Here is a 114,103-nt window from a genome sequence, read left to right on the forward strand (position 1 = left end):
GGCGGCGCCCCCCCCCCCCCCCCCCCCGGGGGGGGGCGGGGGGGGGGGGGGGGCCCCCCCCGGGGGGCCCCGGGGGGGGGGGGGGGGGGGGGGGGCCCCCCCCCCCCACCAAAAGGGGTGAACGGGCGTAACTTTCCCGTGCGGGTCGCGTTCTGTCGCGCTAGGGGATCGTTCGACTGCGAAACGTCACATCAGGAGACCGCCGCGAGCTGCCGAAACGTCACGCCGCCGCCAGTTCCCGACGGGCGGCCCGCCGGCGGGCCGCGTCCTCGGGGTCGAGGGCGGGTACGGCGGCGAGAAGTTGCCGGGTGTACGGGTCCCGCGGACTGTCGTAGACCTCGTCGGCGGGCCCGCTCTCGACGATCCGGCCGCGGCGCATCACCGCGACCCGGTCGCTGACCTGCCGGACGACGGCGAGGTCGTGCGCGACGAAGACGAGCGCCAGGCCGAGTTCGCGCTGGAGCTCACCGAGCAGTGCGACGACCTGGGCCTGGGTGGTGACGTCCAGCGCGGAGACCGGCTCGTCGCAGACGATCACACGCGGGTCGGCCGCGAGCGCCCGCGCGATGCCCACGCGCTGGCGCTGACCACCGCTGAACTCGTGCGGATAGCGCTCGTAGTGCGCCCCGTCGAGCCCCACGCGCTCCAGCAGTTCGATCACGCGCCGTCTGATGCGGCCCTGGTCCCTCTCCCCTCGCGCGCGCAGCGGATCGGCTATCGACTCGCCGACGCTGCGCCGGGGGTTGAGGGACGACACCGGGTCCTGGAACACCATCTGGACGGCCGGCCGCACGCCCACGCGCGCGTGCCCCTCATGGCGGACCTCCCCCGCCGTCGGTTCGAGCAGCCCGACCAGCATCCGGCCGAGCGTCGTCTTGCCGCTGCCGCTCTCGCCGACGATGCCGAGCGTCTCGCCGCGGCGGACGGCCAGCGACACGTCGTCCACGGCCGCGAACGCCCCCTTGCCCCGCCCGAACTCGCGCCGCAGGCCCACCGCCTCCAGCACGACCTCCCCGGCCGCTGGCGAGGGCGCGCGCACCGCGTCCACGCGCGGCACGGCGGAGAGCAGTTCACGCGTGTACGGCTGCGCGGGCGCCCCGAGCACGGTGGCGACCGGCCCCTGTTCGACCACCCGCCCGTGCCGCATGACGAGCACCTGGTCGACGCTCTCGGCGGCCACGCCCACGTCGTGCGTGACGAGCAGCAGGCCCATGCCGGTCTCCGCGCGCAGGGTGTGCAGCAGGTCCAGGATCTGGGCCTGGACGGTGACGTCGAGGGCGGTGGTGGGCTCGTCGGCGATCAGCACCTCGGGTTCGCAGGCGAGCGCCATGGCGATGAGGGCGCGCTGGCGCATACCGCCGCTGAACTCGTGCGGGCGCGACCGGGACCGGCGCGGCGCGTCCGGGATGCCGACCCGGTCCAGGACCTCCACGGCACGCGCGCGTGCGGCCCGTCGCGACACGCGCGTGTGCACGCGGTACACCTCGGCGATCTGGTCGCCGATCGCGTAGTACGGGTCGAGCGAGGAGAGCGGGTCCTGGAAGACCATCGCCGCCTTGGCGCCGCGCAGTCGCCGCAGTTCCTCCTCGGAGGCAGCCTGTACGTCGGTGCCGGCGACCTCGATCGTGCCGCCGACCCGCGCGCCCGTGTCGCGGTGCAGCCCGAGCAGGGCCGAGGCGACGGTGGACTTGCCGGAGCCGGACTCGCCGACCAGCGCCAGGGCACCGCCCGCCGCCAGGCTGAAGGAGAGTCCGTCCACGGCCCGCAGGTCGCCGAACTCGACGGTCAGATCAGTGACTCGGACGAGACTCACGCCAGTACCACCCGTCGGTCGGCCACCGCGTACAGCACGTCCGCGACGGCGTTGGCAAGGACCACGAAGAACCCGATGACCAGGACCATGCCGACGACGACGGGCAGGTCGACCACGGTGACCGCGTGGACGAGTTCCTGGCCGATGCCGGGCAGGCCGAAGAGGGTCTCGATGAGGACGGCGCCGCCCACGGCACTGCCGAAGTCGTTGGCGTTCAGGGCGATGATCGGTGCCAGGGCGCCGCGCAGGGCGTGCCGGCCGACGATCGACCGTTCGCCCACGCCGTAGGCCCTGAAGGTCCTGATGTGGTCCTCGGCGAGCGTCTCCAGCATCGACGCCCGGGTCATGCGGGCGAAGTAGGCGGCCTCGGCGAGCGCCAGCGTGAACCACGGCAGCACCAGGTTCCAGGCCCACTGCTCGGGGTCGTCGGAGAAGGCCACGTACTCCGGGAAGGGCAGCAGTTCCAGCTGGCCGCAGACCACGATCATCAGGACCAGCCCGATCACGAAGACCGGCGTCGACATGCCCGCGAGGGTGAGGCCGGTCAGGGCGCGTTCGGTGAACCGGCCGCGCCGCCAGGCGGAGAGGACGCCGGTGCCGACCCCGAGGATCAGCCAGAGCACCATGGCGCCGATCACCAGGGACAGGCTGACCGGCAGCTTGGTCAGGATGATCTGGGTGACCTGCTGGTCGCTCCGGTAGGAGAGGCCGAGGCAGGGCGCCGGGCAGTGCGCGACGGACGTACCGGTGGAGAAGTCCTGGCCGGCGACGATGCCCGACAGGAAGTGCCAGTACCGCAGGTACAGCGGGTCGTCGAGCCTCAGCTGCTGGGAGACCTGGTGCACCTGTTCCGGCGAGCAGCGCGGTCCGCAGGTGATCTGCGCGACGTTGCCGGGGGTGACGTAGAAGACGACGTAGACGATCACCGAGATGGCCAGCAGGGTGATCACCGCGCCGACGGCACGGCGCAGCGCGAATCCGGCGAAGCCGGTCATGACCGGGTCTCCTTCGTGGTGGCCGCCTTCGCCGTCTCCGGAACGGTGGCGGCCACCTCGGCCGCATCCGACGCGGTGGGCGCGGTGGCCGCGGTGGCCGTCTTCGCCTCCTGCTTGCGTCCTGTGCCCACGCGCAGCCGCGAGGCCGCGCGCGGGTCGAGGGCCGTGCGGATGCCGTCGCCGAGCACGGTGAGCGCGAGCACGGTCACGAACAGGGCGCCGGCCGGCAGCAGGAGGTACTGCGGGGCCGCCTGGTACCAGATGTTCGCGGAGGTCAGCATCTGTCCCCAGGACGGGGTGGGAGGCTTCACGCCGACGCCGAGGAAGGCCAGCGAGGCCTCGATGGAGATGTTGGCCGGCACCATGAGCGCGGCGTAGGTGATGACGGGCGCGGCGAGGCCGGGCAGCAGTTCCCGGCGGGCGATCCGCCAGGTGCTCCAGCCGCTGAGCCGCGCGGCGGCCACGTAGTCGAGGTTCTTCAGGGAGAGCGTCGCGGCCCGGCTGATCTTGCCGATGGTGCCCCAGGCGACGAAGCCGATGATGAGCGAGACCAGGACCGGCCGCGGGAATCCGGCGGGCACGACGGCCAGCAGCGCCAGCGCCATGATGATCAGCGGCATGGCGACGATGATGTCGGTGACGCGGCTGAGCAGTTGATCGACCCAGCGGTTGCCGAGCGCGGCCGTGACGCCCACGACGACACCGAGGACGACCTGGACGGTGGTCGCGGCCAGCGCGACGCCCAGGGAGACCCGGGCCCCGTACACGAGCCGCGCGAACAGGTCGCGCCCGGTCTGCGGTTCGACGCCGAGCCAGTGGTCGCCGCCGATGCCGCCGAAGGCGCCGATCGGGACGCCGCCGCGCGCGGAGTCGACGAGGGACGGGTGGTAGGTGGTCGGGTCCTGGCCCTCGATCGCGGTGAGCAGCGGCGCCGCGAGTGCGACCAGGACGAGCAGCGCGACGACGGCGGCCGCGACGAGGGCGGCGCGCCGGGTGCGCAGCCGCCACCAGAACTGACGGGCCCCCGAGGCCCCCGAGGCGGGCGCCTCGGGGGCCTGGGTGGCGAGAAGTGCCTCGCTCACGGTGCTACTTCACCGCGACCTGGGAGATGTCCAGGACGCCGGTCCAGTCACTGATCACGACGTTCTTGATGTCCTTGCCGACCAGCCGCTTGTAGACCGGGTGGAACAGCGGCACGGTCAGCGCCTGCGCGCCGATCTTCTTGTCGAGCGCGCCCCAGCGCTGCGCGGCCGCGTCGAGGTCGGTCAACTTGTTGATCGCGTCAATCTCGGCATTGACCGAAGCATCGTTGAGCTGGGCCGAGTTGAAGTTCGCGCCGTCCTTGACGATCTGCCGGCCGTCGAAGATCGGGGCGAGGAACGGACCGCCCGAGGGCCAGTCGGCTCCCCACGCGGCGAGGAAGAAGCCCGGCTCGGTCTTCACGCTGTGGATCGTGTCGGAGTAGTTGTTGTCCTCCAGGCCCTGGAGCCTGACCGTGACGCCGGCCTTCTTGAGGGCGTCCTGGATGGCGGTCGCGATCTCGGGGCTGGTCCTGAAGTTCTGGGCGTTGTCGTGGGTCAGCGTGACGGTGAGCCCGTTCGGGTAACCGGCCTCCTTCAGCAGCTCCTTGGCCTTGGCCGCGTTGCCGGTGTCGCCCGCCGGGAAGGGGTCGTAGGGCGTGTAGCCGAAGGACTTCTGGTCGGGCAGGTAGGTGGTGGCGGCCTCGGCCAGCGCGCTGCCGCCCGCCGCGTTGACGACGGAGGACCGGTCGATCGCGTACGAGATCGCCTGCCGCACCTTGGCGTTGTCGAACGGCTTGACCTTCGGGTTGAACGCTATGTAGTTCGTGTAGCCGAAGTGCCCGGTGCCCACGCGCGAGGCGAGTTCCTTGTCACCGGTGACCTTGGCCAGTTCGGCCGGGCCGAGGTTGGTGTCCGTGGTGACCGCGGCGGCGTCCGTGCCCTGGGACGCCGAGAGCCGCTGGTTGATCACCGAGGAGTCCAGCCCGGACTTCACGTCGATCCGGTCCGGGTACGCCTTGCGCTGGTCGTCGACGGACGCGGACCAGTTCGTGTTCCGTTCCAGTACCAGGTGCTCGCCGTCGTTCTCGTTCTTCACGACCTTGTAGGGGCCGGACGAGACCGGGTGCTCCTCGTACTTGGTGCCGGTGTCCTTGGCTTTTGGTACGGGCGTGAACTGCGTCTGCGTGGCCAGGTAGGGGAACTCGCCCTCGGGCTTGTTCAGGTGGAAGACGATCGTGCGGCTGTCCGGCGTCTCGATCGCCGAGAGCCCCTTCTTGTCCTTGTACGGCCCCTGGTAGTCGGCGGCGTCCGCCAGCCAGTCCCGCAGGTAGGGCGCGCCGCCGGAGAGTTCGGGGGCGAAGGAGCGCTCGATGCCGTACTTGATGTCGGCGGACGTGATCGGCGTCCCGTCCTCGTACTTGAGGCCCTTCTTCAGGGTGTACGTCCACACGGTCGCGTTCTCGCTGGGGCGCCCGGTGTCGGTGGCCAGGTCGGGGACGACCTTGGCGCCGGCCGCGCCGTTCGCGCGGTTGCGGGTGGTGAGCGTACGGAAGACCAGCGAGGGCACGTTGCCGCCGCCCGAGGTGTACAGGCGGGCCGGGTCGAAGTCCGACTGGGGGTCGGAGTTCAGGACCGTGAGCGTGCCGCCCTGGTGCGGCGTGGAGTCGCCGCCGGAGGCCTTGGCATCGTTGTCCTTCGGGCCGCAGGAGACGGCGCCCGCTGCCACGACCAGGCTGACGGATGCCACGGCCAGGCGGCGCGCTGTGGCGGACGGTTGACGCATCGGAATGACGACCTCTCGGAAGGCGAGTCTCGATGGGTGAGACAGATTGACGAGGAGTGAGACGGACGTGAACAGACGTCTACCCGGGCGCCAGGTCGTCGAAAGAGCCGTGACCGAGTCACGGCGGGAAAGAAGGATCGCGACGCGAACGCCCGGGGGCGAAGGTCAGCGACAGTGGATGTCGGCCACGCAGAGCGCGGTCACGCCGATGAGCGCCAGCTCGATGGCGGCGCGCGCGGAGGCGTGAAGGGACGACATGCCCAGAAATATGTATGAACTTTCTGCCCATGTCAATGTGACGTATGAGCCACCTGTCAACTCCTCGGATACGGCCAGGCGTTGGGCAGGCAGTGGATTCCGTCGTGATCGAGGAACTTGGTCTGCTGCTGCATGACCGGCGCCAGTTCGCCGTCCTTCTCGCAGGTCACATGGCCGTGGCCGAGCCGGTGGCCGACCTCGTGGTTGATGAGCATCTGCCGGTAGGCGTGGATCTTGTCGCCGTACGTCCTGCTGCCCTGCGCCCACCGGTAGGCGTTGATCATGACGCGTTCGGTGGCGGCCGAGTCGCACGACACGTTGTCCTCGGTCGTGTCGAGACCGGACTTCGCGCACCACTTGGCGGTGGTCCCCGGACTGGCGAGGGTGATCACGAAGTCGGGATCGCCGGAGTGGACGCGCTCGAAGGTGCGGGCGCCGCCGTGGGCCCAGCTGCGGTCGTCGTTGAGTGTCTTCTGCACGGCCGCGGCGAACAGTTCCCCGTCCAGGCCCAGCCCCCGCTCCACGTCGACGCGGTAGGTGTACTTCCGTCCGGTGCCGGGCGCCTTGGCGGTCCCGGGCACCGCGTCGAACCTCCCGGACCCGGTCAGCCCGGCGCCGAGCGGGTACTTCCGGTCCATCGCCTGTTCGTAGGAGAGGGTCGTCACCCGGGGCGGGGCGGAGACGGACGGTGTCGTGCGGCCGTTGCCGCGCGAGGCGGAACCGTCGGTGATCCGCACGTCGCCGGCGGCGGACGGGGACCGTACGGAGCCGTCACCGCTGTCGGCGACCTGCCCGGCGACGACCACCGCGAGCACGGTGGTGACGGCGGCGGCCGCGACGCCGGTGAGGGCCCGCCCCTTACCGCCCTTGGGCTGCGTAGTGTCACCGGCGGGCGGTGCGCCGTCGTCGCCACCGTCGTGGGGCGGCGCCGAGGTGAGCGGGGACGCGTGCGGGACGGAGCCGAGCGCGGTGACGGACGGACCGGCGGAGGGCGGATGCTCCGCCGCGCGCCGGCCGCCGAAGCCGGTTCCCTGGCCGGGGCGGGGCGGCGTGAAGACGTCCACGTCCTCGGCGAAGGCGTCGACGTACTCCTGGCGGGGTCCACCGGGCCCGCCTCGCCGCTGTCGCGGTACCGACTGTCCGGCCGGCCCGGAGACGGCGCCACCCGACGCTCCCCCCGTCTCGCCCCAGCCCCCGCCGGCCTCCCGCTGCTCGGGGTGACCGCCGCGGACACGGGGCACGCCGTGGGCGGGTGTGCCGTCCGGGAAACGCGGAACACCGTGTGCCGGGGTGCCGTCGGGCAGCCGGGGCACACCGTGGGCCGGCGTGCCGTCCGGGAACCCGGGCACCCCCTGGACGGGCCGGCCCTGCGTACGCCGGAACATCCCGGGCGGGGAGATGCCGTCCTGCGCACGGGGCATCCCGCGCGCGGGTGTGCCGTCCTGCGGACGGGGGAACCCGGGCGCGGGCGTGCCGTCCTGCGGACGGGGGAACCCGGGCGCGGGCGTGCCGTCCGGTCGGCGCGGGGATTCCGACGGCTCGCCACGCGCCGGGCGCGGCACCTGTGCGGTGCCCTCGCGTCCGCCCTGCCGTGGCTCCGCGTTCCGCTTCGCGCCTATGTCACTCGTGTCCGCGGCGTCACCCTTGGGTGCCGGTCCGCGGCGGCTGTGGCGTCCCACTCTGCTCTCAGCCCCCCGCGCCCGGCGTGCCGGTGCCGTCGTCCGACCCGTCGGCCTCCGCGAGGAGTTCGCGGAACGCCCCGGCCACCGCCTCCGGGTACTCCATCATCGCCACGTGCCCGGCGTCCGGCATGGACAGCAGCCGGGCGTGACGGAAGGTGCGTGCGGCCTTCTGCGCCATGCGGTAGCCGACCAGCTGGTCGCGGCCGCCGTAGATCAGCAGGGTCGGGGCCAGCACCCGCTCGGCCTGGCGCCAGAGCCCGTGCTGGCCGCCCAGGGTGTAGGCGTTGACGATCCCGCGCGCGGACCGCGCCATCGCGTCCCAGAAGTACGGCAGCCGCAGCCGCCGCTCCAGTTCCTCCACCGCGTACTCGAACGCCTCGGGCGTGACCCGGCCCGGGTCGCCGTAGCAGAGGGCCAGCACGCCCCGCACCCGCTGTTCGGCGGTCCATTTGCCGGTCGTGCGGGTGAGCAGTCCGGCGACGCCCGGCAGGCCGAGCAGGACCGTCGGCACGGCCGTGCGCTGCACCCGCAGCTCGGGCAGGGCAGGCGAGACGAGCGTGAGCGTGCGGACCAGGTCGGGTCGGACGGCGGCGACGCGGGTACTGACGGCGCCACCGAGCGAGTTGCCGAAGAGGTGGACGGGACCGCGGCCGAACGCGTCGAGGTAGCGGATGATCGCGCGCGCGTGCCCGGTGACGGAGTAGTCGCCGTCGTCCGGTGGCGGCGAGTCCCCGAAGCCGGGCAGGTCGAGCGCCTCGCCGTCCACGACGTCCTCGAGCCGCTGCATGAGGTCCGACCAGTTCTGCGAGGAACCGCCCAGCCCGTGGACGAACAGCGCGGACGGCAGACCCGGGCGCGCGGGCGGCCTGGACCGGATCGAGAGGGTGACGCCGGGCAGTCCCACCGACCGGAGCCGCTCGCCCTCCGCGACCCTGACGGCCGCCGCCCTCGGCAGCACGCTGGTGGGCGGCACGGACGGCAGCTCGGTCGAAGACATGAGCCAATGTTACGAGACGATCACACCGTGATTCGTGTGTTCGCCGTCACAGCGCCGGTCGGGCGGGCCGCCGCACGGCCTCCCGCACGGCCCGCCGCGCCGTCTCCGCCACGTCCCACGACACGGTCCACCTCACCGTCTCCCGCACGGTTCACCGCACGGTCCCGCGGGGCGCCCCGGGTGAACGCCCGTCGGCCGTACGGCGTCCGCATCCGCGCATAGCGTCCGCATCCGCTGTCTCCTACGCTCATAAAGAGGGCACCCGTTTATGACCCCCTGCCTCTGCCAGGGACATTCGATGGAAGGGAGCCCACCATGGCCTATGACCGCACCGACCCCGACGCGCTCGACGACCTGCTGCCGGAGGCGCAGGACGCCCCGGAGATCGACGTCGAGGCTCCGGAGGGCGACGCAGCCGAGCAGCGCACGGACGTCACGCCGTCCCGCGACGAGCCGCTCACCGGTGCGGACCGGGACCGCGCGAACGAGGCCGATCTCATCGAACAGGCGCGCGTGGTCTCCCTCGACGAGGACGACTACCGCTGACTCCGCGGACACCCGCGGGCCCGCATGACCTGTCCGCTTTTCCCGGTGCGGCTTTCGCCACCGTCCGGTACGTGAAATTCTGCGCTCGCACCGCGCACAGCACGGTTACCGAAAAGTACGATGGCCGGGCGGCGTAATCCGCACGTGGACGACTTTGGGAGGCGGCGTGACAGCCATCGAGCAGACAGAGGCGGCGCGCCCGCGGGGCACGCGCCTGCCGCGCCGTGCCCGCAGGAACCAGCTCCTGGGCGCCGCCCAGGAGGTCTTCGTCGCGCAGGGGTACCACGCGGCCGCGATGGACGACATCGCCGAGCGCGCGGGTGTCAGCAAGCCGGTGCTCTACCAGCACTTCCCGGGCAAGCTCGACCTCTACCTGGCGCTGCTGGACCAGCACTGCGACGCCCTGATCCACGCGGTACGCGGCGCGCTCGCCTCGACGACGGACAACAAGCAGCGCGTCCGGGCGACCATGGACGCGTACTTCGCGTACGTCGAGGACGACGGCGGCGCCTTCCGGCTCGTCTTCGAGTCCGACCTGACGAACGAGCCCGCGGTGCGCGAGCGCGTCGACAAGGTCACCACCGAGTGCGCCGAGGCCATCTGTGACGTGATCGCGGAGGACACCGGCCTGTCGAGGGCCGAGTCGACGCTGCTGGCCTCGGGCCTCGGCGGCCTCGCCCAGGTGGTGGCGCGCTCCTGGCTGCACAGCGACCGCAGCGTGCCGCGGGACCAGGCGGTGCAGTTGCTCGCCTCGCTCGCCTGGCGGGGCATCGCCGGCTTCCCGCTGCACGGCACCGACCATCACTGAGGTGCCCCGCCCCCACGGGCGCGGCACGCCGTCGGCATTCCCGTTCGCTGTTCGCTCCTGGCGTGCCCGCCCACAGCGTGTACGTCCCCTCACCGGGCTAATGTGTGCTGCGTACGGCGCGGAAGGTCGCGCACTTCACTGACCGTCGGAGGGACATAGCCGTGGAGGTCAAGATCGGCGTGCAGCACGCGCCCCGCGAGATCGTGCTGGAGAGCGGACTGAACGCCGAGGAGGTCGAGCGCCTCGTCGCCGACGCCCTGGCCGGTAAGTCGCAGGTGCTGTCCCTGGAGGACGAGCGCGGCCGCAAGGTGCTGGTCCCGACGGACCGTCTGGCGTACATCGAGCTGGGCGAGCCGACGGTGCGCAAGGTGGGCTTCAGCGCGGTCTAGCCGCAGCAGCGCGGAAGGGCCCGGCGGACATCGGTCCGCCGGGCCCTTCCGCCGTCTGCGCCCGGGTGAACCCCGCGCCTTCGCGCGCGTGATCCCCTCGTCTCCGCGCGCGTGATCCCCTCGCCTGGCGCGCGGGTGATCGCCGCGCCTTCGCGCGGGTGGTTCCGCAGCGTCCGCCCGGGTGTCGCCGGTACGTCCGCTCTCCACGTCCGGCACACAACTCACCCACAGGGGAGGATTGCATTCCGCAGGTCACGGGTATGACCGCCTACGACCGTGAAGCACCGACCGGCCGTGGGAGGGACCCCTCGTGATGCTGCTGGAAGTCCTCGGATCCGCACTGCTCGGCCTCGCCCTGGCGTGGGCCGCGGCCAGCCGCCTTTCCCACCGTCTTCCGGCCCGTCCCCTGGTGTTCTGCACGGGTGTCGCGGGAGCCCTCTTCGGCGACTTCGTCACCCACAGCGCGCTCGGCCCCGACACGGTCCTGGTGAGCCTCCTGGGTGCCGCGATCGTCGCGGCGGCTTCCCTGTCACTGCTGCTCCGCCCGGCGGGGCGCCACATCCGCCGACGATCGATCCCGGCGTAGTCCCCGGCGCCCCGGGCAGGGGCTACGGGGACTGCGCGACCGGCCGTCCCGCGGCCGCGCAACTCCCCCTGGACACAACGCCGGTGGGCTAGGCGGCCAGACCCAGCGCGGCCATCCGCTTGGTGTGCGCCTCGGTGATCCGCGAGAACATCCGTCCCACCTCGGCGAGATCGAACCCGTCGGCCACCCCGCCCACCAGCATGGTCGACAGCGCGTCCCGGTCGGCGACCACCCGCTGGGACTGCGAGAGCGCCTCCCCCATCAGCCGCCGCGCCCACAGCGCCAGCCGGCCCCCGACCCGCGGATCGGCGTCGATCGCCGCCCGTACCCGATCGACGGCGAACCCGGCATGTCCCGTGTCGTCCAGCACGGCCAGCACCAGCTCGCGCGTGTCCGCGTCCAGCCGGGCCGCGACCTCGCGGTAGAAGTCACTGGCGATCGAGTCGCCGACGTACGCCTTGACCAGGCCCTCCAACCAGTCGGACGGTGCCGTCTGCCGGTGGAATCCGTCGAGCGCGGCGACGAACGGCTCCATCGCCCGGGTCGCGTCCTCACCGATCTCCGTCAGCCGGTTCCGCAGCCGCTCGAAGTGCTGGAACTCGGCCGACGCCATCTTCGCCAGTTCGGCCTTGTCCACCAGGGAGGGGGCCAGCTTGGCGTCCTCCGCGAGGCGCTCGAACGCCGCGAGCTCGCCGTACGCGAGGGCGCCGAGCAGGTCCACGACCGCGGCACGGTACTGCGGTTCGGCGGCCGCCCGCGCCCAGTCCTGGGCGGCGACACCGGTCGGTTCGGCGGAGGCGGTCTCAGGCTTGTCAGAGCTCGTCATGAAGCGCACAATAGCCCGCCCGACCCCTCCGGGACCCCTCGGGAAGGTCCGGGTGAACCCGGGTGAAGCCCCCAGATGTCCCGGACAAGTCACCGGGAAGCCGCTGGTCAGCCACTGTGACTACCACGACGTGACCAGATCGGCCATCACATGTGCACGATTCCGGGGTATGGTGGTAATGCGCCTGCTGGTACGCCGTCGTATTAGGACGTACCTCGACAGGCCGCACGTATGAGGATGCCCGGTCGGTGGCCCGATCGGCTCCGACCCGACAGCCCTCCCGGCGCGTACGGCACATCGCGTACGACGACCGGAGGGACACCTCAGCGGTACGAGCGCTCGAGCGTCGGCAGAGGTCCCGTGTCATACGGCGTGCCCCACACGGCCCGCCCGTAAGGCAGCCGACGTCCCCCGGCACGGTCCGTCAAAGACCCCCGCGCTCGCCTCGGACCGCGACACACAGAAGAGGCAGCACCCTGACTACGACGTTTCGTGAACTCGGAATCCTTCCCGAGACCGCCGAGGCCCTGGAAGCCGTCGGCATCATCAACCCCTTCCCCATCCAGGAGATGACACTCCCGGTCGCCCTCTCCGGCACCGACGTCATCGGCCAGGCCAAGACCGGCACCGGCAAGACCCTCGGTTTCGGTCTGCCGCTCCTGGAGCGCGTGACCGTCCCCGCCGACGTGGAGGCCGGACGCGCCGCCCCCGAGGCCCTCACCGACGCCCCGCAGGCGCTCGTCGTCGTGCCCACGCGCGAGCTGTGCACCCAGGTCACCAACGACCTGCAGACGGCCGGCAAGGTCCGTAACGTGCGCGTGCTGGCGATCTACGGCGGCCGGGCCTACGAGCCGCAAGTCGAGGCCCTGAAGAAGGGCGTCGACGTCGTCGTCGGCACCCCGGGCCGCCTGCTGGACCTCGCGGGCCAGAAGAAGCTGAACCTGAAGCACATCAAGTCCCTCGTCCTGGACGAGGCCGACGAGATGCTCGACCTGGGCTTCCTGCCCGACGTCGAGAAGATCATCAACATGCTCCCGGCCAGGCGCCAGACCATGCTGTTCTCGGCGACCATGCCGGGCGCGGTCATCGGCCTCGCGCGCCGGTACATGAGCCAGCCCACCCACATCCGCGCCACCGCGCCGGACGACACGGGCGCGACCGTCGCGAACATCGCGCAGTTCGTCTACCGCGCGCACTCCATGGACAAGCCGGAGATGATCGCCCGCATCCTCCAGTCCGAGGGCCGCGGACTGGCGATGATCTTCTGCCGCACCAAGCGCACCGCCGCCGACATCGCCGAGCAGCTCCAGCGCCGTGGCTTCGCCTCCGGCGCGGTCCACGGCGACCTGGGCCAGGGCGCCCGCGAACAGGCGCTGCGGGCGTTCCGCAACGGCAAGGTGGACGTCCTCGTCTGCACCGACGTCGCGGCGCGAGGCATCGACGTCGAGGGCGTCACCCACGTCATCAACTACCAGTCCCCCGAGGACGAGAAGACATACCTGCACCGGGTCGGCCGTACCGGCCGCGCGGGCGCCTCGGGTACGGCGATCACCTTCGTCGACTGGGACGACATCCCGCGCTGGCAGCTCATCAACAAGGCGCTGGAGCTCGGTTTCCCCGACCCGGTGGAGACGTACTCGACCTCCCCGCACTTCTTCGAGGACCTGAAGATCCCGGCCGGCACCAAGGGTGTGCTGCCGCGTTCGGAGCGCACCCGCGCCGGGCTCGACGCGGAGGAGCTGGAGGACCTGGGCGAGACCGGCGGCCGCGGTGGCCGGGGCCGAGGTGGCCGTGGTGACCGCAACGACCGGGGAGGCCGGGACGACCGGGGAGGCCGGGACGAGGCTCGCTCCGAGGAGCGGGAGCGTCCGGCCCGCAGCCCGCGCCGCCGCCGTCGCACCCGCGCCGGCTCGGCGACGGACACGGCCGCCGGTACGGCGACCCCGACGGCGTCCGCCGAGTCGGCGTCCCCCGCCGCCGAGTCCGTCACGGCGTCGGAGCCCGCGGGCACCCGCACCCCGCGCCGTCGTCGGCGCACGCGTGCCGGGGCGGCGCCGGAGCCGGTGGCGGCCGCGGCCGCCGTCCCGCAGACCGTGACGCCCGAGGCGGTCGTGGAGACCGTCGAGGCCGTGGCGGCCGTGGCGGAGCCCGTCGCCGCGGAGAAGCCGCGTCGCCGTCGGACCCGCAGATCCGCCGAGGCCGAGGTCACGCCGGCCGGGCTCACGGAGGCTCCGCAGGAGACCGCCGTGGCCGTGCAGGCCGTCGAGACGCCGGTGACTCCGGTCCGCCGCCGCACCCGCAAGGCCGCGGAGCCGGCCGAGGCGGTGCTGACCGCGGTCGAGCCCGAGGCCGCCGAGGAGGCCAAGCCGCGCCGGACCCGGAAGGCCGCGGCTGCGGCCGAGACCGCCGTCGACACCGCCGAGACCGCCGAGGCCAAGCCGCGCCGGACCCGGAAGACGGCCACCGCCACCCCGGTGACCGCCGAGACCGCCGAGGCCAAGCCCCGCCGCACCCGCAAGACCGCGGCAACGGCCGAAGCCGCCGTCGACACCGCCGAGACCGCCGAGGCCAAGCCCCGCCGGACCCGGAAGGCCGCGGCTGCGGCCGAGACCGCCGTCGACACCGCCGAGACCGTCGAGGCCAAGCCGCGCCGGACCCGCAAGACGGCCGCCACCACCCCGGTGACCGCCGAAACCGCCGAGGCCACCGAGGCCAAGCCCCGCCGGACCCGGAAGGCCGCGGCTGCGGCCGAGACCGCCGTCGACACCGCCGAGACCGTCGAGGCCAAGCCCCGCCGCACCCGGAAGACGGCCGCCACCACCCCGGTGACCGCCGAAACCGTCGAGGCCACCGAGGCCAAGCCCCGCCGGACCCGCAAGACCGCGGCAGCGACCGCGGCCGGTGCGGAGATTCCGGCGCAGGCCAGCGAGGAGCCGGAGGTCAAGCCGAGGCGTCGTACCACGCGCAAGGCGGCCGAGGCCGTCGAGGCGGCCGCGACCGCCGGCGCGGCCGACGCGGAGGAGAAGCCGAAGGTCCGCAGGACCCGGAAGGCCGCCGCCGCGGCTCCCGAGGCCTGAGCACGGCACCGAACGCCGACGGCCCGGCCCACCCCGTGTGGGCCGGGCCGTCGGCGTTCCCGGCCCCGGCCCGCCCGCCGCGCGGCGCGGTTCATCCGCCGGCTTCCCGGCTGTGGCCGACCGCCGGATAGCCTCTCTCCATGAGCAGGCCTCGCACCTTTGTCCCGCCCGCCGGTGCCCGCGCGTACGCGCTCGCCACCGCGCGCGGTGAGTTCGCCGTCATCGACTCGCCCGCGGCCGCCGGAACCGGGCCCAGGGGTACCGCGCTGCTGCTGCCCGGGTTCACCGGCAGCAAGGAGGACTTCAACCCGCTGCACGAGGCACTGGGCGCACGCGGGTACCGGACGGTCGCCGTGGACGGGCGCGGGCAGTTCGAGTCGGACGGCCCGCGGGACGACGAATCGGCTTACGCGCAGGAGGAGTTGGCGCGGGACGTGCTGGCACAGGCGGCCGTGGTCGGCGACGGCCGGCCCGTGCATCTGCTGGGGCACTCCCTCGGCGGTCAGATCGCGCGCGCGGCGGTGCTCATCGACCACGCGCCGTTCCGTTCGCTGACCCTGATGTCCTCTGGTCCGGCGCAGATCTCCGTCCCCCAGCAGCAGCGGGTGAAGCTGCTGCGGGACGCGCTCGCGGTGCTGCCGATGGCCGAGGTCTGGGAGGCCATGCAGGCCCTGGAGGCGCCGGAGGAGCTGGCGGACCAGGACGAGGGCGGCCCGGACCCGGTGGGCCTGGAGGACCAGGAGGATCTGCGGCGCCGCTGGCTGGGCAACAAGCCGGCCCAACTCCTGGCAGCCGGGCGCCAGTTGTGCATCGAGCCGGACCGCGTCGACGAACTCGCGGCCGTGCCGCTGCCGTTCCACGTGCTGTCGGGGGCGCGGGACGACACCTGGCCGCTGCCGCTGCTGGACGACATGGCGCTGCGGCTGAGCGCGCGCCGCACGGTCGTCGAGGGTGCCGAGCACTCCCCCAACACCGACCGCCCCGCCCCCACCGCCGAGGCGATCGCCGCGTTCTGGGACGACACCGCCCCGGGGGCGAACCGCTAGTACTGCGTCTGGAGGTGCTCCCAGAAGCCGTCCCTGAGGGCTCGGCGCAGGTCGGCCTGGCCGCGCAGGGAGTACTGGAGCAGGCCCTCGGCCTCGACGAGGAGGTCCTGGTCGACCGGGCCCGGCAGGTAGGGGTGGCCGGGGAGCAGTTCGACGAGTGCCTCACTGCCCCGCGAGGAGAGCCACTTGGCGGCGATCTGCGCGCCGACGAAACGGACGTCCTCGCGGCTTGGTCTGGTGCCGCCGGTCTCGTAGGCGTGGGCGGTGCGCCGGGCGACGTACGGCTTGAAGAACTCGAGGTCGAGGGTGCGCTGGCTGTCGACCTCCCAGAGCAGCGGCTCGGCCTGGTTGCGTCCCTCCGGCGCCTCGATGCCCCAGAGGTGGACCCGGGCTCCGTAGCCCTGGGCCGCCTCGACCGCGGAGACCAGGTCCTCGTCCCCGCCGAGCAGGGCCGCGTCGCTGATGGCGCGGTGCCGGGCGAGTGACTCCAGGTCCGTGCGGATCAGGGAGTCGACGCCCTTCTGCTGGTTGTTGGCGTTGAGGTTGCCGAGCCGCACCTTGACGTCGGGCAGTTCGGCGATGGTCTGCTGTTCGGCGGTGTGGATGCGGCGGCGGGCGCCGTCGTACCAGTAGACGCGCAGCAGCCGGCTGTCGGCGAAGATCTGGCGGGCCTTGTCGATGAGCGCCTCGATCAGTCCCTCGGCGTCGAGGTCGAAGGCGCGGCGGTCCTCCGTCCCGGCCACGAGTCGGCCCGTGGCCGCGTAGAGGTAACCCGCGTCGACGAAGATCGCGTGCGTGGAGGGCGTTTTCGCCACTTCGGCGAGCATGCGGGTGAGCAGCTCGTTCGTGCGATCGATGCGGGCCTGGAGGGTGGCGAGGTCGTCGTTCATCGCCTCCATTGTCCCGGCGGTCACGCTGCGAACACAACCGGTCCCGGTCAGTCTCCCGTACGTCTCTTACCGGCAGGTAATTAGGCGTTCGAAAATTTTCTTTAGCGTAGGGAATGTTTGTAACACGCAAGCCGTTGACTGAAAGGAACACGCGACGAAGGGAGAGGCTCATGCGCTTCGAAATCAGGCGACTGGACGAAGTCGACGGCACCACCGTGGACTGCACCGTCGTGGACGCCGCCTCCGTCAACAGGATCGTCCAGCAGGCCGCCGCCATCGGGCAGCGTCTGTGGATCCGACCGGCCGAGAACCAGACTGCGTAACGAGACACGACGGCACACGACGACTACGACGACTCATGACGACTCACGACGAGCACTGACGCGCGGAGCACCGCACAGTCTTCGGAAACCCCCGTACGGCACGACGCCGTGCGGGGGTTTCCGCGTCCGGCCCGGCCCGGCCCCGCGCCCGCGTCGCGCCGCACCCCGCGTCGCGCCGCACCCCGCGTCGCGCCGCACCCCGCTCCGCGCCGCCCGCCCCGCCCCGCTAGGCGCCCCTGATCACCTGGGTGACGCCGTTGATGATCTGCTGCACGGCGATCGCGGAGAGCATCATGCCGGCGAGCCGGGTCACCAGGACCACGCCGCCGTCCTTGATGACCCGGATGATCAGCAGCGAGTAGCGCATCACCAGCCACAGCACGACGTGGATGGCAAGGATCGCGGTCCACACCGACACCTGGGCGGAGAAGCCGTCGGCCTTCTGCACGGCGAGGATGACCGAGACGATCGCACCGGGACCGGCCAGCAGCGGCATGCCCAGCGGCACCAGCGCCACGTTGACGTCCTTGGTCTGCTTCGGCTCGTCGTTCTTGCCGGTGAGCAGGTCGAGGGCGATCAGCAGGAGCAGCAGCCCGCCCGAGATCATCAGCGCGGGCACCGAGACGTGCAGGTAGTCGAGGATCTGGTGGCCCAGGAGCCCGAACACGGTGATCACCCCGCCGGCCACGCAGACGGCCTGGAAGGCCATCCGCCGCTGCACCTTGGCGGGCCGGCCGGAGGTGAGGGCGAGGAAGATCGGGGTGATCCCGGGGGGATCCATGATGACGAACAGGGTCAGGAAGAGGGAGCCGAAGACGGCGAGGTCGAACATGCGTGAGCCTTGTGCGTAGGGCGGCGCCGCGAGCGGTCGTGCCACGGGCCGAGAAGGTCACCGCGCGGACGGGCACGGCGCTGGAGCGGGCAGGGACGGACGGGGGCCCGGTCTGCCACGCGGGAAACTCGGAAAGGGAGGGGAGGAGAAGGGCGGGGCGGGGGAAGGGGATGGGAAGGAAGGGGCGCGAGCCTCAGAATCCGCCGGTCCCCGGGACGGGGAACGCTCCGGTGGCACGGCGCGTGATCTCCCCGTACACCTCGGGGTCGGTGGTGTACTCGCCCAGCGCCACCGTCTTGCGGCTGCCGTGGTAGTCCGAGGACCCGGTGACCAGCAGCCCCAGCTCCGCGGCGAGACCGCGCAGCCCGGCCCTGGTGTCGGCGTCGTGGTCCATGTGGTCGACCTCGATGCCGTCGAGGCCGGCCGCGGCCATCTCGGCGATCGCGGACTCGGGCACCGTACGCCCGCGCTTGGCGGCCGCCGGGTGCGCGAACACGCACACCCCGCCGGCCTGCTTGACCAGCCGGATCGCCTCGAAGGGGTCGGTCTCGTGCTTCTCCACGTAGGCCCGGCCGCCGTCGGCCAGCCACTCCTGCGTGAAGGCGTCGCTCACGGTCGGTACGACACCGAGCTCGACGAGCGCGGAGGCGACGTGCGGCCGTCCGACGGAGCCGTCCCCGGCGATCCGCCGCACCTGCTCCCAGGTGACCGGCACGCCCAGTTCGTTCAGCTTGGCGACCATGCCCTGGGCCCGCGGTACCCGGTCGTCCCGGACCAGCTCGCGTTCGGCGAGCAGATCGGGCTCCTCGGGGTCGAAGAGGTAGGCCAGCATGTGCATGGAGACGCCGTCGATCCGGCACGACAGCTCGGCCCCGGTGACCAGGGTGAGCCCCTCGGGCAGAGCGGCGACGGCCGCGGCGTGGCCACGGGTCGTGTCGTGGTCGGTCAGCGCGACCACGTCGAGCCCGGCGGCCGCGGCGTTCCGCACCAGCTCGGCCGGGCTGTCCGTACCGTCGGAGGCCGTGGAGTGGCAGTGCAGATCGATACGCACGGTGCGGGCTCCAGGCGGGACGGGACGATAGGGACGCGTCAAGGATAACGGCCGCGACCGGTACCCCTGTCACACCCGAACACCGGGGACGCCCCGTACAGCCGGGTCACAGCCGACCCAAGGCCGTCGGGGCGCCGGGGCGGTGTCTCCTGCGGAGCAGGTGTCCCCTACGGTTCGAGCAGGCGCGGGGACAACGCCCCGCAGGGCACCAGGTCCACCTCGGCGCCCGCGTCCCGCAGGTCCGTGAGCACCAGCTCGTCGTACATCATCAACCCGGTCTGCTCGGGCCACACCACGGCCCAGAGCCAGAGTCCGCGCGCCTCGCCCGCGAAGACCGCCCGGTCGTCCGGTGCTCCCGACACGTGCCACAGGGGCGCCGGCCGCCCGGCGGCGAGCACCTTCGCCTGCGGCGGTTTCTCCACGTTCATGGCGGGACCGGGATCCGGCCCGTCGATGCCCGCGTACCGCGCGCCCAGACCGACTCCCAGTTCCTCGGCGACGAGGATCATCTCCCCTATGCCGCCGAGCGGCGCGGGTCCGGAGCAGGCGACGGCGGTGGCACGCCCGCCGCTGCGGTCGTCACCGGCGCAGGCCACACCCGTGAACAGCCAGCCGACCGGCAGCGGCCAGGGCATCCACACCGGCACCTGGGTGCGGTGCACCACGACACCGAGGGCCTCGACGCTGGGCGGGATCACGGGCTGCACCGGATGCACGGTCCCGTGCGCATCGCACTGCCAGGTGTCGGCGAAGAGACCGGGAGCCCTGACCCGGCCACCGCACTTCGGGCAACTGGGTTCGCCCCTCATAGGGCCCCACGGTCCTACCCGGAATCCCCCACGTCAAGGACGATCACCCGTCCGGGCGGAAGCGGTCACCGGCCGGAGTCATGTGCCCCTTGCATCAATCAGGCGGCCTGGCACGGCGACTGGGCCGTCGGCACCCCGCACACCCGGCCCACCCCCGGCGTGTCCCGCGCGCCCCGTCCGCCGCATCCGTCCGCCACATCCGTGCGCCCCGTCCGCCGCGTCCCCGCGCCCCGTCCCCCACGCCCACGCCCACGCCCACGCCCACGCCCACGCGCCCGGTCCGTCCGCCACGCGCACGCGCCACGCCCGTCCGCCACGCCCACGCGCCACGCCCGGCCGCCCACCCTGTCCCCCGACGAGCGGGTGCCGCGACTTCGCCCGCCACATCCCCCGCCACATCCCCCGCCACTTCGCCCGCCGGTTCCCCCGCCGGTTCGCCGCCGCGCGGGACGGAGCGCCGGCCTCCGCCAACTGACCGATTCGTCACGGTGATTGGTGAGCTTGCTCACCCCCGTGCATCAGTCCAGCGCGACGGAGTTCCGGTGCGGATCCCGGAGATCCGTGCCGCCCGCGAGCCAGCGCTCCTGAAGGGCCTGGGCGCCGTGCACGCGCTTCCAGGCCGCCTCGTTCGGGGTCATCGGCAGCAGCGGCAGGAACCGCACGGGGTCGAACGGCGCGTCGAGCGCCAGGTCCTCGACGAGGCCGCCGGGCTCGCCGACCAGGACCGAGGTGAAGGGCGCGCCGGGCCAGAGCGGGCCGCCAACGTCCAGGGAGGCGCCCGGCGCCACGATCACGCCTTCCACCTGCGGAGACGCGGCGAGTACGGCGAGCGCGCGGAGCACCTTGTCGGTCTCGGCGAGCCCGGCGCGGACCGACAGGACCAGTTCGGCCCGCGGTCCCTTGACCGGGTCCGCGAGGGTCGCGGTGGGGTCGGTCATGGGGTGTGCCGACATGCCGAGCGTCGCGTAGCGCAGCACGTCCTCGCCCTGGAGATCCTCCCGGAAGCGGAGCACCTCGATGCGGTCCGTACCGAGGAAGGTGACCGCCGCGCGCGCGTCCGGTTCGCCCAGTGCGGTGGTCAACCGAGCCTCTACCAGAGGAAGAACATCTGCCATGTCGCGAGCATAGAACTCGTCAGTACCGGGCAAAGCAGCGCCTTGACACCGAGGGCTGCTGCTACTCTGACCGCGGTGGTTCGGGGCAGCACGCAGAGCGTCGCGGTCAGACCCCGACGCCACGAGGACTCCCTTACGAGGGACCGGCTGGAGGAGGTGGGGCTGTCATGGATCGAAGTCACCCGTGCAGTACCACCCGCTCTTCCGCCTGCTGATTTCGTCTCCTGGTCGGCTGCCGCCTTCACGTTCGCGTTGTCGTTCGGAAGAGCACTTTGTTTTCGCTTGCCTGATCCCTCTGACCGGTCCGCTCCGGATCTGTCTGGATCCGTTCGTCTGATCCGAATCAGTAGCGAAGTCGCCACCGCAACGGTGCGGTGCTCCCCGCTTTGTGGACGTGCCAAACATCCGCAGTCAGGACGTCCCCATTCCGGGTAGTTCCACCCGTTCGCCGCGGTCTTCCGCTGCTTGTCGCGAAGGAGCCTGCCCATGTCGATGATCCGCGATCTCCGTGCCGTGGTCCGTCCGACCCGTCCCTCCCAGCGCAAGAGCCTGCGCGTCGAGACCGGCGCCTACGACACCACCCGCGACCCCGGTACGCCGTCGGCCGTCGTCGACTGCGCCGTCTACCGGGACGGCGCCCGCGTGGAGACGCCGAGGCCGCTGACCCCGCAGGAGGCGATGCGCCAGGTGCGCCGGGACGGCGGGTTCGTGTGGATCGGCCTGCACGAGCCGACCGAGGCCGAATTCGCCGGGATCGCGGCCGAGTTCGGGCTGCACCCGCTTGCCGTCGAGGACGCCGTACAGGCCCACCAGCGCCCCAAGCTGGAGCGCTACGACGACTCCCTCTTCACCGTCTTCAAGACCATCCACTACGTCGAGCACGACCGGCTCACGGCCAACAGCGAGGTCGTGGAGACCGGTGAGGTGATGTGCTTCACCGGCCGGGACTTCTTCATCACCGTCCGGCACGGCGGTCAGGGCTCGCTGCGGGCGCTGCGGCACCGGCTCCAGGACGACCCCGAGCTGCTCGCCAAGGGCCCCTCGGCGGTGCTGCACGCCATCGCCGACCACGTCGTCGACGGCTATGTCGCGGTCGCCGACGCCGTGCAGGACGACATCGACGAGGTGGAGACCGAGGTCTTCTCGCCCGGCCGCAAGGGCGGGGTCTCGCGTGGTGTGGACTCGGCGCGCATCTACCAACTCAAGCGTGAGGTGCTGGAGTTCAAGCGGGCGGTGTCGCCGCTGCTGCGTCCCATGCAGCTGCTCAGCGAGCGCCCGATGCGGCTGGTCGACCCCGACATCCAGAAGTACTTCCGGGACGTCGCCGACCACCTCGCCCGCGTCCAGGAACAGGTCGTCGGCTTCGACGAACTCCTCAACTCCATCCTCCAGGCCAACCTCGCGCAGGCGTCCGTGGCGCAGAACGAGGACATGCGGAAGATCACGTCCTGGGCCGCGATCATCGCCGTACCGACGATGGTGTGCGGGGTGTACGGCATGAACTTCAAGTACATGCCCGAGACGCACTGGCGGTACGGCTACCCGGTGATCATGGGCATCACCATGGTCATCTGCTTCGGCATCCACCGCACCCTGAAGCGCAACGGCTGGCTCTAGGCTGCCGCCATGACACCTCAGCCGCTCGACCGGGCCCTCGTCGAGGAGGCCACGAAGAAGTCCGGCCTCGTCTGGGTCCGGGGCGCCGGGGCGCCGGTCGCGCGTCCGGTCTGGCACGCCTGGGCCGACGGGGCCCTGTGCCTGGTCGGGGACGGGAGCGAGCAGCCGCTGCCCGGACTGGCCGACGGCGGGTCGGCCGAGGTGACCGTCCGCAGCAAGGACAAGGGCGGCCGGCTGGTCACCTGGACGGCGGCGGTCGCTGAGCTGCCCGCCCGCTCCCCCGAGTGGGACGCGGCGGTGGCGGAGCTGAAGGGCAAACGGCTCAACGCGCCCGACGGCGAGGCCATGACGGACCGCTGGGCCGGGGAGTGCAGGGTGCTGCTGCTGCGCCCGACGGGAGCGACGGAGCCGCTGCCGACGGGCAGTCTGGCACAGGCTCCGGTGCCGTCCCCGGCGACGACCAGGAACCCGGTCCCGGCCGCGCTGCCGAAGCTCCTCGCCCGGCGCCGCGGACGCAAGTAGCCGGGCGCCGCCCGCCGTTACGACGCGGGCAGCTGTTTGCCGTAGTCGACCGTGTCGCCCTTCCCGGGCTCGGTGACGCTGAAGGACCTGCCCCAGTCCGTGAAGGTGAGCGTGCCGGCCCCGCCGGCCCGCTCCAGGCGCAGCGGATAGGGCTTGCCGGACAGCGAGACGTCCAGCGTGCCGCCGGAGCCGCCGTCGCCGGCGATGCGGATGGTGGGAGTCCCCGACTGTTCGTGGTGACCGGCGGTCGACAGGGAGCCGTGCAGGGTCAGCAGTCCCGACAGGAGGAGGTCCTTGTCCGTGAACCCGCTGAACTTCTTGTACGACGGGTCGCCCTGCGGAACCTTCACGTACTTGCCGTCGAGGGTGCCGGCCGCGCTCGTGTCGTCGCCGCCGGTGTGGTTCCAGAAGTCCGCGTCGGCCTGCAGGTACAGCGTCCGGCCCACCCGGAGCAGATGAAAGGTCGAGCCCTTCGAGGTGACCGACCCGGTGCCGCCGTCCGCGTTCAGGCGCATGTCCAGCTGGTACGTGCGGCCGCTGGTGACCACCGTGCCCGCCATCCGCACCGTCGCCACCGACGTCGCCGCCGCACGGGTCTTCGCCTGGATGACGTCCGGGGCGAGCTTGCCCACTCCGTTCGTGCCCGCGTCCGGATCCTCACTGCACGCGGTGAGGAGGGCCAGCGCGCACACCGCGGTCACCAGTACGGCACGGCGAGTACGGCGTGGGCCGGGAGCAATCGCGGTCACCGACGGGGCCACCTTTCTGACGGGTCCGGCACGGCGTACCGCAGCGTACCGGTGCCCCGGCCGCCCGGCGGAGCCAGTCCGTCCGGACCTTCCACCAGGGCGTATCCCATCGGTACGGGCTAGCCTGAACCCCACCGAGCAGGCGAAGGAGACAGGAAAGCGGCAAAGCGGTTCCCCGGTCGACGAAGAAGGCGAAACCATGGCAGCCGGCGCACCCCGGATCTTCGTGTCGCACCTCGCCGGCATCGCCGTCTTCGATCCCACAGGCGACCAGGTGGGCCGCGTCAGGGACCTCGTCGTCATACTGCGGGTCGGCCGCAAGCCCCCGCGGCTGCTCGGCATGGTCGTCGAACTCTCCACCCGGCGCCGCGTCTTCCTGCCCATGACCCGGGTGACGAGCATCGAGTCCGGCCAGGTCATCACCACCGGCGTGCTCAACGTGCGGCGCTTCGAGCAGCGGCCCACCGAGCGCCTGGTCTTCGGGGAGCTCCTCGACCGCCGCGTCCGGCTGGTCGACACCGGCGAGGAGGTCACCGTGCTGGACCTCGGCGCCCAGCAGCGGTCGGCCCGCCGGGAGTGGGAGGTCGACCGGGTCTTCGTCCGCAAGGGCCGCACCGGCACCTTCCGGCGCACCAGGGGCGAGTCGCTCACCGTCGAGTGGTCGCAGGTCACCGGGTTCTCCCTGGAGGAGCACGGCCAGGGCGCCGAGAGCCTGCTCGCCACCTTCGAGCAGCTGCGGGCCGCCGACCTCGCCAACGTCCTGCACCACCTGTCCGCCAAGCGGCGCGCCGAGGTGGCCGCCGCGCTGGACGACGACCGCCTCGCCGACGTGCTCGAGGAGCTTCCCGAGGACGACCAGATCGAGATCCTCGGCAAGCTCAAGGAGGAACGGGCCGCGGACGTGCTGGAGGCCATGGACCCGGACGACGCGGCCGACCTGCTCGCCGACCTCCCCGAGGAGGACAAGGAGCGGCTGCTGAGCCTCATGCAGCCGGCCGACGCGGCCGAGATGCGGCGGCTGATGTCGTACGAGGAGCACACGGCCGGCGGGCTGATGACGACGGAGCCGATCGTGATGCGGCCCGACTCCACCGTGGCCGACGCGCTGGCCCGGGTCCGCAACCCCGACCTGTCGCCGGCCCTCGCCGCCCAGGTCTACGTCTGCCGCCCGCCCGACGAGACGCCGACCGGCAAGTACCTGGGCGCCGTCCACTTCCAGCGCCTGCTGCGCGACCCCCCGTACACCCTGGTCAGTTCGCTCGTCGACGACGACCTGCAACCGCTCGACCCCGACGCCACCCTGCCGATCATCGCCGGGTTCTTCGCCACGTACGACATGGTCGCGGCGCCCGTGGTGGACGAGACCGGTTCGCTGCTGGGTGCGGTGACGGTGGACGACGTCCTGGACCACATGCTGCCCGAGGACTGGCGGGAGACCGAGTTCCACCTGGACGAGGAGGAGCGGGAGCGGGAGAAGGGGGCGGGGGCCCATGGCACCTGAACGCGAGGGCGCCCGGGAGCGCACACCGTCGGGCGCCACCGCGGCCACCCGGCCGCGCGGGCGCCGTCTGGACCAGCCACGGCCGCCCAGACGGCGGATCGTGCCCGAGTGGGACCCGGAGGCCTTCGGCCGGCTCTCCGAACGCATCGCGCGCTTCCTGGGCACCGGGCGGTTCATCGTCTGGATGACGATCGTGATCATCGTCTGGGTGCTGTGGAACATCTCGGCACCCGGAGGACTGCGGTTCGACGAGTACCCGTTCATCTTCCTGACCCTGGCCCTGTCCCTCCAGGCCTCCTACGCGGCCCCGCTGATCCTGCTCGCGCAGAACAGGCAGGACGACCGCGACCGGGTCAACCTCGAACAGGACCGCAAGCAGAACGAGCGGTCCATCGCCGACACCGAGTACCTCACCCGGGAGATCGCCGCGCTGCGGATGGGTCTGGGCGAGGTGGCGACCCGGGACTGGATCCGTTCCGAGCTCCAGGACCTGCTCAGGGACCTGGACGAGCGGCGCGACGAGCATGGCGCATACGGCGTATTCCCGGCGGAACGGTCGGCCAGGCGTGACGTAGAAGACCGGTGAGGGGCGTTATAGGGGCCCCGCGCGTCGCCGTACCATCGTCTGTATGGCTAGCGAAGACGCGGTGCGCGAGGCACTGGCGACGGTGAACGACCCGGAGATCAACCGACCCATCACCGAGCTGGGGATGGTCAAATCGGTGGAGATCGGGGAGGACGGCGCGGTCGCGGTCACCGTGTACCTGACGGTCTCCGGCTGCCCCATGCGGGACACGATCACCCAGCGCGTCACCGACGCGGTCTCCCGGGTGGACGGCGTCACCCGGGTCGACGTCACCCTGGACGTGATGAGCGACGAGCAGCGCAAGGAGCTGGCGTCCGCGCTGCGCGGCGGTCAGACCGAGCGGGAGGTGCCGTTCGCCAAGCCGGGCAGCCTGACCCGCGTCTACGCGGTCGCCTCCGGCAAGGGCGGTGTCGGCAAGTCCTCGGTGACGGTCAACCTCGCCGCCGCGATGGCCGCCGACGGCCTCAAGGTCGGCGTCGTCGACGCCGACATCTACGGGCACAGCGTGCCGCGCATGCTCGGCGCGGACGGCCGTCCCACCCAGGTCGAGAACATGATCATGCCGCCGTCGGCGAACGGCGTGAAGGTCATCTCGATCGGCATGTTCACCCCCGGCAACGCCCCGGTGGTCTGGCGCGGCCCGATGCTGCACCGCGCCCTCCAGCAGTTCCTCGCCGACGTCTACTGGGGCGACCTCGACGTCCTGCTGCTCGACCTCCCGCCCGGCACCGGTGACATCGCCATCTCCGTCGCCCAGCTGGTCCCGAACGCCGAGATCCTCGTGGTGACGACGCCTCAGCAGGCGGCCGCGGAGGTCGCCGAGCGAGCCGGCTCGATCGCGGTCCAGACCCACCAGAAGATCGTCGGCGTGGTCGAGAACATGTCCGGCCTGCCCTGTCCGCACTGTGGCGAGATGGTCGACGTCTTCGGCACCGGCGGCGGCCAGACGGTCGCCGACGGCCTCACCCGTACGACGGGGGCGACCGTCCCGGTCCTCGGCAGCATCCCGATCGACGTCCGCCTGCGCGAGGGCGGCGACGAGGGCAAGCCGGTCGTCCTGACCGACCCGGACAGCCCGGCGGGCGCGGCGCTGCGCGGCATCGCCGGCAAGCTGGGCGGCCGGCAGCGCGGCCTGTCGGGCATGTCCCTGGGCATCACCCCGCGCAACAAGTTCTAGGGGAACCCTCCCCCGCCCCCTCGGGGGCGGGGGGAACCGCGCGAACGGCCACGACGTACCTGCGGTCGCACACGCACCGCGACCCCTGCGGCGAAGGGGCGCCACAAACCGTCGGCGCCCCTTTCCTCACGCGTACTCGGCGACGTCCTTGACCACCGCGAACCCGAGGCCGTACGCCGACATGCCCCGGCCGTAGGCCCCCACGTGCACGCCCTGCGACGTGGACCCGGCGAGCACCCACCCGAACTCCGACTCCCGGTAGTGGAACGGCGTGGCCACCCCGTCCACCGGCAGCGACAGCGTCGACCACTCCGGCCCGCTCAGCTCGTCGGCCAGTTCCCACGCCGTCTCGGTCTGCTGGTCAAGCCAGTCGTCCCGCAGGCTGTGGTCCATCTGCCCCGGCCAGGTGAAGGACAGCAGCCCGACCCCGGCCAGCCACGCGGCCGACGACACCGACGTCGCCTCCAGCAGTCCCGTGCCGTCGGCGCTCCGGCGCGAGGGATTCGCCGCGACGGTCACCACCACCGCGAACTTCTCCCGCGGCTCCCCGGCGGACGCGGCCAGGTGCTCGTTGCGCACCGACGGCTCGTCGCCGTGCCCGATCGAACCGTGCTCCACGGCACCGTCGGCCGCCGCACCCACCTGCATCAGCCAGCGCGGCCCCGTGAACGCCTCGTCGAGGCCGTACCAGGGGAAGGGCGCCGCCAGGTAGCCGTCGACCGTGCGCCGGGCGGAGAGGACCTGCTGTCCGTTCTCCACGACCGGCGTCTGTTCGCCCACCCGACTTGTCGTCTCCATCTGCCCGGACGCCTCCTAGCTCTCGTCGGTCCGGGGCGGCCCGCCCCCCTTCGGGCGCACTCGTCCGGTCCGCACAACAACTCGGCAGCATATCCACACCGCTGGGACCAGCAGCGAAACCGCCCGCCGCGTGGGTCGCGCGGGCGGCCGGATCAAGCCGTGAGCAGCGCACCCGCGCTATGAAACGCGTCACGTGCGCCGCTCGGGCAGGAGTGTCGGGCGCGGCTCAGGTGGCGTCCGCGTCGAACGGCGGACGGTCCTCCGGGCCGGCGTCCTCGGGCTTCTTGGTCATGTCGATCCGTCCGCCGCCGGAGCCCGCGGAGCCGCTGCCCGTGGCAGGGGAGGCGTCGGTCTCGCGGCTGTGCACCGCCTCCGTGACCTCGGCCATCTCCTTCTTCAGGTCGAAGCCGTTGCGGATCTCCTTCAGCCCCAGCTCTTCGCTGTCCAGGTGCTTGCGGACGAAGTTCTTGGGGTTGAGGTCCTCGAACTCGAAGTCCTTGAACTCCGGACCCAGTTCCTCGCGGATGTCGGCCTTGGCGCTCTCCGAGAACTCCCGGATCTTGCGGATGGTCCGCATCACGTCCTGGATGACCTTCGGGAGCTTGTCCGGACCGAAGACGAGCACGGCGAGCACGACGATGGTCGCCAGCTCGAGTGGTCCTATGTCATTGAACACCTGAAGCTCCTTGCGATGTCCTCGGTCCTCGGCCCTCCGGTCGCTGATGCGGTTGTTCCGTGGTCCGGGCCGGGTCCACGGTACCCGGCGTACCTGTCCGACCGGTACCGTCCCAAGGTGTCCGACTGCGCGTGTACGACCGGTTTTCCCGGTTGTTTGCCTAGTCGGAGGCATGGGGTGGTGCCGCCTGTGACGTTTCTGTCAGTTCCTGTACGACGTGCCGGGGTCATGGCCGTCGGACGCGCGGTGGGGGTCAGCGGGCCGCTCGGGAGGAGGCGGAGGGCTCCGAGGGCGCGGAGGTCGTGTCGGGGACGGGTGCGGCGAGCAGGGCGGCGCCGGTCGCCTCGGGGGCGCCGGTCCACGAGGTGAGGGTGAACGGCGGGTTGGCGGTCAGCGGTCGTATCAGCGGGGAGACGGCGGCCGCGCCGGCCAGGACGGGCGCGGTCAGCTCGCGCAGCGTCTTCCCGCCCGCGCCCTGGGCGGGCATCCCGGGCAGCAGCGGCGCGGAGACCGAGGTGGGTGCCGCGGTCGTGGTGGAGCCGAGCAGGCTGCCGGACGAAAGCAGCGGGGTCAGGGAGCGGCGGCGCTGGGACTCGGCGGTGCCGGCGGTACCGGTGCCCGCCGCGCCGGCCGGGGCGACGCTGCCGCCGCCGGTGCCGCGCGCGTCGGCGGACGGGGAGCCTGGCAGGCCGGCGGTGACCCCGCCGAGGGCGACGGCGGCCAGGGAGACCGCGCCGGCCGCGACGAACGCGAACCGCATGCTCCGCGAGGCGGAGCGGTCGGTGTCGGGGCGGCCGACCGGGTGGATGCGGAAACCCCGCTCGGCGGTCGCGGCCGGGTCGTGCGGGAGGGCCGGGACGTAGCCGAACTCGAAGCGGTCGTCCCGGCTCATGCCGAAGGCCCCGCTGTCGGACCGGCGCCCCGGAGGACCACCTCCGCCGAACGGCGAACCGTCGGTGTCGCCGCCCCCGGGCAGCCCCTGGAGGCGGGCCAGGAAGCTCTCGGAGGGCGGCGGCGGGGCGGCTTCGGCGAAGACGCTCTTCAGGGCCCGCTGGGCGTCGGCCTCGGCCTTGCACCTGGCGCAGGTCGCCAGGTGGGCCAGGACGCGCTCACGCGAGTCGTGCCCGAGTTCTCCGTCCACGAGGGCGGAGAGCCGGTCTCCCAGGTGCTGTTCTGCGAGCTGTCGCTCGGCGGGTTTCGGTCGTGAACCAGTCACGCGGACGCGCCCCCTCCTCCCAGTGCGGGAACACGGGGCACGAAGGAGCGGCGCTCGGCCCTGCGGGCTTCCGGGGAACGGTGCGCGAGGGCCTTGCGCAGCTGGGAGCGGCCACGGTGGATCCGGGAGCGGACCGTACCGAGCTTCACGCCGAGGGTCGCGGCGATCTCCTCGTACGACAGTCCCTCGATGTCGCACAGGACGACGGCGGCGCGGAACTCGGGCGCGAGGGTGTCCAGGGCCTGCTGTACGTCGGCGTCGAAGTGCGCGTCGTTGAACGCCTGGGACGGGGTGGGCTCCCGGCTGGGCAGGCGCTCGGCCGCGTCGTCACCGAGGGCGTCGAAGCGGATGCGCTGCTTGCGCCGGACCATGTCGAGGAACAGGTTGGTCGTGATGCGGTGCAGCCAGCCCTCGAAGGTGCCCGGCGAGTACGTCGACAGGGAGCGGAAGACACGGACGAAGACCTCCTGGGTGAGGTCCTCGGCGTCGTGCTGGTTGCCGGTGAGACGGTAGGCCAGGCGGTAGACGCGACCGCTGTGCGTGCTGACGATCTCCTCCCACGTGGGCGGAGTCCATGCCTGCCCGTCCGCGTCGGTGGAGAAGGTCGCGGTCCGGTCCTCGCCCGTGGCGAGCGCGTCGGCGTGGCTGGGGTCAGCAGCGGTGTCGTTCACGGATTTCGGCCTGCCCGCCGATCCGAGGAAGCGCCTCAGCACTCCTCCCCGATCCCCGGGTACGGCCGCACCTCCCCTGTCGGCTCTGGTGGTGTCCAGTGGAGCCCCTACCATAGCCACCTCGCCCGTTAGCACCGGATAAGCGGTTTTACGAGAATTTGATCTCTGCACGTACGGCTCGTCGGGCCGCGTCGGCGGCTGCTCGACCGCCGTCCCGTCATCGTGATCCATTCGTGTCCCCCCGCCCTGTCTTCCATCCCTCTAAACGCCTGGTCCCATCTGCGGGTTCCCGGCACCAACGGATACAGTCACGCCCAGGCAACCACGGGGACAGGAGAGGGTCATTACCGGCAACCGGCAGACGAGCTGGGCGTTCGCCGACGCCTTTGTCGCCGAGGACGAAGCGCTGCGGTGGGCCCGTGACCGGGCCCGCGACGCAGGGCTGCGCTCGGTGTCGCCCGGCACGGGTGCCGCGCTGCGACTGCTCGCCGCCTCCGTGGACGCCAAGGCCGTCGCCGAGATCGGCACCGGGTGCGGGGTCTCCGGGATGCATCTGCTGCACGGGATGCGCGCGGACGGTGTGCTGACGACCGTCGACCCCGAGCCGGAGCACCAGCAGTTCGCCCGGCAGGCCTTCCGCGCCTGCGGCTTCGCCAGCAACCGGGCCCGCTTCATCCCCGGCCGCGCCCTCGACGTACTCCCCCGTCTCGCGGACGCGGGCTACGACCTGGTCTTCTGCGACGGCGACCGGCAGGAGTACTCGGACTATCTCGCTGAATCGTTGCGCCTGCTGCGCCCCGGTGGCCTGGTGGTCTTCGAGGGCGTCTTCGCCAACGGCCGCACCGTCGACTCGGGCCCGCAGCCCACCGAGGTGCTGCGGCTGCGCGAGTTGCTGCGCACGGTCCGGGAGAGCCCGGAGCTGTTGCCGTCGCTGCTGCCGGTGGGCGACGGGCTGCTCTGCGCCGTCAAGCGCTGACCCGCCGGGGAAGGGCCGGGCGGGTACGGCGCCGCCCCGGCACCTCATACGATGCCGGGGCGGCCGAAAGGGTGTGGTCGCTGACGCCTCAGACGACGACGTTCTTTAGGGCGTCGGCGAGCGCCGCGGCCTCGTCAGGGGTCAGCTCGACGACGAGCCGACCGCCGCCTTCGAGCGGAACGCGCATGACGATGCCCCGCCCCTCTTTGGTCACCTCGAGCGGGCCATCACCCGTTCGCGGCTTCATGGCCGCCATGCTGGTTCCCCTTCCTGAAAACAGCTCATCGTCTGCCGACGGCCCACGAGGGCACGCGCGATCCTGGCGGGACACGCGGCACCGGCATCGAACACATTGCTTCCAAGCCATTATCCCGCATCTCAGGACCCGATGACCAACATCAGTCGGCATCGCTTGGGCAACGCGCGCGAGCAAAACCACCCAATTCGGCGATGTGACTGCGATACTGCGCCCGCCTCACGTCCTTACGCCGCCCGAGTCGGCTCCGGTTTTGTTTGACGCAGGTCACACGACGGGTCCGGTCCCCCGGCGATGATCTCCGCCATGCTGTCCTTCGGACGCAGACGTACCGAGCGGTAGGTCTGCCGCGACGACGGAGACGACGGAGGGGACGCACCATGACCGACACCGTGCTCTACGAGGTGGGCGACGGGCTCGCGACGATCACGCTGAACCGCCCCGAGGCGATGAACGCGCTGAACATCGCCGCGAAGGTGGCGCTCCGGGAGGCCGCGCAGGAGGCGGCGGCCGACCGGGCCGTGCGGGCGATCCTGCTGACGGCCGCCGGGGACCGGGCGTTCTGCGTGGGCCAGGACCTCAAGGAACACATCACGCTGCTCGCCTCGGACCGGGAGACGGGCGCGGGGCGGACGATGACGACGGTCCGGGAGCACTACAACCCGATCGTCCGGGCGCTGGCCGGGGCGGCGAAGCCGGTGGTGGCCGCGGTGAACGGCGTCGCCGCCGGTGCCGGTCTCGGGTTCGCACTGGCCGCGGACTACCGCGTGGTCGCCGACACCGCCGCGTTCAACACGTCGTTCGCCGGGGTCGCGCTGACCGCGGACTCCGGGGTGTCCTGGACGCTGCCCCGGGTGGTGGGGCCGGGCCGCGCCGCCGACCTGCTGCTCTTCCCGCGGAGCATCAGCGCGCAGGACGCGTACGAGCTGGGCATCGCGAACAGGGTCGTGCCCGCCGCGGACCTGCGGGCCGAGGGCGAGAAGGTCGCGCGGAAGCTGGCCGAGGGCCCGACGGTGGCGTACGCGGCGCTGAAGGAGGCGGTGGCCTTCGGACTCACGCACTCCCTGGACGAGACGCTGGACAAGGAGGACGAGCTGCAGGCGCGGGCCGGCGCCTCCGAGGACCACGGCATCGCCGTGCAGGCGTTCGTGAACAAGGAGAAGCCGAAATATCTGGGCCGGTGATCCCCGGGGGGCTGAGTCGCCGTTGCGGACCGCGGGCGCGTGGGGGCTGGTCGCGGAGTTCCTCCCTCCGGCGCCCCTAAAGCGGGCGGCGACTCACGCATGTTTCCAGGTGGTCGTCGACCAACCCGCACGCCTGCATCAGGGCGTACGCCGTCGTCGGGCCGATGAAGCGCAGCCCCCGCTTCTTCAGCGCCTTGGACAGGGCCGTCGACTCGGCGGTCACCGGTGCCACGTCGGCCGTGGTCCGCGGCGCCGGATACGTGCCCGGCGCCGGGGCGAACGACCAGATCAGCTCGTCCAGCTCGCCCGGTGACCACTGCGCCAGCACCTTCGCGTTGGCCATCGTCGCGTCGATCTTCGCCCTGTTGCGGATGATGCCGGGGTCGGCCAGCAGCCGGTCCCGGTCCTCGTCCGTGAAGGCGGCGACCTTCTCGATGCGGAAGCCGGCGAAGGCGGCCCGGAAGCCGGGGCGGCGGCGCAGGATCGTGATCCAGGAGAGTCCCGACTGGAAGGCCTCCAGGCTGAGGCGTTCGTAGAGGGCGTCGTCGCCGTGGACCGGGCGGCCCCACTCCTCGTCGTGGTACGCCACGTAGTCCTCCGTGGACAGCGCCCAGGGGCAGCGCAGTCCGCCGTCCCGCCCGGCCACGGCCGCGCCGGCGGTCACGTCGTCGGTCACGTCGGCAAGGCCCTCCGCGCCGGTCGGGTCGGTCACGGCCGGTCCTCCGGTGCGGGCTTGTCCAGCGAGGGGTGCGCGGCGTGCGGACGGGCCTGGGCGCCGGCCAGCGTGGACTCCAGGTCGGCGATCCGGGCGTCGCGCTCCGCGAGTTCGGCGCCGAGCCGGCTGAGGGCGTCGTCGACGTCCGCCATGCGGTAGCCGCGCGGGGCGAGCGGGAAGCGCAGGCTCTCCACGTCCGCGCGGTTCACCGGGCGGTCCGGGGGCAGCGGGTCCTGGAGCCGCTCGGGTGCCACGTCGGCCAGCGGGGCGCTCTCGCCGCCGCTCACCACGGAGAGCGTGACCGCGGCGACCACGACCGCGAGCGCGACGACCAGGAACAGGAACATAACCATCGCGGTGGCCCCCAGGCTCGATGAACTCGATGAAGCTCGGTGCGTACTCGTGGTGCGAGTGCGCCTAGTGTGCTCGGTGTCGAATGTGTCTGTGTCCGATCGTGCCATGCGAGTCTGACAGCCAGGGGCGCAGGCGGTCGTACCGAGGGACTCACTACGAGAGGTCACAGGCGATGCTCAGGCTGGGCAGGCGGGAATTCGCGCCGCACGAACCGGTGATCATGGCCATCGTGAACCGGACACCGGACTCCTTCTACGACCAGGGGGCGACCTTCCTGGACGAACCCGCCCTCGCGCGCGTGGAGCGGGCGATCGCCGAGGGGGCCGCGATCGTCGACATCGGCGGGGTGAAGGCCGGCCCCGGCGGGGAGGTCACCGCCGAGGAGGAGGCACGGCGGACCGTCGGATTCGTCGCCGAGGTGCGCCGGCGGTTCCCGGAGGTCGTGATCAGCGTGGACACCTGGCGCGCCTCGGTGGCGGAGGCCGTCTGCGAGGCCGGCGCGGATCTTCTGAACGACGCCTGGGGCGGGGTCGATCCGGGACTGGCGGAGGTCGCGGCACGGTACCGGGTGGGGCTGGTGTGCACGCACGCGGGCGGGGCCCGGCCGCGGACGCGGCCGCACCGGGTGACGTACGACGACGTGATGGCCGACATCCTGCGGGTGACCGTGGACCTGGCCGAGCGGGCCGTCGCACTGGGGGTGCCCCGGGATTCGGTGATGATCGATCCCGGTCACGACTTCGGGAAGAACACCCGGCACAGCCTGGAGGCGACGCGGCGGCTGGGCGAGATGGCCGCGACGGGGTGGCCGGTGCTGGTCTCCCTGTCCAACAAGGACTTCGTCGGCGAGACGCTGGACCGCCCGGTGAAGGAACGGCTGATCGGCACCCTGGCGACGACCGCGGTGTCGGCGTGGCTGGGGGCGCAGGTGTACCGCGTCCACGAGGTGGCGGAGACCCGCCAGGTGCTCGACATGGTCGCCTCGATCGCGGGCCACCGGCCCCCGGCGGTCGCCCGGCGCGGCCTGGCGTGACGGCCCGGCCCGCGCCTGCCGCCCGCCCGCCCGCCCGCCTGCCGGTGGGCCGAGCGGCGCGGGAGCCGGGTGGGCGGGCGGGCGCGACCGGTGTCAGCGGGCCGCTTCCTTGGAGACCAGGGCCACCGCCTCGTTCACGTCGTCCGTCACGTGGAACAGCATGAGGTCCTTCTCCGAGGCCTTGCCCTGGGCCACCAGGGTGTTGCGGAGCCAGTCGACCAGGCCGCCCCAGTACGCGCTGCCGAACAGCACGATCGGGAAGCGGGTGACCTTCTGCGTCTGGACGAGGGTGAGCGCCTCGAAGAGCTCGTCGAGGGTGCCGAGACCACCGGGCAGCACCACGAAGCCCTGCGCGTACTTGACGAACATCATCTTCCGCACGAAGAAGTAGCGGAAGTTCAGGCCGATGTCGACGTAGGGGTTCAGGCCCTGTTCGAAGGGCAGCTCGATGCCGAGGCCGACCGAGACGCCGCCCGCCTCCAGGGCGCCCTTGTTGGCCGCCTCCATCGCGCCGGGCCCGCCGCCGGTGATGACCGCCCAGCCGGCCTCGACCAGGCCCCGGCCCAGCTGCACGCCCGCGTCGTACTCCGGCGAGTCCACCGGGGTCCGGGCCGAGCCGAACACGCTGATCGCGGCCGGGAGTTCGGCGAGCGTGCCGAAGCCCTCGATGAACTCCGACTGGATGCGCAGCACCCGCCAGGGGTCCGTGTGGACCCAGTCGGAGGGGCCGCCCGCGTCGAGCAGGCGCTGGTCCGTCGTGCTCGCGGTCACCTGGCCGCGCCGTCGGAGGACCGGTCCGAGGCGCTGCTCGTCCGGTGGCACCTTCTTACCCTCGGGGTTCCCGGTAGGCATATGCGCGCTCCCTCCGCTTGCAGGTGTTTCCGCCCCAGCGTAGATCCACCCCGGTTACCGGCGCGGGACGTCGGCATGTCCGGTGCGCAGCGCCGCCGTGTGGCTCAGCGGGTCAGCCAGGCCCGCAGCCGCTCCTCACCCGCCAGGATCTTGGCTGTTTCGACCCTTTCATCCCTTTTGTGCGCCAAATGCGGGTTGCCGGGCCCGTAGTTCACCGCCGGGATGCCGAGAGCGGAGAACCGGGAGACGTCGGTCCAGCCGTACTTGGGCATCGGGGTACCGCCGACCGCCTCGATGAAGGCCGCCGCGGCCGGGTGCGCCAGGCCGGGCAGCGCACCGGGGCTGTGGTCGTCGACCACGAACTCCTCGACCCCGCAGCCGGCGAAGACCTCGCGGACGTGCGCGAGGGCCTCCGCCTCGGAACGGTCGGGGGCGTACCGGAAGTTGACCGTGACCACGCACTCGTCGGGGATGACGTTGCCGGCCACCCCGCCCGAGACGCCGACCGCGTTGAGCCCCTCGCGGTACTCCAGGCCGTCGATGACCGGGTACCGCGGCTCGTAGGCGGCGAGCCGGGCGAGGATCGGGGCGGCCGCGTGGATCGCGTTGGAACCCATCCAGGAGCGCGCGGAGTGGGCCCGCTCCCCCGTGGTCCTCAGCAGGACGCGCAGGGTGCCCTGGCAGCCTCCCTCGACCTCGCCGTCGGACGGTTCGAGCAGGACCGCGAAGTCACCCGCCAGCCACTCCGGGTGCGCCTCGGCGACGTGCCGGAGGCCGTTGAGGTGGGCGGCGACCTCCTCGTTGTCGTAGAAGACGAAGGTCAGGTCGCGGTTGGGGGCGGGGACGGTGGCCGCGACGCGCAGCTGGACGGCGACGCCGGACTTCATGTCACAGGTGCCGCAGCCCCACAGCACGCCGTCCTCGTCGAGCCGGGACGGCACGTTGTCCGCGATCGGGACGGTGTCGATGTGGCCCGCCAGGATCACGCGCTCGGAGCGGCCCAGGTCCGTCCGGGCGATCACGTTGTTGCCGTACCGGTCGACCGTCAGGTGCGGCAGGCCGCGCAGCGCGTCCTCGATCGCGTCCGCCAGCGGCTTCTCGGTGCCGCTCTCCGAGGGGAAGTCGACGAGTCGCGCGGTCAGCGCGGCCGCGTCCAGCGTGAGGTCAAGCGAGGTGTCGGCCATGGCCCCGACCCTAGCGCGCGGCACCGCAGAAACGGTTTCACAGGCTTCGGCACCCAGGGGTGTGCGGCTCGTACTCTCCAGTATGTTGTACGCGTGCCAGAGCCGTCCCCCACCCGCCCCACGCGTCGCCGCCGTGCCCTGCGTTTCGTGTCGGGTCTGTTCATCCTGTGCGCCGTCGCGGCCTATCTCGTCGTCCAGTACGTCACCGGCGGCGGTGGCGCCGAGGGCTGCAAGGTCGTCTCGGGCCGAAGCGGCGGCCAGTCGTACGAGTTCACGCCCGACCAGGCGGTGAACGCGGCGACGATCGCCGCCGTCGGCACCGGGCGCGGCATGCCCGAGCGGGCCGTGGCCATCGCCCTGGCGACTGCGATCCAGGAGTCGGGGCTGGTCAACATCCAGCACGGCGACCGGGATTCGCTGGGCCTGTTCCAGCAGCGGCCCTCGCAGGGCTGGGGCACCGAGAAGCAGATCCTGGACCCGGCCTACGCGGCGGGCATGTTCTACGCCCACCTGGCCAAGGTCCCGCACTACGAGACCCTGCCCCTGACGGTCGCCGCGCAGCGCGTGCAGCGCAGCGGGTATCCCGAGGCGTACGCCAAGCACGAGAACGACGCCACGGTGCTCGCGGCGGCCCTGACCGGGCAGGCGGCGGCCACGCTGACCTGCGACGGGCGCCCGGCCGCCGTCACCGAGGCGACGGCGGTCGGTCCGGACGCGGTACGGACCGCGCTGGTACGGGACTTCGGGCGGGACGCGGTCGAGGAGGCCGGCGCGGAGGTGAACGGCTCCTCCGCGAGCTCCCCGACGCCGACGCCCAGCGTGACCGCGACGGCGCACGGGCGGACCGTGACCGTGCCGGTGCCGGACGGCGGGAAGACCGACAGGTCCGGACGGACCGAGAGCGAGCGCGGCTGGCAGCTGGCGCACTGGGCGGTGGCCAACTCCTCCGCGCTGCACATCCAGCGGGTGTCGTACGCCGGCCGGGAGTGGTTCGCCGGGAGCACCGACAGCCAGTGGCGGCCGACGGCGGCCGGCAACCGGAGTACGAGCGGCGCGGAGAAGTCCGCGGGATCGGTGCGGATCGTCACCGGGCAGTAGTTCGGGGTTTCACTCCGTCGGGTCGGCCGGGGCCGGCCCGGTCGGTGCCCTGCACAGGTTTCCACGCAGCCGCGCGCCGCTGCGTGGAACCCGTTGCGAGCAGGGGGGTGTAAGGATTCTTCGGATCACGGCGAGGTCTCGCCCCGGGCACTCTTTGCCCGTTTTTATCCACACCCGATAATGCGATGCGTTATCAATTCTTTACCCAGCGTCTCCGCAACCTTCGTGGGCTTCGAGCGGTAGTCACGGCGATCAGCTTCCCTCCCGTCGAATGGAGCACCATGTCCCTCCCTCTGACCCGTCGGATCGCCCGTGCCGCGCTGCTCGTCGCAGCGGGAGCGGCTGCCGGGGTTGGTGCGGCCGGCTCCGCCGGCGCGGCCCCGAACCTGCCCGCCGGTACCCCGAACCTGGGTGGTCTGACCGCGCTGGACGGAGCGAGCGTCGGCAACACCGCCGACAGCGCGGCGCAGAACGTCACCGGCACCGTCGGCCACACCGGCGGCCGGACCGTCGAGTCGGCGCTTCCGGCCGCCGGCCGGACCGGCGGCAAGGCCGTCAAGGTGGCGGCCCCGGTGGTGCAGCACGCCGCCGGTGACGCGGCCGGCTCCGCCGGCGGGCTGCTCGGCGAGACGGCGGCCACCGCGACGAAGGGCGGCCTGCCGACGCAGGGGCTCACCAAGGGCGGGCTGCCGGCGCAGGGCCTCGCCAAGGGCGGCCTGCCGGTCAAGGGCCTGCCGATCGGCGGCTGACGCCACGGCACAGGCGATGCGAGAAGGGACCCGGGGAGGCGCGCCCCCCGGGTCCCTTCTCGTCGTGTCACGTGCCCGTCACGCGTCACGCGCCCGCCGTGTGTCACGTGCGCCGTGCGTCACGTGCGGGCCGGTGAAAGTCGCGCGGGCGGCGCGGCCGCACGTCGACGCGGCCCCGCCCCTACGCGGCGAGTCGCGCCACCGCCGCCTGGACGCGCTCGTCCGTCGCGGTCAGCGCCACGCGCACGAAGTTCTCGCCCGCCTGGCCGTAGAAGTCGCCCGGTGCCACCAGGATGCCCAGTTCGGCGAGGTGGGCCACCGTCTGCCAGCAGGGCTCGTCCCTCGTCGACCACAGGTACAGGCTCGCCTCGCTGTGTTCGACGCGGAAGCCGTGCCCTTCCAGCGCCGCGCGCAGCAGGCCGCGGCGGGAGGCGTAGCGCTCGCGCTGTTCCCGGACGTGGGTGTCGTCGGACAGGGCCGCCACCACCGCCGCCTGCGTGGGCGCCGACGTCATCATGCCGCCGTGCTTGCGGATCTCCAGGAGGGGCCCGAGCACCGCCGGGTCACCGGCCAGGAAGGCCGCGCGGTAGCCCGCCAGGTTGGACCGCTTGGAGAGCGAGTGGACGGCCACGACGCCGTCGTAGGAGCCGCCGTTCACGTCCGGGTGCAGCACCGAGACCGGGTCCGCCTCCCAGCCCAGTTCGAGGTAGCACTCGTCGGAGAAGACCAGGACGCCGTGGGCGCGGGCCCAGGCGACGATCTCCGCCAGTTCCCGGGCCGGCAGGACCCGGCCCGTCGGGTTGGAAGGGGAGTTCAGCCACAGGAGCTTCAGGTTCGCCGGGTCCAGCTCCCGCGGGTCCTCGTAGACCTCGTGCTCCGCCCTGGCCAGCCGGGCGCCGACCTCGTAGGTGGGGTAGGCGAGGCGCGGGTAGGCGACCTTGTCCCCGGGGCCGAGGCCCAACTGGGTGGGGAGCCAGGCGACGAGTTCCTTGGATCCGACGATCGGCAGGACGTGGCGGTGGGTGACGTCACGGGCGCCCAGCCGGCGCTCGACCCACCCGGTGATCGCGTCGCGCAGCGCCGGGGTGCCCCAGACCGTGGGGTAGCCGGGCGAGTCCGCCGCGTCGATCAGGGCCTTCTGGATCAGATCGGGGACCGGGTCCACCGGGGTGCCGACCGAGAGGTCGACGATGCCGTCCGGGTGCGCCGCGGCCGTCTTTCTGTACGGCTCCAGCTTGTCCCAGGGGAAGACGGGCAGGCGGTCGGAGACTGCGGACACGGTTTCTGGCTCACTTTCCTCGGTACGGCAAACGCCTCGGCCCCGCAGGCGCCGATCGGATGCGATCAGGCCGTACGGGACCGAGGCGGCACGGTGGTGCGGCGGGCCGCCTGCGGCTTACTCGGCCTGCGGGGGCAGCGCGGCGACGAAGGGGTGGTCGCGCTCGATCAGGCCCAGCTTGCTGGCGCCGCCGGGAGAGCCGAGCTCGTCGAAGAACTCGACGTTGGCCTTGTAGTAGTCCTTCCACTCCTCCGGAGTGTCGTCCTCGTAGAAGATCGCCTCGACCGGGCAGACCGGCTCGCAGGCACCACAGTCAACGCATTCGTCCGGGTGGATGTACAAGGACCGCTGGCCCTCGTAGATGCAGTCGACCGGGCACTCCTCGATGCACGCCTTGTCCTTCACGTCGACACAAGGCTGCGCGATGACGTAGGTCACGCTGTCGTTCCTCCTCGATTGGGCGCCGGCGGGCCTCCGTAGGCTCCGCCGCCTGGCGCGCGGGAGCGCGGCGTCGTCGATGCCCGCACCTAGTATCTCCGTTCTCGGGCATGATCCGAACAGGAGGGGTGAACTGACCAGTGGAAATCTCGGCCGCAGGACGCTTCGAGGTCCGTATCACCGCCGCTGACGTGGGCAAACGGGTCTCTGTGCGCCGTTTGGCCGGAAATGGCCCTACCGGGGAGAAGTTCACCGACACGGTGGGTGTTCTCACATCATGGGACGACGCCGACACGCTGACGATCACCCGGCGGGACGGCCTCACCGTCCGCGTACCGCGGTCCTCGCTGGTGGCCGCCAAGGTGGTGCCGGCCGCCCCGGCGCGCCGGCGGGGACCGGCGGCGACGTACCGGGAACTCGCGCGTGTCACCGCGCGCGGCTGGCCGTCGCCGGAGAGCGGACGGCTCGGCGAGTGGGAGCTGCGGGCCGCCGGCGGGTTCACCAGGCGGGCCAACAGCGTGCTGCCGCTGGGCGATCCCGGGATGCCGCTCGACCCGGCCCTGGACGCCGTACGGCGGTGGTACGCCGAACGGGGGCTGCCCGCGTACGTGCAGATCGCGACCGGTGCCGAGGGCACGCAGGAGCCGCTCGCCGCGGAGCTGGAGCGGCGCGGCTGGGTGCGTGAGGTGAGTGCCGAGCTCTGGACCGGGGCGACGGCGCCGGTCGCGGACCGGGCGGAGGGTGCCGGGGTGGTGCTCTCCCGGACGGCCGACGAGGCCTGGCTGGCCCGCTACCAGCGCAAGGGGGTCACCGAGGTGGCCCTGCGCGTGCTGACCGGAGGACCCTCCGTGTGGTTCGCGACCGTGCCCGGCGAAGACGCCCCGGCGGCGATCGGGCGGCTGGTGGTCGACGGCCGGTGGGCCGGGTTCGCCGCCGTCGAGGTGGATCCGGCGCTCCGCCGCCGGGGGCTGGCCGGGGAGGTCATGGCCGCGCTCGCCCGGCGGGCGCTGGAGGAGGGCGCGTCGGCGGCCTGGCTCCAGGTCGAGGCGGACAACACGGCGGCACGGGCGCTGTACACGGGGCTGGGGTTCGGGGCGCACCACGCCTACCACCACTACAGGGCACCGGAGGCGGACGGCCGCTGAGGCCGCCGCGCGACCGATCGTTCCGGAAGGACACGAGACAGCCATGCAACCCCCTGTTCCAGATCCGGATCCAGGCCCCCACACGCGTCTGAGTCCGCCGCCGCCGGAGCGGGCCGCCGAGGTCGGGCGGCGGTTCGGCGAGGAGGCCCGGTCCGAGCGGCCGGACCTGGCGACGCTGTGCCTGCTGCTGGGCGCGGCGGCCGACGGCACGCTGGACGACGCCGGGATCGACGCGGCGCAGATGGAGTTGGACCGGCTCGCCGGACAGCTGCCGTACCGGCCGGACGGACCGCTCGCCTGGGCCACGGCGGCGCACCGGCTGCTGGGCGACCGGTCCGGCTTCCACGGCGCCCCCTCGGACTACCGCCGTCTGGAGTCCTCACTGCTGCACGAGGTGCTGCGCAGGCGGCGCGGGCTGCCGATCCTGCTGTCCGTGGTCTGGCTGGAGGTGACGCGGCGGGCCGGGGCGCCGGTGTACGGGGTCGCGCTGCCGGGGCACTTCGTGGTGGGCTTCGGGCCGGCCGGGGACCAGGTGCTGGCCGATCCGTTCGACGGCGGCCGGGTGCTGAGCGGTGCGGACGCGCAGACCCTCGTGGAGGGTGCCACGGGGGTGCCGCTGGAGCCGGCCATGCTGGAACCGGCCGATCCGCTGGACGTCGTACGCCGGATCCTGAACAACGTACGGGCCTGGGCCGCGGCCCGGCCCGAGCGGTCGGAGGTGGGGCTGTGGGCGGTGGACCTGTCCCTGCTGATGCCGTCCCACCCGGCCAGGCTGCGGTACGACCGGGCGCGGCTGCTGGTGCAGCGGGGTGACTTCACCGACGGTGCCGAGGAGTTGGAGGAGTACGCGGGGCTGATCGAGGCGGTCGACGAGGCGGCGGCGGAAAAGGTGCGGGGCGAGGCACGGTCGGCGCGGGCGCGCCTCAACTGACGGGACCCGGCCTGCGTCGAGAGGCGGGGCCCTCAGGGGTCCGGGTCCGGGTCCGCTACAGCCAGCCCTTTTCCCGGGCGATGCGGACCGCTTCGGCCCTGTTGCGTACCGCCAGTTTCTGGATGGCCGTGGAGAGGTAGTTCCGTACCGTGCCCTGCGACAGGTGCAGGGCACTCGCCAGTTCCGCGTTCGTGGAGCCGTCGGCCGCCGCGCGCAGCACCTCCCGCTCGCGGTCGGTCAGCGGGTTGGCGCCCTCGGCCAGGGCCGCCGCCGCGAGCGTGGGGTCGATGACACGCTCGCCGGCCAGCACCTTGCGGACCGCCTCGGCGAGCTGCGCGGCGGGGGCGTCCTTCACCAGGAACGCGTCGGCGCCCGCCTCCATCGCGCTGCGCAGGTAGCCGGGCCGCCCGAAGGTGGTCAGCACGACCAGCTTCACCGCGGGCAGCGCCTTGTGCAGCTGGGCCGCTGCCTCGATGCCGGTGCAGCCCGGCATCTCGATGTCGAGCAGGGCGACGTCGACGCCGTGCTCCCGCGCGGCCGCCATCACCTCGTCGCCACGCGCGACCTGTGCCACGACCTCGATGTCGTCCTCCAGGCCCAGCAGGGCGGCCAGCGCCTCGCGGACCATCGACTGGTCCTCGGCGAGGAGGACCTTGATCGTGCTGCTCATGCACCGGATCCTACGGCCCCGCCGGGGTCGAGCGGGACCCGGGCGACCAGCCGGAAACCGCGCTTGGAACGGCCCGCCTCCAACGTGCCGCCCGCCTTCTCCAGCCGCTCGGTGAGGCCGGCGAGACCGTTGCCGGGACCCTCGCCGGAGCCGCCCGAACCGTTGTCCTGCACGGAGAGTTCGAGGACCGGGCCGTCCAGGGTCTGCCGGCGCAGCACCGCCACCGTGCAGGCGCTCGCGCCGCTGTGCCGTACGACGTTGGTGACCGCCTCCCGCAACGCCCACGCGAGGGCCGCCTCGCCGTCCTCGGGCACCCCGTCGAGGTCGGGTTCGGCCGGGACCTCCGCGGTGACCTCGGCGGCGGTCAGGGCCACCTGGGCGCCCGCGAGTTCGGCGGCTAGCCGGGGGCGCCGGTAGCCGGTGACCGCCTCCCGCACGTCCACCAGGGCCTGCCGGCTGACCTGTTCGATGTCGGAGACCTGGTGGGCCGCCTTGTCGGGGTGGTCCGGGAGCATCCGGCCTGCCAGCTCGCTCTTCAGGGTGATGAGCGACAGCGAGTGCCCCAGCAGGTCGTGCAGGTCACGGGCGAGCCGCAACCGCTCCTCGTTCGCCGCCAGTTGCGCGACGGTGGCGCGGGCCTTGCGCAACTCGATCGTGGTGGAGACCAGTTGCCGTACGCCGATCATGGAGTAGCCGATCAGGAGCACCACCAGGAACAGCCCCCAGGCCTCGTCCAGCTCGTGGTGGTACCAGCCCGCCAGCATCATGGCCGCGGTGTTGAGCGGGATCGTCCAGTAGGCGACCCGCAGCGGGAAGGTCACTCCGCACATCACGGAGACGTACACGAACAGGCCGAACCAGGAACCGCCGAGGCCGAAGGCCAGCACGACCGCGAGCGCCCCCTCCACGGCGATCGCGGCGTCCACGATCCAGCCCCGGAAGGGACGGCCCATGGACCGGAAGACGATGGCCAGGTAGATCCCGACGAAGGCCGTCAGGCCGGCCCAGCCGGCCACCGTGGCGGCGGTGCCGTGGTTGCCGGAGGCCAGGTCCTCGGCCGGGGAGGCGAGGTAGATCAGCCAGGGCAGGACCCACACCATCTTGCGCACCGCCTCGCCCCGGCTGCGGGGCGGCTGGCCGATGCGCACCAGCCGGTCACCCCGCGCTCGCTCGTCCCGCCGCGGGTCTTCCGTCATCGTGCTCACGCCTTCAGCGTGTCCTTCCGGTACAGCCAGGCCGCGCCGCCGACGAAGAGGGCGAAGAAGACGACGAGGATGGCGATGTCCTGGGCTTTCGGGGCCTGGCTCTGTTCGATGGCCCGTCCCAGTGCAGCGTACGCGTGGGTGGGCAGCCACTTCGCGATGTCCTGGAGCCAGGTCGGGAAGGACGAGGACGGCCACCACAGGCCGCCCAGGATCGACAGGCCGAAGTAGGTGATCATCGTGATCGGCCGGACCGCGTCCCCGGAGGCGAGGTACCCGATGGCCACGCCGAGCGCGGCGAAGACCAGGCTGCCGGCCCAGATGGCGCCGGTGAGGGCCAGCCACTGCCAGGCGTCCAGCCGTACGTCCTTGACCGTCGCGGCGATCACGAAGACCACCACGATGGAGGGCAGGCTCACCACGGCGGCGCTGGCGGTCTTGGCGAGGACGTATCCGCGCCCGGGCAGGGTGGTCAGCCGCAGCTGCCGTACCCACCCGCTCTCGCGCTCCTTGGCGATGCGCTCGCTGTTGCCCATCAGGACGGCGGTCAGCGCTCCGAAGGAGGCCATGGAGACCATGACGTAGGCGGCGACCGAGAGCCCCGAGTCGTCGACGGTCTGGCTGGTGTCGCCCTGGCTGGCGACCAGCAGGAAGATGATCGAGGGGTAGATCACCGAGAAGAACAGGAACTTGCGGTTGCGCAGGGCGCGGGCGAGTTCCAGCTTGATCAGGGCGTTCATGACTGCTTGGCCTCCTCGGCCTCCGTGATGGCGACGAACGCCTGCTCCAGACCGAGCCCGGTGACTTCGAGGTTGCGGGGGTAGAGGCCGAGGCCGTAGAGCGCGTGGACGGTGGCGTCGGCGTCGGACGACTGGATGCGGACCGTCTGGCCGGAGATGTCGACGGCCGTCAGGAACGGCAGTGCCCGCAGCGGGGTCTCGTCGATCTCGCCCTCCAGGTCGAAGGAGACCCGGCGGGCGCCCGCCCTGGCCTTGATCTCGGCCGCCGTGCCGTCGGCGAGCAGCCGGCCCCGGTGCAGCACCAGCACCCGGTCGGCGATGGCGTCGGCCTCCTCCAGGTAGTGCGTGGCGAAGAGGACGGTACGGCCCTGGTCGGCCTGTTCCCGCATGGTGGCCCAGAAGGCCTGGCGGGCGGAGACGTCCATGCCGGTGGTCGGCTCGTCCAGGACGATCAGGTCGCTGTCGCCGGCGGTCGCGAGCGCGAAGCGGACGCGCTGGGACTGGCCGCCGGAGAGCTTGTTGACCTTGCGGTCGGCGATCTGCGAGATGCCCGCGCGGGCGAGGACGTCACCGACCTCGTAGGGCTTGGGGTGCAGCCGGCAGGCCAGCTTGACGAGTTCGGCGACCGTGACCTCGTCCATCAGGCCGCCGCTCTGCAGCATGGCGCCCACCCGGCCGGCGACGATGGCGTCCCGCGGGTTCATGCCGAAGACGCTCACCGAGCCGGTGTCGGCCTGCTTGAGGCCGAGCAGCAGGTCGAGCGTGGTCGACTTGCCCGCGCCGTTGGGCCCGAGCAGGGCCACGGTCTCCCCCGGGTGCAGCCGCAGCGAGAGCCCGTCGACGGCCCGCACCTTCCCGTACGTCTTGCTCACCTGGTCGAACCCGACCACCACCGGGGTGTCGGTGGCGGTGCTCGCCGCTGTCGTTGTCATGCCTCCATGCTCGCGGGCGCCCCCGGTGCCGGGGCAGTGCCGACCGTCCGGAGTGCCGTATGACAGATGTCATGGCGTTCTGCGGCGGCAGCAGGCCGCCGGGCTCAGCGAAGGACCTCAGCAGCCTTCCGCAGGGCGTTCCGCCACATCTGCCGCACTTCTTCGAGATCCTGCCGGTTGGCCTCGATAATCTTGTTCTGGTAGCTGGTCTCGACGGATTGCCAGACGGCCACATATTCCGTCTGCCGCTTGCACTTCACATCGGCCACCGCGGCGGCGATCTCACGGACACCGGCCTTCTTGGGAGCGGCGGAGCCGCCCTCACCCCCGCCCCACCAGGCCGGGTCGCCTGCGGCAGCGTGGGGATCCGCGTAGGTGTAGCCAACCCTCTTCATGCAAGCACTCCACTTGGCGTTCGCGGCCCTGGCCCGGCTGTCCGCCTCCGTGCGCTTCCAGCCCTGTTGCTGCGCCAGGTCGACGGCGGTCAACGCCTCTGCTCGAAGCAGGCCGAGTTGGCTCAGCGCCTTGCCGCGGCAGCCACCCGTAAGGGTCGTTCCGGTCGCCGGCCCGTCACGGCCGGTGTACGCCTTGGTGAGCGCATCGGTCATGAGCGCTTTGCGCTTCTTCTCCTGCCGTGCCTCTTCTGCCAGTTGCCGGGCAGTCACACCGGTCGGCGGGGCCAAGTGATAGCCGTACACGCGCACGGCCTCGGGGTCGGTGACACCGTAGCGCCGCTCATTGGCCGAGCGCGCCACGCCGAGCCGCTTGAGGCGAGCGGGCCAGGTGTATCCCTCGGCTTTCATGCACCGCGCGGCCAGTTCGTCGACGGCCTGGTCGAGAACGGCTCGCTGATCCGCGCTGACGCCATACGAATCGAGGGGGAGGACCGGTACCGAAACACCGGCTACCGTCTTCGTGGTCCGAGACGAAGAGATCCGGGGTTCACCCACCGTCCGGGCACCGGACTGGCATGCCGACAGCACCACGACGGAAAGGGCCGCAACGCCGACGGCCAATGATCTCTTCCGCATCAGGTCAGACGCTTTCGTCGATGGAGAGGTCTCGAAACCGAATACGAGGATGCGCCCCTGGAAGAGGGGCGCATCCTCGTATTCAGTTCGGGCAGGAGGAGTTCGAACCGAAGCAGTGTGAACTCGCGGTGTTGTCGTTGGGCACCTGATTGATCTGCTCGCCCGGAGGAATCGCGGTGAGGTTACCGGTGTAACCGGAGAACTGGTAGAAGTACACCAGGGTGTCAGGGTCCATGTTCTTCACCGAGGACATCGTGTTGTCGATGAGAGTGCTGGTGCCGTAATAGGTACTGCCGTTGTAGTCGGGCTTGCTGTAGAGCGTGTCGTACAGACCACCGCCGTAGTTCGCAAGTCTGTACAGACACACCTCGCCGCCACCCGAGGACTCACACACACCGTTGTAGCTGCCGGCGGACGCGGTGCCGGTGAATCCCAGAACCAGCACTGCGCTCGCCAGCCCCACCAGAGCTTTCTTTCTTGTGCTCATCCACTCACCAATCCTGTACTCATACCCGTTGACGTCGGAAAAGCGCCGGAACGAGCGCACAAGGAACCCCCGACCCCATGAGGTGAACCTGATTCGACCATGGACCGGAGTGATCTTAGGCAGTCAAGCGAGTACGGGAACGATCAGTTTCGGTCATTCATGTGCAACATCTGGACGATCCAAAAAAAGAAGAGGTGCCCTGGCCGTAGACCAGGGCACCCCTCACACCACTCTCCGCTAGCTGGGGTTGGTGTCGATGACCCCGACGCGCTCCGCCGTGGTCTTGCCGACCAGCGCCTTGCGCAGCGCGGAGGCGACGTCCTGCGGGGTGACGGCCGTCTTCTGGCCGGTGCCCCGGGTGATCAGCACGCCGTCGAAGGTGGCGCCGTACGCCTTCTTGAGGGCGTCGAGGTCGTAGGTCTCCACCAGCTTGCCGTCGACGGCCTTGAAGCCGAGGATCTCCGGCAGGGAGCGCGCGCCGAACTGAAGGCTGTGCAGCGCGTCGGTCCGGACGGTGACCAGATTCGACATCGCCGGCTCCGCGAAGTCCTTCATCTCGCGGTCGACCTCCGCGTTGGAGACCGTCGGCTGGACGGTGGTCGTCGGCACGGCCACCGCGGAGGCCGTGTCCGTCTCCACCATCGCCTCGTACGCCTGCTCGACGGCCTTCGTGGAGGCGGCCGCGTCGATGCCCTTGCCCGCCTTGCCGTAGACCGCGACGGCCTTGCCGGAGGTGAACCTGATCGTGCCCTCGGTGACCGATCCGGAGCTGCCGCCGAGGCCCTTGAGGGCGGCCTGGAGCTTCTCCTCGTCGACCGGCATGGCCGGCTCGACGACCCGCTTCTGGCCGAACAGGGAGCCGATCACGGAGACCGGGTTGTAGTCGCTCTTGGCGGCCTCGTCGACGGTGGCCTGCATGTCGAACTGCAGGCCCGCCTGGGACGGAGGCAGTGCGACGGCCTTGCCGTCGACCGACAGCTTGAGCGGCTTGTTCACCCGCGAGCCGAACGCGTCGTCGAGCTTCTTGACGGCGTCGTCACGGGTGCCGCCGCCGATGTCGACGCCGAGCACCGTGGTGCCCTTGGGCACGTCGGAGTGGTTCATCAGGAGCCCGGCGCCGTAGGCGCCCATGCCCGCGACCACCACGACGCCGACGAGCAGCGGCAGCTTGCCGCGCTTCTTCTTCGCCTTGGGCTTGGCCTTGGCCCCGGCCGGGGGCGGCGAGACCGGTTCGGGCAGCTTGGGGGGCGTGTGCGGCTGCGGCGCGTCGCCGTTGCCGCCCGGCGCGAACGGGGACTTCGCGCCCGCGCGCCCGGGGACCACCGGGATACCGCTGGTGACGGTGTGTCCGGAGACGTTGTCCGCCGGGGTGCCGTAGCCGGGCGTGCCCGGTTCGGGGGCCGGCTTCTGCGGGGTGAGGATCGCGGTGTCGTCGCTCAGACCACCGGGGCCGAGACCGGGACCGGTGGGGGCGGTGCGCGCGCCGGGTCCGGCCAGGGCCTGACGGCCGCCGGGGCCGCCGGGGCCGCCCGGGCGGGTGCCGGGACCGGCCGGGCCGCCCGGCGCGCCGAACGACTCGCCGCCGGCGAAGGGGGCGCCGCCCGGACCGGCGAAGGGCTCTCCGCCGGCGACCGGCGGGATGAACGGGCCGTCGCCGGTGACCGGGCCGCCGGTGGGGCCCGCCGGGCCCTGCGGGCCGCCGGGACCGCCGGGCAGGCCCGGGCCGTTGAAGCCGCTGGGACCGCCGGGACCGGCCGGACCGCCGCCGGGCGCCCCGGGACCGGGCTGGCCGCCGTTCTGGCCGCCGTTCTCGGAGAAGTACGGCAGTTCGTCCCGGCGGGAGTCGCCGGGGCCCGTGGCGCCGCCCCGGGGGCCGCCGAGCGGGCCCGCGGCGAGCACCTCGGTCACGTCGAAGGAGCCGGTGCCGCCACCGTGTCCGGGGGCCACCGGGCCGCCGGTCGCGCCCGTGGGCAGCCCCGCGCCGTTGGTCGAGCCGGGCCGGGACGCGCCGGGCACGCTCATGGACCCGACGACACCGCCGGGGCGGCCGCCGTTCGGGCGCGCCGTGCCGGGGGCACCGGGTGCGGCACCGGGGGCGCCCTGTCCGGCCGGGGCGTTCGGAGCCGGGGCGGGCGAACCGCCCGGCGCACCGGCGCCGTTGGTGGCGCCGCCGCGCTGACCGCCCTTGGCCGGACCGGACTTGCGCGGCGCGAACCAGTCGCTCTGCTTCTCCCCGGTGGCGGGCGCGGGCGGCGCGGTCTCGGCCGGCGGCTCGACGGTGCCGGCCGGCATGGCCGCGCCCGTCGGCTGCGCGTGCGTGCCCGTCTCCTCGCCCGCTCCGGAGCCGGGGTCGGCGTCGGCGACGGGGGTGCGGACGACCACCGGCGGGATCGGCCGGGATCCGGGGATGTTGATCCGGATCCGGGTCGTCAGCGTGGTCTCGGTCTTTCGTTCCTCCGGCCGGGCGGCCGAACGGCCCGCGCCCGTGCCGTCGTCGGAAGCCATGGGGGTCCCGTACGGCGGCGTGCCCGAGGGGTAAGCGGCTCCCCCGTGCCCGTCGGGCCCGGAGGAAGGAGTGTCAGTTTCACGACTCAAGGCAGGTTCTCCCGGTTGGCTCCGCCGCCGGTACGGCCTTGCTCGGGCGGCTCGGCGGCGCGCACCACCATACTGGCCACTTCTGGCGCTTATCCCATGACCGCTGGGGAAACCCACACCGGACTCGCACGCGCGCCGTACGGCGAAGTGGTACGTCACTTGCCAAGTCGGGCACCGTCCGCGTCGGGTTGCCGCCCCAAACCTATTGTGGCGCAGATCACAGCCAGCGCCATGCCGCCGAGCAGGAAGAGATACGAGCCGCCTCCCGCGCCGAACAGGAAGTCACCCTCGGGCCTGCTGGCGGTGAGCAGGATGACGGCGACGACCCAGCCGAACGCGGGCGCCACGGCCCCGGACCGGCTGCCCAGCGCCCGCGCCCCGCCGACGAAGAGCCCGGCGGCGCCGGCCAGGGCCAGCAGCAGTCCGCCGGGGAACCAGGCGGCCTGCACGAGGGCTCCCGCGACGCCGACGGCGGCACCGAGCACGATCAGTCCGAGCAGGGCGGCGATCCGCCCGGCGGGCGGCCGCTGCAACGGTTGCGCGAGCATCGAGCCGCGTCCGGCGGAACTCATGACGCCTCCCCGACACCGGCGAAGAGATCGGTCTCACGCGCGGCGCCCGGCTCACCGGCCGCCAACTCGTAGTACTCGGTGACGAATACGGGCTGGGCCAGCTCATTGCTCAGCGCGAAGCAGAGGGCGCCGCGGGGGGCCACCTCGACCTGGGTGCCGTGGGCGGCCATCGCCGCGGTCTTCGCGGTGGCGTACGCGGCGCCGTCGATCTCGGTGGTGACGCGGTGGTCGTCGACCACGCCGGGCACGTCGTCCGGGGCGGCGGCCTTCTCGAACGGAAGCGAGGGCAGCGCCTCGTGGAGTTGGGCGAAGGCGGCCTCCACGACCGTGCGCGGCACGCGGTTCCAGTAGACCTTGGCGACCCGGTGGCCGGCCTCGGCGGCCAGCTCGACGGCTCGCACGGCGACGCGGTGGGCCTGGATGTGGTCCGGGTGGCCGTACCCGCCGTTGTCGTCGTAGGTGACGAGGACCTGGGGGCGGACCTCCAGGATCACCTCGACCAGGTGGCCGGCGGCCTCGTCGACGTCGGCCTGCCAGAAGCAGCGCGGGTCGTCGTTCTCGGCCGTGCCCATCATGCCGGAGTCCCGGTAGCGCCCCGGGCCGCCGAGCAGCCGGAAGTCGGCGACGCCCAGCTCGCGCATGGCGGCGGCCAGCTCGCCGTGCCGGTACTCGCCCAGCGCGGGACCGGTGAGGTGCCGCAGCTCGGTCGGGATGACCTCGCCGCCCTCGCCGAGGGTGCAGGTGACCAGCGTCACATGGGCGCCCTGGTCCGCGTAGCGGGCCATGGTGGCGCCGTTGTTGATCGACTCGTCGTCCGGGTGCGCGTGCACCAGCAGCAGACGCCGGGTGGGTGGCGGCGGGGCGGGCGGTTCCGTCATGTGCCCACCCTACGGAACGCCGCCGGTGGCGCCACGCAGCCCCGGTCGGCGCCGCCGGCCGGGTCGGAGACCGGTCCTGGTCAGAACTTGATGCTGCCGATCATGCTGGCGACGTTCGTCGTCAGATCGCTGATCGTCGGTGCGATGGTCGAGGAAGCGAGATAGAAACCGAGCAGCATGCAGACGACCGCATGCCCGCCCTTCAGACCCGACTTCTTGATCAACAAGAAGACGACGATCGCCAGCAGCACCACCGCCGAAATCGAGAGTGCCACGGCGGCTCACCTCCAAAGATCCCAGGGACGCGGGGGGTTCGGGTATGGGGGTTGTAGATCGGTACAGCAAATCCATGCGCAAGCCAGCGGGTTCATACCCACTCAGCGGTAGTGATCATAACTATGCGTGCTCGCGCATCGCTCGGCGCACGGCCGCACAAGGGGGCGCATGGCCAATATGGTCAGGGCATGAAGACCGAGGCTGTCTCATTCCCCCGCCGGCACGCCCGCACCCAGCGTTTCACGCTCGGCGCGCCGCGCGCGTTCACCGTGGCCCCCGACGGCTCCCGCGTGGCGTTCCTGCGCTCCGGCTCCGGCACGGACCGGGCCAATTCCCTCTGGATTCTCGACGTGCCGAGCGGCGAGGAGCGCCTGGCGGCGGACCCGCGCACCCTGCTCGGCGGCGCCGAGGAGAGCCTCTCGGCGCAGGAGCGGGCCCGCCGCGAACGCAGCCGTGAGGGCGGCGCCGGCATCGTCGGCTACGCGTGTGACGCGGCCCTGGAGTTGGCGTCTTTCGCCTTGTCAGGGCGGCTTTTCACGGCGGAACTCAGAGCCGGTACGACCCGCGAGATCACGGTCCCGGGACCGGTGATCGACCCCCGCCCGTCCCCCGACGGCCGCCAGGTCGCGTACGTCTGCGCGGGCGCTCTGCGGGTCGTGGGCGCCGACGGCGAGGGCGACCGGGCTCTGGCGGAGCCCGAGTCGGAGCAGGTCACCTACGGACTGGCCGAGTTCGTCGCGGCCGAGGAGATGGGGCGGTCGCGCGGCTTCTGGTGGTCGCCGCGGTCGGACCGGCTGCTCGTGGCCCGCGTGGACGACACGCCGGTACAGCGCTGGTGGATCGCCGACCCCGCCCACCCCGGGCGTGAGCCACATCATGTCGCCTACCCGGCGGCGGGCACCGAGAACGCGGACGTCCGGCTGTTCGCCTACGACCTCGAAGGGGGGCGCACGGAGGTCTCCTGGGACCGGGCGCGGTATCCGTACCTGGCTCATGTGCACTGGTCAGAGGCGGGTGCACCCCTGCTGCTCGTACAGGCGCGCGACCAGCGCAGCCAGCTGTTCCTCGCCGTGGACCCGGGGTCGGGCGCGACCCGGATGGTGCACGCCGACGAAGATCCAACATGGCTTGAACTTTTCGGTGGAGTGCCCTGCTGGAGCCCGTCGGGCCAGCTGGTCCGGATCGCCGACGAGGGCGGCGCACGCGTGCTCGCGGTGGGTGAACGGCCGCTCACGGGTGCCCAGTTGCACATCCGTGCGGTCCTCGACGTGACCGCCGACGACGTGCTGGTCTCCGCCTCCGCGGGCGAGGAGGCCGAGTCCCCCGAGATCGGCGAGGTACACGTCTACCGCGTCAACGAACTCGGCGTGGAGCGCGTGTCGCAGGAGCCCGGCCTACACACGGCCGTGCGCGCCGGGGGCGTGACCGTTCTGGTCTCCGCCAGGCTGGACACTCCCGGCAGCCGTGTCCAGTTGCTCCGTGACGGAAAACATCTGGCAACTGTCACGTCGTACGCCGAAGATCCCGGTATGTCCCCGCGCGTGACCCTCACCGAGGGGGGCGCACGGAGAATTCCGTGCGCCGTGCTTATGCCACGGGACTACCACGGGGACACTCCCCTTCCGGTTCTGCTCGACCCCTACGGCGGCCCGCACGGCCAGCGTGTGGTCGCCGCGCACAACGCCCACCTCACCTCCCAGTGGTTCGCCGACCAGGGTTTCGCGGTGGTCGTCGCCGACGGGCGGGGCACCCCCGGCCGCTCGCCGGCCTGGGAGAAGTCCGTCAGGGACGACATCGCGGCGATCGTCCTGCAGGACCAGGTCGACGCGCTCCAGGCACTCGCCGCCGACTTCCCCCTCGACCTGACCAGGGTGGCGATCCGTGGCTGGTCCTTCGGCGGCTACCTCGCCGCGCTCGCGGCCCTGCGCCGCCCGGACGTCTTCCACGCGGCGGTGGTGGGCGCCCCGGTGACCGACCTGCGGCTGTACGACACCCACTACCAGGAGCGCTACCTCGGCGACCCCCGCGAACAGCCGGACGTCTACCGCCGCAACTCGGTGATCGACGACGCGGGCCTGGTCGACGCGGCCGAACCGCACCGCCCGATGATGGTCGTCCACGGGCTGGCGGACGACAACGTGGTGGTGGCCCACTCGCTGCGCCTGTCCAGCGCCCTGCTGGCGGCGGGCCGCCCCCACGAGGTCCTCCCGCTGTCGGGCGTCACCCACATGACCCCGCAGGAGCAGGTCGCGGAGAACCTGCTGCTTCTCCAGCTGGACTTCCTCCGGCGTGCTCTTGGACTGGGCTGAGCAACAGCGCTCCACCGAGCACCGCAACCAATAATTGAGGAACCACGACGAAGCACCGGCCAGGTCCGCGAGAGCGGCGCCGGTTCAGGCGCAAAGAGGGGCAACGGGCCGGAGCGACATGGCGCGCTCCGGCCCGTTTACGGCACCCGCACGGCCGTACGCCGATTACAGTGCCGCGTCCGTATATCGGGACCGGGTCGGCGAAGTTGCCTGCTTGTTAACGCGATTGACCCCGGTTCGCCCCGCTACGCACCCCCGTCGCCAAGATCGTCCGGCGTTCTTCCGGCCGGCTCCTCCGGCGGCACCACCTGCTTCTCCTCCGCGAAGTGGCACGCGGAGTCGTGGGCCGCCGGCCCCCGCGTCCGCAGGAACACGGCGGGCACCGCCAGCAGCGGCACCTCCACCGCGCACCGCTCCTCGGCCTTCCAGCACCGGGTGCGGAACCGGCACCCCGAGGGAATGTTCGTCGGCGACGGCACGTCCCCGCTCAGGATGATCCGCTCCCGGTGTTCGCGGGCCTCCGGATCGGGCACCGGCACCGCCGAGAGCAGCGCCTGGGTGTAGGGGTGGGTCGGGTGCTCGTAGATCTCCTCGTCCCTGCCGGTCTCCACGATCCGGCCGAGGTACATCACCCCGACCCGGTCCGAGATGTGCCGGACGATCGACAGGTCGTGGGCGATGAAGACGTACGACAGGTCGAAGTCGTTCTGCAGCCGGTCGAGCAGGTTGATCACCTGGGCCTGGACGGAGACGTCCAGCGCGGACACCGGTTCGTCCGCGACGATCACCTCCGGGCGCAGCGCCAGCCCCCGGGCGATGCCGATGCGCTGCCGCTGGCCGCCCGAGAACTGGTGCGGATAGCGGTTGATGTACTCGGGGTTGAGACCGACGACGTCCAGCAGTTCCTGGACCCGCCGGCGCCGGTCGCCCCTGGGTGCCACCTCGGGATGGATCTCGTACGGTTCCCCGATGATGTCGCCCACGGTCATCCGGGGGTTGAGGGACGTGTACGGGTCCTGGAAGACCATCTGGATGTTGCGGCGGACCGCCTTCAGCGCCCGCCCGCTCAGCCTGGTGATGTCCTCGCCCTTGTACTTGATCAGCCCGGCCGTCGGCTGTTCGAGGTTGACGAGCATCTTGGCGACGGTCGACTTGCCGCAGCCGGACTCCCCGACGATGCCGAGGGTCTCTCCCCTGCCGAGCACGAAGTCGACGCCGTCGACGGCCTTGACGGCACCGATCTTCTTCTTGATCAAGATGCCCTGGGTCAGGGGGTAGTGCTTGACCAGTCCGCTCACTTCCAGGATCGGCTCAACCGTCGCGTCGGCCATCGAGGCACTCCCTCCAGAAGTGGCAGGCGCTGCCCCGGTGCCGGTCCACCTCGTACAGCGGTGGTTCGTCGGTGCGGCACACGTCCCGGGCCATCGGGCAGCGCGGGTTGAACGCGCACCCCGGAGGGATGTTCATGAGGTTGGGCGGAAGGCCCTTGATGGCGTAGAGCTCCTGGCCCTTCTGGTCCAGGCGCGGGATGGAGTCGAGGAGCCCGCGCGTGTAGGGGTGCGCGGGCGCCTTGTAGATGTCGTGCACCGGCGCGGACTCGACGATCCGTCCCGCGTACATCACGGCGATCCGGTCGGCGACGTCCGCGACCACGCCGAGGTCGTGGGTGATCAGGATCAGTCCCATGCGGTACTCGCGCTGCAACTCCGCGAGCAGGTCCATGACCTGGGCCTGGACGGTGACGTCCAGCGCCGTGGTCGGTTCGTCGGCGATGACGAGGGCCGGCTCCAGGGCCAGCGCCATGGCGATCATGATGCGCTGGCGCATGCCCCCGGAGAACTGGTGCGGATAGTCCCGCACCCGCTGGGCGGCGCCCGGGATCCGCACCCGGTCCATCAGCTCGACCGACCTGGCCCGCGCGTCCTTGCGGGACATCCCCCGGTGCACGACGAACATCTCGCCGAGCTGGTCGCCGACGCTGAGCACCGGGTTGAGCGCCGACAGCGCGTCCTGGAAGATCATGGCCATCCCGGCGCCCCGGATCCTGCGCCGCTCCTCCTCCTTCAGCTTCAGCAGGTCCTGCCCCTGGAAGAGGATCTCGCCGCCGCCGATCCGCCCCGGAGGCGTGTCCAGGATCCCCATCACCGCCTGGGCCGTGACCGACTTCCCGGAGCCGGACTCCCCGAGGACGGCCAGCGTCTCGCCGGCGTCGACGGCGTAGGAGACCCCGTTGACCGCCTTCGCGATCCCGTCCCTGGTCCGGAACTCCACGTGCAGGTCGCGCACTTCGAGCAGCACGGCGGCGCTCACCTCAGCTTCGGGTCGAGGGCGTCGCGCACCGCGTCGCCGAGCATGATGAAGGCCAGGACGGTGAGCGCGAGGGCACCGGAGGGCCACAGCAGCGCGTGCGGGGCGTTGCGGATGTAGGGCGAGGCCGCGGAGATGTCGATGCCCCAGGAGACGCTGGGCGGCTTCAGGCCGACACCGAGGTACGACAGGGTCGCCTCCAGCGCGATGTAGGTGCCGAGCGCGATGGTGGCCACCACGATCACGGGAGCCACCGCGTTGGGCGCGATGTGCCGCAGCAGGATCCGGGAGTTGGAGGCGCCGAGGGAGCGGGCGGCCTGGACGTAGTCGTTCTGCTTGGCGGTGATCACCGAGCCGCGGGCGATCCGGGAGATCTGGGGCCAGCCGAGCAGCACCATGAACCCGATGACGGGCCAGACCGTGTTGCTGGTCACCACCGAGAGGAGGACCAGTCCGCCGAGGACGACCGGGATCGCGAAGAAGATGTCGGTGATCCGGGAGAGCACCGAGTCCCAGAACCCGCCGAAGAAACCGGCGAGTCCGCCGAGCACCGATCCGAGCAGCGCGACCCCGACGGTGGCGCAGACGCCCACCGTGACGGAGGTGCGGGCGCCGTAGACGGTGCGGGTGTAGACGTTGCAGCCCTGCCCGTCGTAGCCGAAGGGCGCGCCCGGCCCCGGGCCGTCCTGGGACTTGGCGAGGTCGCACTTGAGGGGCGATCCGGAGGCGATCAGGGACGGCCACAGGGAGATGACGACGAGGAAGAGGATGACGAGGGCGGAGACGATGAAGACCGGGTTGCGCCGCAGGTCCCGCCACGCGTCGGACCAGAGCGAACGGGGCTTCTCGGACGGGCCGGTGCCGAGCGGCCCGCCGGGCGTCCGCTCCAGCGTCTGCGCCTCGCTGGCCGCCAGGTCCATCGCCCCGCCCATGCCCGTGCCCGCGATGGCCCGGTCCTGTTCGAACGGCTGCTCAGGCATAGCGGATCCTCGGGTCGAGTACGGCGTAGAGCAGGTCCACCAGCAGGTTGGCCACCAGGAAGACCAGGACCAGCACCGTCACGAACCCCACCACCGTCTGGGTGTTCTGGCGCAGGATCCCCTGGTAGAGCTGATAGCCGACGCCGTGGATGTTGAAGATCCGCTCGGTGACGATGGCGCCGCCCATGAGGGCGCCGATGTCGGTGCCGATGAAGGTGACGACCGGGATGAGGGAGTTGCGCAGCAGGTGCCGGGTGATGACCCGGTGCCTGGGCAGTCCCTTGGCGATCGCCGTACGGACGTAGTCACTCCTCTTGTTCTCGGCGATGGAGGTGCGGGTCAGCCGGGTGACGTAGGCGAGCGAGACGGAGGCGAGGACGAGCCCCGGCACGATCAGTTCGCCGAACGCGGCCTCCGGTGAGACGGACGGCTTGATCCAGCCCCACTCCACGCCGAGCAGCAGCTGGAGCAACAGGCCGGTGACGAACGTCGGTACGGAGATGACGACCAGGGTCGCCAGCAGCACCCCGGTGTCGACGGGCCGCCCGCGCCGCAGGCCGGTCAGCACGCCGAGGGTGATGCCGATGACGACCTCCAGGACGATGGCCACGATCGTCAGCCGGATGGTGACGGGGAACGCGGTGGACATCAGCTCGGTGACCGGCTGTCCGTTGAACGCCGTACCGAAGTCCCCGGTGAAGACGTTCCCCATATAGGTGAGGTATTGCTGCCACACCGGCTTGTCGAGTCCGAACTCCTTCTTCAACTGGGCGGCGGTCGCCGGATCGCAGGCCCGCTCTCCGCACAGCCCGGCGATCGGGTCGCCCATGACGTTGACCATCAGGAAGATCAGCAGCGTGGCCCCGACGAACACCGGGATCATCTGGAGCAGCCGCCGGACGACATAGCGCCCCATGCCGCGTCAGCTGACCTTGATCTCGTTGTACACGGGGACGCTGAACGGGTTGAGAGCGACGTTCGAGAGCCGCTCGGAGTAGCCGGCGCTGCCGTTCTGGTACCAGAGCGGAATGGCGGCCATGTTGTCGCGGACGACTCCCTCGGCCTTCTGGAAGGTGGAGACGGCCTTGGCGGTGTCGGTCTCGGCGTTGGCCTGGTCGACGAGCTTGTCGAAGTCCTTGTTGGACCACTTGCCGTCGTTGGAGGAGGCGTTGGTGTAGTAGAGCGGCTGGAGGAAGTTCTGGATGAGCGGGTAGTCCATCTGCCAGCCCGCGCGGAACGGCCCGGTCATCTTGTGCTGACCGATCTGGTTGCGGAAGTCGGCGAAGGTGCCGACCGGGTTCCCGACGCACGCCTTGTCGTTGCCGAGCGCGTTGTTGATGGAGTTGCACACGGCGTCCACCCAGGTCCGGTGCGAGCCGGTGTCCGCGTTGTACGTGATCTTGAGCTGTCCGCCGGGCAGCCCGCCGCCCTCCTCGATGAGCTTCTTGGCCTGCGCGGGGTCGTACTCGCAGGCGCTCCCGCACAGCCCTTCCTTGAAGCCGCCCGCCGCGCCGAGCACCGGGGAGGTCCAGTCGGTGGCCGGGGTGCGGGTGTTCTGGAAGATGGTGTCGGTGATCTGCTTCCGGTTGATGGCCATGGACAGCCCGGTGCGGACCTTGTCCGACCCGCTCTGGTTCCAGGCGCTGTCGTAGTAGGGGAAGGCGAGCGTCTGGATGATGCCCGCCGGGGTGTTGATGTAGCGCTTCCCCAGGTCGCTCTTGACGTTCTTCAGCTGGGCGGCCGGAATGTCGTCGACCAGGTCGAGGTTGCCGGCGATGAGGTCGGTGTAGGCGGTGTCGCTGTCGGTGTAGACCTTGAGCGTCACTCCATCGTTGCGCGCCTTGTCCGGACCGGGGTAGCCGTCCCACTTCTTCAGGGACATCTGCGATCCCTTGGAGTACGACTCGATGGTGTACGGCCCGTCGCCGACCGGCTGCTTCAGCCAGCCGGCGTGGTCGGTGAAGAAGGACCGGGGCAGCGGGGCGAAGGCCGCGTAGCCGAGGGTGTCGGGGAAGCTGGAGAACTTCTGGTTCAGCTTCACGGTGAAGGTCTTGTCGTCGACGACCTTCAGCCCGGAGAGGGCCTCGGCGCTCTGGCCGCCGCTGTCGGGGTGGACCTTGTCGTACCCCTCGATGTAGCCGAAGAAGTAGGCGTTCTTCTGGTTGTTCTTGAGGCTCGCCCCGTAGTTCCAGGCGTCGACGAAGGAGTGGGCGGTCACCTTCTCGCCGTTGGAGAAGGTCCAGCCGTCCTTGAGGGTGACGGTGAAGTTCTGGGAGTCGCTCGTGTCGATCTTCTGGGCGAGCATGTCCTGGGCCTTGCCGGTCTTCGGGTCGTACTTCTTCAGACCCCGGAAGATCATGTCGAGGACCTTGCCGCCCTGGACCTCGTTGGTGTTGGCAGGCTCCAGGGGGTTCTGCGGGTCGCCCCAGGAGGAGCTGAGCACGCCGCTGCCACCGCCGCCTCCACCGCCGCTGCCGCCGCCCCCGCAGGCCGTGGCGGCGAGTGCCGTCACCACCGCGCAGGCCGCCCATCGGGCGTGCGTGGCTGAACGCATGGCGTGCCTCCTCCGTGAAGGGTGATCAGTGATTGGTGCACTAAGGGTCAATATCTACTCAATCGGTAGATATTGCTCACCCATCACCCCCCGAACGGCGGCCTCCCGGGGCCCCGCGACGGTCCTTGCCGACACGTGTCACCCGATCGCCGCCACCGCCCCCGAGGGCCGCTGGAGGATCTTGAAGCGACTGCGCAATGGATCTCCGCGCAACGATGCCGAACCGTTGGATTGGGACCCGTAGATGTACGGATTTCGACACACCAGCGTCCGCATATCGGACTCATTGACCGTTTAGCCCGTTTAGCCCTATATAAAGCACGGAGTGATTACGACGCGCTACCCGCGTAGCTACGGATCGGTCAAGTACGAGCAAAGAAAGTAAAGAGAAACCCAAGCCGACCGAGATTTTATTGACCGTGAATGAATTGCGTTGAAAAAGTCCGGCGTAGCCCGTAGGGGAGCGCCCTGCGGAGTCATCAGACCCTCCCTTGGGCCAGGAGCACCATGACCCCCCCAACTCCATCCGCGGCTGCCCCGCTCGAGGTGACCGAAGAGACCGCAACGAAGTCGAGCGCTTCGGGCGGCTCGAAGGGCAGCGAGAGCAGGTCGCCGGGCCGCCTGGCCTGGAAGCGTTTCAAGCGCGACCGGACGGGCGTTATATCCGCCTACGTCGTGATCTTCTTCTTCGTGATCGGCATAGCGGCGCCGCTCATCGCGAAGCTGTACGGCAAGAACCCGTACACGACCTACACGACCCAGCACCCCGAGCTGCTCAACGCCTTCTCGTACCCCGCGGGACCCAACGGCGGCATGAGCCCGGAGTACTGGTTCGGCATCGAACCCCAGCTCGGCCGGGACGTCTTCACGTTCCTGCTGTACGCCATCCGCAACTCCCTCGGCATCGCGACGGCCGCCGCCCTCCTCACCACGGTCCTGGGCGTCGTGATCGGCGTCACGGCGGGCTACCTCGGCGGCAAGACGGACTACCTCGTCAGCCGGATCATCGACATCCTGCTGTCGTTCCCGTCCACGCTGTTCTTCATCGCGTTCATGCCGGTGGTCTTCGGCTTCTTCGTAGCCCCCGACGAGAACATCCCGACCTCGCTGCGCGCCACCGCGCTGATCCTGGTGCTGTCCGCCTTCGGCTGGGCGTCCATCGCCCGCCTGCTGCGCGGACAGGTCCTCGGCCTGCGAGAACGGGAGTTCGTGGAGGCGGCGAAGGTCACGGGCGCATCTCCCATGCGAGTCGTGTTCAAGGAGCTGCTGCCCAACCTCTGGACTCCGATCATCATCCAGTCCACCCTGCTGCTGCCGGCCTTCGTGACCGCGGAGGCGGGCCTCGCCTTCCTCGGCGTGGGCATGATCGATCCGACCCCCGACTGGGGCGTGATGATCGGCCGAGGCGCGCAGTTCTACACCGAGGACATCACCTTCATGCTCTTCCCGGGCATCTCCATGGTGATCTTCGTCCTCGCCTTCAACCTGCTCGGTGACTCGGTGCGCGACGCGCTCGACCCGAAGTCCAAGCGGTAGCGACCCTCTGCACCACCCGGCCCGGTTCGATGACGTCCGGCTGGTTCCGACCATCCGAATTGACCTCTATAGGCAGGCTCAGCATGTCCTTTTCACGCAGAAACTTCCTGATCGCCACCGGTGTGGCCGCGGCCTCCACGACCGTGCTGAGCGCCTGCGGCAGCAGTGACAGCGGCAAGGGTTCGTCCCAGGTCCCGTCCGTCTCCAACGCGAAGACCATGAACATCCCGGTCGGCACCAAGGCGGACTCCACGGGCCCGGCGCCCGAGGTCGCGGGCGCGGTCACGGGCGGCACGGTCTACTCGCTCGACCAGTTCGACATGGACCACCTGGACCCGGCGCAGATCTACGTCTCCACCGAGGGCGCCATCACCCGCCCGATCCTGCGCGGTCTGACCGGCTACAAGATCGACGACAAGGGCGGCGCCACGCTCGTCGGCGACGTCGCGACCGACGCCGGCACCATGAAGGACGGCGGCAAGACCTGGTCGTTCACGATCAAGGACGGCATCAAGTGGGAGGACGGCACCGAGCTGTCCATGGACGACGTCCGCCACACCTTCGAGCGCCTCTTCGCCTCCTTCGTGACCGAGGGCCCGCGCTACGTCCAGCAGTGGCTGGCCGGCGGCGACAAGTACAAGGGCCCCTACGACGGCAAGAAGCTCGCGTCGATCGAGGTCTCCGGCCGGAAGATCACGTTCACGCTCAACGAGGCCCGCGCCGACTTCAACTACACGCTCGGCATGCCGGGTTACGGCCTCGTCAACAAGAAGAAGGACACCAAGGAGAAGTACGACAAGCGTCCGTACTCCCTCGGCCCGTACAAGATCGACAGCCGTTCCATCGGCAAGTCGATGACCTACGTGCGCAACGAGCACTGGGACCCGGCCACGGACGCGATCCGCAACGCGTACCCGGACAAGTACATTTTCCAGTTCGGCTTCCAGTCGGTCGCCTCCACCGACCGCTTCATCGCGGACAAGGGCAACGACCAGTACGCGATGGCGATCTTCAACGAGGTCGCGGCCGAGCGCACCGCGCAGGTCCTCACCAACGCCTCGCTGAAGAAGCGCGTCCTCACCCAGGTCGACACGGTCACCTACTACTGGCCGATCAACATGACCCGGATCAAGGACGTCAAGGTCCGCCAGGCGATCAACTGGGCGTGGCCGCACCAGCAGCTGCAGACCATCCGCGGTGGCGCCTCCACCAGCGAGCTGGCCAGCACGATCCTCAGCCCGGTGACCCCCGGCTACAAGAAGTTCGACCTGTACGGCGTGACCACCAAGCCCGGCGGCGACCCGGTCAAGGCCAAGGCGCTGCTGAAGGAGGCCGGCAAGGTCGGCCAGAAGCTGGTCATCGCCTACCAGCAGTCGGACAACGCCGTGAAGCAGGCCGTGGCCATCAAGAACGCTCTTGAGGCGGCCGGCTTCGAGGTGGTCAACCAGCAGATCGACAAGACGACCTTCTACACCCAGATCGGCAAGGTCGACAACGGCTACGACCTGTTCGCGGCCGGCTGGAGCCCGGACTGGCCGAACGGCTACTCGGTCTTCTACCCCTGCTGGAGCGGCAAGAACATCGGCGACGGCCGCAGCAACTACGCCCAGCTGAACGACCCGAGCGTGAACAAGGCCATCGACGCGGCCTCCAAGATCGCCGATGTCGACGAGGCCAACAAGGCCTGGGGCGCCATCGACAAGCAGATCATGGAGCTCGCGGCGGTCGTCCCGGACTACCACTCCATCCGCAACTGGATGTACGGATCCAAGGTCGGCAACGTCGTGTACGACGCCGGCAACACCTGCGTCGCGCTCTGCAAGCTGTACGTCAAGAAGTAAGCGCACCAGACCCTCGGGGGGCGGCCGCGAACCGGCCGCCCCCTTACGGCCCACCCCTCACTCCCCCGGCGACGGCGCCCCGTCCGGAAAGTCACGCCCCATGTTCCGCTTCCTTGTCCGCCGAGTCTTCGGCGCGCTGGTCATCCTTTTGATCATCAGCGCTGTCACCTTCTGGCTCTTCTACGCCATCCCGCGTGACCCCGCCACGTTGTCCTGCGGCAAGAACTGCACGCCCGACATGCTCGCGCAGGTCCGGCACAACCTGGGCATCGACCACCCGGTCCCGGTTCAGTACTGGTACTGGCTCAAGGGCGTCTTCGTCGGCCGCAGCTACGGCGACTTCGGCGACTGCAGCGCGCCGTGCCTCGGGTACTCGTTCGCCAACCGTGAGCCCGTCCTCGGCACGATCATGGACCGTCTCCCGCTGACCCTCTCGCTGGCCTTCGGCTCGGCCGCCGTCTTCCTCGTCTTCGGCATCGGCTCCGGCATGCTCGCCGCCGTCAAGCAGGGCAAGTGGCAGGACAAGGTCGCCAGCTCGGCGTCGCTGATCGCCTCCTCGATGCAGATCTACTTCGTCGGCTACATCGCGATGTACTTCCTGGTCGCCAAGCTCGGCATCCTGGACAACCCGTCGTACACCCCCCTCACCCAGAACCCGGTCGAGTGGGCCTCCGGCCTGCTGCTGCCCTGGCTGGTGCTGGCCCTCATCTGGACCGCGAACTACACGCGTATGACCCGCTCGCAGCTGGTCGAGACGCTCAGCGAGGACTACGTCCGCACCGCTCGGGCCAAGGGCCTGTCCCGGCGCAACGTCTTCTTCCGGTTCGCCTGGCGCGGCGCCATGGGCCCGATCGTCACCATCTTCGGCATCGACCTCGCCACGCTCGTCGGCGGCGCGATCATCACCGAGACGGTCTTCAGCCTCCAGGGCGTGGGCCAGCTCGCGCTGAAGTCCGTCGAGCAGAGCGACCTGCCCATGGTGCTCGGTGTGACCCTGCTGTCCGCCGGCGCGATCGTGATCTTCAACATCGTCGTGGACGCCGTCTACGCCCTGATCGACCCGCGGATCCGGCTCGCCTGACCTCCGCCCCACCCCCGAACCCCCCGCATCACCCCCAGGAGCGTCCCCCGTGACGAGCACCGATCAGCAGCCGTTCCTCTCCGTCAAGGACCTCAAGGTCCACTTCTCCACCGAGGACGGCATCGTCAAGGCCGTCGACGGACTCAGCTTCGACCTTGTCAAGGGCCAGACCCTCGGCATCGTCGGCGAGTCGGGTTCCGGCAAGTCCGTCACCAACCTGACGATCCTGGGGCTGCACGACCCCGCCCGCACCCAGATCGACGGCGAGATCCTGCTCGACGGCAAGGAGCTGCTCAGCGCCTCCGAGCGGGAGCTGGAGAAGCTGCGCGGCAACAAGATGTCGATGATCTTCCAGGACGCGCTGGCCTCGCTGTCGCCGTACCACACCATCGGCACGCAGATCTCCGAGGTCTACCGCAAGCACACCGGCGCCTCCAAGAAGGAGTCCCGGGCGCGGGCGATCGAGATGCTGCGCCGGGTCGGCATCCCGCAGCCGGACGTCCGGGTGGACGACTACCCGCACCAGTTCTCCGGCGGTATGCGCCAGCGCGCCATGATCGCCATGGCCCTGGTCTGCGACCCCGAACTGCTGATCGCGGACGAGCCCACCACCGCGCTCGACGTGACGGTCCAGGCGCAGATCATGGACCTCCTCAAGGACCTCCAGCAGGAGTTCGGCACGGCGATCATCTTCATCACCCACGACCTCGGTGTCATCGCGGACATCGCGGACGACGTGCTGGTGATGTACGGCGGCCGGTGCGTGGAGCGGGGCACCAAGAAGGAGGTCCTGGGTTCGCCGCAGCACCCGTACACGCTGGGCCTGCTCAACTCCATGCCGAGCCTCGACGGACCGGTCGACGTCCCGCTGTCGCCGATCCCCGGCTCGCCGCCCTCGCTCCTCAACCCGCCCACCGGCTGCCGCTTCCACCCGCGCTGCGCGTTCGCGGACAAGGTCCCCGGCAACAGGTGCTCCACGGAGAGGCCGCTGCTCCAGCTGACCGAGGGCCGTGGCTCGGCCTGTCACCTGGAGATCGGCCGGCGTGAGGAACTTTTCGCCGACTACGCGGCGCCCAGCCACAACTGACGGACAAGACGGGACTTCACGATCATGAGCAACACGAACCCCCTCCTGGACGTCTCCGGGCTGACCAAGCACTTCCCGATCAAGGGCGGGTTCCCGATCCGCCGTACGGTCGGCGCGGTGCAGGCGGTCGACGGACTCGACTTCCAGGTCTCCGAAGGCGAGAGCCTCGGCCTGGTCGGCGAGTCCGGCTGCGGCAAGTCGACCACCGGCCGGCTCATCACCCGCCTGCTGGAGCCCACCGCCGGCAGGATCACCTACCGCGGGCAGGACATCACGCACGCCGGCCGCAAGCAGCTGGCGCCGGTCCGCTCCGAGATCCAGATGATCTTCCAGGACCCGTACGCCTCGCTGAACCCGCGGCAGACGGTCGGCAAGATCGTCTCGGGCCCGATGGAGATCAACGGCATCAACCCGCCCGGCGGTCACGAGAAGCGGGTGCGCGAACTCCTCGAGATCGTCGGCCTCAACCCCGAGCACTTCAACCGCTTCCCGCACGAGTTCTCCGGCGGCCAGCGCCAGCGCATCGGCGTCGCCCGCGCGCTCGCCCTGGAGCCGAAGCTGATCGTCGCCGACGAGCCGGTCTCCGCCCTCGACGTCTCCATCCAGGCGCAGGTCGTGAACCTCCTCCAGAAGGTTCAGAGGGAACTGGGCATCGCGTTCGTCTTCATCGCCCACGACCTCGCGATCGTCCGGCACTTCTCGCAGCGCGTCGCGGTCATGTACCTCGGCAAGATCGTCGAGATCGCCGACCGCGAGGACCTGTACGACAACCCGCGCCACCCCTACACCCGGGCGCTGCTGTCCGCCGTGCCCGAGGCGACGGTGGACGAGGTGCCGCGCGAGCGCATCCGCCTGGTCGGCGACGTCCCGTCCCCGATCAACCCGCCGTCCGGCTGCCGCTTCCGCACCCGCTGCTGGAAGGCGACGGAGAAGTGCGCGACCGAGGCCCCGCCGCTGGTCCAGGTCGAGGGCAACAAGCCCGGCCACCTGACCGCGTGCCACTACCCCGAGATGCGGGACATGGTTCCCGCCCCGCGTCTCTCCAAGGACCCCGAGGCAGCGGCCTGACACACCCCTTTCCCGTCAGCCGCCGCCTGCGGAACGGACCTTCTCCGGCCCATTGACCCGAGCCCCGAACGTCCGATCCAGGGGAAAAGGCCCGCACCTACCCGGGTGCGGGCCTTTCTCATGGCCTCATGACCCTACGAGCGCGCCGCTCTCCTCGGGAAGGCCCGGTGCCCGCAGTGACCGCACCCCGGGAGACAGGAGTGCGGCAAGTGTGGCGGTGACGATCAGGACCGCACAGGCCTCCAGCATCCGGCCGGTACCGAACGCGTCGGCGGCGGGCCCCGCCAGGGCGAGGCCCAGCGGAGCGAGGCTCAGAGAGCCGAACCAGTCGTAGGAGCTGACCCGGGACAGAGCCTCCTCGGGGACCTCGCGCTGGATGGTCGTCGACCACAGGACCCCGAAGAAGTCCAAGCTGACACCGGCGGCGAAGGCGCCCGCGGCGACGATCCACAGCGGCGCGCCGGCCCCGAGGAGAGCCGGCGGCAGGGCTGCCGGCACGGTGAACAGGACCGCCGCCAGGATCGGCCGGCCCACCCGGGCGCGGCTCGCCGCCCCGGCGCCGGCCACGGCTCCCAGGGCCTGCGCGGCCACCACCAGCGACCAGGCGCGGGCCCCGCCGAAGTGCGCACTCGCCGCCAGCGGTCCCAGCACACCGGCGTTGGCGTTCATGGCGGCGACGACCACGGAGAACTGGACCACGACCACCCACAGCCACTGGCGGGAGGCGAACTCCCGCCAGCCGTCCCGCAGGTCTGCCCAGCCCGAGGCGGACTTCCGCGGCCGGCGGCTCAGCCGAAGTGAGGAGGTCAGCGCGGCGCTGACGACGAAGGACAGACCGTTGAGGGCCAGTGCCCAGCCGGCCCCGGCCCAGGCCACGGTCACACCCGACAGGGCCAGCCCCAGCAGCAGCGAGGTGTTGGTGCCGACCCGCAGGAGCCCGTTGGCCCGCTGGAGCGCCTCGGCGGGCACCAGCAGCGGGATGACCCCGTCCATCGCGGGCGAGAAGAGAGCGGTCGCGATTCCCGCCGTGACGGCCAGTGCGCACAGCGCGGCGACGGGCGCGTGACCGCTGAGCACCATCGCCGCGAGGCCGCCGTAGGAAAGAGCGCCCACCACGTCCGCCGCCGCCATCAGCGCGGAGCGGGAGACCCGGTCGGCGATCACGCCGCCGACCAGGACCAGCGCGAGCTGCGGTACCGCCTGGCAGGCGACGACCAGCGAGAGCTCTCCCGGGGTGGCGCCGGGCAGCGAGAGCACCGCGAAGGCCAGCGCGATCCGGGCGAACCCGTTGCCGAGGACGGAGATGATCCGGGCCAGCGCCAGCCGGACGAAGCCGGCGTCGCGGAGCAAGGAGGGGGTGCGGTCAGCCACAGACATGGACGCGCACCCTACGCCCGCGGCGGCTCGGCCCCTCTCGCCGCCCCCGCCGTCACTCCTCGACGAACAGCTCCGCCGCGTCGGTGACGTGCACGGCACGCTGGGCCAAGGTCTCGAGCCGGTCCAGGTCGGTGCAGGCGTGCACCTGCTCCCGCACCGAGTCGGTCACCACGAGCCCACGCCACTCCAGGAGCCGCAAGACCATCTCGGCGCGCTCCTGCAACCGGCCCTCCTCACGGCCCTCCTCACGGCCTTCCTCGCGCACCTGCTCCGCCAGCGGGTGTCGCCAGAAGTACTGGATCGCCGTCATCAGATCCCTCCACATCTGCTTGGCCTGGGGATCGACCAGGCACGAGTCGACGAACTGCACGAAGACCGCTGCGCTGTCACGGTCGATGGTTTTCAGGGCGGCTGCCAGCGATTCCAGTATGGCCGGGGCCTGCCTGCCCCGCCCGTGCGTCATCGCCGAAAGCACCGCAAGGGGTACGTCGCTCTCGGCCTCCCGCACATCCGCGATCACCGGCACGTTGTCCGGCCCCAGCACCAGCGGACGCACCGTCAGCGACTCCCACCCCCGCAACCCCAGCTGAATCGGCCGAGCCGCCCACCGCGCCGTCGCGCTGCTCTGCGTGATCACGATGAGCACCGGCTCACAGCGGTACTTCTCGTAGAGATACGACAGGTAGTACGGCCAGCTCCCCCGCTTCCGGTCGTCCGCCTTCCCCTGGGACTCGACCACGAGGAGATACGTCCCCTCGTCCGTCTCCGCCCGCAACAACGTGTCCACACGGCGCTCGACCGGTTCGATCTCCGTCAGGTCGACGTTCATCGCCGCGATCTCCCGCGGCTCCGGAAACGGCACCCCCAGCACCCGCTGCAACGCGTGCGTCAGCAACCCCGGATCCTTCTGGAAGATCCGGTGCAACGCCTCGTGCGACGACCCCACCATCACGCCACCCCCAACTCGCACCACACGTACTTGCCCCGTTGCCCGAACCGGCCGGACGGCTGCCAGCCCCAGGAGTCGGCACACGCCCCCACCAGGCCCAGCCCTCGTCCCACCTCTTCGAGACCCGCCACCGTCTCCGACGAATCCGGCGGCTCGGGGGGCACGGGATCCGTGTCCCATGCCCCGATCCACACGACGCCCTCCGGGGAACGCCGCACCCTGAGGGCCGCCGGCCCTTTCGTGTGCCGTACGGCGTTGGAGACCAGCTCCGCCGCGAGCAGTTCCGCCGTGTCGACGAGGCCGATCAGTCCGTGCATCGTCAGGATCAGACGCAGGGTCCGGCGAGAGATCGTGACCGCTCTCAGGTCGTTGGGGATGTGGAGCGTGTAGTCCCAGGTTTCGGACATGCGGCATCGACTCCGGTCAGGTGAAGGGGATTTCACGCACGGTGGCATCGCCGCACGGGAGGGTGCGGTGCGCTTCCATTGCGTGTGCGTTGCGTCACCGACAGTAGGGGCCAATTTTGGTACCCCGCAAGTCATTGCCATAATCTGACCCTCGAACGAGTCACCGGCTCCTGGCAGTCGGGGTGGAGGGGGAGGCCATGCCACGCAGGCAGCAGGCCACCGCACGGCAGCAGCGGCTGGGCGCCGAGCTGCGCAAACTTCGCGAGGCCGCAGGACTCAAAGGTCGTGACGCCGCGGAACTGCTCGGCACGGACTCCGCCCAGGTGAGCCAGTTCGAGGCCGGTCTCGCCGGCGTCAGCGAGGCTCGCCTGCGCCGGATCGCGGCCCACTACGCCTGTACGGACAAGGAGTTGGTCGACGCTCTCGCCGCGATGGCCGCCGATCGGACGCGGGGGTGGTGGGAGGACTACCGAGGACGCCTGCCTTCGTCATTCCTCGACCTGTCGGAGCTGGAGCACCACGCCTCCTATCAGTGGGACGTGGAGTTCCTGTTCATCCCCGGACTCCTCCAGACCGAGGACTACGCCCGAGCGCTCTTCTCGTCCCGCGTCCCCCAACTCCCGGACGAGGAAACGGAGCTGCGTGTCCGGCACCGGATGCAGAGGCGCGTCATCCTGGAGAGGGCGCATCCCATGCCGTACCAGGCCGTGATCCACGAGGCGGCGCTTCGCATGATGGTGGGCAGCCGAGCCGCCGCGCGATCCCAACTCGCCCGGGTCCTCGAACTCTCCGGGGCCGAGAGCACGACGGTCCGCGTGATCCCCTTCACCCTTGAACACCTGATCGACGTGGGTGCCGCCATGGTGTACGCCGGAGGAGCCGTCCCGAGATTGGACACCGTCGTCCGAGACGGTCCCCACGGGACGGGCTTCGTCGACTCCGAAGCGCAACTCGGCGTGTTCCGAACGCACTTCCGTAGATTGGAGTCGGCATCACTCGACCCGGGCCGGTCGCGTGACTTCATCCACAGGCTGACGAAGGAGCTGTGAGGCACTCATGACCGACCTCGACACCTGGCGCAAGTCGTCCTACTCCGGGGGCGGCGACGGCAACGCCTGCGTCGAGGTCGCCCCCGGCCCCACCCACATATCCGTCCGCGACTCCAAAACCACCCCCACCAGCGCCACTCTCAACTTCCCCACCGCCGTGTTCGCCCCGTTCCTCGACGCGCTCAAATCGCACGGCCCGGAGTGAAGTTGACAGAAGGTCAAGAAGAAACCCGTTCCTGACCTGTCGTTCAACATCATGTGGCAGACTGCCGCGGTGGTCGATCATTCCTTCGCGGATCTCGAACTCGCCGCGCTGTACGACAGCCTCAACCCGTGGGGACCCGGTGACGACTTCTACCTGGACCTCGTCATGGCCGCCGGCTCCGTGCTCGACGTCGGCTGCGGCACCGGGCGGCTGCTGCGGCGGGCCCGTGGCACGGGGCACGAGGGACGGTTGGCGGGGCTCGATCCGGCGGCCGCGATGCTCGTGCAGGGCCGGCGGGCCGAGCCGTCCGTCGAGTGGATCCTCGGCGATCTCCGTACCCGGCTCTGGGACGGCCCCGGTTTCGACCTGGTCGTGATGACCGGTCACGCCTTCCAGGTGCTGCTCTCCGACGAGGAGTTGCGGGTCGCGCTCGCCGCGGTGCGCCGCGCCCTGTCCCCCGCCGGCCGGTTCGTCTTCGAGACCCGCAACCCCGGCGCCCGCGCCTGGGAGAGGTGGACCCCCGACCGCGTGTACCACGTCACCGACGCGGACGGCCGTGCGGTCCGGGTCTGGCACCAGGTGGAGGAGACCCCGGCCGGGGACCGGGTGACCTTCACCGAGACGTACGACGGCTCACCCTGGCCCCGGCCCCGGGTGAGCCGCGCCACCCTGCGCTTCCTCGGCCCCGACGCCCTCGCCGGATTCCTCGAGGACGCCGGCCTGCGGGTGGTCGAGCAGTACGGCGACTGGTCCCGGGGCCGGCTCACCGCTGACAGCCCCGAGATCATCACCGTCGCGCGGCCCGGTTAGTTGTCCTCCTCCAGCGCGACCAGCGCCGGGTCCAGGACGATGTCCTCGCCCCGGGCCTCCGTGGTCGGCTCCTCGGGGAAGTGACAGGCCGTCAGGTGGCCCTCCCGGTTGCCCGAGATCTGGACCAGCGGCGGCTCCTCCGTCGCGCACTTGTCCTGTGCCTTCCAGCACCGGGTGCGGAAGCGGCAGCCGGACGGCGGGGAGATCGGGGACGGGACGTCACCGGCCAGCCGGATCCGCTCCCGGGCGGCCCCGTCGGACCCGCTCGAGATGTTCACCTCGGGCACCGCCGACAGGAGCGCGTGGGTGTACGGGTGGCGGGGACGGTTGTAGATGGCGTCCCGGTCACCGACCTCGATGATCTTGCCGAGGTACATCACCGCGACCCGCTGGGAGAAGTGCCGTACCACCGCCAGGTCGTGGGCGATGAAGAGGAAGGCGATGCCCAGTTCCCTCTGGACCTCCTGGAGGAGGTTCACCACCTGCGCCTGGATGGAGACGTCCAGGGCCGAGACCGGCTCGTCCGCCACGATCAGCTTCGGCTGCAGGGCGAGCGCGCGGGCCACCCCGATGCGCTGGCGCTGACCGCCGGAGAACTCGTGCGGGAAGCGGTTGAAGTGCTCCGGGTTCAGGCCGACGATCTCCAGGAGTTCCCGGACGCGCTTCTCCCGCCCGCCCTCCGGCTCGATGCCGTTGATCTCCATCGGGCCCGAGATGATCTTGCCGACCGTCTGCCGCGGGTTGAGCGACGAGTAGGGGTCCTGGAAGATCATCTGGATCTCGGACCGGATCGGCGCCAGCTCCTTGCGGGACGCGTGGCCGATCTCCTTGCCCCGGTAGGTGATCGAGCCGTTCGTCGGCTCCATCAGGCGGGTGATCAGCCGGCCCGTGGTCGACTTGCCGCAGCCCGACTCGCCCACCAGACCGAAGCTCTCCCCCACCCCCACGGTCAGGTCGATGCCGTCCACGGCCTGGACGTGCCCGACCGTCCGCCGGATCGGGAAGCCGCCCTTGACCGGGAAGTACTTGGTCAGCCCGGAGACCTGCAGCAGCGGTTCTCCGACGGCGGCCTCGCGCTGGGCCGGAAGGATCGTGTCCTGGGTCATGACGTGTCGTCTCCTAGCCCAGTCGGGGCTTGATCTCTTCGATGAAGATGGTTCGCTTCTGGTCCGCCGTGAGGTGGCAGGCCGAGGCGCGGTCAGGGGCCAGCAGCGGACGTTCGGTGACGCACCGGGCACCGCCGACCCGGTCCTGGAAGGTGCACCGCGGGTGGAAGCGGCAGCCGGTCGGGGGGTTGAGCAGCGACGGCGGAGCACCGGGGATCGGGCTCAGCGGGCTGCCCAGGTCGGAGTCCAGCCGGGGCATCGAGTTCAGCAGACCCCAGGTGTAGGGGTGCTGGGGGCTGCGCAGCACCTCGTCCACCGTGCCGCGTTCCACCGCGCTGCCCGCGTACATCACCATGATGTCGTCGGCCATGTCCGCGATCACGCCGAGGTCGTGGGTGATGAAGACGATGCCCGATCCGAACTCCTGCTGCAGGTCCTTGAGGAGGTCGAGGATCTGCGCCTGGACCGTCACGTCGAGCGCGGTGGTCGGCTCGTCGGCGATCAGCAGGTCGGGGTCGCAGACCAGGGCCATCGCGATCATCGCGCGCTGGCGCATACCGCCCGAGAACTGGTGCGGGTAGTCCTTCGCCCGCGCCGCGGGGTTGGGGATGCCCACCTTGGCGAGCATCTCCACGGCCCGGTCCCAGCCCTCCTTCTTCGAGGCGCCCTTGTGCTTCATGAACGGCTCGGCGATCTGCCGGCCGACCGTGTAGTAGGGCGACAGCGCGGTGAGCGGGTCCTGGAAGATCATGGCGACCTTGTTGCCGCGCAGCTTCTCCATCTCGGATTCCCTGGCGGTGGTCAACTCCTTGCCGTCCAGGAGAATCTCGCCCTCGACGGTGGTGAACTGCGGGTTGTGCAGGCCCAGGATCGTCAGGTTGGTGACGGACTTCCCGGAGCCCGACTCGCCGACGATGCCGAGCGTCCTGCCGCGCTGCACGTCGAACGACAGCCCGTCCACGGCCCGCACGACACCGTCCTCGGTGCGGAAACTGACGTACAGGTCCCGCACGGAGAGGAAGGCGCCCGCGTCGGACGGGGCGGGGGCGCCGGCGTCCTTGGTCAAAGTGGTCACGACGGTTCTCCTCTTACCCGGCTAGGCCAGCCGGATGCGCGGGTCGATGAACGCGTACGCCGCGTCGACGATGATGTTGAACAGCAGGATCATGCTGGCCGAGAAGAGCATCACACCCAGCAGCAGCGGAAGGTCGCTGAAGAACACGGACTGCACGGCGAGCTGGCCGAGGCCCGGCAGGCCGAACGTGTACTCGGTGATGATGGCACCGCCCAGCAGGGCGCCCAGGTCGATGCCGAAGATGGTGACGATCGGGATCAGCGAGCCGCGCCCGGCGTACCGGAAGAAGACGTACCGCCGGGACATCCCCTTCGCGCGGGCCGTGCGCACGTGCTCCTCCTGGAGCTGTTCGATCATCGCCGAGCGCGCCATACGGGTGTACTGCGCGGCGAAGATCGTGGAGAGCACCACCCAGGGGATGATCAGGCCGCCGAACCAGGAGATCGGATCGTCGGTGAAGTTGTTGTACGCCGGCTTCTCGAACCAGTGGGTCTGGTAGACGAAGATCGCCAGGGCCAGCGGGCCCAGGAAGTAGATCTGCATGGAACTGAGCACCATCGCCCCGGCGGTCGCCGTCTTGTCGATCAGCGTGCCGCGCTTCCAGGCGGCCGCCAGACCGGTGCTGAGGCCGATGAGCAGGAAGAAGAACGCGCCGCCCAGAGTGAGGGAGACGGTGGTGGGCAGCCGGTCCAGAAGCGTCTGCCAGACCAGGTCGTTGGTGTGGTACGAGTACCCGAAGCAGGGGGCGGGGCAGGGCCCCTGGTCGAACTGGTTGCTCCCCAGCACCAGGTTGTGCAGGAAGATCCCGTACTGCTCGGGAATGGACTTGTCGAGGCCGAGCACATGGTGGATGTTGGCGATGGCCGTCGGGTTGCACGTCTTTCCGCACATCAGCAGCGCCGGGTCCCGGGGCACGCCGAAGAACAGCAGGTACGTGACGATGCTCAGCAGGAAGAGGATGACGATCGCACTGAGGGTCCGGCGGACGAGGAAGCGCAGCATGAGGGGGCAGCTCTCAGACGTCAACGGGCCGGGCGGTACCCGGCACGCCGCCACCCGCGGGGAGTGGACGGACGTACCGGGTACCGGGCCTACGGCAGTGGTTACTTGATGTAGAGGCGACGCGGGTCGATGCCGCCGATGACGTTGTCGTAGACGAGGCCGCCGACCTTGGAACCGGCGATCTGGGTCTGCTTGTAGTACGTGGTCGGGACGACGCTGACGACGTCCTTCACGATGTACTGGTCGAGCTTCTCCCAGTCGGCCGCCGACTTGACCGGGTCGGTGATCTTGTTGATGCGGTCGATCTCGCTGTTGACGTGGTCGTCGTTGATGTGCGAGTAGTTCTGCGCGCCGTCGGCGATACCGCGGCCGTCGTACAGCGGCGGGATCACGGTCGAGGACGACGGCCAGTCGGCGCCCCAGGCGGACGAGTAGATGTCGTAGTTGTTGTTGACCTTGCCGATGTTGTCGTAGTACGTCTCGGCGGGGATGTCCTGGCGCTGGACGTCGAAGCCGGCCTTCTTCAGGGCGGCGGCGATGGCCGTGGAGATCTGCTGGCCCTCCGGCGTGTTCTGGTAGCCGTAGGTGAGCTTCATGCCGACCTTGCCGGCCTCCTGCAGCAGCTTCTTGGCCTTGGCCTGGTCACCGCCGGGGTTCTTCTTCTTGCCCCACGGGTCGAAGGAGGCGTCGTAGCCGCTGACGGTCGGGGAGATCAGACCGCCGGCGACCTCCATGGCCGCGTTGCCGCCGTAGGCGCGCACGATCGGGGAGACCGGCAGCGCGTACGCGATGGCCTCACGGATCTTCTTGTCCTTGAGGGGCGCGTGCGACTGGTTGATGTTGATCTGACCCACGTACGGCTGGTAGCCGGAGACCGTGCGGGCCTTGAGGGTCGAGTCGGCGAGGACCTTCGACAGGTTGCCCGCGTCGACCTGGTTGTTGAAGCTGATGCCGGTCTGGTCGGCTCCGCTGTCCGCGAGGAGCGCCTTGGTGGACGTCTCGAACTGCTGGTTGAACGTGAAGTCCATCTCGTCCACGTACTGGTTGCGGATCGGGTCGGTCTTCGGGTCCCAGTTGGTGTTCTTGACGAGGACCATCGACTTGCCGGACTTGAACGACTGGATCTTGTACGGGCCGCTCGTGACCGGGTTCTTGTCGTACTTCGCCTGGGTGTCGCCCTTCTTGGACACCACCGCGTAGCCGGCCATGGCGAGCGCGTACGGGAGGTCCGGGTGCGGCGTCTTGAAGTGGAAGACGATGGTCTTCGCGTCGGGCGTCTCCAGGACGCTGTCCGGGAGGTGCTTGCCCTTGTAGGGGCCGTCCGGCAGCAGCTTGCGGTACTCCGCGCCCGCGGTGTCCGCCAGCCACTGCTGGAGGTAGGTGGGGCCCTGGTTGATGAACGGCGCGAACAGCCGCTCGAAGGTCTGCCGGAAGTCCGCCGAGGTGATCGGCGTGCCGTCGGCGAACTTGATGCCGTCCTTGAGCGTGTACTTCCAGGTCTTGCCGCCGTCGGTGGTGGTGCCGGAGTCGGTCGCCAGGTCGCCGACGACCTCGTGGCCCACGCCCTTGTCGTCGGTCGACTTGTACCCGGTCAGGCCTCGGTGGATCAGCGTGGCGAGCGAGCCCTCGTCGGAGACGTAGATCTGGGCCGGGTCGAGGTGGGCGTAGGAGTCACGCTGGAGCACCTCCAGCTTGCCACCGGGCTTCGCTCCCGGGACCGCGGTCGCGGGGCCCGTCGAGTCCGACGCGTCGCCGAACTTGATGGACGCCTGCTGCGCCTGGGCGTTCTTCTGGTCCTGCTTCTTGTTGTCGCCGCCGTTGTCGCTGCCCCCCTTGCTGCAACCGGTGAGCACTAGAGCTCCGGCCGCGAGCACTGAGAGCGCCGAGTACGCCTGGCGTCCGCCCCTACTCATCACTGAATTTCCACCTATCTCTGGTGTCACCGGTACACAAAGGGATTTACCGTGCGGTATTCGGGCTCGGACGCCCACCATGCGTCGGTCAGCGAGCCGTCTTCGGATCGAAGGCGTCACGGACCGAGTCCCCGAGCAGGTTGAACGCCACGATGAAGATGATCATCGAGACACCGGGGAAGAACATGTAGGTGATGTCGTTCACCTGTACGAGCTCGGTCGAGGCCTTGGCGAACATCTGGCCCCAGTCCGGGGTGGGTTCGACGATGCCGACGCCGAGGTAGGACAGTCCCGCCTCCGCGGTCACGAACCCCGGCAGCATGTAGGTCGCCTGGACGAGGATCGGGGTCACGACGTTCGGCAGGATCTCCCTGCGGATGATCCGCCAGGGGGAGGCCCCGCTGACCCGGGCGGCCTCGATGAACTCCCGTTCACGCAGGGCGAGCGAGGTGCCGCGGAGGATGCGGGCGAGGCCCATCCAGCCGAGGAACCACTGCACCAGGATCAGGGCCAACACCCGTACGTAGATGGGCGTCTCGTCGCGCGGGCTCACGAAGAGCGAGACCACCACCGGCATGCTGGCGATGAAGAACAGCTGCGCCGGGAAGGCGAGCAGGAAGTCGATGATCCGCCCGATCCAGTAGTCCGTCTTCCCGCCGAGGTAGCCGGCCGCGACGCCCAGCAGGATGCCGGTCAGCACCGTCGCGAGCGTCACCACCACGGAGATCGTCAGCGAGGTGCGGATACCGTAGATCAGCTTGGTGAACACGTCGTAGCCGTTGCCCGGTTCGAGACCGAACCAGAAGTCGCTGCTGATGCCGCCGTTGGGCTGCACCGGCACACCCGCGCTGTCGAAGAGTTCGGGACGCTCGTCCGCGTACACGGTGTACGGGTTCTTGCCGTACAGCTTCGAGATGAGCGGCGCGATGACGGCGATCAGGAAGAAGAAGCCCACGACGTAGGCCGACAGGACGCCGGTGCGGTCGCGCTTGAAGCGCATCCACATCAGCTGGCCGGGGGAACGCCCCTCGAGCTGTTTGGCCTCGGCCTTGGTGTCGGGCTGCGGTCCGCCGTCGACGACGGCCGACCTTCCGCCACCCTCAATGTCCGTAGGACTGGTCACAGTTCGTCCAATTCACAGGTATGGGTGTGCCGAACCGGCGGCCGGCATGGGGGAGCACGGCCGCGGGGGGCAGGATCTGAAGACGTGTCAGTGAGTCCCGGGACTTGCCGGAAACCCACAGCCGGACGCGCGTAGGCGAAGGACCGCGCTACACGGCCGGCCGGTCCTTCAGAACCAGCCGCCGGACGAACAGGAGCATTGCGGGACGGACGACGATGGAACCCACCTGGTGCTTGTGACACTGCACATGGGACCCCTCCTCATGACTTCACGTGTTCACCAACCGGAGAGGGCTTCCGTCTTTCCTCCGACACCCCTGACGAAGGATCAGACGCCCTCTGGTGCTCGTGAGTCGGCACTGTCCCCACAGCGCTAGACCCATTGACCCGAGCGGTACGCGGCTAACTATCTGCCATGAGCCAGGTGCCGACCACTGTCTTTAAATCTCAATTCAGTCACAGCTGATGCCAACTTCTTCCGAAAAATGGACAAACTGTTCGGTGCGAGAAGGCCGCGAAACGGACTTGTTACATGGCTATCGGGCGGGGATCTCCGCATTTCGGACACTGGCCGAAGCCGGCCCACCCCCCGGCCACCCGAAAACGGGTTGCAAAAGGCCCGGATGCCCCCATGATGGGGGCATCCGGGCCTCGGTGTCCTGCGATCAGCCGTGCTTGGCGCGGCTGGCGGTGCGACCGCGCTCCTTCTGGTCGAGGACGACCTTGCGGATGCGAACGGCCTCCGGAGTCACCTCGACGCACTCGTCGTCACGGCAGAACTCCAGCGACTGCTCCAGGGAAAGCTTGCGCGGCGGGACGATCGCCTCGAACGAGTCGGCCGACGAAGACCGCATGTTGGTGAGCTTCTTCTCCTTGGTGATGTTCACGTCCATGTCGTCGGCGCGAGAGTTCTCACCGACGATCATGCCCTCGTACACCTCGGTGCCGGGGTCGGTGAACAGCACACCGCGCTCCTGGAGATTCGTCATCGCGAACGCGGTGACGGCGCCGGCGCGGTCGGCGACGAGCGAGCCGTTGTTACGGGTCGTCAGGACGCCGAACCACGGCTCGTGGCCCTCGTGGATGGAGTGGGCGATACCGGTGCCGCGCGTGTTGGTCAGGAACTCGGTACGGAAGCCGATGAGCCCCCGGGACGGGACGACGAACTCCAGCCGGACCCAGCCCGAGCCGTGGTTGGACATGTTGTCCATGCGGCCCTTGCGGACGCCCATGAGCTGCGTGACCGCGCCCATGTGCTCCTCGGGGACGTCGATCGTCATGCGCTCGACGGGCTCGTACGTCTTGCCCTCGACCTGCTGGGTGACGACCTGCGGCTTGCCGATGGTCAGCTCGAAGCCCTCGCGGCGCATCTGCTCGACCAGGATGGCGAGCGCCAGCTCACCACGGCCCTGGACCTCCCAGGCGTCCGGACGCTCGGTGTCCAGCACGCGCAGCGAGACGTTGCCGATCAGCTCGCGGTCGAGGCGGTCCTTGACCTGGCGGGCGGTGACCTTGCGGTCCTTGACGGCCGACTTCGCGTCGGCGCCCTTGCCGGTGCCGCCACGGCCGACCAGCGGCGAGGTGTTGGTGCCGATGGTCATCGAGATCGCGGGCTCGTCGACCGTGATCAGCGGCAGCGGGATCGGGTTCTCGGTGTCCGCGAGGGTCTCGCCGATCATGATGTCCGGGATACCGGCGACCGCGCAGATGTCACCCGGCCCCGCCACCTCGGCGGGCTTGCGGGTGAGCGCCTCGGTCATCAGCAGCTCGGTGATGCGGACGTTGGACATCGTGCCGTCACGCTTGATCCAGGTGACGGTCTGGCCCTTGCGCAGCTCGCCCTGCTCGACCCGCAGCAGCGCGATACGGCCGAGGAAGTTGTCGGCGTCCAGGTTGGTGACGTGCGCCTGGAGCGGGGCGGCCTCGTCGTACTCGGGGGCCGGGACGTGGGACAGGATCGTGGAGAAGAACGGCTCCAGGCTGTCGCTGTCCTGCGGGACCGTGCCGTTCTCCGGCTTGGTCAGCGAGGCCACACCGTCACGCGCGCAGGCGTAGACGATGGGGAACTCGATCTGGTCCTCGTCGGCGTCGAGGTCGAGGAAGAGGTCGTAGGTCTCGTTGACGACCTCGTCGATGCGCGAGTCGGGGCGGTCCGTCTTGTTGATGCACAGGATGACGGGCAGCTTGGCCTGGAGGGCCTTGCGCAGCACGAAGCGGGTCTGGGGCAGCGGGCCCTCGGACGCGTCGACGAGCAGCACGACCGCGTCCACCATCGACAGACCGCGCTCGACCTCGCCGCCGAAGTCGGCGTGGCCGGGGGTGTCGATGATGTTGATGGTGACGACCTCGCCACCGTCCTTCGGGTGGTACTTGACGGCCGTGTTCTTGGCCAGGATCGTGATGCCCTTCTCACGCTCCAGATCATTCGAGTCCATCATGCGGTCGTCGAGCGACTCGGCGGCGTGCGCGGCGAAGGCGCCGGCCTGCTTCAGCATGGCGTCGACGAGGGTCGTCTTGCCGTGGTCGACGTGGGCGACGATGGCGACGTTGCGGATGTCGTGGCGCGTGGCCATGAAGGCGTATCTCCCGGAGTGTGAGGAAGGCCGGCGCGTACTTCGGTGTTACGCGGACCCTGCCGGGCTGAACACGCCACGGCCTCACCCCATGGTACGGGCACTATCCAGCAACAGCTCGCCAGGCCGCCCGTAAGGGGCGCGGAGCGCCCCCTTCCCCTACCCCTTGGACGGGCTCGCCGACACCTTCGCGCCCTTCTTCAGGAACCCCATGTCCTGGTAGACCGGCGTCTGGAAACCGAACGCCCCGGCGTTGAGCAGATCCTTCCTGGCCCCCACGATCTGCGGGCGCTGGTACAGCGGCAGCGACCCGGCCGACGCCCAGATCCGGGAGTCCGCCTTCCGCAGCAGCCCGTCCGCCTCGTCCTCGTCCAGCGTCCCGAGCGCCTGGTCGAAGAGCTGGTCCACCTGGTCGGTGCCCACCCTCGTGTAGTTCTGCTCGACGTTCAGCGATCCGTCCGCGGCCGGCACCGGCTTGGCGTAGATCGGCCGTGCGTCGGTGGCCGGGAACGCGGAGGACGGCCACGAGTACAGGGCGAGGTCGTACTGGCCGGACGCGATGTGGTCCTTGAAGTAGCTCTCGTCGGAGACCTTGGTGATCTCGGACTGGATGCCGACCGCCGCCAGCATCTGCCGGATCCGCTCGCCGACCTCCTGGAGCGTCTCCGAGCCGGGCCCCGACGGCAGCACGAACCGCAGGCTCAGCGCCTTGCCGTCCTTGGCCAGCGGCGCCGCCGCGGCCTGCGGCCCCTTGGGCACGGCCGTGCCCTTCGGCGCGTACGCCCCGGGCGCCCCGTGGGCGTGGTCCCTCTGGTGGTCGCGGGTGTCCTTGTCGTCGGGGGCGTCGGGGCTCTTGTCGTCCTCCCCCACGATGTACTGCCCGTCGCTCCCGCCGTCGTCGGAGTCCTCGTCCTTGTCGCCCTTGCCCTTCTTGCCGCCGTCCTCGGTCTGCGCGCCGGCCCCCTTCTCCGCGGCCTTGATCGGGCCGCCGGCCACCCATCCCGCGTCGGCGAGCAGTGCCTGCGCCTCGTGGGTGTCGAGGGAGCCGATCGATCCGCTGCTGTCGGCGTAGGCGGCCTGTCCGGACAGGGCGAGGTGGCTGCCGACCGGCACCGCGGGCAGCCCGAGGGGGCCGAGCACCAGCTTGGCGAGACTCTGGCGGTCGAGGGCGCGGGCGACGGCCCGGCGCACCCGCTCGTCCGCGAGGGGACCCTCGGAGCCGTTCAGGGCGAGCTGCGTGTAGGCGGGCTCCAGGGACTTGCGGACCTCGACGTCACGCAGCTCCTGCTGCTCCTGGAGCCACTTGGAGATGCTCTTGCGGAGCTTCTTGGGCCCCTTGGGCAGGTGCTCCCGGTCCATGCCGAGGGCCAGGGCCCAGGAGCGCAGCTTCTTCGCGGAGGTCTTCCCGGCGCCCTGCAGCGGCGTGCCGCCGGACCCGTTGCCCTGTGCGGCCGTGGTGATCCGCCGGGCCTCGGAGGCGTCGATGTCGGCGACGTCGACGGTGCCGTCGGCGAGCGCGGAGGCCCGCTTGTCCCGGTCCACGGCGTGCAGGTCGATCTCGTCGAGCTTGGCCGGGCGGCCCCACCAGCGCGGGTTGCGGGTGAGGACGACGTCCTTCTTGGCGGTGTCGACCCTGTCGACCTTGAAGGGCCCGGCGGTGACCGCGAGCTTGCGGCGGGCGCCGTCGTTGAAGGCGTCCGGGGTGCCCATGACCTCCTTGGGGTACAGCGGCGAGAACAGCGACTTCCAGTCGGCGTAGGGCCGCTCGAAGGTGACCCGGACCTCCAGGTCGTTGGCGCCGCGCTCGATCTTGCCGATGCGGTCGTAGCCGGCGTTGCGGGCGGTCCAGTAGGCGGAGTCCTTGCCGGACAGGGCACGCCACTGGGCGGCGAAGTCGGCGGCGCCGATCTCCCGGCCGTCGCTCCAGACGGCCTGCTGGTTCAGTTTGTACAGGACGACCTGGCGCGGCTCGGTCTCGATGACCTTCGCCGACTCCAGGTAGTCGGCGTCCCGCACCGCACGGCCGGTGGCGTCCATGGTGAACATCGACGGCAGCACGGCCTGGGCGACCCGGGTGGTGCCCGCGTCGGCGTCGGCCTGGAAGGTGTTGAGGGTCTCCGGTACGGCGTCCACGGCCCACTTCAGGGTGCCGCCCTCGGCGACCGCGTCACGGGCGGCCGCCGCGACGTCCTGTCCGGCGAGCGGCTTGCTCCCCTCGTCGTCGGAGCCGCAGCCCGTGAGAAGCGGCACCGCGAGCGCGCCCGCGGTCAGGAACGTGACGGAACGCATGACCGCACTGCGGGCAGGCCTGGGTCCGACGCCGTGGTGAGACATCTCTGCTACCTCCGGGAGGCCCGGTGACATGGGTGGGTCTGTTCACATTCGGGCGTATTTTGGAGTTGATCACATGTACGTCAGAAGTACGGACCCACTGAAATGGACGGGGTCCGCCGGCCGGGGACGACACGGCCGCGCAGGCCGCCAAAGGCCACCCGTGCGGCGCAGTCCCCGGCGCGCACAGAGCGCGTACGGGCGCGCGACGGAGGTGTGCAATCCGCCAATCGCTGCACACGCCTTCACACCGGCAGGTGTGACGCGCAACACTCGCAGGCGCATGAACGTTGCCGCCTTGGACACCGAAGTCCGCGGAAGTGAGGTCACGTCATGTCCGTGCACGACGACCTGACGTCAGTACAGCGCTGTCTGGACGACCTGAACCGGTCCGTCCGCCGCCTGGAGCAGCAGCTCGGGAGCGGCGGGCTGGAGATGCGCCGCGTCCGTGCCGACGCCGATCACCTGCGCGAGAGCCTGGCACTGCTGCGGGACGTGGCCGCCACCGCCGCCCCGAGCAAGCGCCCCGAACTCGTCACCATCTCCGACGACCCCTACGACATCAACCTGTGGACGGACACGGACGACGAGGGTCTCGGCGCCCGCGACCGGCACGCCCCCTGAGAGGTGTGACCGGCATCCGCCGGCAGGCGCGCCGCCCGCAGGCCCCGCCCCCGAACCGACCGGAGTCATTCCATTGGCCACTGGTACGGAACCACATCCGAACAGCGGCGGCGTACGCACCGGTACGCGTGCCGCGATCCCCGCCCCGCACCTGCGGACCGACCGCTGGTGGCTGGCACCCGCCGTCACCGCGGCCGGTCTGTTCGCGTTCGTCGTCTACTCGACCTGGCGGGCCTTCGCCAACGCGGACTACTACTCGGCGCCGTACGTCTCGCCGTTCTACTCGCCGTGCCTGGCCGAGAACTGCAGGAACATGCCGTCCGGCCCGAACGCCGACCTGTTCGGCGGCTGGTGGGCGATCTCCCCGGCGATCATCATCCTGATCTTCCCGCTGGGCTTCCGCCTGACCTGCTACTACTACCGCAAGGCGTACTACCGCAGCTTCTGGGCGTCCCCGCCGGCCTGCGCGGTGGCCGAACCGCACGCGAAGTACACCGGTGAGACCCGCTTCCCGCTGATCCTGCAGAACCTCCACCGGTACTTCTTCTACTTCGCCCTGCTGGTCGCCTGCGTGCTGACCTACGACACGGTGCTGTCCTTCCGGGACACCCACGAGAACTGGGGCCACATGGGCCTCGGCACCCTGGTGTTCGTCGCCAACATCGTGCTGATCTGGGCCTACACGCTGTCCTGCCACTCCTGCCGGCACATCGTCGGCGGCAAGCTCAAGCACTTCTCCAAGCACCCCGTGCGCTACCGGGCGTGGCAGTTCGTCGGCCGGCTCAACGCCCGGCACATGCAGCTCGCGTGGGCGTCGCTGGTGAGCGTGGCACTCGCCGACTTCTACGTCTATCTCGTCGCGTCCGGGGTCTTCGACGATCCGCGATTCTTCTAATGAGTGGGGCCTTGTGATGTCCGTGGTCGACCGCCAGGAGTGGGACGTCGTCGTGGTCGGTGCCGGCGGCGCCGGGCTGCGCGCCGCGATCGAGGCGCGCGAGCGGGGCGCCCGTACGGCGGTGATCTGCAAGTCGCTGTTCGGCAAGGCGCACACGGTGATGGCCGAGGGCGGCATCGCGGCGGCCATGGCCAACGCCAACGAACACGACAACTGGCAGGTCCACTTCCGCGACACCCTGCGCGGCGGCAAGTTCCTCAACCAGTGGCGGATGGCCGAGCTGCACGCCAAGGAGGCCCCCGACCGGGTCTGGGAACTGGAGACCTGGGGCGCCCTGTTCGACCGTACGAAGGACGGCAGGATCTCCCAGCGCAACTTCGGCGGCCACGAGTACCCGCGCCTCGCCCACGTCGGCGACCGCACCGGCCTGGAACTGATCCGGACCCTCCAGCAGAAGATCGTCTCCCTCCAGCAGGAGGACAGGAAGGAGACCGGCGACTACGAGTCCCGGCTGAAGGTCTTCCAGGAGTGCACGGTCACCCGGATCCTGAAGGACGGCAGCAGGGTGTCGGGGGTCTTCGCGTACGAACGCGAGACGGGCCGCTTCTTCGTCCTGGAGGCGCCCTCCGTGGTGGTCGCCACCGGTGGCATCGGCAAGTCCTTCAAGGTGACGTCGAACTCGTGGGAGTACACCGGGGACGGGCACGCGCTCGCCCTGCTGGCCGGGGCGCCCCTGCTGAACATGGAGTTCGTGCAGTTCCATCCGACGGGCATGGTCTGGCCGCCGTCGGTGAAGGGGATCCTGGTCACCGAGTCGGTGCGCGGCGACGGCGGGGTGCTGCGCAACTCCGAGGGCAAGCGGTTCATGTTCGACTACGTCCCGGACGTCTTCAAGGAGAAGTACGCCGAGTCCGAGGAGGAGGGCGACCGCTGGTACGAGGACCCGGACCACAACCGGCGTCCGCCCGAGCTGCTCCCCCGCGACGAGGTGGCCCGCGCGATCAACTCCGAGGTGAAGGCGGGCCGCGGCTCCCCGCACGGCGGGGTCTTCCTGGACGTGTCGACCCGGATGCCGGCCGAGGTGATCCGGCGCCGGCTGCCCTCCATGTACCACCAGTTCAAGGAGCTTGCGGACGTCGACATCACCGCGGAGGCGATGGAGGTGGGGCCGACCTGCCACTACGTGATGGGCGGCGTCGCGGTGGACTCCGACACGGCGGCCGCGCGCGGGGTGCCCGGGCTGTTCGCGGCCGGCGAGGTGGCCGGCGGCATGCACGGCTCCAACCGGCTCGGCGGCAACTCGCTCTCCGACCTGCTGGTGTTCGGCCGCCGGGCGGGCTGGCACGCGGCCGACCACGCGGCGGGCCTCGACGCCCGCCCGCGCGTGGACGACGAGCAGGTCGACGCGGCGGCGGCCGAGGCGCTGCGGCCGTTCTCCGCCGAGAGCCAGGACCCGGACTCCGGTCCGCCGGAGAACCCGTACACGCTCCACCAGGAGCTCCAGCAGTCCATGAACGACCTGGTCGGCATCATCCGCCGGGAGGGCGAGATGGAGCAGGCCCTTGAGCGGCTCGCCGCGCTGCGGGTGCGGGCCCGCCGCGCCGGGGTGGAGGGACACCGCCAGTTCAACCCGGGCTGGCACCTGGCCCTGGACCTCAGGAACATGCTGCTGGTCAGCGAGTGCGTGGCCCGGGCGGCCCTGGAGCGCACCGAGTCCCGCGGCGGCCACACCCGCGAGGACCATCCGACGATGGACCGCGACTGGCGCCGGATCAACCTGCTGTGCCGCCCGGCCGACCCCACGGGAGGACCGGGGGCGGCCGACCCGGCGAGCGGCCAGATCGTTCTCACCCGCGAGACCGCCGAACCCATCCGAGCCGACCTGCTCGCCCTCTTCGAGAAGGAGGAGCTGGTCAAGTACCTCGCCGAAGAGGAGCTGTACGAATGAGCGGCTACACGGCCCACTTCAGGGTGTGGCGGGGCGACGTCGAGGGCGGCGGCCTGGAGGACTTCAAGGTCGAGGTGAACGAGGGCGAGGTGGTCCTCGACATCATCCACCGCATCCAGGCCACCCAGGCTCCCGACCTGGCGGTCCGCTGGAACTGCAAGGCGGGCAAGTGCGGTTCGTGCTCGGCGGAGATCAACGGCCGCCCGCGTCTGATGTGCATGACCCGGATGTCCGTCTTCGAACGGGACGAGACCCTGACGGTCACCCCGCTGCGCGCCTTCCCGGTCGTCCGCGACCTGGTCACGGACGTCGGCTTCAACTACCAGAAGGCCAGGGAGGTCCCGTCGTTCGTGCCGCCCGCCGGGGTGGGTCCCGGCGAGTACCGGATGTTCCAGGAGGACGTGGACCGGCCGCAGGAGTTCCGCAAGTGCATCGAGTGCTTCCTGTGCCAGGACACCTGCCATGTCGTCCGCGACCACGAGGAGAACAAGACGGCGTTCGCGGGGCCGCGGTTCCTGATGCGGGTCGCCGAGCTGGACATGCACCCGCTGGACGCGGCCGAGGCGTCCGGCCTGGACCGCAAGCGCACGGCCCAGGACGAACACGGCCTCGGCTACTGCAACATCACCAAGTGCTGCACGGAGGTGTGCCCCGAGGGCATCCACATCACCGACAACGCGCTGATCCCCCTGAAGGAGCGGGCCGTCGACCGCAAGTACGACCCGCTGGTGTGGCTCGGCTCGAAGATCAGGAGGCGCCCGGCAGGAGGCTGAACACCCGCCGGAGGTTGGACTCGGCGATGTCCCGCATCGGTTCGCGGTCCGGGAAGTCGCCGTCCAGCAGCCGGAGCGGGCCGGCCACCAGGTTGAGGTGCATGGCCAGCCGGTACAGCGCCATGCGGTCCTCGTCGAGGTCGGCTGCGCGCAGCACGTCGTAGGCGGTCCCGAAGCGGAGCTGGAGGAAGACGTGCTCCCACTCGGCGTCGAAGTACATGAGGCCTTCGACGTCGATCAGGGCGGGATCGCCCTCCTCGGTCACCAGGACGTGCTCCGGGCCGAGTTCGCCGTGCACGAGGCCGGTGTCCGCGCGCGGCTCGATCCGGTCGTACAGCTCCCGGACCCGCTCCGACAGCGCCTGGCCGACATCCCGTACCCGGGGGTCCCGCTCGGCCAGCTCCGCGATGTCGCGCACGGCACGGTCCGCGACGACCTGCTCGCAGGAGCTGCCTAGCGGCTTGCCGCCCTCCTCGACGAGGGCGGCCTTGCCGTATCCGGGGGCCGTGCAGTCCCGGAGCACGCCCAGGGTCCCGGCGAGGCGGGCCAGCGGCACCCGGGCCGCGCCGGGGTCGCTGCGCAGCAGCAGCTCCAGGCTGCCGCCGCGGACGTCCTCGACGACCGCCGCGTACGAGGGCAGGTGCTCGGCGTCCTCGTCGGCGAACAGCAGCCGCGGGGTGCGCACCCCCAGCTCGGTCAGCCGGTCGTGGGCCGACAGGAACAGACCCAGCCCGGAGGCGTGGGCGAAGGGGTCGCGGATGTCGGCGTCGACGGGACCCCAGTAGTCCTCCTCCGGGGACCAGACGTAGGCGATCGCGGTCCTGCCGTTGTCCAGGGCGAGCCGGTAGACGCCTTTCTTGGAGCCACCGCGCAGCCGGGTGACGGTGGCGGGGGCACGGCCGAGGGCCTCGCGGGCGAGCGGTGCGAGGTCGTCACGGGTGAGGTGGGCGCGAGCGGTGGTCATGACGTACGAACCCAGTCCTTCCGATAAGAGGTCCAGTCATCCTCGGTGGCGGCGAAGTCGACGTACAGGGCGACGCCGAAGTTAGCGCGATCCGGGTCCGTGCGGGACAGTCCCAGCCGAACCCCTCGCACCGCGGCCGGCACCGTCTCCGCGTGCGCCCAGTGCCCGAACCGGTTCTCGTGGTAGAAGGGCAGGCCCATGAGGAGGTCGGTGCCGGCCGGGGTGACCTCCAGCGCGAGGCTGGTCTGCTGCGCGACGTAGCCGCCGTACAGACTCTGCAGGGGTTGCATGGTGTCGTACGACATCACCGCGATCTGGTCCACCCGACGGGCGACTTGCCCGAAATACTCTTGTGACCACCATTTGGGATGACCGGTGGCAGTACCCCAGAAGGAGTGAAAGGCCGGCAGCGGATCGATCTGGTGTGCGGCGACGGACAGCAGCGGGGTCACCGGCCGCAGCGCGTCGAGGAGGGCCAGGTAGTTCCGGTCGCCGGAGTGCAGGGGCTCCAGGTCGAAGTGGACCCCGTCGAAGCCGGCCGCGACCACCTGCCGGGCCGAGGCCACCACGGCGGCCCGCGTCTGGCTCTTCTCCAGGTGCATGGCGTCCGGCTTCTCGGGCGCGACCTCGTCCCCGAGCCAGGCCTGGACCCGGACGCCGGGGAGTTTTCGATGCACGGCCGTTATCAGCCAACGGGCCTTGGGGTAGTCCGATCTGGGCAGCGTGCCGTTGTGTTCGAGTGGTCCGGCATGGACGTAGAGGTCGCGTATGCCGGTGTCCGCGAGCCGGGCGGCGAGGGCGGTGACGTCGGCGTCGGTCTTGCGGCCGTCGACCCAGGCGTGGCCGAGCCAGATGACGTCCCTGTCGCGGGTGCGGGTGCCGGGCCTCGGATCGCCGGTGTAGTTGACGCGGAGGGCGGTCTCCACGGTGAGGAGAGGCAGGACCAGGAGCAGGACGGCGGCGAGCCCGATCCGTCTGAGCCGGCGGATCCGGGCGGCCCTCCTGGGAGCGTCGGGCATCCGCGCCGCACTCTCGCCCGGGCCCTCTCCCGTGCCCGGGCCCTCGCCCGCGTCCGCGTCCGGGTTCTCGCCCGCTCGGGCCGTTCCGGAGTCCGCTGCCATGGGTGGTCCCTCCGTCGTCGTCGTCCGCCCGTCCCCGCCCCGGTCGCGGAGCCGACTCGCTGCCCATACGCTCCGAAATGTGACGTCATCCTTGTTCCGGGGCCGTCCGCGACGCGCCACCGGCCACATAGGTGTGCGGGTGGGGCACGTCCTGCTGGGCGGGGTGGCCGGAGCGGTCTGGCTGGTGTTGCCGGTGAGGACGACCACCGCTCAAGATCCGGTTCCCGTTCCGGCGCATGAGCCGGTCGCCACGGCCCGGGCGGACGGCGCGTCCACCACCGACTACGTCATGCCGCTGGTCGCGGTGGCGGCCGCCGGCGCGCTGGGCGGCTACGGGTACGTACGACGGGTACGGCGCTCCCGCTCGCGCACCACCCCGGGGATGGTCTCCACCGCGCCGCCGCCCCCGTCGCCGGTCGATCTGGAGCGGCAGGCCCGGGCCGCCCTGGTCCTGGCCGACGACTGCGTGCGCACCAGCGACGAGGCGCTCGGGTACGTGGACGGCGGCGACGCCGTGGCGGCGGCCGTGCGGACGGCCGGCACCGAACTGTCGGCCGCGTTCGCGATATGGCGGCGGTACGAGGAGGGCATACCCGGGGAGGACACCGGCCGGCGGCAGGCCCTGGTGGGAGTGGTGGGGCGGGGCACCGAGGCGGGACGGCAACTGGACGCGGCGGCGGCGCGGTTCGACGCCGCGTGGGAGGCGGGGGACGCGCTGGCGGTGGCCGAGGGGCGGTTCCGGGAACTGGCCGGGCGCACGGGCGGGGTGGCGGCCGTGCTGACGGAGGCCGGCGAACGGTACGGGAGCGCGGCCGTCGCCGCCGTGCTCGGGTACGTCGAACAGGCCAAGGACCGGCTGGTGTTCGCGACCGGACGGCTCAACCAGGCCCGCAGGGAAGCCGACTCGGGCGACGGCGACGGGTTCCGCCGGGGGGTGCGCGCCGCCGAGGGGGCGGTGGCCCAGGCCGGGGTGCTGCTGGGCGGGGTGGCCCGGCTCGCGGCGGAACTGCGCGGCGCGGCGGCCCTGGTGCCGGCCGCGCTCACCGGGGCGGAGGCCGAACTGGCGGGGGTCCGGGCGGCCGCGTCCGCGTCCCGCCTGTCCCACGCCGACACCGTGCTGGCCGCGGTACGCGAGGAGCTCACCGGCGGGCCCTACGACACGCTGGACGCGCTGCGCCGGGTGGTGCGGGCGGTGGAGGGCGCCGGGGGCGGCCGGTCCGGGGTGATCGCCGCCGGGGCGGAGCTGGTGGCGCGGAGCGCGCTGGGGGCGGCGGACGACTTCGTGGGGGTGCACCGGGGGGCGGTGGGGGCGGAGGCGCGGGCGCTGCTCGCGGAGGCGTGGCGGGCGGCACCGCCGGACGCGGACCGGCTGGCGCGGCGCGCCCGTGAGTTGGCGGGACGGGACGTCCGGGCGCACGGCAACCCGTACGCCGGGGAGGCGGCCCACGAGAGCGGGCTCGCCGGGGCGGTCCTCGGGGGCGTGCTGCTGGGCGAGGAGGGCGACGGGGGGCCGGTGGTGACGTTCGGCGGCCCGGAGACACGGGCGCGGCTGGGCTGACGCCGACGGTCGCACGGACGACCGGTCGCACTGCGTCCGCGGGCGCGTGGGGGCCGTTCGCGCAGTTCCTCCCCCAGCGCCCCTGGCGGGGCCGGCGCCGCCAGTACACTCCGCGCGGCGCCGTCGTGGTTTCTCGCGCAGTTCCCCGCGCCCCTGAAGGGGCGCTACGGCTGACGCCCCTGAAAGGGGCGCGGGGAAACTGCGCGAACGGCCCCCACGCGCCCGCAGGGATGAACCGGCCGTGTGGGCCCCGCTCAGAACAGGCTGAGGAGCGCCTCCGCCGGGTCGGTGAGGCCCGTTTCGCCGTCGGGCAACGGGAGTTCGAACCACACCGTCTTGCCGCGCGGCGTCCGCCGTGAGCCCCACGCCGCGCTGAGCAGTCCGACCAGCTGCAGGCCCCGCCCGCCCTCGTCGGTGTCGCGGGCGCGCCGCCGCCGCGGCTGGACCAGGCCGGAGTCCCAGACCTCGCACACCAGCGTCCGGTCGAGCAGCAGCCGTAGCCGGATCTCCCCCTCGCCGTAGCGCAGCGCGTTGGTCACCAGCTCGCTGACCAGCAGCTCCGTCGTGTCGACCAACGGTTCCAGGTCCCAGGCGATCAGCTGGCCGCGCGCGTACTCTCGGGCCCGCCCGACACTGCGCGGCTCGCGCGGCAGCGTCCAGTCGCCCACCGACTCGGCCGGCAGCCCCTGTACACGTGCCATCAGCAGCGCGATGTCGTCCTCGCCGTGGTGCGTGTCGAGGGTGTTCAGGACGTGGTCGCAGACGTCCTCGAGGGGCTGGGAGGGGTCGGTGAGGGCGCCGACGAACGCCTGGAGGCCTTCGTCCAGGGGGTGGTCTCGGGACTCGACCAGGCCGTCGGTGTAGAGCGCGAGCAGCGCGCCCTCGGGGAGTTCGACCTCGACCTCCTCGAAGGGCTCCCCGCCGACGCCGAGCGGCATGCCGGGCGGCACGTCGAGCATCAGCGCGTCCTCGCCCGGTTCCACCAGCACCGGCGGCAGATGGCCGGCGTTGGCGAACGTGCAGCGCCTGGTGACCGAGTCGTAGACGGCGTACACGCAGGTCGCCAGGTAGACCTCGGAGAGGTCGGCGTCCCGGGGCTGGCGGGCCGTGCGGGTGGCCTGCTGGACTCCGCCGGGGGTGCCGAGGCCGCGGGCGATCTCGTCCAGCGCGGAGAGCACCTCGGCGGGTTCGAGGTCCAGCAGGGCCAGCGTGCGGACCGCCGTGCGCAGTTCGCCCATCGCGACCGCCGCGCGCAGCCCCCGGCCCATCACGTCGCCGACGACCAGCGCCGTGCGGTGGCCGGGGAGTTCGATGACGTCGAACCAGTCGCCGCCGACCTCGGTGGCCGCGTTGCCCGGAAGGTAGCGGCACGCGATGTCCAGCCCGGAGGCCTCCGGGTCACCGGGCGGGAGCAGGGACCGTTGCAGTATCAGCGCGCGTTCGTGCTCACGGCGGTACAGGCGCGCGTTGTCGATGCAGACGGCGGCGCGGGCGGCCAGTTCGACGGCCAGTTCCCGGTCGCGGTCGCCGAACGGCTCGCTGCCCTTGGTGCGGGCGAACTGCGCGAGGCCGACGACCGTGTCGTGGGCGACCATCGGAACGGCGAGGGTCGACTGGACGAGACCGCCCTCCTCGGCGGGCACGTGCTGCGGGCGAGTGGTGCGCAGGGCGTCCGCGCACGGCGAGTTGAAGGGGTAGTGGTGGACGGCGCCGACGGCGACCGGGGAACCGCCGCCCACGAAGGGCGCGTCGGAGACCGCGCTGGCGAACGCCACCCGGCGCAGTTCGGCGCTGCCGTCGGAGAGCCCGGGCGGCCGCTCGTCGCCGGCCAGCAGGCCCTGGTAGAGGTCGACGGTGGCCAGGTCGCAGAAGCCGGGCACGACCACGTCGAGGAGTTCGCGGGCGGTGGTCTCCAGGTCGAGGGAGTTGCCGATGCGGGCGCCCGCCTCGTTGAGGAGGGCGAGATTCCGTCGGGCCGCGGCGGCTTCGCGGGCGGCGGCGCGGCGGGCGGTGACGTCCAGGCCGAGCCAGGCGATGCCGATGGGGCGGCCGGTGCCGCCGTGCACCCGGTAGAGGTTGATGGACCAGTGCCGGCGCTCCTCCGACCCCGGCACGAACCCCGTGACGTGCATGTCCGTGATGGAGTTGCCGGTGTCGAGGACCCGCCGCAGGGTGGCCGCGACCCGCTCGGCCTCCGAGCGCGGCAGGTAGTCGTGGACGCCCTTGCCGCGGTGGTCGTCGGGGCTGCCGCCGAAGATGGAGGAGAACCGCACGTTGGCCCGGCGGATCCGCAGGTCGGGGTCGATCAGCAGGAAGCCGAAAGGAGATTGACCGAATATCGACTGCGAGGCGGCGAGGTCGGTCTCGATGCTGCGTAGGGTGCGGACGTCGACCACTATGCACACGGCCGCTTTCTCGCCCTCGGCGGTGCGGGTGGGCATGACGTAGACCTCGGCGAGTCCCTCCTCGCCGCGCTCGCCGTCCGCCGTGTCGGGCATCCGGAAGGGGACCGCGCCGGTCCACTCCCGCCCGTCCAGGATCTCGGCCATCTTCCGCTGGCCGCGTTCGCGCAGGTCCTCGTCGACGAACGCCTCGATGGGATCCATGCCGACGGCGCGCTCCGCGGGGATGCCGAAGAGCTGCTCGGCACGCAGGCTCCACTGGTCGACGAGGCCGTCGGCGCCGATGGAGAACGAGGCGACCTTGATGTAGTCGTAGATCGAGCCGGGTGGGCTGCTCTGCCACACGGCGCCGCCGGGGGCGGCGGCTGTCTCCGCGGTCCCCTCCCTCGCACCGTCCGACGGGTCCTCGGACTCCGTGGCCTTAGCTGGTATCTCGCTCACGCGAACCGTCCCCTCCAGCTCACCGCGCCCGGCACCGGTCACCGGGGGCGGCTGCCCGCAGTATCCAGCACTACGGTGCCGCCTGACACGGTGTTCACGATCACAGCATGGTCCCGACGATTTCCGGACCTGGCCGTGAGAACACTTCCACTCTTCTAACCAGGGAACACGCCCTCGAACCACCTACTTGGGCGCCCGTTCCGCGGCCACTCCCGAGAGTGGACGGCGTAGCACAGCGTGTACACCCGGTTCACCCGGTCCGGTCGGGTACCGCGAGTTCGAACCAGACGGTCTTGCCGGTGCCGCCGGGGCGGGTTCCCCAGCTGCGTGAGGAGCCGGCGACCAGCTGGAGGCCGCGGCCGCTCTCGTCGTCGGGGCTGGCGGCGCGCTCGCGGGGCGGGTCCGGGAGCGGGTCGGAGACCTCCACCCGCAGGGTGTCGCGGAGGTCCGCGGGGCGGACCAGGCGGACGCCGATGGGGCCGGTGGCGTGCCGGAGGGAGTTGGTCACCAGCTCGCTGACCAGCAGGGCGGTGATGTCGGCGAGGGTGCCGAGGCCCCAGCCTGTCAGTTGGTCACGGACCGCGGTACGGGCTGTGCGCACGGCGCCCGGTTCCGCGGGAAAGGTCCACTCGACGGTGTCACCTTCGGTGTCGATCACACCGATCACTTCCCAGTCGCTTCCCTGGCTACGAGCCCTGCCCTGTCCGGTTTCATGGGGTTAATGGGCACATACCCGATTACCGGGGGCCAGTACCGCACGGGTGGGCGCACTGTGGTGCGAACGGCTTACGCCGGGGAGGCCGAGCGCCCAGGGGGCAGGAGGTGCGGGTGACGGGCGGCCACCTCGCGCACCGCCGGCACGTCCTGGTCGAGCCAGTCCACGGACCAGAGTTCGTCCGGGCTCAGCCAGCGCAGTTCGTCGTGGTCCTGAAGGGACTCCGGGGGCGCCGAGGCGGGGTGGAGGCGGGCGGTCCACACCTGGAGGACGTACGGCTCACGCAGCGGCCACTCCCCCGGCACCCGGGCGACGGCCTGCGCGGTCACGCCCAACTCCTCGCGCAGTTCGCGGACCAGGGCCTGTTCGGGGCTCTCGCCGGGCTCGACCTTGCCACCGGGCAGCTCCCAGCGGCCGGCCAGCTCCGGGGGTGCGCTGCGGCGGGCCGCGAGCAGGCGGCCGGCGTCGAGCAGGGCGGCTCCGACCACCACGATCCGTTGGCTCATGGCCGGGAGCCTACGGGAGGCGGTGCGGGGTCAGTTGCGCGTGCCGCCCCCGCCGCCGTTGGCGAAGCCGATGCGCTCGACCCAGTAGAGCTGCTTGTGTCCGCGGTCGTCGAGACTGTCGGCGATCTTCTGCGCCTCGGCCCGGGTCGCGTACCGGCCGACCCGGTAGCGATTGCCGTTGTCGTCCTGCCGTATGACCAGCCAGGGGAGAGAGACCGTGCCTTCCGTCATCGCACCCCTCCGACTCTCCCGGCTCCCGCCCGTCCCCGCCCCGCCAAGGAAACCGCACTCCGCATATGCCCGAGCGTACGCCTAACCTTTACGCAGCGAATACGCCTTTTCACAAAGAGGTACGCAACCAGCCAGAACGGTGGGGGCGCACGATGACGAACGCGCCGTCCGCACACCCGGCGCACCGAGTCGGAGGCATGCCGAGGACAGCCCGGACCACCTGCGAGAACGGCCGGATCACGACGGCCGGGCGGGACTACGGACAGAGACGGTGAAGGCGTCAACCACCTCGGGGGTGTGCGCTACTTCACGGGCAGGTGGTACGCGGCCCGGTACCGGTCGGCCGGGATGACGACGTCGGCCGTCTCCACCGGGCGGCCGGAGGCGTAGTACGTCCGCTGGATCACCAGGACCACGTGGCCGGGGACACCGCCCAGGGTGAGCAGCTCCTCGGCGAGGCCGGGGCGGGCGCCGACCTCCTCGGTGACGTTGTCCACGATGACGTCGATGGCCCGCATCCGCTCCACCACCCCCATGCCGCCCAGCGGGCCCTCCTCGGGCAGCATCACGGGGGTGCGGCCGGTGACGGCGAGCGGCTCCCAGGAGGTGGAGAGCATCATCGGCTCCCCGGAGTCCCGGAACAGGTACCGGGTGCGCATCACCCGGTCGCCCGTCTGGATGCCCAGCCGGTCGGCGATCACGGCGCCGGCCTCGGCCTGTTCGCTGCTGGACTCCCAGGTGCCGCGCGCGGCCGCCTCGGACTGCTCCTGCCGGAACGGGGTGGCGCCGCCGACCGGGCGGAACCCGGAGCGGGCCACCCGCCGCGGCACCGGCCGCTCGCGGACGTAGGTCCCCGAGCCGGAGCGGCCCTCGACCAGCCCCTCGGCCATCAGCACCTTGCGGGCCTCCAGCGCGACGGTGTCGGAGACGCCGTACTCCTCGCGGATGCGAGCCTGGGAGGGGAGCCGTGTGTGCGGGGGCAGCGAACCGTCGACGATCTTCTTGCGGAGATCACCCGCGACACGCAGATACGCCGGCTGCTCACCGAAAGTCACTGGCCGCTCCCATCAGGTTGTACAGACAGCAACAGCGTGGCAACCGTGGGTTCCGCCATGCAAGCAAAGGCCAGAGAATCACTCGATGTGATGACAAGTGGCCGGGGAATGCATTACGCAGGCACTTTCTCCCCGCTGTGGCCGCGGTCACACCTGCATACCGGAGCCACCTCCTTCACTGCCGGCGCCCTGACCTCCGTCGTCGTACGCGGGCGGGTCGACGGAGAGGCCCAGAGCATCGCGTACGGTCACCGCGCGATGCGGGTCGATCAACTTGTACCCCTTGTCGTAGTGCGCGTAGAAGGTATCGACATCCGGAGCCTTCGCGGCCCTCGCCCACTCGGTCCGCGCCTTGTCGAGGTCGGCGGCGAGGGCGAGAACCGGCCGCTCCGTGTCGGCTGACCACTTCCCGGAGCGCAGCATCGCCGACTGCTTGCCGAGCGCCGTGGCCACCCGGCCCGCCCACGCCTTGTTCCCGGGCAGGTCGTCCTCGATGTAGTCGGTGTCCGGCGCGGTGTCCAGCGCGACGTTCAGGATGTGCGCGGCCCTGAGGTAGGAGACCTGTTCGGGGGTGAAGGCGCCGACCTGCGCGCGGTAGGAACCGGTGAGCTTCTCCCCCTCCGCGGCACTGCCGAAGGCGCAGACCACGCTGCGGTCCCCGGTGGACCAACTGTCCTCGCTGGGCGTGAAGTAGTAGACGGCGACGTCGTCGGGAACCGCCCAGAGGTCGAAGGCGTAGGTGTCCTCCAGGGCGTAGCAGCGGTGGTCCGCGGAGCCGCCGGACGCGTCGTCGCCCGGGTACTCGGCGCCCTTGAGGTCGTAGGTGGCGAAGACCTCACCGTCGTGGGCGTCCTCGCAGGGCACCCGCGTGACATCGGTGACCAGGTCGCCGGTGAGGGAGTCGCCGGGGGTGTCGAAGCAGTCACCGGTGGACAGCGACAGGCTTGAGGTCTCGCTCGCGCCCTCCTTGACGCCCTCCCAGAACTCGGCGGCGCCGCCGGTGGCCAGCAGCAGCACCCAGACGGCCAGCCCGATCCCGGAGAACACCGATCCGACGACCGCCATCGCCCTGCCCCGCTCACCGCGCCTGCGGATCTGGATCAGCGCGATCACCCCGAGCACCAGCCCCACCCCCGGCAGGCAGCACAGCAGCCCGAGGACCAGGGAGGCGATGGCGAGGCCGTTGACGGGCGCCGGCAGCACGTAGGGGACGTGACCCTGCCCCCAGGGCTGGTAGGGCGAGGGGTACGGCGGCTGCGGCCCGTACGGCCCCTGCGGGTACTGCGGCTGCGGGTAGTGCGGGTACTGCGGACCGCCCGCCGCGGGCGGCTGGTAGGGCCCTTGCGGCTGCTGGGGGCCGGGAGGCGGAGGTATGGACACCGGTACCGTGCTCCTGAGGGGGCGTCTGGCCGCGTGAAACCGACGGCTGAACTGATGTACGACTGCGCGCATCGTAAGCGCGCGGTGAACGGGGGCGGCACGAGGGTGGGGAGAGCCGTCCGGCCCGCCACGGGCCGGGCCGGCGCCCGCTTCGACCGGCCGAGTATTCCTGGGAGGACGACGAATGAACGAGACCGTCGGCGCCGTCAACGCGCTCACCGCGGCCTGGGCGCGGCGGACCAGACAGGGCACGGTGTTCTCGGCGGCCGGTGTCTGGCCGCTGCTCGCCTTCCTCGCCGACGGCGCCACGGGCCCCGCCCGTGACGAACTGACCCGGGCGGTGGGCCTGCCCGCCGACCAAGCGGCGGCCGGTGCCCGGGAGTTACTCGGCGGGCTCGCCTCGATGCACGGTGTCGGCGCGGCCCTCGGACTGTGGACCGACCGCGCGCTGGAACTCGGCGAGCGGTGGGCGGCGGGGCTGCCCGCCCACGCGCACGGTGTTCTCGGCGCCGACCCCGCGGACTCCCAGCGGGCGCTGGACGCGTGGGCGGCCGGGCGCACCGAGGGTCTCGTCGGGCGGCTGCCGGTCAAACTCGCCGAGGACGCCCGGATGGTGCTGGCGACCGCGCTCGCCCTGCACACGGACTGGCGGCAGCCCTTCCAGGAGACCGTGCTGCGGCCCGCCGCCGGACCCTGGCAGGGCCGCGACCTCGCCGGCCTGCACCGCAGCAGTGTGCGCACCGACCGGATCGGGGTGGCCGAGGGCCCGGACGGGCAGGTCACCACGGTGAAGGTGCCCGGCGGCAACGCCCTCGACGTGCACCTGCTGCTCGGCGAGGAGGGGATGGCGCCCGGACAGGTGCTGGACACCGGCATCGGCGTCCTGGAGCGCGCCCTGCCGGTGACGAGCGGCGGCGGGCTCCCCTACGGGCCCGCGGGGCCCGGCGTGACCGTGGAACGACAGCCGTCGGCCACCCCTGACCCCGTACGGCTGGATGTGACCACGGTCGGCTTCCAGGTGCGCGCGGACCACGATCTGCTGCAACTGCACGGCCTGTTCGGGCTGTCCACGGCCGCCGACGCCCGCACGGGGCACTTCCCCGGGATCAGCGCGGCGCCGCTGGCCATCGGGGCGGCCGGGCAGTCCGCGGTCGCGGAGTTCGGACCGCTGGGTTTCCGGGCCGCCGCGGTGACGGCCGTACTGGCGGCGCCGGGGGGCGCGCCGCCGCGGTTCCGGCACGAGTCGACCGTCGTCCGGGCCGTCCTCGACCGGCCGTTCGGCTTCCTCGCCGTGCACCGCGACAGCCGCCTGGTGCTGGCGGCGGGCTGGGTCACGGAACCGACGGCGACGGCCTGAACGACGCGGTGCGCCGGCCGTGACAGACGGCCCCGGCGTGCCGCCGTCCGGTCGCGGTGGCGTCGAGGTGCGGACGCGTCCGCACGGGCGGTGACCGCATACGCCCGTGCGGGCCGGGTGACGCCGTCGCCGGGGCGGCCCGGGACCGGATGACGCCGGTCCCGGGCTCGCCGTGAGCGGGTTCAGCCCACCGGTCCGCCCCCGGTGATGCGCAGCCTGAGGGTGCGGGCCTCGGGGCGCAGGGCGAACTCGGGCAACACGTCCGGTCCGCAGGCCCGGGAGCCGAGTCCGTGCTGGGCCGCGTCGATGATCAGGTGGCCGGCGGTGGACTCCGGGAGCTCGTGCGGGTGGGCGGCGCGGGCGAGTTGCCCGGGGGTGTGCCGGGCCAGGGTGAAGCCGGGGCGCCGCCCCCGGGTGTCGGGAAGCGCCGTGAAGTCCAGGACCCCGGTGCCTGCGCTGGTCAGCGTGAGCCGGCGGAGCCGGGAGCGGTGCCCGGTCTCCTGCGGGCGGGCGTAGCCGGCCGCCAGGTCCTCGACGGCGGCGGAGAAGCGGCCGGTGCGGGCCGCGCGGAGGCTGTCCGGGTAGGACTCGTGCGGGCCCAGCCCGAACCAGTCGGCGCCGTCCACCGGGGCCGTCCCGTCCGGGAGTTCGAAGTGCACCCCGATCCGCGGCCACACCGTCCGCCACCCGCGCGAGGGTTCGATCTCCACGCGCAGTTCCAGCTCGCCGTCCTCGAGGGACCAGACCGACTCCACCGTGACCGACAGCGCGGAGTGCGCGGCGGAGACCCGGTCGACGGTGCGCAGCGCGTCCGCGGCCTGCTCCACGCTGATCCGGCGGGTGGTCAGCCGGTCGAGTCCGTCGCGCCGCCAGAGGGCGGCGCTGGACACCTCGGCGAGGCTGGCGTCGCTGCCCTCCAGGCGGTCGGAGGTGCCCTCGTCGTTGTCGGTGGGCGCCCGGAACAGCTCAAGCCGCGGTCCGGTGACGGGGCGTGCGGCGAGGCGGGTGAGGGAGCCCGCGGTGAACTCGGCGATGCCGAGGGCGAGGGTGCCCTCGGCGGGCCGCCAGCCGGTACGGCGCCGGGCGGCGGGCACCGGCCGCGCCGCCGAGCGGTCCAGCTGGGCGGTGGCGACCTCGTGGCCCTCGGGGGCCCAGGCGGTCGCGGCCGCGAGCACCGCCTCGACGGTCAGCCAGGTCTCGGCGTCCTCGGCCACCGCGACCGCCGGCAGCGCCACCCGCGCCGACTCGCCGGCCGCGACCGCGGGCACGTCGAGGTCCCCGGAGTCCACGAGGGTCCCGTCGTGCTCTACGCGCCAGCGGAACCGCAGGTCGGAGGTGTCGGCGGAGTGCCGCACGTTGGTGACGGCGAGTCCGTCGCCGTCGAAGGCGAACCGGACCGGCTGCACGACCGCCTTGAACTCGTGCAGGCCGGGCGTCGGCACGTCGTCGCTGAGCACCATGCCGTCCATGACGAAGTTGCCGTCGTGCACGACCTCGCCGAAGTCGCCGCCGTAGGCGTAGTACGGCGTGCCGTCCGCGGACCTGGCCAGGATGCCGTGGTCGCGCCACTCCCAGACGAAGCCGCCGTGCAGCCGGGGGAAGCGGTGGACGAGTTCCTCGTACTGGTCGAGGCCGCCCGGACCGTTGCCCATCGCGTGGGCGTACTCGCAGAGCAGGAACGGCCTGGTGCGCTGCCGGGCGCCCTGGGCCGGGGTGCAGCCCAGCAGCGGGGCCGTGGAGCCGTCGGTGCCGATCTGCTCGGTCTCCGGCACGGTCGCGTACATCCGCGAGTACACGTCGGTGTACTCGCCGGTGTAGTCGCCCTCGTAGTGCACGGGGCGCTCGGGGTCGCGGGCGTGCGTCCAGGCCGCCATGGCGGCGAGGTTGACGCCGGTCCCGGCCTCGTTGCCGAGCGACCACATCACGACGCCGGGATGGTTCTTGTCGCGTTCCACGGTCCGCTCGATGCGGTCCAGGCAGGCCGCGCGCCAGGCGGGGTCGTCGGTCGGGTTGCCGGTCCAGTCGCCGTCGTTGTCGAAGCCGTGGGTCTCCAGGTCGCATTCGAGGACGACCCAGAAGCCGAGTTCGTCGGCGAGGTCGAGCAGCCGGGGGTGCGGCGGGTAGTGGCTGGTGCGGATGGCGTTCACGTTGAACCGCTTCATCCGGGCCAGGTCCTCGCGGGCGTGCGCCTCGTCGAAGACCCGGCCGCGCTCGGGGTGGGCCTCGTGCCGGTTCATGCCGTGGAAGACCACCCGGCTGCCGTTGACCAGGAAGCGGTCGCCGCGTATCTCCACGGTGCGGAATCCGGCCCGCAGGGTGATGGTCTCGGCGGCCGAGGACACCGTGGCGTCGTACAGGCGGGGCAGTTCGGCCGACCACGGCCGTACGTCGTCCACCTCGACCGGCGCCACGTCGGAAGCCGTCTCCCAGACCTGCTCGACGCCCAGTTCGGGGATGCGCAGGGTGACCGGGAACGCGCTCGGGTCGGCGGTGATCTCCGCCTCGATCCGGCCGCGCCCGCCGTCGTAGCCCGTCCTCAGCCAGACGTCCTCGATGCCGCCGGCCGGGCGGGCGAGCAGGGTGACGTCCCGGAAGATCCCGGGCAGCCACCACTGGTCCTGGTCCTCCAGGTAGCTGGCCGCCGACCACTGGTGCACCCGGACGGCGACGACGTTGTCGCCGGGGTGGACCGCGGACGTCACGTCGAACTCGTGGGCCAGCCGGCTGCCGCTCGCGCTGCCGATCTCGACGCCGTTCACCCACACCTTGAACAGCGACTCGACCCCGTCGAAGCGCAGCAGAACCCGTTCGGCGTCGGACCAGCCGTCGGGAAGGCCGAAGCGGCGGCGGTAGTCGCCGGTGGGGTTCTCGTCGGGGACGTGCGGCGGGTCGATCGGGAACGGGAACTGGATGTTGGTGTAGATCGGCCGTCCGTAGGCCCCGTCGCCCTCCAGCACCCAGTGCGCGGGCACCGGCATGCCGTCCCAGCCGTCGTCGTCGAAGTCCGCGGCCGCGAAGTCCTCGGCGACGGCCGCGGTCGGGGACAGCCGGAAGCGCCAGTCCCCGTTCAGCGAGAGGGCGGGGGCGTCGGAGTGCAGCCACGAGCGGGCCGGGCGCAGGGCGCCACGCCACGGGGCGGTGTCCGATACGTACGCGGGGTGCTCGGAGCGCAAGAGTTCACAACCTTCGAAGTGAGGGGGGGTGTTGTGCCGCTAGCGGAGGACGACGGTGCGGATCTCCCAGGGGCCGAGGGCGAGTTCGAGCCCGTCCCCGGTCACCGGCTCCGTGCCGATCGCCCGGCCGAGCAGGTCGACGGTGGTGGCCTCGGTGAAGGCGCCGGTCACCCGGACCTCGGAGGCGGTGTCGCGCAGCGCGGCCAGCCGGATCTCGGTGCCGGGGCCGCGCTCGGAGTCGGTGACCCGGCGGATGCTCGACACCTGGATGTCCCGGCCCTCGACCCGCGGTCCGGTGGCGTCCGGGGGCAGCGGGGTGCCGCCGGGCGCGGTGCCGCGGGCGACCAGGACGCCCGCCCGGAACTCCTCGGCGAGCGCGACCGCGTCCGCGCCCCGCCAGCCGTCGGCCGAGGGCAGCACGGCGAACCGGTTCTCGATGCGCATGCCCAGGTCCTGCGCGCCGGGGACGGGGATCTCGCTCGCCGCGGGTTCGTCGCGCAGGGGGTGGATGTTGACGCTGATGGAGCCGATGGCGCGCAGCAGGGTCAGGGCGAGGGCGGAACCGTCGTCGACGATCTCGTACTCGGCGGAGTGGTCGAGCAGGACGGTGGCCGGGCCCGCCGACACGAAGGAGCCGGCCGGGAAGGTCGGCAGCGGGTACTCGCCCCAGCCGCCCTCGGCGGTCAGTCCGCGCTCGGTGACGGCGAACTGGCCGGCCGACGCGGAGACGGTGACGGGCTCGGGCAGCGGCACGTGGAAGCGCAGCCGGTGGTCGGCGCTCCGGTTGAGGAACGCGGTGGAGATCCGGACGAACGGCTCGCCCGCGCGGACCTCGACCTCCATGTCCACGGGCGTCGGCACGGTGCCCGCGGCGCGCCGGTCCCGGTCGTCGGCGGCGAGCGCGGCCGGCCAGTCGTAGACGCGGGTGACGCGCAGCCTGGCCCGCAGCGGGCCGCCGTCGAGGAGTTCGACGCCGACCCGGGACGGCTCGGACACCAGGACGTCGTGCGCGGGGGGTGCGTAGTTGTAGCTGTCGCCGCGGTCGCCGCCGTCGACGAGGCGGCCCACCCCGGACAGGACGGTGCCGTCGGCGCCGGTCACCTCCAGGGTGCCGTCGGCGGCCACCGCGACCTCGACCAGCCCGTTGGCGAGGCGGTCCGCCGTCGCCGTCACCGGCGCGGTCACCTCCGCGACGGGCCGGCCGTCGGCGGGCCCGACCCGGAAGGCGGCGAGGCCGGCGGCCGGGACGGGCACGGCCACCAGGGCGGTGGCCCGGGCCTCGGCCAGGGTCAGCACCCGCCACTCCCCGGGGTGCGCGGCCGCGGCCGCGGCGACCTCGCCGCGCAGGGTCATCAGGTCGAAGGAGCCGGCCGGCGCCTCGGCGAGGTGGAAGACCAGGGAGTTCGCGGTGAGTTCGTAGCGGTCGATGAGCAGGCCGAACAGCTCGCGGCGGTGGATGCGGCGCAGCACGCGCTCCAGCTGCGAGGCGTCGAGCCGCTCGTCGCTGAGGACGGTCGGTGCCTCGGAGACCAGCTGGACGGGGTGGGTGGTGCCGTCGGCGGTGGTCGCGACCAGGCTCGGGCCCTCCGCGGCGGCGACGACGTCCACCTCGACCAGTGCGGTGCGGGGTACGGGCAGCGGGTTGGCGACCAGGTGGCCGTCGCTCGGGACCAGGGCGGCGGGCTCGGCGAGGGCCGCGTCCCGGACCGCGCGCGCGGTCTGGGCGGCCTCGGCGAGGCGGGCGGCGACCTGGTCGCAGGTCTCGTCGGTGCCGGAGCCGACCACCGAGTCGTGCGCGGTGGACTCGATGATCTTGTGCCAGGCGAGGTCGAGGAAGTGCGACTCGTCGCGCTCGGACCACAGGGCGTTCATCCGCTCGGCGTGGTCGACGGTCCGCTCGGCGAGCGCCATCCGCTGCTTGAGGCCGAGGCGCACGGAGAGCACGCCGGGCAGGATGTTGCCGCGCACGTGGCTGCGGAGTTCACCGGTGACGACCGCGGTGACCTCGTCCCGTACGTGCTCGCGGAGGTACTCGTCGAGGGTGGCGACGGTGATCGGCCGCTCTTCGCCGGAGGCCTGCCGCAGCCAGTCGGCGAGCTTCGGGTCGGGCGCGTTGTGGTCGGTGCCGGCCATCGCGAGGAGCGGGTCGCCGCCCCAGCGGCCGGTGGTCTGCTCGGCGTACTCGGCGAGCGCCTCCCGGATCCGGTCGGGCACCAGCAGGACGTCGAGTCCGTTGTCGTACCCGTCGAAGAGGAACTCGGTGCGGACCTCGGAGCCGTCGGGGGCGCGCCAGCGGAAGGCGTGGCCGTCGACCGTGCCGGGCACCCCGCGCCACAGCGCCGCGTGCCCGATGCCGGCGCGGGCCAGGATCTGCGGCATCTGGGCGACGTGGCCGAACATGTCCGGGAGGTAGCCGATGGGCATGGCCCCGCCGAGGCGCTCCGCCGCCGCCCAGCCCATCTGGAGGTTGCGGACGATGGTCTCGCCGCCGCAGAGGAACTCGTCGAGCAGGATCAGCCACGGCCCGACGGCCAGCCGGCCCTCGCGGACCAGGGCGGCGACGCGGTCGCGGTTCTCCGGCCGCATCTCCAGGTAGTCCTCGACGGCGGCCATCTGCCCGTCGACGGTGAACCGGAAGTCCGGGTCGGCGTCGGCGGTCGCGAGGACGGTGTCGAGGGCGGTGACGAGGCGGTGCCGGAACACCTGGAACGGCTCGTACCACTCGCGGTCCCAGTGGAAGTGGGGCACGAAGACGGCGGAGTCGGACATGACTTGGGGCACCTTCCGGGTGGTCACTTGAGGGAGCCGGCGGCGAGGCCGGTCCGCCAGAAGCGCTGGAGCAGGATGAAGACGATGATCACGGGCACGATCGAGACCAGTGAGCCGGTGATGATGGACTGCTGGAGCGCGGGGGCGCGGGCGGTCTGGCCGTTCCACTCGTACAGGCCGAGCGTGATCGGGAACAGGGACTCCTTCTGCAGCATCACCATCGGCAGGAAGAAGTTGTTCCAGATGGCCACGAACTGGAACAGGAAGATGGTCACCAGGGCCGGTGTCATCAGCCGCAGCGCCACCGAGAAGAACGTCCGGAACTCGCCTGCGCCGTCCAGCCGCGCCGACTCCAGCAGTTCCTGCGGGACCGCCGAGTTGGCGAAGATCCGCGCGAGGTAGACGCCGAAGGGGCTGACGATGCTGGGCAGGAACACCGCGAGGTAGGTGTTGACCAGCCCGGTCGCCGAGAACAGCAGGAACAGCGGCAGGGCGAGCGCGGTGGTGGGCACCAGGACGCCGCCGAGGATGACGGAGAACAGGAACTCCCGGCCGCGGAAGTTGAACTTGGCCAGCGCGTAGCCGCACAGCGCGGAGATCAGGGTGCCGACGGCCGCGCCCAGCACCGCGTAGATCACGGTGTTCAGGGCCCAGCGGCCGAAGATGCCGTCGCTGCGGGTGAACAGGACACGCAGGTTGTCGAAGAGGTTGAAGTGCGAGAACGCCAGTCCGTTGGTGGTGGCGAGGTCGCCCTGCGGCTTGGTCGCCGCGACGACCAGGAAGTAGACCGGCAGCAGGAAGTACACGGCCAGCAGCAGCATCAGGCCCATGACGGCGGCCCGGCTGACCCGGCTCTCTTTGCTCACGGAGGGTTGGTTGCTCACAGTCCGGCCTTCTTCGAGGTGAGTCGCATGAACCCGAAGCTCAAGACGAAGGTGATGACGGCGATGACGACGGAAATGGCGGCTGCCTGCTGGTAGTTGTTCCCGGAGGCGACCGTGTAGGCGAGCATGTTCGGGGTGTAGGTGCTGGAGATGTTCGAGGAGATCTGCCGCAGCACGGCCGGCTCGGCGTACAGCTGGAGCGTGCCGATGATCGAGAACACCGTGGTCAGCACGATCGACGGGGCGATGATCGGGACCTTGATCCGCCAGGCGATGGCCCAGTTGGAGGCGCCGTCGAGCTTCGCGGCCTCGTAGAGCTCCTGCGGGATCGACTGCAGCGCCGAGAACATGATCAGCATGTTGTAGCCGGTCCACAGCCAGGTGGAGACGTTCGCCGCCGACCACAGCACGGCACCGGGGCCGAGGAAGTCGGGGTGCAGCCCGATCCCGTTCAGCAGGTCGACGACCGGGCTGAGCTGCGGCGAGTAGAGGTACGACCACATGATCGCGGCGATCACGCCGGGCACCGCGTACGGCATGAACGCGGTGATCCGGAAGAAGGCCTTCGCCCTCAGCAGCGGGGTGTCCAGGAGCAGCGCGATGACCAGCGCGACGAACAGCATGACCGGCACCTGCACGATGCCGAACAGGCCGATCCGGCCGATGCTGGACCAGAACTCGGTGTTCTGGAACACCTGGGAGTACTGCTCGAAGCCCCCGAAGGTCGTGTACGAGGTGCCGTACTGCCCGCCGCTGCGGCGCACCACCCGGAAGCTCTGCCACAGCGCGTAGCAGACCGGCACCAGGTAGAACAGCAGGAACGGCAGGAAGAACGGGGTGACGAAGGCGGCGACGGTGCCCAGGCGGGGGCCGCCGCCGTCGAGACGACGACGGCGGCTCCCGGACGGCGGCACCGCACGGCTCGGGCGGGTCGCGATGTCGGTCATGCGGCGGTCACTTGCCCGCCTCGGCCGGAATGGCCTGGTCCTTCATCGACTTCAGCGCGGCGGCCTGGGCGGTGGCGAGCGCGTCGGTCAGGGTGCCGTCACCGGCCGCGGCCTTCGCGATCGCGTCCTGGAGCGCGAGGTTGACCGTCTTCTGGGTGGGGCCCCAGCTGAAGCTGGTGTCGATCTTCTTGGACGAGTCGGCGAACACGTCGAAGATCTTCTCGTTGTTGTAGTACGGCACGCCCTTGGACAGTGCCGGCAGCTTCAGCCCGTCGACGGCGGCCGGGTAGAGACCGCCCAGCTCGTTCTCCATCGCCAGCGCCTGCGGGTCGGAGTTCAGCCAGGTGTTGAACTCGACGGACTCGTAGAGGTGCTTGCTGCCCTTCATGAAGGCGACGGTCGAGCCGCCCCAGTCACCGGAGGCGCCGCCGGTGCCCCAGGTCGGCATCGGGACGATCGACCACTTGCCCGCCTGCTTGGGCAGGTTGTCGCGGAACATGCTGTAGCCCCAGGCGGCGCCGACGTAGCTGGCGACCTGGTCCTTCTGGAACGCCGCGTACATCTGTGTCGACCCGTTGGCGAGGTCGGTGCGCACCAGCTTGCCGGAGATCAGCTTCTGCCAGTAGTCGGCGACCTGCTTGCTCTTGTCCGACTCGACGCTCACCTGCCACTTGCCGCCGGAGTAGCCGTACATCTCGGCGCTGTTCTGCCAGAGCAGGCCGTTGAACCACTCGGCGTTGTTCGGGTCGAAGAACGTGATGTCGAGCTTGGGGTCCGCCTTGTGCAGCTTCTCGGCCGCCGCCGCGTACTCGTCCCAGGTGGTCGGGATGGCGACGTCGTGCTTCTTGAAGATGTCGCTGCGCACGAACAGGGCCATCGGGCCGGTGTCCTGCGGGAGGGCGAACACGCCGGTGTTGCCGAAGCTGGTCTGCGACCAGGTCCAGGGCACGAACTTCGACTTGGCCGCGGTGGCCGCCTTGCAGGCTGAGGCGTCCACGAAGGCGTTCTGGGTGCGCAGGTTGGGCAGTTCGTCGTAGCCGACCTGGGCCAGGTCCGGCGCCTTGCCCGCCTTGAGGGCGTTGCCGAGGGTGCCGTACTGGTCGTTGGAGATGTTCTTGGTCTCGACCTGGACGTCCGGGTGCTGCTTGTTCCAGACGGCGACGACCTTGTCCATGCCCGGAACGGTGTTCCAGTACTGGAGGGTGACCTTGCCCTTGGCCGGCGCGCAGGACGAGGCGGCCGCCTTGTCCGACGTTCCGGAGGACGAGCATCCGGTGAGTGCGACGAGGCTTGCGGTGACGGCCGCGATACCGAAGCGGACGCGCGTGACTGTGCTGCTCATATCTTCCGTTCCAGAGAACGCCTGGCAGCGGTGGCCGGGCGGGGTCGACGTTGACACCTGGAGGCGGATGCCTTCTGGTTGGAACTTCTGGTTGGAATGGGGTTCCGTGAGCGGTAACGTGAGCGCTCACGGGAGCGGTAACGGTTAGGCGAAATGGAGTGTGTGCTTCGGTACGCCGGAGTGTCAAGACTCTGACGGTACGGGGCATACTCGGTGTCCCTTCGGCGCACGCGCGTCGGCATCTACGCGGAGGTATGTGATGGCGTCGTCGGGGACCGGACCCCGCCGGGTGACGATCGACGATGTGGCCGAAGCCGCGGGAGTGTCCCGGCAGACCGTCTCGCGGGCCCTGAACGACAAGGGCGAGATCGGCGCCTCCACCAAGCAGCGGGTCCTCGACGCCGCCCTCGAACTGGGCTACCGGCCAAGCCGGTTCGCCCGGGGGCTGGTCCGCCAGGACACGATCAGCGTCGGTCTGGTCATCCCCGACCTGCTCAACCCGTTCTTCACCGAGGTCGCCGCCGCCGCCCTGGAGGCCGCACGCGCCCACGGCTGGCACGTGGTCGTGTACGACACCGGGGACCGGGCCGAGGAGGAACGGGCCACCCTGGAGGTGATCTCCACCCAGGTGGACGCGGTGGTGGGCTACCTCAGCCTGCCGGAGGACGAGATCGACAAACTGACCCGGGGCCTGCCCGTGGTGCTCATCGACCGGGAGCACCGCACCGAGCGGTTCCGCTCGATCCGCATCGACGGCGAGTCGGGCGTCCACGCCGCGATCCGGCACCTGGCCGAGACCGGTCACCGGCACATCGGCATGCTGGACCACGCCGAACGCTCCCGGCCGAGCATCCGGCACGAGTGGTTCGACACCGCGATGGCCGCCTGCGCACTGGACGCCTCCGCGGTGGCCCGCGCCGACCAGAGCGTCGAGGGCGGCGAGAGCGCGCTGGAGGACCTGCTCGCCCGCCACCCCGACCTGACCGCCGTGTTCACGTTCAACGACATCATCGCGATAGGCGCGCTGCGCGGCGCCCGCCGGCTCGGCCGGCGGGTACCCCGGGACCTCGCGGTGATCGGCTTCGACGGCCTCCAGCTCGGGACCCTCGTGGAACCCCCGCTGACCACGGTGGCCCTGGACACCCGCCGCCTCGGCGTCCTCGCCGTCGACCAGGCCGCCCGCCTGCTCACCGGCAGCGGACCGCTGCCCGGCGACGAACTGACGGTCGGCGCGGAACTGCTGGTGCGGGAATCGTCGTAGCGGGCGGCCCCGGGAGCGCTCAGGCGGGCTCGGCGGACACCGGACCGGCCATACCCAGCCGGGCCTGCTCCTCCTCGACGATCCGGCGGGCCAGCTCGGTGTCGGACACGTCGACCGCGTCGGGGGTGGCCTCGGCGACGGCACTGCGGCGGGCGTACGCGTCGAAGAGCCGCGTCTTGCGCTCCAGGATCGCCACCATCCGTTCGTCCACCCCGCCGGTGGCCAGCAGCCGGTGCACCCGGACCGGCCTGACCTGGCCCATCCGGTGCGCGCGGGCCACCGCCTGGTGCTCGATGGTCGGCTTGATCTGCGGTTCGCAGATGACGACCACGGAGGCGGCCTGCATGTTGAGGCCCACACCCCCGGCCTGGATCTGCGCGGTCAGCACCGCCGGGCCCGGCGCCTGCGCGAAGTCGTCCACGATCAGCTGCCGCCGGGCGGCGGGAACCGCACCGGTGAGCGGTCCGAACAGGTCGGCGCCGTCGGCCGCGAGCGCCTCACCGACCACCCGCAGGACGTCCTTGAAGTTGGAGAAGACGACCGTCTTCTGCCCGTTCTCGCCGGCCTCCCGGACGATCTCCCGGAGCCGGTCCAGCTTGGCCGACCGCTCCGGGCGCGCGTACGCGGCCCGCCGCATCGCCATGAAGTTGCCGGCGCGCACCGCCTCCCGGTAGGCCTCCTCGTCCGGCGCGCTCAGCTCCTCCCACTCGTCGGTGTGCTGCAGGCTCGGGAGTTCCGTCAGCACGTCCTCCTGGTTGCGCCGCAGGTAGACCGGGGCGACGGCCTTGCGGAAGGCCACTGATCCCGCGAGGGCGTCCCCGTCGCCCAGGGCGTCCGCGACGCCCCGGTCGAGCATGCCGACCAGGCTGCGGAACTCGGCGACCCTGTTCTCCATCGGCGTTCCGGTCATGAACAGCACCCGGTCGCAGCGCCCGGCCCACTCCGCGACCGCCTGGGACCGCTTGGCCTGCGGGTTCTTCACGGAATGCGCCTCGTCGACCACGATCAGGCCGACCTCGCCGCCACCCGGCGCGGGAAATCCGCGCAGCGCGTCGAACGTGGTCACCGCGACCCCGCCGCGCCCCTTCCAGTCGGCGAACGCGTCCTGCCGGTCGGGGCCGTGCAGCACCAGGACGCGCAGGGAGCTGCGGGCCTCGACCTCCCGGCTCCAGTTCACCAGGACGCTCGCCGGGCACACCACCATGAAGTGGCTCTGCCCCTCGGCGGCCAGATGCGCCAGGACGGCGATCGCCTGGATGGTCTTCCCGAGCCCCATCTCGTCACCCAGGACGACCTTGCGCTGCGCGAGCACGAAACGGGCCCCGAAGGCCTGGTAGCCGCGCAGGGAGACCCGCCGGTGGGTGTCGTCGAGCTGCTGGCGGCGGACCCGCTCGGCGATCTCGTCCGGCAGGAAGCCCTCGGCCGCCGCCGCGTCCGGCGCGCGGCCCGAGATCTCCGCGAGGAGGCCGTAGTACTCGGCGGAGCGCAGCTCGAAGTCCACCCAGGCGGCGACCTCCGATTCCGGGCCGCGCAGCAGGTCCACCGAGGCCTGGGCGAAGAGCGCGGGCAGGCCCGCCCGTTCGGTCTCGTCGAGGAGGGCGCGCAGCTCCTCCACCGCCGTGAGCGCCCGGGCCCTGCGCTCCCGGCCCGCCAGCAGCATCCGCAGCCGCCCGGCGGCGGGCCCGGCGTCGGCGAGCAGCGGTCGCAGCCGCGGCATCAGCTCACGTGCCCGGTCGAGGGCGCGCCGGGCGTCCGGGCCGGCCTCCACGAGGACGTGCAGCGCCCGCACCAGGGCGGTGGTCTCCGGGGCCGGGTGGTCCACGTCGATGTGGACGGCGACGGTCTCGTGCACCGCCTCGGCGAGCCGGCGGGCGGCGGCGAGGGTCTGGTCGACGGTACGCTGCCCGACCCCGGGGATCTGCCGGAGCCGGTAGGGGCCCGCCGCGAGCACGGCGCCCACCGTGCGCAACCCGCTCTGCTCGATGCTGCCGAGCCGCAGCCGGCCTTCGGTCACGTCCTGCAGACGGGCCGCCGGTATGGCGTCCAGTTCCCTGCGCACCGCCGCGTCCTGGATCGGCGCCAGCGCCGCGCGCACGGCGTCCACGGCACGGCCGTGATCGGCGACGACGTCCCGCGCCGCCGCCTCCAGCCGCGCCCCCCGGCCGACCGCCTCCCGCTCCACCCGCCCCACGTCCCCCACCCCTCCCTGCGTCGTGCGCGCATTTTCCCATCGGGGGGTACGGGGGCGCGCTCCCGGTGCGGGTGGGTCAGGGGTCGTGACGGTGGGCCGTGGGCGGGTGACGGCGGGTTCGGTTGCGCCAGCGGGTCAGTAGCCAGAGGACGTTGATTCCGCCCAGGGTGACCAGAACGGCGGCCGAGTCGGCGTTGCGGGCGAGGCTGTGGTCCGGGCCCAGTCCCCGGGCAGCCCGGACCAGCAGGGTGAGGTCGGCGGGCAGGGTGACGGCGGCCATGAACGCCAGGCACAGCGCCGTACCGGCCACCAGGACCACGCTGTAGAGACGGACCGCACGGCGCTCGTGCGGGGGGAGCCGGGTGCTCGGATCGCCGTCGGGGACGGCGCGCGGGCCGCGCAGCAGTCTGCGGAACCGGTAGCGGGCGTGGGCGAGACCGTCGCCGTACAGGTTCCGGCAGCCGGTGACGTCCTGGAGGACGAAGTAGAGGTCCGTGCGGGTGAACACCATGCACTGGAAGGGCAGGGGCAGCAGGGCCAGCAGCAGGCCGGCGGCCAGCAGCCGGTGGGCCGTGGTCCCGGTGCCGGTCAGGGCGAGGGCCGGCAGCAGGGCCGAGGCGACGGACAGGTTGAGGGCGATGCCGGCCAGGTAGGCCGTCAGCCGGTGGCGGCGAGGCGCGAGTTCGATGCCGCTGATGTCGGTCTGCATGACGAGGAACTGCAGCCGGGTGCCCAGCCGCATGCGTCCCGGCACGCCCGCGGCCCGGGCGGTGACCAGGTGCGCCAGCTCGTGGGCGAACAGCAGCGCCCAGCCGGCCGCCGCCCCGGTGACCAGGACCAGGCTGCCGTGCGGGCTCCACAGCAGGTCGCGGTAGCAGGGCATCAGGTCGGGCCGGCGGACCAGGACGGCGGCGGCCGTCGCCACCAGCAGCCCGACGAACACCGCGAGGGCCGGGTGCAGGACGAAGCGGACCGCGCGGGGACGCAGCCACGGCAGGGAGGCGCGCGGCGGCACGGTGTCCGGGACGGTGCCGGTGCCGATCCGCGCCACGAACCCGAGGGCGGCCAGGTCCCGGACGAAGTCGGCGACGTCGAGTTCCTCGCCGGTCTCCTCGTGCAGCAGTTCCGCGGTACGGCCGACGCTCAGTCCCCGGCCGAGGAGTTCCACCGCACGGGCCCCGGCCGCGGGCAGGGCGACGAAGGTCCGGGTGGCCATCCGCCCCACGATCCACTCGTCCCGGTCCCGCCGGACGCCGAGTTCGCGCAGCAGGATCCGGGTCGACGCCTCGATCCGGGGCGGTCCGGTGACCGCGGTCCCGGTCACGCGGGGTCCCCGACGGTCCGGTCGGGGCCCCCAGCGGTCCGATCGGGGCTCCCGGCGGTCCGGTCCGGGCCCCCGACGGTCCGATCGGGGCCCCCAGCGGTCCGATCGGGGTCCCCGGGGGTCCGATCGGGGCTCCCGGCGGTCCGGTCGGGGCCCGCCGCGCCGGCCGGGCCGCAGGCGGGGCAGGCGGGGCGGCGGTCCGTGCGCTGCGTGACGGGGTCGCCGGGCAGCATCAGGTTGAGGCCGAACCGGCAGCCGGGGCCGACGGGCGGGATCCCGCACAGCAGGATCAGCGCGGCATGCGCCAGCAGGCTGCCGGACAGACCCGCGGTCACCGCGTTGACCGGGTTCCACGGCATCCGGGGCGAGGCGGCCTCCTCGTCCTGTCCGGGCGCGAGCCGCAGGTCGCGCCGCTCGGCCTCGGCGTCGCGCAGACACTCCCAGCAGGCACCCCGGCCCGGCTCGAACAGCCCGACGCTGACCAGCGGACCGCGGTACCCGGCCTCGGCCCACGGCGTGCCGGTGGCGAGGCAGACCTGGTTGGCCCACCGGCGGATCGCCGCGGGCCGGTCGGCGGCCAGCAGCAGCGCGTCGTAGCCGGCGCCGTCGCCGCAACCCGCGGCCAGCAGTTCTTCGAGGTCCGCCGGGCCGCGCACCTCCCGGCGCTCACCGGTGACCGTCGCGTCCGAGTTCAGGGCGCGCAGCGCGGTCAGCGCCGCGTCGATCTTGGGCGTACCGAGGTCGCGTTCGCCGAAGAGGGTCTGCCGGTTGAGGTTGGACAGCTCGACGACGTCCGGTTCGACGCAGTGCAGCCGGCCCACCCCCGAGGCCACCAGGTCCCGGGCCGCCGCCCCGCCGGTACCGCCGACGCCGACCAGCAGGACCCGGGCCCGGCGCAGCCGCAGTTGCGGCTCCCAGGCGCTCTCCCGGGGCCGGAGGTCCATCCAGCGCAGCAGGGTCATGCCCCTGCCGTACCGTTCGCGTTCCCGCTCGGACAGCTCGGCCGGCGGCGGGGCCCCGGCCTCCTCCACGTACCCGGCCGCGGTCAGGTCGGTGATCGCCTGCGCGATGTCCGGGGGCGGCAGCCGCAGTCCCGGGTGGCGGCGGCCCACCTCGGCGACGACGTCGGCGGCGCTGCGGGTGCCGTCCATGGTCTCGACCAGCGTCCACACCCAGCCGTCGGGGTCCGTGACCTCGGCGCCGATGCCGTGCACGACGCTTCCGATCCGCACATGGCCGTCGACGGTCCGGTAGGCCCGGTGTTCCGGCTTGATCCGGGGCCGCCGCATCGCGGGTACCGTCATGTTCGCGCCAATCTCCTGAGTCTCAACTCGCCAGCGGAGCAAGGACGTTGACAAGGGTCACCGGCGCGGCGAACTCTGGCAAGAGCACGTCGATCACCGCACGCCCCAGCCACTGGCAGAAGGAGCCGGCATGCCGAACAAGATCGAGATCAGGCCGCTGGACAAGAAGGAGACCACCGGCGACAGCGGTGGCAACGGCGGCAGCTGACCAGGTGCCGACGCCTGACCGCTACCTCACGGTCGCGGAGGTCGCCGACTCCGCGCGGCGGCTGGTCTCCCGGTTCCCGGGGACCGGCCGGCTGCGCCGGATCGGCACCT

General features: G+C 71.3%; 102 protein-coding genes (1 of these 102 only partly in view). 36 read left to right on the forward strand and 66 right to left on the reverse strand.

The annotated features are described in order from the left end of the window. Positions 1-220: 220 nt before the first annotated feature. The 7 genes from ACFY3I_RS10830 to ACFY3I_RS10860 form a co-directional block, all read right to left on the reverse strand. Complete coding sequence (locus ACFY3I_RS10830) at positions 221-1,813, reverse strand: dipeptide ABC transporter ATP-binding protein (RefSeq protein WP_390860295.1); 1,593 nt, start codon at positions 1,811-1,813, stop codon at positions 221-223. Further along, entirely contained in the window at positions 1,810-2,808 is a 999-nt protein-coding gene (locus tag ACFY3I_RS10835) for an ABC transporter permease (protein ID WP_390860296.1), read from the reverse strand. The genes ACFY3I_RS10830 and ACFY3I_RS10835 overlap by 4 nt, the downstream gene beginning before the upstream one ends. Then, positions 2,805-3,890 carry an ABC transporter permease gene (locus ACFY3I_RS10840; RefSeq protein WP_390860297.1) on the reverse strand — a complete coding sequence of 362 codons (1,086 nt, stop codon included), beginning with the start codon at positions 3,888-3,890 and terminating at the stop codon, positions 2,805-2,807. Before ACFY3I_RS10840 ends, ACFY3I_RS10835 begins: the two co-directional genes overlap by 4 nt. 4 nt (positions 3,891-3,894) lie before the next feature. Then, the gene (locus tag ACFY3I_RS10845) at positions 3,895-5,613 is read right to left on the reverse strand and encodes an ABC transporter substrate-binding protein (RefSeq protein ID WP_390860298.1); all 1,719 of its coding nucleotides are present in this window, start codon (positions 5,611-5,613) and stop codon (positions 3,895-3,897) included. Between the two features lie 165 nt (positions 5,614-5,778). Continuing rightward, positions 5,779-5,871: an Ms4533A family Cys-rich leader peptide gene (locus tag ACFY3I_RS10850; protein ID WP_351321593.1), complete on the reverse strand. Its 93-nt coding sequence runs from the start codon at positions 5,869-5,871 to the stop codon at positions 5,779-5,781. A gap of 56 nt (positions 5,872-5,927) precedes the next feature. Next, complete coding sequence (locus tag ACFY3I_RS10855) at positions 5,928-7,550, reverse strand: DUF3152 domain-containing protein (protein ID WP_390860299.1); 1,623 nt, start codon at positions 7,548-7,550, stop codon at positions 5,928-5,930. A 7-nt stretch (positions 7,551-7,557) separates the two neighbouring features. Next, positions 7,558-8,550 (reverse strand): alpha/beta fold hydrolase, encoded by a 993-nt coding sequence (locus tag ACFY3I_RS10860; RefSeq protein WP_390860300.1) that lies wholly within the window; start codon positions 8,548-8,550, stop codon positions 7,558-7,560. A 315-nt stretch (positions 8,551-8,865) separates the two neighbouring features. Here ACFY3I_RS10860 and ACFY3I_RS10865 point away from each other — a divergent pair, with 315 nt between their 5' ends. The 4 genes from ACFY3I_RS10865 to ACFY3I_RS10880 all read left to right on the forward strand — a co-directional run bounded on the left by ACFY3I_RS10865 (position 8,866) and on the right by ACFY3I_RS10880 (position 10,879). Then, positions 8,866-9,096 carry a hypothetical protein gene (locus tag ACFY3I_RS10865; RefSeq protein ID WP_390860301.1) on the forward strand — a complete coding sequence of 77 codons (231 nt, stop codon included), beginning with the start codon at positions 8,866-8,868 and terminating at the stop codon, positions 9,094-9,096. A 166-nt stretch (positions 9,097-9,262) separates the two neighbouring features. Then, positions 9,263-9,904 carry a TetR/AcrR family transcriptional regulator gene (locus ACFY3I_RS10870; protein WP_365290502.1) on the forward strand — a complete coding sequence of 214 codons (642 nt, stop codon included), beginning with the start codon at positions 9,263-9,265 and terminating at the stop codon, positions 9,902-9,904. 161 nt (positions 9,905-10,065) lie between these two features. After that, positions 10,066-10,293 carry a DUF3107 domain-containing protein gene (locus tag ACFY3I_RS10875; RefSeq protein ID WP_046730492.1) on the forward strand — a complete coding sequence of 76 codons (228 nt, stop codon included), beginning with the start codon at positions 10,066-10,068 and terminating at the stop codon, positions 10,291-10,293. Between the two features lie 313 nt (positions 10,294-10,606). After that, complete coding sequence (locus ACFY3I_RS10880; protein ID WP_390860302.1) at positions 10,607-10,879, forward strand: hypothetical protein; 273 nt, start codon at positions 10,607-10,609, stop codon at positions 10,877-10,879. 88 nt (positions 10,880-10,967) lie between these two features. Here the strand turns inward: ACFY3I_RS10880 and ACFY3I_RS10885 are convergent, their stop codons facing one another. Continuing rightward, positions 10,968-11,714, reverse strand: a complete 747-nt coding sequence (locus ACFY3I_RS10885) for a ferritin-like fold-containing protein (protein ID WP_390860303.1) — start codon at positions 11,712-11,714, stop codon at positions 10,968-10,970. 560 nt (positions 11,715-12,274) lie between these two features. Here ACFY3I_RS10885 and ACFY3I_RS10890 point away from each other — a divergent pair. After that, entirely contained in the window at positions 12,275-14,782 is a 2,508-nt protein-coding gene (locus tag ACFY3I_RS10890) for a DEAD/DEAH box helicase (protein ID WP_390860304.1), read from the forward strand. A gap of 140 nt (positions 14,783-14,922) precedes the next feature. Then, complete coding sequence (locus tag ACFY3I_RS10895; RefSeq protein WP_390860305.1) at positions 14,923-15,828, forward strand: alpha/beta fold hydrolase; 906 nt, start codon at positions 14,923-14,925, stop codon at positions 15,826-15,828. On the opposite strand, the gene ACFY3I_RS10900 is transcribed toward ACFY3I_RS10895, so the two are convergent. Beyond that, entirely contained in the window at positions 15,825-16,718 is an 894-nt protein-coding gene (locus ACFY3I_RS10900) for an NYN domain-containing protein (RefSeq protein WP_365295884.1), read from the reverse strand. The two genes, ACFY3I_RS10895 and ACFY3I_RS10900, sit on opposite strands and share 4 nt — an antisense overlap. Positions 16,719-16,888: 170 nt before the next feature. On the opposite strand from ACFY3I_RS10900, the gene ACFY3I_RS10905 reads away from it, so the two are divergent. Next, positions 16,889-17,041: a hypothetical protein gene (locus ACFY3I_RS10905; RefSeq protein ID WP_365295882.1), complete on the forward strand. Its 153-nt coding sequence runs from the start codon at positions 16,889-16,891 to the stop codon at positions 17,039-17,041. A gap of 226 nt (positions 17,042-17,267) precedes the next feature. Here ACFY3I_RS10905 and ACFY3I_RS10910 read toward each other — a convergent pair whose 3' ends face one another. The 4 genes from ACFY3I_RS10910 to ACFY3I_RS10925 form a co-directional block, all read right to left on the reverse strand. Next, positions 17,268-17,873, reverse strand: a complete 606-nt coding sequence (locus tag ACFY3I_RS10910; RefSeq protein ID WP_365295880.1) for a MarC family protein — start codon at positions 17,871-17,873, stop codon at positions 17,268-17,270. 193 nt (positions 17,874-18,066) lie between these two features. After that, on the reverse strand, positions 18,067-18,924 hold the full coding sequence (locus ACFY3I_RS10915) for a PHP domain-containing protein (protein WP_390860306.1): 858 nt from the start codon (positions 18,922-18,924) through the stop codon (positions 18,067-18,069). 167 nt (positions 18,925-19,091) lie between these two features. Continuing rightward, complete coding sequence (locus tag ACFY3I_RS10920; RefSeq protein WP_390860307.1) at positions 19,092-19,733, reverse strand: DUF6758 family protein; 642 nt, start codon at positions 19,731-19,733, stop codon at positions 19,092-19,094. A 518-nt stretch (positions 19,734-20,251) separates the two neighbouring features. Further along, positions 20,252-20,848: a suppressor of fused domain protein gene (locus ACFY3I_RS10925; RefSeq protein ID WP_390860308.1), complete on the reverse strand. Its 597-nt coding sequence runs from the start codon at positions 20,846-20,848 to the stop codon at positions 20,252-20,254. Positions 20,849-21,334: 486 nt separating this feature from the next. On the opposite strand from ACFY3I_RS10925, the gene ACFY3I_RS10930 reads away from it, so the two are divergent. Both ACFY3I_RS10930 and ACFY3I_RS10935 read left to right on the forward strand, forming a co-directional pair. After that, entirely contained in the window at positions 21,335-22,465 is a 1,131-nt protein-coding gene (locus ACFY3I_RS10930; protein WP_365295873.1) for a magnesium and cobalt transport protein CorA, read from the forward strand. 9 nt (positions 22,466-22,474) lie between these two features. Beyond that, positions 22,475-22,987 (forward strand): hypothetical protein, encoded by a 513-nt coding sequence (locus tag ACFY3I_RS10935; RefSeq protein WP_390860309.1) that lies wholly within the window; start codon positions 22,475-22,477, stop codon positions 22,985-22,987. A gap of 17 nt (positions 22,988-23,004) precedes the next feature. Here ACFY3I_RS10935 and ACFY3I_RS10940 read toward each other — a convergent pair whose 3' ends face one another. Continuing rightward, the gene (locus tag ACFY3I_RS10940) at positions 23,005-23,736 is read right to left on the reverse strand and encodes a hypothetical protein (protein ID WP_390860310.1); all 732 of its coding nucleotides are present in this window, start codon (positions 23,734-23,736) and stop codon (positions 23,005-23,007) included. A gap of 199 nt (positions 23,737-23,935) precedes the next feature. On the opposite strand from ACFY3I_RS10940, the gene ACFY3I_RS10945 reads away from it, so the two are divergent. The 3 genes from ACFY3I_RS10945 to ACFY3I_RS10955 are packed head-to-tail and all read left to right on the forward strand — an operon-like array spanning position 23,936 to position 27,000. Further along, positions 23,936-25,237 (forward strand): magnesium transporter MgtE N-terminal domain-containing protein, encoded by a 1,302-nt coding sequence (locus ACFY3I_RS10945; RefSeq protein WP_390860311.1) that lies wholly within the window; start codon positions 23,936-23,938, stop codon positions 25,235-25,237. Further along, positions 25,227-25,823 (forward strand): DUF1003 domain-containing protein, encoded by a 597-nt coding sequence (locus ACFY3I_RS10950; protein ID WP_390860312.1) that lies wholly within the window; start codon positions 25,227-25,229, stop codon positions 25,821-25,823. The genes ACFY3I_RS10945 and ACFY3I_RS10950 overlap by 11 nt, the downstream gene beginning before the upstream one ends. Before the next feature lie 43 nt (positions 25,824-25,866). Further along, complete coding sequence (locus tag ACFY3I_RS10955) at positions 25,867-27,000, forward strand: Mrp/NBP35 family ATP-binding protein (protein ID WP_365295863.1); 1,134 nt, start codon at positions 25,867-25,869, stop codon at positions 26,998-27,000. Between the two features lie 126 nt (positions 27,001-27,126). On the opposite strand, the gene ACFY3I_RS10960 is transcribed toward ACFY3I_RS10955, so the two are convergent. From ACFY3I_RS10960 to sigE, 4 genes are all read right to left on the reverse strand, one after another. Then, positions 27,127-27,798 carry a hypothetical protein gene (locus ACFY3I_RS10960; protein ID WP_390860313.1) on the reverse strand — a complete coding sequence of 224 codons (672 nt, stop codon included), beginning with the start codon at positions 27,796-27,798 and terminating at the stop codon, positions 27,127-27,129. A 226-nt stretch (positions 27,799-28,024) separates the two neighbouring features. Further along, on the reverse strand, positions 28,025-28,474 hold the full coding sequence (locus ACFY3I_RS10965) for a sec-independent translocase (RefSeq protein ID WP_365295860.1): 450 nt from the start codon (positions 28,472-28,474) through the stop codon (positions 28,025-28,027). Positions 28,475-28,727: 253 nt separating this feature from the next. Then, on the reverse strand, positions 28,728-29,690 hold the full coding sequence (locus ACFY3I_RS10970) for an anti-sigma factor family protein (protein ID WP_390860314.1): 963 nt from the start codon (positions 29,688-29,690) through the stop codon (positions 28,728-28,730). Next, positions 29,687-30,403, reverse strand: coding sequence for an RNA polymerase sigma factor SigE (gene sigE / locus ACFY3I_RS10975; RefSeq protein WP_365295856.1), 717 nt, complete (start codon positions 30,401-30,403; stop codon positions 29,687-29,689). Before sigE ends, ACFY3I_RS10970 begins: the two co-directional genes overlap by 4 nt. A 235-nt stretch (positions 30,404-30,638) precedes the next feature. On the opposite strand from sigE, the gene ACFY3I_RS10980 reads away from it, so the two are divergent. Beyond that, positions 30,639-31,337 (forward strand): O-methyltransferase, encoded by a 699-nt coding sequence (locus ACFY3I_RS10980; protein ID WP_365295899.1) that lies wholly within the window; start codon positions 30,639-30,641, stop codon positions 31,335-31,337. An 88-nt stretch (positions 31,338-31,425) separates the two neighbouring features. Here ACFY3I_RS10980 and ACFY3I_RS10985 read toward each other — a convergent pair whose 3' ends face one another. Continuing rightward, positions 31,426-31,593, reverse strand: coding sequence for a DUF3117 domain-containing protein (locus tag ACFY3I_RS10985; protein WP_004950282.1), 168 nt, complete (start codon positions 31,591-31,593; stop codon positions 31,426-31,428). Positions 31,594-31,973: 380 nt separating this feature from the next. Between ACFY3I_RS10985 and ACFY3I_RS10990 the strand changes: the two genes are divergently transcribed. After that, entirely contained in the window at positions 31,974-32,777 is an 804-nt protein-coding gene (locus tag ACFY3I_RS10990; protein WP_365295854.1) for an enoyl-CoA hydratase-related protein, read from the forward strand. 76 nt (positions 32,778-32,853) lie between these two features. Here ACFY3I_RS10990 and ACFY3I_RS10995 read toward each other — a convergent pair whose 3' ends face one another. Further along, positions 32,854-33,441 carry a DNA-3-methyladenine glycosylase I gene (locus ACFY3I_RS10995; protein ID WP_390860507.1) on the reverse strand — a complete coding sequence of 196 codons (588 nt, stop codon included), beginning with the start codon at positions 33,439-33,441 and terminating at the stop codon, positions 32,854-32,856. 44 nt (positions 33,442-33,485) lie between these two features. After that, on the reverse strand, positions 33,486-33,845 hold the full coding sequence (locus ACFY3I_RS11000) for a DivIVA domain-containing protein (protein WP_365295852.1): 360 nt from the start codon (positions 33,843-33,845) through the stop codon (positions 33,486-33,488). Between the two features lie 173 nt (positions 33,846-34,018). Here ACFY3I_RS11000 and folP point away from each other — a divergent pair, with 173 nt between their 5' ends. Further along, positions 34,019-34,879 carry a dihydropteroate synthase gene (gene folP / locus ACFY3I_RS11005; RefSeq protein WP_390860315.1) on the forward strand — a complete coding sequence of 287 codons (861 nt, stop codon included), beginning with the start codon at positions 34,019-34,021 and terminating at the stop codon, positions 34,877-34,879. 93 nt (positions 34,880-34,972) lie between these two features. On the opposite strand, the gene ACFY3I_RS11010 is transcribed toward folP, so the two are convergent. Beyond that, entirely contained in the window at positions 34,973-35,731 is a 759-nt protein-coding gene (locus ACFY3I_RS11010) for a TIGR00730 family Rossman fold protein (protein ID WP_390860316.1), read from the reverse strand. A 104-nt stretch (positions 35,732-35,835) separates the two neighbouring features. After that, a complete protein-coding gene (gene dapE / locus ACFY3I_RS11015) occupies positions 35,836-36,915 on the reverse strand; it encodes a succinyl-diaminopimelate desuccinylase (protein WP_365295846.1) in 1,080 nt (359 codons plus the stop codon). Positions 36,916-37,008: 93 nt separating this feature from the next. On the opposite strand from dapE, the gene ACFY3I_RS11020 reads away from it, so the two are divergent. Further along, positions 37,009-38,013, forward strand: coding sequence for a heavy metal transporter (locus ACFY3I_RS11020; RefSeq protein ID WP_390860317.1), 1,005 nt, complete (start codon positions 37,009-37,011; stop codon positions 38,011-38,013). Between the two features lie 281 nt (positions 38,014-38,294). Then, on the forward strand, positions 38,295-38,762 hold the full coding sequence (locus ACFY3I_RS11025) for an ATP-binding protein (RefSeq protein ID WP_365295842.1): 468 nt from the start codon (positions 38,295-38,297) through the stop codon (positions 38,760-38,762). A gap of 181 nt (positions 38,763-38,943) precedes the next feature. Here ACFY3I_RS11025 and ACFY3I_RS11030 read toward each other — a convergent pair whose 3' ends face one another. Together ACFY3I_RS11030 and fdxA are read right to left on the reverse strand one after the other, a co-directional pair. Beyond that, positions 38,944-40,041 carry a bifunctional succinyldiaminopimelate transaminase/glutamate-prephenate aminotransferase gene (locus ACFY3I_RS11030; protein WP_390860318.1) on the reverse strand — a complete coding sequence of 366 codons (1,098 nt, stop codon included), beginning with the start codon at positions 40,039-40,041 and terminating at the stop codon, positions 38,944-38,946. Between the two features lie 117 nt (positions 40,042-40,158). Next, positions 40,159-40,479: a ferredoxin gene (gene fdxA, locus ACFY3I_RS11035; protein WP_007495984.1), complete on the reverse strand. Its 321-nt coding sequence runs from the start codon at positions 40,477-40,479 to the stop codon at positions 40,159-40,161. A gap of 140 nt (positions 40,480-40,619) precedes the next feature. Between fdxA and ACFY3I_RS11040 the strand changes: the two genes are divergently transcribed. Together ACFY3I_RS11040 and ACFY3I_RS11045 are read left to right on the forward strand one after the other, a co-directional pair. Further along, positions 40,620-41,624 (forward strand): GNAT family N-acetyltransferase, encoded by a 1,005-nt coding sequence (locus tag ACFY3I_RS11040; RefSeq protein ID WP_390860319.1) that lies wholly within the window; start codon positions 40,620-40,622, stop codon positions 41,622-41,624. Positions 41,625-41,667: 43 nt separating this feature from the next. Next, entirely contained in the window at positions 41,668-42,555 is an 888-nt protein-coding gene (locus ACFY3I_RS11045) for a tetratricopeptide repeat protein (protein WP_390860320.1), read from the forward strand. A 55-nt stretch (positions 42,556-42,610) separates the two neighbouring features. Here ACFY3I_RS11045 and ACFY3I_RS11050 read toward each other — a convergent pair whose 3' ends face one another. The 10 genes from ACFY3I_RS11050 to ACFY3I_RS11095 form a co-directional block, all read right to left on the reverse strand. After that, the gene (locus tag ACFY3I_RS11050; RefSeq protein ID WP_390860321.1) at positions 42,611-43,225 is read right to left on the reverse strand and encodes a response regulator; all 615 of its coding nucleotides are present in this window, start codon (positions 43,223-43,225) and stop codon (positions 42,611-42,613) included. Continuing rightward, entirely contained in the window at positions 43,222-44,430 is a 1,209-nt protein-coding gene (locus ACFY3I_RS11055) for a sensor histidine kinase (RefSeq protein WP_390860322.1), read from the reverse strand. Before ACFY3I_RS11055 ends, ACFY3I_RS11050 begins: the two co-directional genes overlap by 4 nt. Further along, positions 44,427-45,167, reverse strand: coding sequence for an ABC transporter permease (locus tag ACFY3I_RS11060; RefSeq protein WP_365295834.1), 741 nt, complete (start codon positions 45,165-45,167; stop codon positions 44,427-44,429). Before ACFY3I_RS11060 ends, ACFY3I_RS11055 begins: the two co-directional genes overlap by 4 nt. After that, on the reverse strand, positions 45,164-46,099 hold the full coding sequence (locus ACFY3I_RS11065; protein ID WP_390860323.1) for an ABC transporter ATP-binding protein: 936 nt from the start codon (positions 46,097-46,099) through the stop codon (positions 45,164-45,166). The genes ACFY3I_RS11060 and ACFY3I_RS11065 overlap by 4 nt, the downstream gene beginning before the upstream one ends. Before the next feature lie 104 nt (positions 46,100-46,203). Continuing rightward, a complete protein-coding gene (locus ACFY3I_RS11070) occupies positions 46,204-47,130 on the reverse strand; it encodes a hypothetical protein (RefSeq protein ID WP_390860324.1) in 927 nt (308 codons plus the stop codon). A gap of 82 nt (positions 47,131-47,212) precedes the next feature. Continuing rightward, complete coding sequence (locus ACFY3I_RS11075) at positions 47,213-47,617, reverse strand: peptidase inhibitor family I36 protein (RefSeq protein WP_390860325.1); 405 nt, start codon at positions 47,615-47,617, stop codon at positions 47,213-47,215. 237 nt (positions 47,618-47,854) lie between these two features. Then, positions 47,855-50,212 (reverse strand): hypothetical protein, encoded by a 2,358-nt coding sequence (locus ACFY3I_RS11080; protein ID WP_390860326.1) that lies wholly within the window; start codon positions 50,210-50,212, stop codon positions 47,855-47,857. Positions 50,213-50,367: 155 nt separating this feature from the next. Then, positions 50,368-50,784 carry a DUF6113 family protein gene (locus tag ACFY3I_RS11085; protein WP_365295828.1) on the reverse strand — a complete coding sequence of 139 codons (417 nt, stop codon included), beginning with the start codon at positions 50,782-50,784 and terminating at the stop codon, positions 50,368-50,370. Further along, the gene (gene mshB / locus ACFY3I_RS11090) at positions 50,781-51,662 is read right to left on the reverse strand and encodes an N-acetyl-1-D-myo-inositol-2-amino-2-deoxy-alpha-D-glucopyranoside deacetylase (protein ID WP_390860327.1); all 882 of its coding nucleotides are present in this window, start codon (positions 51,660-51,662) and stop codon (positions 50,781-50,783) included. Before mshB ends, ACFY3I_RS11085 begins: the two co-directional genes overlap by 4 nt. 80 nt (positions 51,663-51,742) lie before the next feature. Further along, complete coding sequence (locus ACFY3I_RS11095) at positions 51,743-51,937, reverse strand: hypothetical protein (protein WP_351318948.1); 195 nt, start codon at positions 51,935-51,937, stop codon at positions 51,743-51,745. Between the two features lie 189 nt (positions 51,938-52,126). On the opposite strand from ACFY3I_RS11095, the gene ACFY3I_RS11100 reads away from it, so the two are divergent. After that, a complete protein-coding gene (locus tag ACFY3I_RS11100; RefSeq protein WP_390860328.1) occupies positions 52,127-54,247 on the forward strand; it encodes a prolyl oligopeptidase family serine peptidase in 2,121 nt (706 codons plus the stop codon). A gap of 245 nt (positions 54,248-54,492) precedes the next feature. Here the strand turns inward: ACFY3I_RS11100 and ACFY3I_RS11105 are convergent, their stop codons facing one another. The 5 genes from ACFY3I_RS11105 to ACFY3I_RS11125 are packed head-to-tail and all read right to left on the reverse strand — an operon-like array spanning position 54,493 to position 60,088. After that, positions 54,493-55,578, reverse strand: a complete 1,086-nt coding sequence (locus tag ACFY3I_RS11105; RefSeq protein WP_390860329.1) for an ABC transporter ATP-binding protein — start codon at positions 55,576-55,578, stop codon at positions 54,493-54,495. Then, positions 55,559-56,545 carry an ABC transporter ATP-binding protein gene (locus ACFY3I_RS11110; RefSeq protein WP_390860330.1) on the reverse strand — a complete coding sequence of 329 codons (987 nt, stop codon included), beginning with the start codon at positions 56,543-56,545 and terminating at the stop codon, positions 55,559-55,561. Before ACFY3I_RS11110 ends, ACFY3I_RS11105 begins: the two co-directional genes overlap by 20 nt. 8 nt (positions 56,546-56,553) lie before the next feature. Then, on the reverse strand, positions 56,554-57,534 hold the full coding sequence (locus ACFY3I_RS11115; RefSeq protein ID WP_390860331.1) for an ABC transporter permease: 981 nt from the start codon (positions 57,532-57,534) through the stop codon (positions 56,554-56,556). Further along, positions 57,527-58,450 carry an ABC transporter permease gene (locus tag ACFY3I_RS11120; RefSeq protein WP_390860332.1) on the reverse strand — a complete coding sequence of 308 codons (924 nt, stop codon included), beginning with the start codon at positions 58,448-58,450 and terminating at the stop codon, positions 57,527-57,529. The genes ACFY3I_RS11115 and ACFY3I_RS11120 overlap by 8 nt, the downstream gene beginning before the upstream one ends. Positions 58,451-58,456: 6 nt before the next feature. Next, positions 58,457-60,088 (reverse strand): ABC transporter substrate-binding protein, encoded by a 1,632-nt coding sequence (locus ACFY3I_RS11125; RefSeq protein WP_390860333.1) that lies wholly within the window; start codon positions 60,086-60,088, stop codon positions 58,457-58,459. 507 nt (positions 60,089-60,595) lie between these two features. Between ACFY3I_RS11125 and ACFY3I_RS11130 the strand changes: the two genes are divergently transcribed. The 5 genes from ACFY3I_RS11130 to ACFY3I_RS11150 all read left to right on the forward strand — a co-directional run bounded on the left by ACFY3I_RS11130 (position 60,596) and on the right by ACFY3I_RS11150 (position 66,701). Next, on the forward strand, positions 60,596-61,624 hold the full coding sequence (locus tag ACFY3I_RS11130; protein WP_365295815.1) for an ABC transporter permease: 1,029 nt from the start codon (positions 60,596-60,598) through the stop codon (positions 61,622-61,624). Between the two features lie 83 nt (positions 61,625-61,707). Beyond that, positions 61,708-63,465 (forward strand): ABC transporter substrate-binding protein, encoded by a 1,758-nt coding sequence (locus ACFY3I_RS11135; RefSeq protein ID WP_365295813.1) that lies wholly within the window; start codon positions 61,708-61,710, stop codon positions 63,463-63,465. Between the two features lie 100 nt (positions 63,466-63,565). Next, the gene (locus ACFY3I_RS11140) at positions 63,566-64,546 is read left to right on the forward strand and encodes an ABC transporter permease (RefSeq protein WP_365295811.1); all 981 of its coding nucleotides are present in this window, start codon (positions 63,566-63,568) and stop codon (positions 64,544-64,546) included. A gap of 49 nt (positions 64,547-64,595) precedes the next feature. Beyond that, the gene (locus ACFY3I_RS11145) at positions 64,596-65,633 is read left to right on the forward strand and encodes an ABC transporter ATP-binding protein (protein WP_390860334.1); all 1,038 of its coding nucleotides are present in this window, start codon (positions 64,596-64,598) and stop codon (positions 65,631-65,633) included. A 24-nt stretch (positions 65,634-65,657) separates the two neighbouring features. Then, on the forward strand, positions 65,658-66,701 hold the full coding sequence (locus tag ACFY3I_RS11150; protein ID WP_390860335.1) for an ABC transporter ATP-binding protein: 1,044 nt from the start codon (positions 65,658-65,660) through the stop codon (positions 66,699-66,701). Positions 66,702-66,827: 126 nt separating this feature from the next. Here ACFY3I_RS11150 and ACFY3I_RS11155 read toward each other — a convergent pair whose 3' ends face one another. The 3 genes from ACFY3I_RS11155 to ACFY3I_RS11165 are packed head-to-tail and all read right to left on the reverse strand — an operon-like array spanning position 66,828 to position 69,434. Then, positions 66,828-68,078 (reverse strand): MFS transporter, encoded by a 1,251-nt coding sequence (locus ACFY3I_RS11155; protein ID WP_390860336.1) that lies wholly within the window; start codon positions 68,076-68,078, stop codon positions 66,828-66,830. 52 nt (positions 68,079-68,130) lie between these two features. After that, positions 68,131-69,027 (reverse strand): hypothetical protein, encoded by an 897-nt coding sequence (locus ACFY3I_RS11160; RefSeq protein ID WP_365297046.1) that lies wholly within the window; start codon positions 69,025-69,027, stop codon positions 68,131-68,133. After that, entirely contained in the window at positions 69,027-69,434 is a 408-nt protein-coding gene (locus tag ACFY3I_RS11165; RefSeq protein ID WP_390860337.1) for an ATP-binding protein, read from the reverse strand. The genes ACFY3I_RS11160 and ACFY3I_RS11165 overlap by 1 nt, the downstream gene beginning before the upstream one ends. A 197-nt stretch (positions 69,435-69,631) precedes the next feature. Between ACFY3I_RS11165 and ACFY3I_RS11170 the strand changes: the two genes are divergently transcribed. From ACFY3I_RS11170 to ACFY3I_RS11180, 3 genes are all read left to right on the forward strand, one after another. Continuing rightward, the gene (locus ACFY3I_RS11170) at positions 69,632-70,483 is read left to right on the forward strand and encodes a helix-turn-helix domain-containing protein (protein ID WP_390860338.1); all 852 of its coding nucleotides are present in this window, start codon (positions 69,632-69,634) and stop codon (positions 70,481-70,483) included. Positions 70,484-70,490: 7 nt separating this feature from the next. Continuing rightward, positions 70,491-70,688 carry a DUF397 domain-containing protein gene (locus tag ACFY3I_RS11175; protein WP_390860339.1) on the forward strand — a complete coding sequence of 66 codons (198 nt, stop codon included), beginning with the start codon at positions 70,491-70,493 and terminating at the stop codon, positions 70,686-70,688. Between the two features lie 69 nt (positions 70,689-70,757). Next, positions 70,758-71,498, forward strand: coding sequence for a class I SAM-dependent methyltransferase (locus ACFY3I_RS11180; RefSeq protein WP_390860340.1), 741 nt, complete (start codon positions 70,758-70,760; stop codon positions 71,496-71,498). Here ACFY3I_RS11180 and ACFY3I_RS11185 read toward each other — a convergent pair. From ACFY3I_RS11185 to ACFY3I_RS11215, 7 genes are all read right to left on the reverse strand, one after another. Continuing rightward, positions 71,495-72,604: an ABC transporter ATP-binding protein gene (locus ACFY3I_RS11185; RefSeq protein WP_390860341.1), complete on the reverse strand. Its 1,110-nt coding sequence runs from the start codon at positions 72,602-72,604 to the stop codon at positions 71,495-71,497. The two genes, ACFY3I_RS11180 and ACFY3I_RS11185, sit on opposite strands and share 4 nt — an antisense overlap. A gap of 13 nt (positions 72,605-72,617) precedes the next feature. Then, positions 72,618-73,679, reverse strand: coding sequence for an ABC transporter ATP-binding protein (locus tag ACFY3I_RS11190; RefSeq protein ID WP_390860342.1), 1,062 nt, complete (start codon positions 73,677-73,679; stop codon positions 72,618-72,620). Positions 73,680-73,700: 21 nt separating this feature from the next. Next, positions 73,701-74,681 carry an ABC transporter permease gene (locus ACFY3I_RS11195; protein WP_390860508.1) on the reverse strand — a complete coding sequence of 327 codons (981 nt, stop codon included), beginning with the start codon at positions 74,679-74,681 and terminating at the stop codon, positions 73,701-73,703. 101 nt (positions 74,682-74,782) lie between these two features. Next, positions 74,783-76,594, reverse strand: a complete 1,812-nt coding sequence (locus tag ACFY3I_RS11200) for an ABC transporter substrate-binding protein (RefSeq protein WP_365294061.1) — start codon at positions 76,592-76,594, stop codon at positions 74,783-74,785. Positions 76,595-76,682: 88 nt separating this feature from the next. Further along, positions 76,683-77,717, reverse strand: coding sequence for an ABC transporter permease (locus ACFY3I_RS11205; protein ID WP_365294059.1), 1,035 nt, complete (start codon positions 77,715-77,717; stop codon positions 76,683-76,685). A 664-nt stretch (positions 77,718-78,381) separates the two neighbouring features. Next, a complete protein-coding gene (gene typA, locus ACFY3I_RS11210; protein ID WP_365294057.1) occupies positions 78,382-80,289 on the reverse strand; it encodes a translational GTPase TypA in 1,908 nt (635 codons plus the stop codon). Positions 80,290-80,448: 159 nt separating this feature from the next. Beyond that, positions 80,449-82,623, reverse strand: a complete 2,175-nt coding sequence (locus ACFY3I_RS11215) for an ABC transporter family substrate-binding protein (protein ID WP_390860343.1) — start codon at positions 82,621-82,623, stop codon at positions 80,449-80,451. 330 nt (positions 82,624-82,953) lie between these two features. Between ACFY3I_RS11215 and ACFY3I_RS11220 the strand changes: the two genes are divergently transcribed. The 4 genes from ACFY3I_RS11220 (at position 82,954) to ACFY3I_RS11235 (ending at position 86,860) form a co-directional block, all read left to right on the forward strand. Then, entirely contained in the window at positions 82,954-83,244 is a 291-nt protein-coding gene (locus ACFY3I_RS11220) for a hypothetical protein (protein WP_390860344.1), read from the forward strand. A 73-nt stretch (positions 83,245-83,317) separates the two neighbouring features. Next, on the forward strand, positions 83,318-84,139 hold the full coding sequence (locus tag ACFY3I_RS11225) for a hypothetical protein (protein ID WP_390860345.1): 822 nt from the start codon (positions 83,318-83,320) through the stop codon (positions 84,137-84,139). A 16-nt stretch (positions 84,140-84,155) separates the two neighbouring features. Then, entirely contained in the window at positions 84,156-86,087 is a 1,932-nt protein-coding gene (locus ACFY3I_RS11230; protein ID WP_390860346.1) for a fumarate reductase/succinate dehydrogenase flavoprotein subunit, read from the forward strand. Further along, entirely contained in the window at positions 86,084-86,860 is a 777-nt protein-coding gene (locus ACFY3I_RS11235) for a succinate dehydrogenase/fumarate reductase iron-sulfur subunit (protein WP_390860347.1), read from the forward strand. Before ACFY3I_RS11230 ends, ACFY3I_RS11235 begins: the two co-directional genes overlap by 4 nt. Here ACFY3I_RS11235 and ACFY3I_RS11240 read toward each other — a convergent pair. Together ACFY3I_RS11240 and ACFY3I_RS11245 are read right to left on the reverse strand one after the other, a co-directional pair. Further along, positions 86,835-87,824, reverse strand: coding sequence for a phosphotransferase family protein (locus ACFY3I_RS11240; protein WP_390860348.1), 990 nt, complete (start codon positions 87,822-87,824; stop codon positions 86,835-86,837). The genes ACFY3I_RS11235 and ACFY3I_RS11240 overlap by 26 nt on opposite strands. Then, a complete protein-coding gene (locus tag ACFY3I_RS11245; RefSeq protein ID WP_390860349.1) occupies positions 87,821-88,945 on the reverse strand; it encodes a hypothetical protein in 1,125 nt (374 codons plus the stop codon). Before ACFY3I_RS11245 ends, ACFY3I_RS11240 begins: the two co-directional genes overlap by 4 nt. A gap of 79 nt (positions 88,946-89,024) precedes the next feature. On the opposite strand from ACFY3I_RS11245, the gene ACFY3I_RS11250 reads away from it, so the two are divergent. After that, positions 89,025-90,503 (forward strand): hypothetical protein, encoded by a 1,479-nt coding sequence (locus ACFY3I_RS11250; RefSeq protein ID WP_390860350.1) that lies wholly within the window; start codon positions 89,025-89,027, stop codon positions 90,501-90,503. Positions 90,504-90,757: 254 nt separating this feature from the next. Here the strand turns inward: ACFY3I_RS11250 and ACFY3I_RS11255 are convergent, their stop codons facing one another. The 6 genes from ACFY3I_RS11255 to ACFY3I_RS11280 all read right to left on the reverse strand — a co-directional run bounded on the left by ACFY3I_RS11255 (position 90,758) and on the right by ACFY3I_RS11280 (position 97,233). Next, on the reverse strand, positions 90,758-93,346 hold the full coding sequence (locus tag ACFY3I_RS11255; protein WP_390860351.1) for a SpoIIE family protein phosphatase: 2,589 nt from the start codon (positions 93,344-93,346) through the stop codon (positions 90,758-90,760). Positions 93,347-93,596: 250 nt separating this feature from the next. Next, positions 93,597-94,013, reverse strand: a complete 417-nt coding sequence (locus ACFY3I_RS11260) for an ATP-binding protein (RefSeq protein ID WP_390860352.1) — start codon at positions 94,011-94,013, stop codon at positions 93,597-93,599. 119 nt (positions 94,014-94,132) lie between these two features. Next, positions 94,133-94,567, reverse strand: a complete 435-nt coding sequence (locus ACFY3I_RS11265; RefSeq protein ID WP_390860353.1) for a (deoxy)nucleoside triphosphate pyrophosphohydrolase — start codon at positions 94,565-94,567, stop codon at positions 94,133-94,135. Positions 94,568-94,597: 30 nt separating this feature from the next. Next, complete coding sequence (locus ACFY3I_RS11270; protein WP_365294033.1) at positions 94,598-94,798, reverse strand: SPOR domain-containing protein; 201 nt, start codon at positions 94,796-94,798, stop codon at positions 94,598-94,600. A gap of 302 nt (positions 94,799-95,100) precedes the next feature. Then, entirely contained in the window at positions 95,101-95,853 is a 753-nt protein-coding gene (locus tag ACFY3I_RS11275) for a GntR family transcriptional regulator (protein WP_390860354.1), read from the reverse strand. A gap of 147 nt (positions 95,854-96,000) precedes the next feature. After that, a complete protein-coding gene (locus ACFY3I_RS11280) occupies positions 96,001-97,233 on the reverse strand; it encodes a DUF4190 domain-containing protein (RefSeq protein ID WP_390860355.1) in 1,233 nt (410 codons plus the stop codon). 184 nt (positions 97,234-97,417) lie between these two features. On the opposite strand from ACFY3I_RS11280, the gene ACFY3I_RS11285 reads away from it, so the two are divergent. Next, complete coding sequence (locus tag ACFY3I_RS11285) at positions 97,418-98,590, forward strand: serpin family protein (RefSeq protein WP_390860356.1); 1,173 nt, start codon at positions 97,418-97,420, stop codon at positions 98,588-98,590. Positions 98,591-98,772: 182 nt separating this feature from the next. Here ACFY3I_RS11285 and ACFY3I_RS11290 read toward each other — a convergent pair whose 3' ends face one another. The 5 genes from ACFY3I_RS11290 to ACFY3I_RS11310 are packed head-to-tail and all read right to left on the reverse strand — an operon-like array spanning position 98,773 to position 107,705. Beyond that, positions 98,773-101,763 (reverse strand): glycoside hydrolase family 2 TIM barrel-domain containing protein, encoded by a 2,991-nt coding sequence (locus tag ACFY3I_RS11290; RefSeq protein WP_390860357.1) that lies wholly within the window; start codon positions 101,761-101,763, stop codon positions 98,773-98,775. 39 nt (positions 101,764-101,802) lie between these two features. Further along, positions 101,803-104,532: an alpha-mannosidase gene (locus tag ACFY3I_RS11295; RefSeq protein WP_390860358.1), complete on the reverse strand. Its 2,730-nt coding sequence runs from the start codon at positions 104,530-104,532 to the stop codon at positions 101,803-101,805. 23 nt (positions 104,533-104,555) lie between these two features. After that, positions 104,556-105,362 carry a carbohydrate ABC transporter permease gene (locus ACFY3I_RS11300; RefSeq protein WP_365294075.1) on the reverse strand — a complete coding sequence of 269 codons (807 nt, stop codon included), beginning with the start codon at positions 105,360-105,362 and terminating at the stop codon, positions 104,556-104,558. Between the two features lie 50 nt (positions 105,363-105,412). After that, positions 105,413-106,363, reverse strand: a complete 951-nt coding sequence (locus ACFY3I_RS11305) for a carbohydrate ABC transporter permease (RefSeq protein WP_390860359.1) — start codon at positions 106,361-106,363, stop codon at positions 105,413-105,415. Between the two features lie 7 nt (positions 106,364-106,370). Beyond that, positions 106,371-107,705, reverse strand: a complete 1,335-nt coding sequence (locus ACFY3I_RS11310; protein ID WP_390860360.1) for an ABC transporter substrate-binding protein — start codon at positions 107,703-107,705, stop codon at positions 106,371-106,373. Between the two features lie 259 nt (positions 107,706-107,964). Here ACFY3I_RS11310 and ACFY3I_RS11315 point away from each other — a divergent pair, with 259 nt between their 5' ends. Beyond that, on the forward strand, positions 107,965-108,966 hold the full coding sequence (locus ACFY3I_RS11315; RefSeq protein WP_390860361.1) for a LacI family DNA-binding transcriptional regulator: 1,002 nt from the start codon (positions 107,965-107,967) through the stop codon (positions 108,964-108,966). A 19-nt stretch (positions 108,967-108,985) separates the two neighbouring features. Here ACFY3I_RS11315 and ACFY3I_RS11320 read toward each other — a convergent pair whose 3' ends face one another. From ACFY3I_RS11320 to ACFY3I_RS11330, 3 genes are all read right to left on the reverse strand, one after another. Continuing rightward, positions 108,986-111,157: a DEAD/DEAH box helicase gene (locus ACFY3I_RS11320; RefSeq protein WP_390860509.1), complete on the reverse strand. Its 2,172-nt coding sequence runs from the start codon at positions 111,155-111,157 to the stop codon at positions 108,986-108,988. 76 nt (positions 111,158-111,233) lie between these two features. Next, a complete protein-coding gene (locus ACFY3I_RS11325; RefSeq protein WP_390860362.1) occupies positions 111,234-112,481 on the reverse strand; it encodes a hypothetical protein in 1,248 nt (415 codons plus the stop codon). Next, the gene (locus tag ACFY3I_RS11330; protein ID WP_390860363.1) at positions 112,478-113,785 is read right to left on the reverse strand and encodes a HesA/MoeB/ThiF family protein; all 1,308 of its coding nucleotides are present in this window, start codon (positions 113,783-113,785) and stop codon (positions 112,478-112,480) included. The genes ACFY3I_RS11325 and ACFY3I_RS11330 overlap by 4 nt, the downstream gene beginning before the upstream one ends. 212 nt (positions 113,786-113,997) lie before the next feature. Between ACFY3I_RS11330 and ACFY3I_RS11335 the strand changes: the two genes are divergently transcribed. Beyond that, positions 113,998-114,103, forward strand: the start of a protein-coding gene (locus ACFY3I_RS11335) for a M14 family zinc carboxypeptidase (RefSeq protein WP_390860364.1). The gene runs 1,220 nt beyond the window's last position; the window shows 106 of its 1,326 coding nt (coding positions 1-106); its start codon is at positions 113,998-114,000; its stop codon lies beyond the right edge, outside the window.

Origin of the sequence: Streptomyces sp. NPDC001068, from assembly GCF_042897315.1 — a bacterium.
In the GTDB taxonomy this organism is placed as follows: Bacteria; Actinomycetota; Actinomycetes; order Streptomycetales; family Streptomycetaceae; genus Streptomyces.

Coding starts and splice junctions, on each gene's coding strand:
- ACFY3I_RS10835 (WP_390860296.1), bottom strand. CDS start 2,808: ATGACCGGCTTCGCCGGATTCGCGCTGCGCCGTGCCGTCGGCGCGGTG.
- ACFY3I_RS10845 (WP_390860298.1), bottom strand. CDS start 5,613: ATGCGTCAACCGTCCGCCACAGCGCGCCGCCTGGCCGTGGCATCCGTC.
- ACFY3I_RS10850 (WP_351321593.1), bottom strand. CDS start 5,871: ATGTCGTCCCTTCACGCCTCCGCGCGCGCCGCCATCGAGCTGGCGCTC.
- ACFY3I_RS10860 (WP_390860300.1), bottom strand. CDS start 8,550: ATGTCTTCGACCGAGCTGCCGTCCGTGCCGCCCACCAGCGTGCTGCCG.
- ACFY3I_RS10865 (WP_390860301.1), top strand. CDS start 8,866: ATGGCCTATGACCGCACCGACCCCGACGCGCTCGACGACCTGCTGCCG.
- ACFY3I_RS10880 (WP_390860302.1), top strand. CDS start 10,607: ATGCTGCTGGAAGTCCTCGGATCCGCACTGCTCGGCCTCGCCCTGGCG.
- ACFY3I_RS10890 (WP_390860304.1), top strand. CDS start 12,275: ATGACACTCCCGGTCGCCCTCTCCGGCACCGACGTCATCGGCCAGGCC.
- ACFY3I_RS10895 (WP_390860305.1), top strand. CDS start 14,923: ATGAGCAGGCCTCGCACCTTTGTCCCGCCCGCCGGTGCCCGCGCGTAC.
- ACFY3I_RS10900 (WP_365295884.1), bottom strand. CDS start 16,718: ATGAACGACGACCTCGCCACCCTCCAGGCCCGCATCGATCGCACGAAC.
- ACFY3I_RS10905 (WP_365295882.1), top strand. CDS start 16,889: ATGCGCTTCGAAATCAGGCGACTGGACGAAGTCGACGGCACCACCGTG.
- ACFY3I_RS10910 (WP_365295880.1), bottom strand. CDS start 17,873: ATGTTCGACCTCGCCGTCTTCGGCTCCCTCTTCCTGACCCTGTTCGTC.
- ACFY3I_RS10920 (WP_390860307.1), bottom strand. CDS start 19,733: ATGAGGGGCGAACCCAGTTGCCCGAAGTGCGGTGGCCGGGTCAGGGCT.
- ACFY3I_RS10925 (WP_390860308.1), bottom strand. CDS start 20,848: ATGGCAGATGTTCTTCCTCTGGTAGAGGCTCGGTTGACCACCGCACTG.
- ACFY3I_RS10930 (WP_365295873.1), top strand. CDS start 21,335: ATGTCGATGATCCGCGATCTCCGTGCCGTGGTCCGTCCGACCCGTCCC.
- ACFY3I_RS10935 (WP_390860309.1), top strand. CDS start 22,475: ATGACACCTCAGCCGCTCGACCGGGCCCTCGTCGAGGAGGCCACGAAG.
- ACFY3I_RS10945 (WP_390860311.1), top strand. CDS start 23,936: ATGGCAGCCGGCGCACCCCGGATCTTCGTGTCGCACCTCGCCGGCATC.
- ACFY3I_RS10950 (WP_390860312.1), top strand. CDS start 25,227: ATGGCACCTGAACGCGAGGGCGCCCGGGAGCGCACACCGTCGGGCGCC.
- ACFY3I_RS10955 (WP_365295863.1), top strand. CDS start 25,867: ATGGCTAGCGAAGACGCGGTGCGCGAGGCACTGGCGACGGTGAACGAC.
- ACFY3I_RS10960 (WP_390860313.1), bottom strand. CDS start 27,798: ATGGAGACGACAAGTCGGGTGGGCGAACAGACGCCGGTCGTGGAGAAC.
- ACFY3I_RS10985 (WP_004950282.1), bottom strand. CDS start 31,593: ATGGCGGCCATGAAGCCGCGAACGGGTGATGGCCCGCTCGAGGTGACC.
- ACFY3I_RS10990 (WP_365295854.1), top strand. CDS start 31,974: ATGACCGACACCGTGCTCTACGAGGTGGGCGACGGGCTCGCGACGATC.
- ACFY3I_RS11000 (WP_365295852.1), bottom strand. CDS start 33,845: ATGGTTATGTTCCTGTTCCTGGTCGTCGCGCTCGCGGTCGTGGTCGCC.
- folP (WP_390860315.1), top strand. CDS start 34,019: ATGCTCAGGCTGGGCAGGCGGGAATTCGCGCCGCACGAACCGGTGATC.
- ACFY3I_RS11010 (WP_390860316.1), bottom strand. CDS start 35,731: ATGCCTACCGGGAACCCCGAGGGTAAGAAGGTGCCACCGGACGAGCAG.
- dapE (WP_365295846.1), bottom strand. CDS start 36,915: ATGGCCGACACCTCGCTTGACCTCACGCTGGACGCGGCCGCGCTGACC.
- ACFY3I_RS11025 (WP_365295842.1), top strand. CDS start 38,295: ATGTCCCTCCCTCTGACCCGTCGGATCGCCCGTGCCGCGCTGCTCGTC.
- ACFY3I_RS11045 (WP_390860320.1), top strand. CDS start 41,668: ATGCAACCCCCTGTTCCAGATCCGGATCCAGGCCCCCACACGCGTCTG.
- ACFY3I_RS11050 (WP_390860321.1), bottom strand. CDS start 43,225: ATGAGCAGCACGATCAAGGTCCTCCTCGCCGAGGACCAGTCGATGGTC.
- ACFY3I_RS11060 (WP_365295834.1), bottom strand. CDS start 45,167: ATGAACGCCCTGATCAAGCTGGAACTCGCCCGCGCCCTGCGCAACCGC.
- ACFY3I_RS11065 (WP_390860323.1), bottom strand. CDS start 46,099: ATGACAACGACAGCGGCGAGCACCGCCACCGACACCCCGGTGGTGGTC.
- ACFY3I_RS11070 (WP_390860324.1), bottom strand. CDS start 47,130: ATGCGGAAGAGATCATTGGCCGTCGGCGTTGCGGCCCTTTCCGTCGTG.
- ACFY3I_RS11075 (WP_390860325.1), bottom strand. CDS start 47,617: ATGAGCACAAGAAAGAAAGCTCTGGTGGGGCTGGCGAGCGCAGTGCTG.
- ACFY3I_RS11085 (WP_365295828.1), bottom strand. CDS start 50,784: ATGAGTTCCGCCGGACGCGGCTCGATGCTCGCGCAACCGTTGCAGCGG.
- mshB (WP_390860327.1), bottom strand. CDS start 51,662: ATGACGGAACCGCCCGCCCCGCCGCCACCCACCCGGCGTCTGCTGCTG.
- ACFY3I_RS11100 (WP_390860328.1), top strand. CDS start 52,127: ATGAAGACCGAGGCTGTCTCATTCCCCCGCCGGCACGCCCGCACCCAG.
- ACFY3I_RS11105 (WP_390860329.1), bottom strand. CDS start 55,578: ATGGCCGACGCGACGGTTGAGCCGATCCTGGAAGTGAGCGGACTGGTC.
- ACFY3I_RS11115 (WP_390860331.1), bottom strand. CDS start 57,534: ATGCCTGAGCAGCCGTTCGAACAGGACCGGGCCATCGCGGGCACGGGC.
- ACFY3I_RS11120 (WP_390860332.1), bottom strand. CDS start 58,450: ATGGGGCGCTATGTCGTCCGGCGGCTGCTCCAGATGATCCCGGTGTTC.
- ACFY3I_RS11125 (WP_390860333.1), bottom strand. CDS start 60,088: ATGCGTTCAGCCACGCACGCCCGATGGGCGGCCTGCGCGGTGGTGACG.
- ACFY3I_RS11130 (WP_365295815.1), top strand. CDS start 60,596: ATGACCCCCCCAACTCCATCCGCGGCTGCCCCGCTCGAGGTGACCGAA.
- ACFY3I_RS11135 (WP_365295813.1), top strand. CDS start 61,708: ATGTCCTTTTCACGCAGAAACTTCCTGATCGCCACCGGTGTGGCCGCG.
- ACFY3I_RS11140 (WP_365295811.1), top strand. CDS start 63,566: ATGTTCCGCTTCCTTGTCCGCCGAGTCTTCGGCGCGCTGGTCATCCTT.
- ACFY3I_RS11150 (WP_390860335.1), top strand. CDS start 65,658: ATGAGCAACACGAACCCCCTCCTGGACGTCTCCGGGCTGACCAAGCAC.
- ACFY3I_RS11155 (WP_390860336.1), bottom strand. CDS start 68,078: ATGTCTGTGGCTGACCGCACCCCCTCCTTGCTCCGCGACGCCGGCTTC.
- ACFY3I_RS11160 (WP_365297046.1), bottom strand. CDS start 69,027: ATGGTGGGGTCGTCGCACGAGGCGTTGCACCGGATCTTCCAGAAGGAT.
- ACFY3I_RS11165 (WP_390860337.1), bottom strand. CDS start 69,434: ATGTCCGAAACCTGGGACTACACGCTCCACATCCCCAACGACCTGAGA.
- ACFY3I_RS11170 (WP_390860338.1), top strand. CDS start 69,632: ATGCCACGCAGGCAGCAGGCCACCGCACGGCAGCAGCGGCTGGGCGCC.
- ACFY3I_RS11175 (WP_390860339.1), top strand. CDS start 70,491: ATGACCGACCTCGACACCTGGCGCAAGTCGTCCTACTCCGGGGGCGGC.
- ACFY3I_RS11185 (WP_390860341.1), bottom strand. CDS start 72,604: ATGACCCAGGACACGATCCTTCCGGCCCAGCGCGAGGCCGCCGTCGGA.
- ACFY3I_RS11195 (WP_390860508.1), bottom strand. CDS start 74,681: ATGCTGCGCTTCCTCGTCCGCCGGACCCTCAGTGCGATCGTCATCCTC.
- ACFY3I_RS11200 (WP_365294061.1), bottom strand. CDS start 76,594: ATGAGTAGGGGCGGACGCCAGGCGTACTCGGCGCTCTCAGTGCTCGCG.
- typA (WP_365294057.1), bottom strand. CDS start 80,289: ATGGCCACGCGCCACGACATCCGCAACGTCGCCATCGTCGCCCACGTC.
- ACFY3I_RS11215 (WP_390860343.1), bottom strand. CDS start 82,623: ATGTCTCACCACGGCGTCGGACCCAGGCCTGCCCGCAGTGCGGTCATG.
- ACFY3I_RS11220 (WP_390860344.1), top strand. CDS start 82,954: ATGTCCGTGCACGACGACCTGACGTCAGTACAGCGCTGTCTGGACGAC.
- ACFY3I_RS11230 (WP_390860346.1), top strand. CDS start 84,156: ATGTCCGTGGTCGACCGCCAGGAGTGGGACGTCGTCGTGGTCGGTGCC.
- ACFY3I_RS11235 (WP_390860347.1), top strand. CDS start 86,084: ATGAGCGGCTACACGGCCCACTTCAGGGTGTGGCGGGGCGACGTCGAG.
- ACFY3I_RS11240 (WP_390860348.1), bottom strand. CDS start 87,824: ATGACCACCGCTCGCGCCCACCTCACCCGTGACGACCTCGCACCGCTC.
- ACFY3I_RS11245 (WP_390860349.1), bottom strand. CDS start 88,945: ATGGCAGCGGACTCCGGAACGGCCCGAGCGGGCGAGAACCCGGACGCG.
- ACFY3I_RS11265 (WP_390860353.1), bottom strand. CDS start 94,567: ATGAGCCAACGGATCGTGGTGGTCGGAGCCGCCCTGCTCGACGCCGGC.
- ACFY3I_RS11270 (WP_365294033.1), bottom strand. CDS start 94,798: ATGACGGAAGGCACGGTCTCTCTCCCCTGGCTGGTCATACGGCAGGAC.
- ACFY3I_RS11285 (WP_390860356.1), top strand. CDS start 97,418: ATGAACGAGACCGTCGGCGCCGTCAACGCGCTCACCGCGGCCTGGGCG.
- ACFY3I_RS11295 (WP_390860358.1), bottom strand. CDS start 104,532: ATGTCCGACTCCGCCGTCTTCGTGCCCCACTTCCACTGGGACCGCGAG.
- ACFY3I_RS11300 (WP_365294075.1), bottom strand. CDS start 105,362: ATGGGCCTGATGCTGCTGCTGGCCGTGTACTTCCTGCTGCCGGTCTAC.
- ACFY3I_RS11305 (WP_390860359.1), bottom strand. CDS start 106,363: ATGACCGACATCGCGACCCGCCCGAGCCGTGCGGTGCCGCCGTCCGGG.
- ACFY3I_RS11310 (WP_390860360.1), bottom strand. CDS start 107,705: ATGAGCAGCACAGTCACGCGCGTCCGCTTCGGTATCGCGGCCGTCACC.
- ACFY3I_RS11315 (WP_390860361.1), top strand. CDS start 107,965: ATGGCGTCGTCGGGGACCGGACCCCGCCGGGTGACGATCGACGATGTG.
- ACFY3I_RS11330 (WP_390860363.1), bottom strand. CDS start 113,785: ATGACGGTACCCGCGATGCGGCGGCCCCGGATCAAGCCGGAACACCGG.